115 protein-coding genes, 3 pseudogenes and 1 riboswitch (2 of these 119 cut by a window edge) are annotated in these 115,343 nt (G+C 36.4%); of the genes and pseudogenes, 109 read left to right on the top strand and 9 right to left on the bottom strand.

Going from position 1 to position 115,343, the window contains the following annotated elements; all coding sequences use genetic code 11:
* From rimM to dpaB, 41 genes and pseudogenes are all read left to right on the top strand, one after another.
* Positions 1-348: the 3' portion of a ribosome maturation factor RimM gene (gene rimM / locus COE49_RS21745; protein ID WP_088230132.1), read on the top strand. Its footprint begins 168 nt before the window's first position; only the last 348 of its 516 coding nucleotides appear in the window; its start codon lies off the left edge, out of view; it ends in the stop codon at positions 346-348.
* A complete protein-coding gene (gene trmD, locus COE49_RS21740; RefSeq protein ID WP_088230131.1) occupies positions 348-1,082 on the top strand; it encodes a tRNA (guanosine(37)-N1)-methyltransferase TrmD in 735 nt (244 codons plus the stop codon). The genes rimM and trmD overlap by 1 nt, the downstream gene beginning before the upstream one ends.
* A 146-nt stretch (positions 1,083-1,228) precedes the next feature.
* Positions 1,229-1,573 (top strand): 50S ribosomal protein L19, encoded by a 345-nt coding sequence (gene rplS, locus COE49_RS21735; protein WP_001186515.1) that lies wholly within the window; start codon positions 1,229-1,231, stop codon positions 1,571-1,573.
* Between the two features lie 101 nt (positions 1,574-1,674).
* Positions 1,675-2,226, top strand: a complete 552-nt coding sequence (lepB, locus tag COE49_RS21730) for a signal peptidase I (RefSeq protein ID WP_088230130.1) — start codon at positions 1,675-1,677, stop codon at positions 2,224-2,226.
* Between the two features lie 20 nt (positions 2,227-2,246).
* Entirely contained in the window at positions 2,247-3,137 is an 891-nt protein-coding gene (ylqF, locus tag COE49_RS21725) for a ribosome biogenesis GTPase YlqF (protein ID WP_000236700.1), read from the top strand.
* 51 nt (positions 3,138-3,188) lie between these two features.
* Positions 3,189-3,962 carry a ribonuclease HII gene (gene rnhB, locus COE49_RS21720; RefSeq protein ID WP_088230129.1) on the top strand — a complete coding sequence of 258 codons (774 nt, stop codon included), beginning with the start codon at positions 3,189-3,191 and terminating at the stop codon, positions 3,960-3,962.
* 193 nt (positions 3,963-4,155) lie between these two features.
* On the top strand, positions 4,156-5,316 hold the full coding sequence (gene sucC / locus COE49_RS21715; RefSeq protein ID WP_001020788.1) for an ADP-forming succinate--CoA ligase subunit beta: 1,161 nt from the start codon (positions 4,156-4,158) through the stop codon (positions 5,314-5,316).
* Positions 5,317-5,335: 19 nt separating this feature from the next.
* Positions 5,336-6,238 carry a succinate--CoA ligase subunit alpha gene (gene sucD, locus COE49_RS21710; protein WP_000115179.1) on the top strand — a complete coding sequence of 301 codons (903 nt, stop codon included), beginning with the start codon at positions 5,336-5,338 and terminating at the stop codon, positions 6,236-6,238.
* Between the two features lie 87 nt (positions 6,239-6,325).
* Positions 6,326-7,195 carry a DNA-processing protein DprA gene (gene dprA / locus COE49_RS21705; protein WP_088230128.1) on the top strand — a complete coding sequence of 290 codons (870 nt, stop codon included), beginning with the start codon at positions 6,326-6,328 and terminating at the stop codon, positions 7,193-7,195.
* A gap of 144 nt (positions 7,196-7,339) precedes the next feature.
* A complete protein-coding gene (topA, locus tag COE49_RS21700; RefSeq protein ID WP_088230127.1) occupies positions 7,340-9,418 on the top strand; it encodes a type I DNA topoisomerase in 2,079 nt (692 codons plus the stop codon).
* A 51-nt stretch (positions 9,419-9,469) separates the two neighbouring features.
* Positions 9,470-10,774: an FADH(2)-oxidizing methylenetetrahydrofolate--tRNA-(uracil(54)-C(5))-methyltransferase TrmFO gene (gene trmFO / locus COE49_RS21695; protein WP_098253116.1), complete on the top strand. Its 1,305-nt coding sequence runs from the start codon at positions 9,470-9,472 to the stop codon at positions 10,772-10,774.
* A gap of 65 nt (positions 10,775-10,839) precedes the next feature.
* Entirely contained in the window at positions 10,840-11,739 is a 900-nt protein-coding gene (gene xerC, locus COE49_RS21690) for a tyrosine recombinase XerC (RefSeq protein WP_088230125.1), read from the top strand.
* Positions 11,740-11,781: 42 nt separating this feature from the next.
* Positions 11,782-12,324 carry an ATP-dependent protease proteolytic subunit HslV gene (gene hslV, locus COE49_RS21685; protein WP_000526274.1) on the top strand — a complete coding sequence of 181 codons (543 nt, stop codon included), beginning with the start codon at positions 11,782-11,784 and terminating at the stop codon, positions 12,322-12,324.
* Positions 12,325-12,346: 22 nt separating this feature from the next.
* A complete protein-coding gene (hslU, locus tag COE49_RS21680) occupies positions 12,347-13,738 on the top strand; it encodes an ATP-dependent protease ATPase subunit HslU (protein ID WP_088230124.1) in 1,392 nt (463 codons plus the stop codon).
* A gap of 77 nt (positions 13,739-13,815) precedes the next feature.
* Positions 13,816-14,595, top strand: a complete 780-nt coding sequence (gene codY / locus COE49_RS21675) for a GTP-sensing pleiotropic transcriptional regulator CodY (RefSeq protein WP_000421290.1) — start codon at positions 13,816-13,818, stop codon at positions 14,593-14,595.
* Positions 14,596-14,944: 349 nt separating this feature from the next.
* The gene (gene rpsB, locus COE49_RS21670; protein WP_000111485.1) at positions 14,945-15,646 is read left to right on the top strand and encodes a 30S ribosomal protein S2; all 702 of its coding nucleotides are present in this window, start codon (positions 14,945-14,947) and stop codon (positions 15,644-15,646) included.
* Between the two features lie 103 nt (positions 15,647-15,749).
* Positions 15,750-16,637, top strand: coding sequence for a translation elongation factor Ts (gene tsf, locus COE49_RS21665; RefSeq protein WP_060631984.1), 888 nt, complete (start codon positions 15,750-15,752; stop codon positions 16,635-16,637).
* 66 nt (positions 16,638-16,703) lie between these two features.
* Positions 16,704-17,426: a UMP kinase gene (gene pyrH, locus COE49_RS21660; protein ID WP_088230123.1), complete on the top strand. Its 723-nt coding sequence runs from the start codon at positions 16,704-16,706 to the stop codon at positions 17,424-17,426.
* A 2-nt stretch (positions 17,427-17,428) separates the two neighbouring features.
* Positions 17,429-17,986 (top strand): ribosome recycling factor, encoded by a 558-nt coding sequence (frr, locus tag COE49_RS21655; protein WP_000531501.1) that lies wholly within the window; start codon positions 17,429-17,431, stop codon positions 17,984-17,986.
* 85 nt (positions 17,987-18,071) lie between these two features.
* Positions 18,072-18,848 carry an undecaprenyl pyrophosphate synthase gene (uppS, locus tag COE49_RS21650; protein WP_088230122.1) on the top strand — a complete coding sequence of 259 codons (777 nt, stop codon included), beginning with the start codon at positions 18,072-18,074 and terminating at the stop codon, positions 18,846-18,848.
* Positions 18,849-18,865: 17 nt separating this feature from the next.
* Complete coding sequence (cdsA, locus tag COE49_RS21645) at positions 18,866-19,657, top strand: phosphatidate cytidylyltransferase (protein WP_088230121.1); 792 nt, start codon at positions 18,866-18,868, stop codon at positions 19,655-19,657.
* A 23-nt stretch (positions 19,658-19,680) separates the two neighbouring features.
* Positions 19,681-20,823: a 1-deoxy-D-xylulose-5-phosphate reductoisomerase gene (dxr, locus tag COE49_RS21640; protein WP_088230120.1), complete on the top strand. Its 1,143-nt coding sequence runs from the start codon at positions 19,681-19,683 to the stop codon at positions 20,821-20,823.
* A 17-nt stretch (positions 20,824-20,840) separates the two neighbouring features.
* Positions 20,841-22,097, top strand: coding sequence for an RIP metalloprotease RseP (gene rseP / locus COE49_RS21635; RefSeq protein WP_140417315.1), 1,257 nt, complete (start codon positions 20,841-20,843; stop codon positions 22,095-22,097).
* Positions 22,098-22,206: 109 nt separating this feature from the next.
* Complete coding sequence (locus COE49_RS21630; protein ID WP_088230118.1) at positions 22,207-23,907, top strand: proline--tRNA ligase; 1,701 nt, start codon at positions 22,207-22,209, stop codon at positions 23,905-23,907.
* Between the two features lie 124 nt (positions 23,908-24,031).
* On the top strand, positions 24,032-28,333 hold the full coding sequence (locus tag COE49_RS21620) for a PolC-type DNA polymerase III (protein ID WP_088230117.1): 4,302 nt from the start codon (positions 24,032-24,034) through the stop codon (positions 28,331-28,333).
* Positions 28,334-28,669: 336 nt separating this feature from the next.
* A complete protein-coding gene (gene rimP, locus COE49_RS21615) occupies positions 28,670-29,140 on the top strand; it encodes a ribosome maturation factor RimP (RefSeq protein WP_000359095.1) in 471 nt (156 codons plus the stop codon).
* Between the two features lie 17 nt (positions 29,141-29,157).
* Positions 29,158-30,264: a transcription termination factor NusA gene (gene nusA, locus COE49_RS21610; protein WP_088230116.1), complete on the top strand. Its 1,107-nt coding sequence runs from the start codon at positions 29,158-29,160 to the stop codon at positions 30,262-30,264.
* An 11-nt stretch (positions 30,265-30,275) separates the two neighbouring features.
* Positions 30,276-30,548, top strand: a complete 273-nt coding sequence (gene rnpM / locus COE49_RS21605; protein ID WP_000071127.1) for an RNase P modulator RnpM — start codon at positions 30,276-30,278, stop codon at positions 30,546-30,548.
* Positions 30,549-30,860 carry a YlxQ family RNA-binding protein gene (locus tag COE49_RS21600; RefSeq protein WP_001286523.1) on the top strand — a complete coding sequence of 104 codons (312 nt, stop codon included), beginning with the start codon at positions 30,549-30,551 and terminating at the stop codon, positions 30,858-30,860.
* 4 nt (positions 30,861-30,864) lie between these two features.
* The gene (gene infB, locus COE49_RS21595) at positions 30,865-32,925 is read left to right on the top strand and encodes a translation initiation factor IF-2 (RefSeq protein ID WP_088230115.1); all 2,061 of its coding nucleotides are present in this window, start codon (positions 30,865-30,867) and stop codon (positions 32,923-32,925) included.
* Positions 32,922-33,203 carry a DUF503 domain-containing protein gene (locus COE49_RS21590; protein WP_017151268.1) on the top strand — a complete coding sequence of 94 codons (282 nt, stop codon included), beginning with the start codon at positions 32,922-32,924 and terminating at the stop codon, positions 33,201-33,203. Before infB ends, COE49_RS21590 begins: the two co-directional genes overlap by 4 nt.
* A 15-nt stretch (positions 33,204-33,218) precedes the next feature.
* A complete protein-coding gene (gene rbfA, locus COE49_RS21585) occupies positions 33,219-33,575 on the top strand; it encodes a 30S ribosome-binding factor RbfA (RefSeq protein ID WP_000776443.1) in 357 nt (118 codons plus the stop codon).
* Positions 33,576-33,661: 86 nt separating this feature from the next.
* Complete coding sequence (truB, locus tag COE49_RS21580) at positions 33,662-34,585, top strand: tRNA pseudouridine(55) synthase TruB (protein ID WP_088230114.1); 924 nt, start codon at positions 33,662-33,664, stop codon at positions 34,583-34,585.
* Positions 34,586-34,628: 43 nt separating this feature from the next.
* Entirely contained in the window at positions 34,629-35,600 is a 972-nt protein-coding gene (gene ribF, locus COE49_RS21575) for a bifunctional riboflavin kinase/FAD synthetase (RefSeq protein ID WP_088230113.1), read from the top strand.
* Positions 35,601-35,700: 100 nt separating this feature from the next.
* The gene (rpsO, locus tag COE49_RS21570; protein WP_001229392.1) at positions 35,701-35,970 is read left to right on the top strand and encodes a 30S ribosomal protein S15; all 270 of its coding nucleotides are present in this window, start codon (positions 35,701-35,703) and stop codon (positions 35,968-35,970) included.
* 160 nt (positions 35,971-36,130) lie between these two features.
* A complete protein-coding gene (pnp, locus tag COE49_RS21565) occupies positions 36,131-38,269 on the top strand; it encodes a polyribonucleotide nucleotidyltransferase (RefSeq protein WP_088230112.1) in 2,139 nt (712 codons plus the stop codon).
* Positions 38,270-38,420: 151 nt separating this feature from the next.
* Positions 38,421-39,320 (top strand): polysaccharide deacetylase family protein, encoded by a 900-nt coding sequence (locus COE49_RS21560; protein ID WP_098253115.1) that lies wholly within the window; start codon positions 38,421-38,423, stop codon positions 39,318-39,320.
* An 86-nt stretch (positions 39,321-39,406) separates the two neighbouring features.
* Positions 39,407-40,648: a M16 family metallopeptidase gene (locus tag COE49_RS21555; protein WP_088230110.1), complete on the top strand. Its 1,242-nt coding sequence runs from the start codon at positions 39,407-39,409 to the stop codon at positions 40,646-40,648.
* A 130-nt stretch (positions 40,649-40,778) separates the two neighbouring features.
* Complete coding sequence (locus COE49_RS21550; RefSeq protein WP_088230109.1) at positions 40,779-41,030, top strand: YlmC/YmxH family sporulation protein; 252 nt, start codon at positions 40,779-40,781, stop codon at positions 41,028-41,030.
* A gap of 170 nt (positions 41,031-41,200) precedes the next feature.
* Positions 41,201-42,103: a dipicolinic acid synthetase subunit A gene (dpaA, locus tag COE49_RS21545; RefSeq protein WP_088230108.1), complete on the top strand. Its 903-nt coding sequence runs from the start codon at positions 41,201-41,203 to the stop codon at positions 42,101-42,103.
* Positions 42,100-42,525 (top strand): annotated as a pseudogene (gene dpaB, locus COE49_RS21540) (dipicolinate synthase subunit B); the annotation flags it as partial. The gene dpaA and the pseudogene dpaB, both read left to right, overlap by 4 nt.
* 32 nt (positions 42,526-42,557) lie before the next feature.
* Here the strand turns inward: dpaB and COE49_RS21535 are convergent.
* The 4 genes from COE49_RS21535 to COE49_RS21520 all read right to left on the bottom strand — a co-directional run bounded on the left by COE49_RS21535 (position 42,558) and on the right by COE49_RS21520 (position 46,103).
* Positions 42,558-44,105 carry a recombinase family protein gene (locus tag COE49_RS21535; protein ID WP_098946099.1) on the bottom strand — a complete coding sequence of 516 codons (1,548 nt, stop codon included), beginning with the start codon at positions 44,103-44,105 and terminating at the stop codon, positions 42,558-42,560.
* A 137-nt stretch (positions 44,106-44,242) separates the two neighbouring features.
* Positions 44,243-45,184 (bottom strand): hypothetical protein, encoded by a 942-nt coding sequence (locus COE49_RS21530; RefSeq protein ID WP_098946098.1) that lies wholly within the window; start codon positions 45,182-45,184, stop codon positions 44,243-44,245.
* Positions 45,185-45,226: 42 nt separating this feature from the next.
* Positions 45,227-45,655, bottom strand: coding sequence for an ImmA/IrrE family metallo-endopeptidase (locus COE49_RS21525; protein ID WP_098946097.1), 429 nt, complete (start codon positions 45,653-45,655; stop codon positions 45,227-45,229).
* Positions 45,656-45,668: 13 nt separating this feature from the next.
* Positions 45,669-46,103, bottom strand: a complete 435-nt coding sequence (locus tag COE49_RS21520) for a helix-turn-helix domain-containing protein (RefSeq protein ID WP_098448363.1) — start codon at positions 46,101-46,103, stop codon at positions 45,669-45,671.
* A 154-nt stretch (positions 46,104-46,257) separates the two neighbouring features.
* Between COE49_RS21520 and COE49_RS21515 the strand changes: the two genes are divergently transcribed.
* The 10 genes from COE49_RS21515 to COE49_RS21470 all read left to right on the top strand — a co-directional run bounded on the left by COE49_RS21515 (position 46,258) and on the right by COE49_RS21470 (position 51,461).
* Positions 46,258-46,446, top strand: a complete 189-nt coding sequence (locus tag COE49_RS21515; RefSeq protein WP_098448364.1) for a helix-turn-helix transcriptional regulator — start codon at positions 46,258-46,260, stop codon at positions 46,444-46,446.
* Between the two features lie 52 nt (positions 46,447-46,498).
* Positions 46,499-46,747, top strand: a complete 249-nt coding sequence (locus COE49_RS21510; RefSeq protein WP_098946096.1) for a hypothetical protein — start codon at positions 46,499-46,501, stop codon at positions 46,745-46,747.
* Between the two features lie 90 nt (positions 46,748-46,837).
* Positions 46,838-47,425 (top strand): sporulation sigma factor-processing peptidase, encoded by a 588-nt coding sequence (locus COE49_RS21505; protein WP_098946095.1) that lies wholly within the window; start codon positions 46,838-46,840, stop codon positions 47,423-47,425.
* 14 nt (positions 47,426-47,439) lie between these two features.
* Positions 47,440-47,661 (top strand): RNA polymerase subunit sigma, encoded by a 222-nt coding sequence (locus COE49_RS21500; protein WP_098253106.1) that lies wholly within the window; start codon positions 47,440-47,442, stop codon positions 47,659-47,661.
* A gap of 179 nt (positions 47,662-47,840) precedes the next feature.
* Positions 47,841-48,125, top strand: a complete 285-nt coding sequence (locus tag COE49_RS21495) for a hypothetical protein (protein ID WP_098253105.1) — start codon at positions 47,841-47,843, stop codon at positions 48,123-48,125.
* Positions 48,126-48,402: 277 nt separating this feature from the next.
* Positions 48,403-49,353 carry a DnaD domain-containing protein gene (locus COE49_RS21490; RefSeq protein WP_098946094.1) on the top strand — a complete coding sequence of 317 codons (951 nt, stop codon included), beginning with the start codon at positions 48,403-48,405 and terminating at the stop codon, positions 49,351-49,353.
* Complete coding sequence (gene dnaB, locus COE49_RS21485) at positions 49,350-50,672, top strand: replicative DNA helicase (RefSeq protein WP_098946093.1); 1,323 nt, start codon at positions 49,350-49,352, stop codon at positions 50,670-50,672. The genes COE49_RS21490 and dnaB overlap by 4 nt, the downstream gene beginning before the upstream one ends.
* 2 nt (positions 50,673-50,674) lie before the next feature.
* Positions 50,675-50,863, top strand: a complete 189-nt coding sequence (locus COE49_RS21480) for a hypothetical protein (protein WP_098946092.1) — start codon at positions 50,675-50,677, stop codon at positions 50,861-50,863.
* Positions 50,838-51,200, top strand: coding sequence for a cell division protein SepF (locus COE49_RS21475; RefSeq protein WP_098946091.1), 363 nt, complete (start codon positions 50,838-50,840; stop codon positions 51,198-51,200). Before COE49_RS21480 ends, COE49_RS21475 begins: the two co-directional genes overlap by 26 nt.
* Before the next feature lie 69 nt (positions 51,201-51,269).
* Entirely contained in the window at positions 51,270-51,461 is a 192-nt protein-coding gene (locus COE49_RS21470) for a DUF3954 domain-containing protein (protein WP_098253100.1), read from the top strand.
* A 595-nt stretch (positions 51,462-52,056) separates the two neighbouring features.
* Here the strand turns inward: COE49_RS21470 and COE49_RS21465 are convergent.
* On the bottom strand, positions 52,057-52,392 hold the full coding sequence (locus COE49_RS21465; protein WP_098946090.1) for a septum formation initiator family protein: 336 nt from the start codon (positions 52,390-52,392) through the stop codon (positions 52,057-52,059).
* Positions 52,393-53,334: 942 nt separating this feature from the next.
* On the opposite strand from COE49_RS21465, the gene COE49_RS21460 reads away from it, so the two are divergent.
* The 29 genes and pseudogenes from COE49_RS21460 (at position 53,335) to COE49_RS21315 (ending at position 80,246) form a co-directional block, all read left to right on the top strand.
* Entirely contained in the window at positions 53,335-53,712 is a 378-nt protein-coding gene (locus COE49_RS21460; RefSeq protein WP_098946089.1) for a DUF1642 domain-containing protein, read from the top strand.
* A 225-nt stretch (positions 53,713-53,937) separates the two neighbouring features.
* Positions 53,938-54,813, top strand: coding sequence for a ParA family protein (locus COE49_RS21455; protein WP_098946088.1), 876 nt, complete (start codon positions 53,938-53,940; stop codon positions 54,811-54,813).
* Positions 54,806-55,204 carry a hypothetical protein gene (locus tag COE49_RS21450; protein WP_098946087.1) on the top strand — a complete coding sequence of 133 codons (399 nt, stop codon included), beginning with the start codon at positions 54,806-54,808 and terminating at the stop codon, positions 55,202-55,204. The genes COE49_RS21455 and COE49_RS21450 overlap by 8 nt, the downstream gene beginning before the upstream one ends.
* A 2-nt stretch (positions 55,205-55,206) precedes the next feature.
* Complete coding sequence (locus tag COE49_RS21445; RefSeq protein WP_098946086.1) at positions 55,207-55,863, top strand: hypothetical protein; 657 nt, start codon at positions 55,207-55,209, stop codon at positions 55,861-55,863.
* Between the two features lie 293 nt (positions 55,864-56,156).
* The gene (locus COE49_RS21440) at positions 56,157-56,627 is read left to right on the top strand and encodes an ArpU family phage packaging/lysis transcriptional regulator (protein ID WP_098946085.1); all 471 of its coding nucleotides are present in this window, start codon (positions 56,157-56,159) and stop codon (positions 56,625-56,627) included.
* Positions 56,624-57,166: a site-specific integrase gene (locus tag COE49_RS21435; RefSeq protein WP_098946084.1), complete on the top strand. Its 543-nt coding sequence runs from the start codon at positions 56,624-56,626 to the stop codon at positions 57,164-57,166. Before COE49_RS21440 ends, COE49_RS21435 begins: the two co-directional genes overlap by 4 nt.
* 214 nt (positions 57,167-57,380) lie before the next feature.
* The gene (locus COE49_RS21430; RefSeq protein WP_098253097.1) at positions 57,381-58,001 is read left to right on the top strand and encodes a hypothetical protein; all 621 of its coding nucleotides are present in this window, start codon (positions 57,381-57,383) and stop codon (positions 57,999-58,001) included.
* 440 nt (positions 58,002-58,441) lie between these two features.
* A complete protein-coding gene (locus tag COE49_RS21425) occupies positions 58,442-58,858 on the top strand; it encodes a DUF3775 domain-containing protein (RefSeq protein WP_098253096.1) in 417 nt (138 codons plus the stop codon).
* 151 nt (positions 58,859-59,009) lie between these two features.
* Entirely contained in the window at positions 59,010-59,237 is a 228-nt protein-coding gene (locus COE49_RS21420; RefSeq protein ID WP_098253095.1) for a hypothetical protein, read from the top strand.
* A complete protein-coding gene (locus tag COE49_RS21415; RefSeq protein ID WP_098253094.1) occupies positions 59,224-59,559 on the top strand; it encodes an HNH endonuclease in 336 nt (111 codons plus the stop codon). Before COE49_RS21420 ends, COE49_RS21415 begins: the two co-directional genes overlap by 14 nt.
* Before the next feature lie 123 nt (positions 59,560-59,682).
* Positions 59,683-59,994 carry a P27 family phage terminase small subunit gene (locus tag COE49_RS21410; RefSeq protein ID WP_098946083.1) on the top strand — a complete coding sequence of 104 codons (312 nt, stop codon included), beginning with the start codon at positions 59,683-59,685 and terminating at the stop codon, positions 59,992-59,994.
* Entirely contained in the window at positions 59,991-61,658 is a 1,668-nt protein-coding gene (locus COE49_RS21405) for a terminase TerL endonuclease subunit (RefSeq protein WP_098946082.1), read from the top strand. Before COE49_RS21410 ends, COE49_RS21405 begins: the two co-directional genes overlap by 4 nt.
* 8 nt (positions 61,659-61,666) lie before the next feature.
* On the top strand, positions 61,667-62,830 hold the full coding sequence (locus COE49_RS21400) for a phage portal protein (RefSeq protein ID WP_098946081.1): 1,164 nt from the start codon (positions 61,667-61,669) through the stop codon (positions 62,828-62,830).
* Entirely contained in the window at positions 62,814-63,608 is a 795-nt protein-coding gene (locus COE49_RS21395) for a head maturation protease, ClpP-related (protein WP_098946080.1), read from the top strand. Before COE49_RS21400 ends, COE49_RS21395 begins: the two co-directional genes overlap by 17 nt.
* A 3-nt stretch (positions 63,609-63,611) precedes the next feature.
* The gene (locus COE49_RS21390) at positions 63,612-64,760 is read left to right on the top strand and encodes a phage major capsid protein (protein ID WP_098946079.1); all 1,149 of its coding nucleotides are present in this window, start codon (positions 63,612-63,614) and stop codon (positions 64,758-64,760) included.
* 11 nt (positions 64,761-64,771) lie between these two features.
* Entirely contained in the window at positions 64,772-65,065 is a 294-nt protein-coding gene (locus COE49_RS21385; RefSeq protein WP_098946078.1) for a hypothetical protein, read from the top strand.
* A 1-nt stretch (position 65,066) separates the two neighbouring features.
* Positions 65,067-65,420, top strand: a complete 354-nt coding sequence (locus COE49_RS21380; protein WP_098946077.1) for a phage head closure protein — start codon at positions 65,067-65,069, stop codon at positions 65,418-65,420.
* A gap of 1 nt (position 65,421) precedes the next feature.
* Positions 65,422-65,766, top strand: coding sequence for an HK97 gp10 family phage protein (locus tag COE49_RS21375; protein WP_098946076.1), 345 nt, complete (start codon positions 65,422-65,424; stop codon positions 65,764-65,766).
* The gene (locus tag COE49_RS21370; protein WP_098946075.1) at positions 65,763-66,092 is read left to right on the top strand and encodes a hypothetical protein; all 330 of its coding nucleotides are present in this window, start codon (positions 65,763-65,765) and stop codon (positions 66,090-66,092) included. Before COE49_RS21375 ends, COE49_RS21370 begins: the two co-directional genes overlap by 4 nt.
* Positions 66,093-66,665 carry a major tail protein gene (locus COE49_RS21365; protein WP_098946074.1) on the top strand — a complete coding sequence of 191 codons (573 nt, stop codon included), beginning with the start codon at positions 66,093-66,095 and terminating at the stop codon, positions 66,663-66,665.
* Between the two features lie 5 nt (positions 66,666-66,670).
* Complete coding sequence (locus COE49_RS21360; protein WP_098946073.1) at positions 66,671-67,033, top strand: hypothetical protein; 363 nt, start codon at positions 66,671-66,673, stop codon at positions 67,031-67,033.
* Positions 67,034-67,263: 230 nt separating this feature from the next.
* Positions 67,264-68,469, top strand: a pseudogene (locus COE49_RS21350) (DUF2207 domain-containing protein); the annotation flags it as partial.
* A gap of 260 nt (positions 68,470-68,729) precedes the next feature.
* The gene (locus COE49_RS21345; RefSeq protein WP_098946070.1) at positions 68,730-71,171 is read left to right on the top strand and encodes a phage tail tape measure protein; all 2,442 of its coding nucleotides are present in this window, start codon (positions 68,730-68,732) and stop codon (positions 71,169-71,171) included.
* A 41-nt stretch (positions 71,172-71,212) separates the two neighbouring features.
* Complete coding sequence (locus COE49_RS21340; protein ID WP_098946069.1) at positions 71,213-72,688, top strand: distal tail protein Dit; 1,476 nt, start codon at positions 71,213-71,215, stop codon at positions 72,686-72,688.
* Complete coding sequence (locus COE49_RS21335) at positions 72,685-76,221, top strand: phage tail spike protein (protein ID WP_098946068.1); 3,537 nt, start codon at positions 72,685-72,687, stop codon at positions 76,219-76,221. The genes COE49_RS21340 and COE49_RS21335 overlap by 4 nt, the downstream gene beginning before the upstream one ends.
* Before the next feature lie 62 nt (positions 76,222-76,283).
* Complete coding sequence (locus tag COE49_RS21330; RefSeq protein ID WP_098946067.1) at positions 76,284-78,419, top strand: BppU family phage baseplate upper protein; 2,136 nt, start codon at positions 76,284-76,286, stop codon at positions 78,417-78,419.
* Positions 78,420-78,721: 302 nt separating this feature from the next.
* Positions 78,722-78,958, top strand: a complete 237-nt coding sequence (locus tag COE49_RS21325; protein WP_000398737.1) for a hemolysin XhlA family protein — start codon at positions 78,722-78,724, stop codon at positions 78,956-78,958.
* On the top strand, positions 78,958-79,197 hold the full coding sequence (locus COE49_RS21320; protein ID WP_098946066.1) for a holin: 240 nt from the start codon (positions 78,958-78,960) through the stop codon (positions 79,195-79,197). Before COE49_RS21325 ends, COE49_RS21320 begins: the two co-directional genes overlap by 1 nt.
* A complete protein-coding gene (locus COE49_RS21315) occupies positions 79,194-80,246 on the top strand; it encodes an N-acetylmuramoyl-L-alanine amidase (RefSeq protein ID WP_098946065.1) in 1,053 nt (350 codons plus the stop codon). Before COE49_RS21320 ends, COE49_RS21315 begins: the two co-directional genes overlap by 4 nt.
* Positions 80,247-80,398: 152 nt before the next feature.
* On the opposite strand, the gene COE49_RS21310 is transcribed toward COE49_RS21315, so the two are convergent.
* The 4 genes from COE49_RS21310 to COE49_RS21295 are packed head-to-tail and all read right to left on the bottom strand — an operon-like array spanning position 80,399 to position 83,107.
* Entirely contained in the window at positions 80,399-80,908 is a 510-nt protein-coding gene (locus COE49_RS21310) for a hypothetical protein (protein WP_098946064.1), read from the bottom strand.
* A 20-nt stretch (positions 80,909-80,928) separates the two neighbouring features.
* The gene (locus COE49_RS21305) at positions 80,929-82,431 is read right to left on the bottom strand and encodes a T7SS effector LXG polymorphic toxin (RefSeq protein ID WP_098946063.1); all 1,503 of its coding nucleotides are present in this window, start codon (positions 82,429-82,431) and stop codon (positions 80,929-80,931) included.
* Positions 82,428-82,790 carry a DUF3958 family protein gene (locus COE49_RS21300; RefSeq protein WP_098946062.1) on the bottom strand — a complete coding sequence of 121 codons (363 nt, stop codon included), beginning with the start codon at positions 82,788-82,790 and terminating at the stop codon, positions 82,428-82,430. The genes COE49_RS21305 and COE49_RS21300 overlap by 4 nt, the downstream gene beginning before the upstream one ends.
* 41 nt (positions 82,791-82,831) lie before the next feature.
* Positions 82,832-83,107 (bottom strand): TIGR04197 family type VII secretion effector, encoded by a 276-nt coding sequence (locus COE49_RS21295; RefSeq protein WP_098946061.1) that lies wholly within the window; start codon positions 83,105-83,107, stop codon positions 82,832-82,834.
* Between the two features lie 364 nt (positions 83,108-83,471).
* Between COE49_RS21295 and spoVFB the strand changes: the two are divergent.
* From spoVFB to miaB, 29 genes and pseudogenes are all read left to right on the top strand, one after another.
* Positions 83,472-83,660, top strand: a pseudogene (spoVFB, locus tag COE49_RS21290) (dipicolinate synthase subunit B); the annotation flags it as partial.
* A 150-nt stretch (positions 83,661-83,810) separates the two neighbouring features.
* Positions 83,811-84,857 carry an aspartate-semialdehyde dehydrogenase gene (gene asd / locus COE49_RS21285; RefSeq protein WP_000414855.1) on the top strand — a complete coding sequence of 349 codons (1,047 nt, stop codon included), beginning with the start codon at positions 83,811-83,813 and terminating at the stop codon, positions 84,855-84,857.
* Between the two features lie 23 nt (positions 84,858-84,880).
* Positions 84,881-86,113: an aspartate kinase gene (dapG, locus tag COE49_RS21280; protein WP_088230090.1), complete on the top strand. Its 1,233-nt coding sequence runs from the start codon at positions 84,881-84,883 to the stop codon at positions 86,111-86,113.
* Between the two features lie 11 nt (positions 86,114-86,124).
* On the top strand, positions 86,125-87,003 hold the full coding sequence (dapA, locus tag COE49_RS21275) for a 4-hydroxy-tetrahydrodipicolinate synthase (protein ID WP_088230089.1): 879 nt from the start codon (positions 86,125-86,127) through the stop codon (positions 87,001-87,003).
* Between the two features lie 379 nt (positions 87,004-87,382).
* Complete coding sequence (locus COE49_RS21270; protein WP_088230088.1) at positions 87,383-89,053, top strand: ribonuclease J; 1,671 nt, start codon at positions 87,383-87,385, stop codon at positions 89,051-89,053.
* Positions 89,054-89,156: 103 nt separating this feature from the next.
* Entirely contained in the window at positions 89,157-89,906 is a 750-nt protein-coding gene (gene tepA / locus COE49_RS21265; protein ID WP_088230087.1) for a translocation-enhancing protein TepA, read from the top strand.
* Complete coding sequence (locus tag COE49_RS21260; protein WP_088230086.1) at positions 89,903-90,106, top strand: YlzJ-like family protein; 204 nt, start codon at positions 89,903-89,905, stop codon at positions 90,104-90,106. The genes tepA and COE49_RS21260 overlap by 4 nt, the downstream gene beginning before the upstream one ends.
* Positions 90,107-90,321: 215 nt before the next feature.
* On the top strand, positions 90,322-92,706 hold the full coding sequence (locus COE49_RS21255; protein ID WP_088230085.1) for a DNA translocase FtsK: 2,385 nt from the start codon (positions 90,322-90,324) through the stop codon (positions 92,704-92,706).
* A gap of 203 nt (positions 92,707-92,909) precedes the next feature.
* A riboswitch (purine riboswitch) is annotated at positions 92,910-93,011 on the top strand.
* Between the two features lie 231 nt (positions 93,012-93,242).
* Complete coding sequence (locus COE49_RS21245; RefSeq protein ID WP_088230083.1) at positions 93,243-93,968, top strand: GntR family transcriptional regulator; 726 nt, start codon at positions 93,243-93,245, stop codon at positions 93,966-93,968.
* Between the two features lie 94 nt (positions 93,969-94,062).
* Positions 94,063-95,139 (top strand): BMP family lipoprotein, encoded by a 1,077-nt coding sequence (locus COE49_RS21240; RefSeq protein WP_088230082.1) that lies wholly within the window; start codon positions 94,063-94,065, stop codon positions 95,137-95,139.
* A 108-nt stretch (positions 95,140-95,247) separates the two neighbouring features.
* Positions 95,248-96,780, top strand: coding sequence for an ABC transporter ATP-binding protein (locus COE49_RS21235; RefSeq protein WP_088230081.1), 1,533 nt, complete (start codon positions 95,248-95,250; stop codon positions 96,778-96,780).
* Positions 96,773-97,831 (top strand): ABC transporter permease, encoded by a 1,059-nt coding sequence (locus COE49_RS21230; RefSeq protein WP_088230080.1) that lies wholly within the window; start codon positions 96,773-96,775, stop codon positions 97,829-97,831. The genes COE49_RS21235 and COE49_RS21230 overlap by 8 nt, the downstream gene beginning before the upstream one ends.
* A complete protein-coding gene (locus tag COE49_RS21225) occupies positions 97,832-98,791 on the top strand; it encodes an ABC transporter permease (protein ID WP_088230079.1) in 960 nt (319 codons plus the stop codon).
* Between the two features lie 209 nt (positions 98,792-99,000).
* Positions 99,001-100,275, top strand: coding sequence for an EF-P 5-aminopentanol modification-associated protein YfmF (gene yfmF, locus COE49_RS21220; protein WP_088230078.1), 1,275 nt, complete (start codon positions 99,001-99,003; stop codon positions 100,273-100,275).
* Positions 100,276-101,562: an EF-P 5-aminopentanol modification-associated protein YfmH gene (yfmH, locus tag COE49_RS21215; protein WP_088230077.1), complete on the top strand. Its 1,287-nt coding sequence runs from the start codon at positions 100,276-100,278 to the stop codon at positions 101,560-101,562.
* 100 nt (positions 101,563-101,662) lie between these two features.
* Complete coding sequence (gene ymfI, locus COE49_RS21210) at positions 101,663-102,376, top strand: elongation factor P 5-aminopentanone reductase (protein ID WP_088230076.1); 714 nt, start codon at positions 101,663-101,665, stop codon at positions 102,374-102,376.
* 75 nt (positions 102,377-102,451) lie between these two features.
* On the top strand, positions 102,452-102,700 hold the full coding sequence (locus COE49_RS21205; protein ID WP_088230075.1) for a DUF3243 domain-containing protein: 249 nt from the start codon (positions 102,452-102,454) through the stop codon (positions 102,698-102,700).
* 138 nt (positions 102,701-102,838) lie between these two features.
* Complete coding sequence (locus COE49_RS21200) at positions 102,839-103,624, top strand: DUF3388 domain-containing protein (protein ID WP_000574107.1); 786 nt, start codon at positions 102,839-102,841, stop codon at positions 103,622-103,624.
* Positions 103,625-103,645: 21 nt separating this feature from the next.
* A complete protein-coding gene (locus COE49_RS21195) occupies positions 103,646-104,572 on the top strand; it encodes a helix-turn-helix domain-containing protein (RefSeq protein ID WP_098253070.1) in 927 nt (308 codons plus the stop codon).
* Positions 104,573-104,635: 63 nt separating this feature from the next.
* Complete coding sequence (gene pgsA / locus COE49_RS21190; RefSeq protein WP_088230073.1) at positions 104,636-105,214, top strand: CDP-diacylglycerol--glycerol-3-phosphate 3-phosphatidyltransferase; 579 nt, start codon at positions 104,636-104,638, stop codon at positions 105,212-105,214.
* 20 nt (positions 105,215-105,234) lie between these two features.
* Positions 105,235-106,473, top strand: a complete 1,239-nt coding sequence (gene cinA / locus COE49_RS21185) for a competence/damage-inducible protein CinA (RefSeq protein ID WP_098946060.1) — start codon at positions 105,235-105,237, stop codon at positions 106,471-106,473.
* Between the two features lie 145 nt (positions 106,474-106,618).
* A complete protein-coding gene (gene recA / locus COE49_RS21180) occupies positions 106,619-107,650 on the top strand; it encodes a recombinase RecA (RefSeq protein WP_088230071.1) in 1,032 nt (343 codons plus the stop codon).
* Positions 107,651-108,131: 481 nt separating this feature from the next.
* A complete protein-coding gene (gene rny, locus COE49_RS21175; RefSeq protein WP_000099773.1) occupies positions 108,132-109,694 on the top strand; it encodes a ribonuclease Y in 1,563 nt (520 codons plus the stop codon).
* A 154-nt stretch (positions 109,695-109,848) separates the two neighbouring features.
* Positions 109,849-110,643: a TIGR00282 family metallophosphoesterase gene (locus tag COE49_RS21170; RefSeq protein ID WP_003199419.1), complete on the top strand. Its 795-nt coding sequence runs from the start codon at positions 109,849-109,851 to the stop codon at positions 110,641-110,643.
* 149 nt (positions 110,644-110,792) lie between these two features.
* Entirely contained in the window at positions 110,793-111,053 is a 261-nt protein-coding gene (gene spoVS, locus COE49_RS21165; protein ID WP_000404341.1) for a stage V sporulation protein SpoVS, read from the top strand.
* Between the two features lie 22 nt (positions 111,054-111,075).
* The gene (locus COE49_RS21160; protein WP_098253068.1) at positions 111,076-112,035 is read left to right on the top strand and encodes a dipeptidase; all 960 of its coding nucleotides are present in this window, start codon (positions 111,076-111,078) and stop codon (positions 112,033-112,035) included.
* A gap of 225 nt (positions 112,036-112,260) precedes the next feature.
* Complete coding sequence (locus COE49_RS21155; protein ID WP_088230069.1) at positions 112,261-114,018, top strand: 2-oxoacid:acceptor oxidoreductase subunit alpha; 1,758 nt, start codon at positions 112,261-112,263, stop codon at positions 114,016-114,018.
* Positions 114,005-114,871: a 2-oxoacid:ferredoxin oxidoreductase subunit beta gene (locus COE49_RS21150; protein WP_000190154.1), complete on the top strand. Its 867-nt coding sequence runs from the start codon at positions 114,005-114,007 to the stop codon at positions 114,869-114,871. The genes COE49_RS21155 and COE49_RS21150 overlap by 14 nt, the downstream gene beginning before the upstream one ends.
* A gap of 428 nt (positions 114,872-115,299) precedes the next feature.
* Positions 115,300-115,343: the start of a tRNA (N6-isopentenyl adenosine(37)-C2)-methylthiotransferase MiaB gene (gene miaB, locus COE49_RS21145; protein ID WP_098841217.1), read on the top strand. It continues 1,486 nt past the right edge of the window; the window shows 44 of its 1,530 coding nt (coding positions 1-44); its start codon is at positions 115,300-115,302; its stop codon lies beyond the right edge, outside the window.

Below are 115,343 nucleotides of genomic sequence, written 5' to 3'. Positions count from 1 at the left end.
CATCGTCAACATAAGACATTTGATTTATTAACATTTGAAGGATACAACAATGTAGATGAAGTAGAGAAGTTCAAAGGTTCTTTAATAAAAGTGCCAGAAGAGCAGCTAGGCGAACTAGCTGAAGGTGAATACTACTATCATGAAATTATCGGTTGCAGTGTTGTGACAGAAGAAGGAGAAGCACTAGGAACAATTAAAGAGATTCTATCTCCTGGTGCAAATGATGTTTGGGTAATTAAACGTCCAAAGGGTCAAGACCTTTTAATTCCTTATATTGATGACGTTGTACTTCAAGTTAATATTGAAAATAAATTAGTAACCATTCATGTAATGGAAGGATTGCTATAATGAAAATTGATATTTTAACGTTGTTTCCAGATATGTTTACGGGTGTGTTTGGATCTTCAATTTTAAAGAAAGCACAAGAAAAAGAAGCTGTAGAGCTTCGTGTTGTCAATTTCCGTGATTATACGACTAGTAAACATAATAGTGTAGATGATTATCCGTATGGTGGGGGCGCTGGGATGGTATTAACCCCGCAGCCTATCTTTGATGCGGTGGAAGATTTAACGAAAGAAACAGAGCGTAAGCCGAGAGTGGTCTTAATGTGTCCGCAAGGGGAAAGATTTACTCAGAAGAAAGCGGAAGAGCTTGCAGAGGAAGAACATGTAATCTTTGTATGTGGGCATTATGAAGGCTATGACGAAAGAATTCGTGAACATCTCGTAACAGATGAAATTTCTATTGGTGATTACGTATTAACTGGTGGAGAACTAGCTTCTATGGTTATTACTGATAGTGTCGTACGTCTATTGCCAGGAGTGCTAGGGAACCATGCTTCGCAAGTAGAAGATTCGTTTAGTACAGGTTTGTTGGAGCATCCACACTATACACGTCCAGCTGATTTTCGTGGTATGAAGGTACCGGATGTACTAATGTCAGGAAATCATAAAAATATTGATGAATGGCGCCATAAAGAGTCCTTGCGTCGTACGTATACACGTAGACCGGACTTACTGGAAGAACGAGAATTATCTAAACAAGAAGAGAAATGGCTAGAACAAATTAAAGAAGGCCGATAAGGACTTGATATATTTTCTATTGCAACAGTCCTAGCAATATGCTATTATAACATTTGTGCTACTGAAATCAGTAGCCGTATTAACGATGTTCCGCTGTAATTTATTAAGACTTTATAAGAACATCTGTTTAAAGGAGAGAATTTAATATGCAACAATTAATCGCAGAAATTACAAAAGGCCAATTAAAAACTGACCTTCCTTCATTCCGTCCTGGAGACACTTTACGTGTACACGTAAAAGTAGTTGAGGGAACTCGTGAAAGAATTCAGCTTTTCGAAGGTGTTGTAATTAAACGTCGTGGTGGCGGAATCAGTGAAACATTCACAGTTCGTAAAATTTCTTACGGTGTAGGTGTTGAGCGTACATTCCCAATTCACACGCCAAGAATCGCGAAAATCGAAGTACTTCGCCGTGGTAAAGTACGTCGTGCTAAGTTATACTACTTACGTAACCTTCGCGGTAAAAAAGCACGTATTAAAGAAATTCGATAAGACATGTATGGGAGCTTGTAAATGCGCAAGCTCCCTTTTTCCAATCTATATAAAATTTTGATATAATACGAGCAGCTTACATAACCGTGGAGGGGAAATACATGAAGAAAGAAAAGAGTTCACTTTGGGAATGGATCAAGGCAATTTTGATTGCTGTTGTATTAGCGGGCGTTATTAGACAGTTTTTCTTTGCACCAATTCTCGTAGATGGAGTATCGATGGCATCTACTTTACACGATCGCGATCGAATGATTGTCAATAAAATTGGTTATCACATAGGAGATCCAAAACGATTTGATATTATCGTATTCCGGGCAACGGAAGATAAGGACTATATTAAGCGTATTATTGGCCTACCAGGCGATGAAATAGAGTATCGTAATGATACACTATATGTTAACGGAAAGGCTTATGAGGAGCCATATTTAGACAAGCAGAAAAAACAGATTGCTGACGGACCGCTTACATATGATTTTACTCTTGAAGAAATGACAGGGAAGAAAACTGTTCCAGAAGGTCAATTATTCGTTTTAGGCGATAATCGTCGTTTTAGTAAAGATAGCCGTTCGATTGGTACAATTTCAATGGACCAAGTGATTGGAAAAGCAAATATACTATATTGGCCGTTAAAAGATGCTCGTATTGTGAAATAAAAGAAAAAGAAGGTGGCAACATGGTAATTCAATGGTTCCCGGGACATATGGCAAAGGCTAGACGCCAAGTAACAGAAAAATTAAAGTTAATTGATGTTGTAATTGAGCTTGTAGATGCTCGATTACCTTTATCATCTCGAAATCCAATGATTGATGAGATTATTACGCATAAACCGAGGCTTGTTGTTTTAAATAAAGCAGATATGGCAGATGATCGTTTAACGAAACAATGGATTGCATATTTTAAAGAAAAAGGTCATATGGCAATTTCAATTAACGCGCAAGCTGGACAAGGTATGAAGGAAATTGCAGCGGCTTGTAAAGTGTTGGTTAAAGAAAAGTTTGATAAAATGGTTGCAAAAGGTATTAGACCGAGAGCGATTCGTGCATTAATTGTAGGGATACCGAATGTTGGTAAATCTACATTAATTAATAAATTAGCAAAGAAAAATATTGCTAAAACAGGAGATCGTCCAGGTGTGACAACAGCCCAGCAATGGATTAAAGTTGGGAAAGAAATGGAACTGTTAGATACACCGGGTATTCTGTGGCCTAAATTTGAAGATCAATTAGTGGGTCTTCGATTAGCGACAACAGGCGCAATTAAAGATTCCATTTTAAATTTACAAGATGTTGCTGTTTACGCACTACGTTTTATGGAGAAACATTATCCAGAACGTTTGAAAGAGCGCTATAATTTAAATGACATTCCAGAAGACATCGTGGAGTTATTTGATGCGATTGGAAAAAATAGAGGTTGCTTAATGGGCGGCGGAATGATTGATTATGATAAAACATCTGAACTTGTACTTCGTGAACTTCGTGGTGGCAAACTTGGAAAAATGACGTTTGAAACACCAGAAGAGTTTGCAGAGCAGACAGAAGATGCAGAAAAAGTAGAAGAAGTATAAGACGTGCGTTTGTACGTCTTTTCTTTTTTGTATATAAAGGGAGTGGCATGAATGCAAAAAGTGACTATTCAAGAAGCGGAACATTTACTGCAAGAAATTATGAGTGAAGAAGATGACCGCTTTCAACTATTAATGAAAGATGAGCGAAAAGGGGTACAAAAGCTCATTTTGAAGTGGTATAAACAAAAAGAGTTAGCGCAGAAAGAAAAAGAAAAGTTTTTCGAAATGTCCAAGTATGAGATTGCATTACGTGAAAAAGGTCTCGCATATATCGCAGGTATTGATGAAGTAGGGCGTGGACCGTTAGCTGGGCCTGTTGTGACGGCAGCTGTTGTCCTTCCGGAAGATTTTTATATTCCAGGGTTAAATGACTCGAAAAAGCTGAGTGAGGCGAAGCGAGAGCGTTTTTATGATGAAATCAAAGCACAAGCAATTGCAATTGGAGTTGGAATTGTATCACCGCAAGTTATTGATGAGATAAATATTTATCAAGCGACGAAACAAGCGATGTTAGATGCTGTTGCGAATTTATCTTGTACACCACAATATTTATTAATTGATGCGATGAAACTCCCTACACCAATTCCGCAAACATCCATTATTAAAGGTGATGCGAAAAGTATTTCTATTTCAGCTGCATCCATTATTGCGAAAGTAACGAGAGATCGTATGATGAAAGAGCTTGGAGAAAAGTATCCTGCATATGGATTTGAACAACATATGGGGTATGGAACAAAACAACATTTAGAGGCGATTGAAGTGCATGGCGTATTAGAGGAACATCGAAAATCGTTTGCACCTATTAAAGATATGATTCAAAAATAAGCTGCGAAAACGCAGCTTATTTTTTATTTTGACATATAAACATTACTATTTTCAAAAAAGAATAAAGCGATTTCAGTTTTCTGACACTTTATTGTAGACAGCGTGCCAATCATCTTATACAATGGCAATGTAATGTTTTTTAAACATTAAAAAACTTTTCGAGTAAAACAGGAAAACAGGGGAGGATGGGACCATGAATATCCATGAGTACCAAGGTAAGGCAGTCCTTAGAAGCTATGGGGTTAGTGTTCCGAACGGGAAGGTTGCATTTACAGTAGAAGAAGCTGTAGAAGCAGCGAAAGAATTAGGAACGGATGTATGTGTAGTAAAAGCACAAATTCACGCTGGTGGACGCGGCAAAGCTGGCGGAGTAAAAGTTGCAAAAAATTTAGATGAAGTTCGTACATATGCAGAGAGCATTTTAGGAACTACACTTGTGACACATCAAACAGGTCCTGAAGGTAAGGAAGTAAAACGCTTACTTATCGAAGAAGGTTGCGATATTAAAAAAGAATATTATGTAGGTCTTGTGTTAGATCGTGCAACTTCTCAAGTTGTTTTAATGGCGTCTGAAGAAGGCGGAACAGAGATTGAGGAAGTAGCAGAAAAAACACCTGAAAAAATCTTTAAAGAATATATTGATCCAGCAGTAGGCTTACAAGGCTTCCAAGCGCGCCGAATCGCATTTAACATCAATATTCCAAAAGAGCTTGTAGGACAAGCTGTGAAGTTTATGATGGGCTTATACCGTGCGTTTATCGAAAAAGATTGCTCTATCGCTGAGATTAACCCGCTTGTTACAACAGGTGACGGTAAAGTAATGGCGTTAGATGCGAAATTAAACTTTGATTCTAATGCGTTATATCGCCATAAAGACATTTTAGAACTTCGTGATCTTGAGGAAGAAGATGCAAAAGAAATTGAAGCTTCTAAATATGACTTAAATTACATTCCTTTAGATGGAAATATCGGTTGTATGGTTAATGGTGCAGGTTTAGCGATGGCTACAATGGATATCATTAAACATTACCATGGTGATCCAGCTAACTTCTTAGATGTTGGTGGCGGTGCGACAGCTGAAAAAGTTACAGAAGCATTCAAAATTATCCTTTCTGACAAAAATGTAAAAGGTATCTTCGTTAACATTTTTGGTGGCATTATGAAGTGTGATGTTATCGCAGAAGGTGTTATTGAAGCAACGAAACAAGTAGGTCTTGAATTGCCTTTAGTTGTACGTCTTGAAGGTACAAACGTAGAGTTAGGTAAGAAAATTTTAAATGAGTCTGGCTTAAATATTGTTGCAGCAGAATCTATGGCAGACGGTGCACAAAAAATTGTTTCACTAGTGGGCTAATAGAAAGCGGGGGAGAAAAATGAGCGTATTAGTTAATAAAGATACAAAAGTTATTGTTCAAGGTATTACAGGTTCTCAAGGGTTATTCCACACAAAACAAATGATTGAATACGGTACGAAAATTGTCGGTGGTGTAACGCCAGGTAAAGGTGGCACTGATATTGAAGGTGTACCAGTATTTGATACTGTAGAAGATGCAGTGAAAGCAACAGGCGCAAACGCTTCAGTTGTATACGTTCCACCCGCTTTTGCGGCTGATGCAATTATGGAAGCGGTTGATGCAGAAATCGATTTAGTAGTATGTATTACTGAAGGAATTCCTGTATTAGATATGGTAAACGTAAAGAGATATATGGCGGGTAAACATACACGTTTACTTGGACCGAACTGCCCAGGTGTTATCACGCCTGATGAATGTAAAATCGGTATTATGCCAGGATACATTCATAAAAAAGGTCATGTTGGTATCGTGTCTCGCTCTGGTACATTAACGTATGAGGCTGTACATCAGTTAACACAAGAAGGTATTGGTCAATCTACTGCTGTAGGTATTGGCGGAGACCCAGTTAACGGTACAGACTTTATTGATGCGTTAAAAGCATTTAATGAAGATGAAGAGACACATGCTGTAATTATGATTGGTGAAATCGGCGGTACAGCGGAAGAAGAAGCAGCTGAATGGGTAAAAGCTAATATGACAAAACCTGTTGTGGGCTTCATTGGTGGCCAAACTGCGCCTGAAGGCAAACGTATGGGCCATGCTGGGGCAATCATTTCTGGTGGTAAAGGAACTGCTGCAGAAAAGATTAAAACAATGGAAGCTTGTGGTATTAAAGTAGCAGAAACACCAGCTGTTATGGGTGAAACATTAATCTCTGTTTTAAAAGAAAAGGGATTATTTGAGACTTGTAAAAACTATTAATCTTTTCGAAAGACACCTTCTTATTAGAGGTGTCTTTTTATAGTTCTTCTGTTTACATAATAAAAATTATGGGTAAGGAGAAATGAGATGAAACGAGAACGATTATTACACCTTCATTACATGTTAGCCGACCATTGGAAGGCGATAAAAAGGTTACTGTATGTCGATCCAGAATTGAAAAAAATATACACTTTTAATGCAAAACAAATGGAACACTACATGGGAATATCCTCGAAAAAATCTTCAGAATTAGTACATTTTCTTCAAAGTTCAAATCTATCGCAATATATATCTTATTTAGAGAAAAATCAAATCTTTTATATGACTATATGGGATGAAGAATACCCACAATTATTACGTGAAATACAAGATCCGCCCTTTGTTTTATATGGAAAAGGAGAGAAGGGTTTTCTCAATAAAGCAAATAAACTAGCGATTGTTGGAACGAGAGAGCCGACTTTATATGGTCATGAGAGTTTAGCGTCTATTGTACACCCGTTATTAAAAAGAGAATGGCTTATTGTTAGTGGGTTTGCAAGGGGGATAGATACAATGTCTCATGAAATTACAGTAAGACAGCATTGCCCAACTATTGCGATATTGGGACATGGATTATCTTATATGTATCCAAAAGAAAATAGGCATTTGTATGAAGCGTGGAAGGAATATATATTGTTATTGACAGAGTATCCGCCGCACTATGCGCCAAAAAAATGGTATTTTCCAAAACGAAACCGAATTATTAGCGGTATAAGTAAAGGTGTTTTAGTTGTAGAAGCGAAATCGAGAAGTGGAACACTTATTACTGCGGACCTTGCGTTAGAGCAAAATAGGGAGGTATTTGCGCTTCCTGGACCTATATTTATAGAGGGTGCATCGGGAACGAATCATCTTATTCAACAAGGTGCAAAACTAGTAAGAAATGCAGAAGATATCTTAGAAGAGATTTTAAATTAACCTTATATTTTTATGTTTTTATTAAACAATTATTGACAAATGGTAGATTGGCACTGTATGGTATATTCATTCTTGATTGACAAAAACAAGAGAAATCAATAAGATTAATGAAGACTTGAATCCACCTCTTAAGGAGGCACTAGCATGTCAGATTACCTCGTAATCGTGGAGTCGCCTTCTAAGGCGAAGACCATTGAGAAATATTTAGGGAAAAAATACAAAGTTGTCGCGTCTATGGGACACGTTCGCGATTTACCTAAAAGTCAAATGGGGATAGAAGTAAAGAACAACTTCACCCCGAAGTATATTACCATTCGTGGTAAAGGTCCCGTCTTAAAAGACTTAAAATCAGCGGCAAAAAAAGCAAAGAAAGTCTATCTCGCGGCCGATCCAGACCGCGAAGGGGAAGCTATTGCTTGGCATTTAGCCAATACGTTAAATGTGGACGTTGAATCAGATTGCCGAGTTGTGTTTAATGAGATTACAAAAGATGCAATCAAAGAATCATTTAAACATCCTCGTGCGATTAATATGGATTTAGTAGATGCACAACAAGCAAGACGTATACTTGATCGCCTTGTTGGTTACAATATTAGTCCTTTATTATGGAAGAAAGTAAAAAAAGGACTAAGTGCAGGACGCGTACAATCTGTAGCAGTTCGTTTAATTATCGAACGTGAAAAAGAAATTGAAAGCTTTGAACCTGAAGAATTCTGGACAATTAAGACAGAATTTGTGAAAGGGAAAGACACATTTGAAGCAAGTTTTTATGGTGTAGATAGTGAAAAAGTTCAATTAACGAATGAAACGCAAGTGAATGAAATAATTGAACAGATGAAAGATAATGCGTTTTCAGTTGAAAATGTAACGAGAAAAGAGCGCAAACGTAATCCTGCATTACCGTTTACAACATCTTCCTTGCAACAAGAAGCTGCACGTAAGTTGAATATGCGAGCAAAGAAAACAATGATGCTTGCGCAGCAATTGTATGAAGGGATCGATCTTGGAAAACAAGGGACTGTAGGTCTTATTACGTATATGAGAACTGACTCAACACGTATCTCAGAAACAGCTCAAACAGAGGCTCGTACTTACATTACTGAGGCGTTTGGTACGGAATACATAGGAACAGAAAAGAAGAAAGAAACGAAAAAATCAAATGCGCAAGATGCGCATGAGGCGATTCGTCCAACTTCGGTAATGAGAAAGCCAGAGGAACTAAAAAGTTTCTTAAGCCGTGACCAACTTCGATTGTATAAATTGATTTGGGAGCGATTTGTTGCAAGTCAAATGTCGTCTGCTATAATGGATACTGTGACAGCGAGACTCATTAATAACAATGTTCAGTTCCGTGCTAGTGGATCGGTTGTAAAGTTCCCAGGATTTATGAAAGTGTATGTAGAGTCAAAAGATGACGGGGCTGAAGAAAAGGATAAGATGTTGCCGCCTTTAGAAGTAGGGGAAACTGTATTTTCTAAGGATCTAGAACCGAAGCAACATTTTACACAACCTCCACCGCGTTATACAGAGGCTCGTTTAGTAAGAACACTTGAAGAGCTTGGAATTGGAAGACCATCTACGTATGTGCCAACACTAGAAACGATTCAAAAACGTGGATATGTAGGCTTGGATAATAAACGTTTCGTTCCAACTGAACTTGGTGAAATAGTAATCGAACTTATTTTAGAATTTTTCCCGGAAATTATTAACATTGAATTTACTGCCAATATGGAGCAAAGCCTTGATGAAGTAGAAGAAGGAAATGCGAATTGGGTAAAAATTGTTGATGATTTCTACGTAGGCTTTGAACCGCGTTTAGAAAAAGCGGAAAAAGAAATGCGTGAAGTGGAAATTAAAGATGAACCAGCTGGGGAAGACTGTGAATTGTGTAACCACCCAATGGTCTTTAAAATGGGTAAGTATGGGAAATTTATGGCTTGTTCGAATTTCCCAGATTGTCGTAATACAAAGCCGATTGTGAAAGAAATCGGTGTTACTTGTCCGAAGTGTGATAAAGGTCAAATTATTGAACGCCGAAGTAATAAGAAGAAACGTCTTTTCTATGGATGCGGTACATATCCAGAATGCGACTTTGTATCTTGGGATAAGCCGATTGGCCGTAAGTGTCCGAAGTGCGAAGGTATGCTTGTAGAGAAAAAGTTGAAAAAAGGCGTGCAAGTACAATGTATTTCGTGCGATTATGAAGAAGAACAACAAATGTGAGCGTAACTGCTCACATTTTTTTCGGGAAGAAAAGGAAAGGTGATATATAATATGACAACACAAGTAGTAAACGTCATTGGCGCAGGTCTTGCAGGAAGTGAAGCAGCTTACCAAATTGCAAAACGCGGCGTTCAAGTTAAATTATACGAAATGAGACCAGTAAGGCAAACACCGGCTCACCACACAGATAAATTCGCTGAATTAGTATGTAGTAATTCACTTCGTGCAAACACATTAACAAATGCAGTTGGAGTTATTAAAGAAGAAATGCGTTTAATGGATTCAGTAATTATTCGTGCAGCGGATGAGTGTTCTGTACCAGCTGGAGGTGCTTTAGCTGTAGACCGTCATGAATTTGCGGCGAAAGTAACTGAGTATGTGAAAAATCATCCAAACGTAACTGTTATGAATGAAGAGGTCACTGAAATTCCAGAAGGACCAACTATTATTGCGACAGGTCCACTTACTTCTCCAGATCTTTCTGCACAATTAAAAGAACTAACAGGTGAAGATTATTTTTACTTCTATGATGCTGCAGCGCCAATCGTTGAAAAAGACAGCATTGATATGAATAAAGTATATTTAAAATCACGTTATGATAAAGGTGAAGCGGCATATTTAAACTGTCCAATGACAGAAGAAGAATTTGACCGTTTTTATGAAGCTTTAATTGCTGCTGAGACAGTGCCTTTAAAAGAATTTGAAAAAGAAATTTTCTTTGAAGGTTGTATGCCGGTAGAGGTTATGGCAAGTAGAGGAAGACAGACGCTAGTGTTTGGACCGATGAAGCCTGTTGGGTTAGAAGATCCGAAAACAGGGAAAACGCCATATGCTGTTGTTCAGTTACGTCAAGATGATGCAGCAGGAACATTATACAACATTGTAGGTTTCCAAACACATTTAAAGTGGGGACCACAAAAAGAAGTATTACAGCTAATTCCAGGGTTAGAAAACGCAGAGATTGTACGTTACGGCGTAATGCATCGTAATACGTTTATTAATTCACCTAACTTGCTTCGCCCAACATATCAATATAAACAACGAGATGATTTATTCTTCGCTGGCCAAATGACTGGAGTAGAGGGATATGTTGAATCGGCAGCATCAGGATTATTAGCGGGTATTAACGCTGCTCGACTTGTAAAAGGTGAAGAACCAGTTGTATTACCACCTGTAACTGCAATGGGAAGCATGGCGAACTATATTACAGCGACAAATGCGAAAAACTTCCAACCAATGAATGCAAACTTCGGTCTATTCGCACCGTTAGAGAAGAAAATTAAGAAGAAAGCAGAACGAAATGAAGCGTATGCTACACGTGCTTTAGAAACGATTCAAAATTTTGTAAATATTTAGTTAAATATCTTGCAAAGGCTACTAAGTTGTGATACGATTTAGTAGCCTTTATTGAGGTGAGTTATGTGAATGTGAAGAAATTGTTACAATTATTCGTTGGATATTTACAAATTGAAAGAAATTATTCAAAATATACAATTGCAAGTTATCAAAATGATTTAGAACATTTTGTGCAATTTATGGAGCGAGAAGGCATATCCTCTTTTTTAGATGTTACATACGCAGATGTTCGTTTGTACTTAACGACGTTGCATGATGAAAAGTTAGCCCGTAAATCTGTCGCAAGAAAAGTATCAAGCTTACGAAGTTTATATCGTTTTTTGATGCGTGAAGGTTATCGGACAGATAACCCGTTTGCACTTGCGTCACTCCCCAAAAAAGAATTGTCAATCCCAAAGTTTTTATATGCTGAAGAGCTAGAGGAATTATTTGAAGTTTCTGATACGGAAACACCACTGGGTCAAAGAAATCAAGCACTATTAGAGTTGATGTATGCGACTGGGATCCGTGTTAGTGAATGTGTCAATTTACAACTTACCGATATTGACTTCGCGGTGGGAACAATTTTAGTGATGGGAAAAGGAAAAAAACAAAGGTATATTCCGTTCGGAAGCTATGCACAAGATGCTTTAATTACTTATATAGAGAACGGGAGAAAACAGTTAGCTAACAAGACTGAAGAACACTCTCATATGGTATTTTTAAATGCGAAAGGTACGCCGTTAACAAGTCGGGGTGTACGTTATGTATTAAACGAACTCATTAAGAAGGCTTCAGTGACAATGCGGATAAGTCCCCATATGTTAAGGCATACATTTGCTACACATATGTTAGATGAAGGGGCGGATTTACGTACTGTACAGGAGTTGTTAGGTCATGAAAATTTGTCGACGACACAAATTTATACGCATGTCTCTAAAGAAAGATTGCGTTCTGTTTACATGAAGCATCACCCGCGGGCATAAATTGCTTTTAAAGCTATAAAAACATATAAAGGAGTTTTTTCTATGGGAAATTTCCACGCTACAACGATATTTGCAGTTCATCATAATGGAGAATGTGCAATGGCTGGAGATGGTCAGGTGACAATGGGAAATGCTGTTGTAATGAAACATACAGCTCGTAAAGTTCGCAGACTTTTCCAAGGTAAAGTTTTAGCTGGTTTTGCAGGTTCAGTTGCTGACGCATTTACTCTTTTTGAAATGTTTGAAGGGAAATTAGAAGAGTATAATGGCAACTTGCAGCGTGCTGCTGTTGAAATGGCAAAACAATGGCGTGGCGATAAAATGTTACGTCAGCTAGAAGCGATGCTCATTGTCATGGATAAAACAACTATGCTCCTTGTTTCAGGTACAGGAGAAGTGATTGAACCGGATGATGGCATTTTAGCAATTGGATCTGGTGGGAATTATGCACTTTCTGCAGGTCGTGCTTTAAAGCAATATGCAAGTGAACACTTAACAGCGAAACAAATTGCGAAAGCGAGTTTAGAGATTGCTGGCGATATTTGTGTTTATACGAACCACAACATAATTGTTGAAGAATTGTAGAATCGTAAGGGAGGCATTTTATATGCATTTACATTTTACTCCGCGCCAAATTGTGGAAAAATTAGATCAATACATTATCGGTCAAAAAGATGCGAAGAAAGCGGTTGCTGTAGCTTTGAGAAATCGATACCGCCGAAGTAAATTAGCTGAAGATTTACGTGATGAAATTGCACCTAAAAATATTTTAATGATTGGACCAACAGGTGTTGGGAAAACAGAGGTAGCACGACGAATGGCGAAACTCGTTGGAGCACCTTTTATTAAGGTTGAAGCTACGAAATTTACAGAAGTTGGATATGTAGGTAGAGATGTAGAGTCGATGGTACGTGACCTTGTGGAAACGTCAGTTCGTATTGTGAAAGAAGAAATGGTAATTAAAGTACAAGACAAAGCAGAAGAGCAAGCAAACCAACGACTTGTTGAAATTTTAGTGCCAAGTCCGGAGAAGCAATCTGGATTCAAAAACCCATTAGAAATGCTTTTTGGCGGCGCTCAAAATTCGAATCAAACATCTGATGCAGAGGAAGATGTTGAAATCGAAAAGAAACGTCAAGATGTGGAAAGAAAGCTTGCTGCAGGACTTCTTGAAGATGAAATCGTATCGATTGAAGTGACTGAACAGCAGTCTTCCATGTTCGATATGTTACAAGGAACTGGCATGGAACAAATGGGGATGAATTTCCAAGATGCATTAGGAAGTTTTATGCCGAAAAAAACGAAAAAACGTAAACTTTCTGTAAAAGAAGCAAGAAAACTCTTGACAAATGAAGAGGCACAGCGCTTAATTGATATGGATGAAGTTACACAAGAGGCTGTTTATCGTGCTGAACAGCTCGGGATTATTTTTATCGATGAAATTGACAAAATTGCTGGTAAGCAGTCGAATAGCGTAGATGTATCACGTGAAGGCGTGCAACGTGACATTTTACCAATTGTAGAAGGATCGAATGTTGCGACAAAATACGGATCAGTAAAAACGGATTATATTTTATTCGTTGCAGCTGGAGCGTTCCATATGTCTAAGCCGTCGGATTTAATTCCGGAATTGCAAGGGAGATTTCCGATTCGAGTAGAATTAACAAAATTATCGACAGATGATTTTGTGAAAATATTAATCGAGCCTGACAATGCGCTAATTAAACAATATATGGCATTATTAGCGACTGAAGGTATAGAAATTGAATTTTCAGACGAAGCTATTCGTAAGATTGCTGAGATTGCTTATCAAGTTAATCAGGATACAGATAATATTGGAGCAAGAAGACTTCATACGATTATGGAGAAACTCCTTGAAGATTTATCGTTTGAAGCATCTGAAATTACGTTAGAGAAAATAACGATAACACCTCAATACGTTGAGGAGAAATTAGCAACAATTGCTAAAAATAAAGATGTGAGCCAGTTTATTTTGTAATAGTGTCATCAGGTGACTCGCCCTAGTTTCCAAGTGATGAAAAAATATGTAAGTAATATGTAGGAGGAACTTTTGAAATGGAATTATTAGCAAAAACGAGAAAATTAAATGCGTTATTACAGAGCGCAGCAGGGAAGCCTGTAAACTTTAGAGAAATGTCTGACACGATGTGTGAAGTAATTGAAGCAAACGTGTTCGTTGTAAGTCGTCGTGGTAAATTACTAGGTTATGCAATTCACCAACAAATCGAAAACGAGCGTATGAAGCAAATGCTTGCAGAGCGCCAATTCCCAGAAGAATATACACAAAGCTTATTTAACATTACAGAAACATCTTCAAACTTAGATGTGAACAGTGCTTACACAGCATTCCCGGTAGAAAACAGAGAATTATTCGGTCAAGGTTTAACTACAATCGTACCGATCGTTGGTGGCGGTGAACGTCTAGGTACATTAGTATTAGCTCGTCTTGGTCAAGAATTCTTAGATGATGATTTAATTCTTGCTGAGTACAGCTCAACTGTTGTAGGCATGGAAATCTTACGTGAAAAAGCAGAAGAAATCGAAGAGGAAGCACGCAGTAAAGCTGTTGTTCAAATGGCGATTAGCTCATTATCTTACAGTGAGTTAGAAGCAATTGAGCACATCTTCGAAGAATTAAATGGAACAGAAGGTTTACTTGTTGCAAGTAAAATTGCTGATCGCGTAGGGATTACTCGTTCTGTAATCGTAAATGCACTACGTAAATTAGAAAGTGCTGGTGTTATTGAGTCTCGTTCTTTAGGTATGAAAGGAACATACATTAAAGTGCTAAACGACAAGTTTCTACAGGAACTTGCTAAATTAAAAACAAACTAATTTATAAAAACTCTCCTCACTTGAGGAGAGTTTTTTTTGTATATAAGAGATTGATGTTGTTTGTGAAAAGCGCCATAATCATGTTTTGTTAGAAACTATTATGTGTATTTCACTTTTTTGCTTAAAAGAAATACAGGTTGGTAATACTAGAATTCGAGTGTGAATAAAGAAAGTTTTACATTGTTCGCATTTTCGACTTGATTGTAATATTTCAGTATGATATAGTAAGCAGTGGTGTCAGTACAAAGTACACACGTTTACCGATTTAAGTGTTGGTGCTACGTTTGTAGTTTCGCTTAGAGATGAAGTAAACGGAGGATATCAAAAACCATTTAGGAGGAACTATATTATGTCAGTAATTTCTATGAAGCAATTGCTTGAAGCTGGTGTTCATTTCGGACATCAAACTCGTCGTTGGAACCCAAAAATGAAGCGTTACATTTTCACAGAGCGTAACGGTATCTACATCATCGACTTACAAAAAACTGTGAAAAAAGTTGAGGAAGCTTACAGAACGATGCGCGACATCGCTGCTGAAGGTGGAGACATCTTATTCGTAGGTACTAAAAAACAAGCACAAGAAGCTATTAAAGAAGAAGCAACTCGTGCTGGTATGTACTTCGTTAACCAACGTTGGTTAGGTGGAACTTTAACAAACTTCCAAACAATCCAAAAACGTATCAAGCGTCTTAAAGACATCGAAAGAATGCAAGAAGATGGTACTTTCGAAGTACTACCTAAGAAAGAAGTTGTTCAACTTAAAAAAGAGTTAGAGCGTCTTGAGAAATTCTTAGGCGGTATTAAAGATATGAAAGGTCTTCCAAGTGCATTATTCGTAGTAGACCCTCGTAAAGAGCGTATTGCAGTTGCTGAAGCACGCAAATTACACATTCCAATCATCGGTATCGTTGATACAAACTGTGATCCAGACGAAATCGATCACGTTATCCCAGCAAACGATGATGCAATTCGTGCTGTAAAACTTCTTACATCTAAAATGGCAGACGCGATCCTTGAAGCAAAACAAGGTGAAGAAACTGTTACTGCGTAACAAAGTTGGAAAGGTGATAAGGGGTTCGGCCTTTTATCACCTTTTTTAAGGTATAAACACCTTTATAAAAGGTATAAATACATATTTTAGGAGGATGAAAAGTATGGCAATCACTGCACAAATGGTAAAAGAATTACGTGAAAAAACTGGCGCAGGTATGATGGACTGCAAAAAAGCTTTAACAGAAACTAATGGTGACATGGAGAAGGCAATTGACTTCTTACGTGAAAAAGGTATTGCGAAAGCTGCTAAAAAAGCAGACCGCATTGCTGCTGAAGGTTTAACTTTCATCGAAACAAACGGTAACGATGGTTTAATCTTAGAATTAAACTCAGAAACTGATTTCGTTGCGAAAAACGAAGGTTTCCAAACTTTAATTAAAGAATTAGCTGCTCACCTATTAACTAACAAACCAGCTAACGTTGAAGAAGCTATGGCTCAAACAATGGAAAATGGTAAAAAAGTAGAAGAGCACATCAACGAAGCAATCGCTAAAATTGGTGAAAAACTTACACTTCGTCGTTTCGAAATCGTATCAAAAACTGATGCAGATGCATTCGGCGCTTACCTACACATGGGTGGACGCATTGGTGTACTAACAGTTCTTGAAGGTTCAACTGATGAAGCAGCTGCTAAAGATGTTGCAATGCACATCGCTGCAGTTAACCCTAAATACATCGACCGCGATGCTGTAACAGCTGAAGAAGTTGAGCATGAGCGTCAAGTATTAACACAACAAGCATTAAACGAAGGCAAGCCAGAAAAAATCGTTGCAAAAATGGTTGAAGGCCGTCTTGGCAAATTCTTCGAAGAAATTTGCTTACTTGACCAAGCATTCGTTAAAAACCCTGATATGAAAGTTCGTCAGTTCGTTGAGTCTAAAGGCGGAACATTAAAAGGATTCGTTCGCTACGCTGTTGGTGAAGGTATCGAAAAACGCGAAGACAACTTTGCTGAAGAAGTAATGAACCAAGTAAAAGGTAGCAACTAATACAGATTAGGGAACACTTTGTGTTCCCTTTTTTAAAATAAAGATGTAAGCAATTGGAGGTTCATTATGAGTAAACCGAAATATAATCGTGTCGTTTTAAAGCTAAGCGGAGAAGCTTTAGCTGGCGAACAAGGATTTGGAATTAACCCATCTGTTATTAAATCAGTTGCGGAACAAGTAAAAGAAATTGCAGAGCTTGATGTAGAGGTTGCTGTTGTTGTTGGTGGCGGGAACATTTGGCGTGGAAAAATTGGAAGTGAAATGGGCATGGATCGTGCAGGAGCAGATTACATGGGCATGTTAGCTACAGTTATGAATTCGTTAGCACTTCAAGATAGCTTGGAGAATATCGGAATCCAAACTCGCGTACAAACTTCAATTGAAATGCGTCAAGTGGCAGAACCTTACATTCGTCGTAAAGCAGTTCGTCACTTAGAGAAGAAACGTGTTGTTATCTTTGCAGCAGGTACAGGTAATCCTTACTTCTCTACAGATACAACGGCAGCGTTACGCGCAGCTGAAATCGAAGCGGACGTTATCTTAATGGCGAAAAATAATGTGGATGGCGTATATAATGCGGATCCATCTATTGACCCGACAGCTACGAAATACGAAACACTTACTTACTTAGATGTATTAAAAGAAGGTTTAGGTGTAATGGATTCTACAGCTTCTTCTTTATGTATGGATAATGACATTCCATTAATTGTATTCTCAGTTATGGAAAAAGGTAATATTAAACGCGCCGTTTTAGGTGAAAATATTGGAACAGTTGTAAGGGGGAAATAAACATGGGACAACAAGTATTGAAGTCTTCGAATGAAAAAATGGAAAAAGCAGTTGCTGCTTATTCTCGTGAATTAGCAACAGTTCGTGCTGGCCGTGCAAACGCGTCTGTATTAGATAAGGTACAAGTTGATTACTATGGTGCACCAACACCAGTTGTGCAATTAGCGAACATTACAGTTCCTGAAGCACGTTTACTTGTAATTCAACCTTATGATAAAACTTCTATCGGTGATATTGAAAAAGCAATTTTAAAAGCAGATTTAGGCTTAAACCCTTCTAATGATGGAACTGTAATTCGTATTGCATTCCCTGCATTAACAGAAGAGCGTCGTCGCGATCTTGTAAAAGTTGTAAAAAAATATGCTGAAGAAGCAAAAGTTGCGGTTCGTAACGTACGTCGTGACGGAAATGATGATCTTAAGAAGCTTGAAAAAGCTGGCGAGATTACAGAAGATGATTTAAGAGGATATACTGAAGATATCCAAAAAGAAACAGATAAATATATTGCAAAAGTTGACGAAATCGCAAAAAACAAAGAAAAAGAAATCATGGAAGTGTAATAGCGATACTTTCGCAAATATGACCCTCTTCTTAAGGGGGTCTTTTTACACTTTTAGGCATACGTCTGCTTGCTGGAGGGTATGAATGATGTTTAAAAACTTTCCTTTTTTTAAAGGTAAAAAGGACACATCGTTTGATCATCTCGTTGAAGAAGTGAAAAAAGGATACATCCCAGAACATATTGCTATCATTATGGATGGTAATGGAAGATGGGCAAAGAGGAGAGCAATGCCTCGTATTGCGGGACATCATGAAGGTATGCAAGTTGTAAAAAAAATTACAAAATTTGCAAGTAAACTTAATGTGAAAGTATTAACTCTCTATGCTTTTTCAACTGAGAACTGGAAAAGACCGAAGAAGGAAGTTGATTATTTAATGAAGCTTCCAGAAGAATTTTTAGGTACATTTTTACCAGAATTGATTGAAGAGAACGTACAAGTCCGAGTAATAGGGCAACAAGATCGTCTTCCTACGCATACACGCAGAGCGATGGAGAAGGCCATGGAAGATACGAAAGAGAATACGGGATTAATTCTTAATTTCGCGTTAAACTATGGAAGTCGAGATGAAATCGTTTCTGCTGTGCAACATATGATGAAAGATAGTGAGGAAGGAAAGATTCGTGTAGAAGATGTAAGTGAAGAAATGCTTTCTTCCTACTTAATGACGAGTTCTTTACCTGATCCAGAGTTGTTAATCCGTACGAGCGGAGAGCTACGTATTAGTAATTTCATGCTATGGCAAATTGCATATTCGGAATTTTGGTTTACAGATGTGTATTGGCCAGACTTTACCGAGGAACATTTGCTAAATGCGATTACAGACTTTCAGCATAGAGGGCGCAGATTCGGAGGCGTGTAGAAAGAGAGGGTTTGGTAGTGAAACAGAGAATTATTACTGGAGTGGTTGCTGCCGCGCTATTCATTCCCATCGTAATTTACGGTGGCGTGCCTTTTACGGTTTTAGTGTATGCACTTGCTTCTATAGGTTTATATGAATTAATTCGTATGAATAAGCTTACGCTTATTTCAGTACCAACAGTTTTAGCTGCAATATTATTATGGATTATTTTAATTCCAAGTAGTGCATCAGAACTGTTTACGTGGATTGGGTTAGGTAAGTTAGAAATCACATTTGTGATTGTTCTATTACTTTTATCATATACAGTCCTTTCTAAGAATACATTTACTTTTGACAATGCTTCATTTTTACTAATGGCCACGACATATGTTGCAATGGGATTCTTATATTTAAATGAAACGAGAATATTAGGAATTAAATATGTGTTTTGCGCATTATTTGTTATATGGGCTACTGATTCAGGCGCATATTTCGTAGGAAAAGCATTAGGAAAGAGAAAACTGTGGCCAGAAATTAGTCCAAATAAAACGATTGAAGGCTCATTAGGCGGAATTGTTTGTGGAATTGTTGTGGCACTGGTTTACAATATGTTCTTCCCAGTTGAAGCGAATGTATGGATTTTAATTGTGCTGACAATTATCATTTCTATTTTTGGACAAATTGGTGATTTAGTACAATCTGCTTTTAAACGTCATTATGGCGTAAAGGATTCAGGTACAATTCTACCTGGACATGGTGGTATATTAGATCGAACAGATAGTTGGTTATTCGTTTTACCAATTCTCTACTTCTTATTACAATACAATTAATAAATGAACGAGGGGTTGGAGTCATGAAAAACATTAGTTTATTAGGTGCAAGCGGATCAATTGGTACACAAACTTTAGATGTATTACGCTCGCACCCAGACCAATTCCGTCTCGTTGCTTTTTCTGTAGGGAAAAACATTGACTACGCAGTAAAGGTCATTCAAGAATTTTCTCCGCAAATCGTCTCTGTGCAAAGAGAGGAAGATGTTTTAAAATTACAAGCTGTTTCTGGTAATACAAAAATTGTATATGGTAGTGAAGGGCTTTTAGAAGTAGCATTACATCCAGATGCGGAGATTGTAGTAAATGCTGTTGTAGGTAGTGTAGGGTTGTTACCAACACTTCGTGCGATTGAGGCGAAAAAAACAATTGGAATTGCAAACAAAGAAACGTTAGTAACTGCAGGGCATCTTGTAATGGAAGCGGCACGAAAACATAATGTTTCGTTACTTCCAGTAGATAGTGAACATTCAGCTATTTTTCAATGTTTGAATGGTGAAAATGAAAAAAGAATTTCTCGACTAATTATAACGGCTTCTGGTGGAAGTTTCCGTGATAAAACGAGAGATGAATTGCATCATGTGACCGTGGAAGATGCGCTTCGACATCCGAACTGGTCAATGGGTTCGAAAATTACAATTGATTCTGCTACAATGATGAATAAGGGACTAGAAGTAATTGAAGCACATTGGCTTTTTGATATCCCTTACGAGCAAATCGATGTTGTTTTACATAAAGAAAGTATTATTCATTCTATGGTTGAATTTGAAGATCGTAGTGTAATGGCACAGCTTGGCTCACCTGATATGCGAGTACCAATTCAATATGCACTTACATATCCTGATCGATTGCCTCTTGCAGACACAAAACAGTTGAATTTATGGGAAATAGGGACGTTGCATTTTGAAAAAATGAATCAAGAACGATTCCGTTGCCTACGTTTTGCGTATGAAGCTGGTAAAGCAGGTGGAAGTATGCCAGCTGTAATGAACGCAGCGAATGAAGTAGCTGTTGAAGCTTTTTTACAAAAGAGAATTGGTTTCTTAACAGTAGAAGACCTCATTGAAAAAGCAATGAACCATCACAATGTCATTGCACGTCCGAGCTTAGAGGAAATTCTGGAAATTGATGCAGCCACAAGACGGTTTGTGATGGAACAAATTTAGCAAAGGTGGTTATGGAATTGGATACAGCGATTGCCTTTATATTAATTTTCGGTGCACTCGTATTTTTCCATGAGCTAGGGCATCTATATTTCGCAAAAAGAGCAGGTATTTTATGCCGCGAGTTTGCGATTGGTTTTGGTCCGAAAATATTCTCATTTGAAAAGAATGAAACGGTGTATACGATTCGTTTACTGCCCCTTGGTGGCTATGTAAGAATGGCTGGTGAGGATGCGGACACAGTTGAGTTAAAGCCTGGGAAAAAGGTTGGTCTTGTATTAAATGAAAAAGACGAAGTTGTGAAATTAGTTTTTGATGGATATGAAAAGTATCCAAATGTTCGCGTTATTGAAGTCGAACAAGCAGAATTAGAACATAATTTAACAATTTCGGGCTATGAAGAGTACGAGGAAGAGCTACAAACATTCCAAGTGAATGAAAAGGCTCGTATCATTACTGCTGGCGAAGAAATTCAAATTGCTCCGTATAATAGGCAGTTCGGCTCTAAAAAATTGGGTCAACGCGCTTTAACAATCTTTGCAGGTCCTGCAATGAACTTCATTTTAGCATTTGTTATTTTTGTGATTCTTGGATTTGTACAAGGGGTTCCCGTTGACAAACCAATGGTCGGAAAAGTAATGGAGAATAGTGCTGCAGAGCAAGCTGGATTAAAAGAAAATGATACAATTCAAGCAATTGATGGGAAAAACACGAGTACATGGAAAGATGTTGTTGCTATTGTACGTGAAAACCCGAATAAAGAAATTACGTTACAAGTAAAGCGTGATAATGAACAGTTTAATGTAAAAGTAACGCCAACGCTCGATAAAGAAGGCAAAGACGAAGTTGGTAGAATTGGTGTTTACTCTCCTGTGGAGAAAACAGTAATGGGTTCTATTAAATCAGGATTTGAACAAACTTATCAGTGGACGAAGTTAATTTTTGAATCGCTTGTAAAATTAGTAACTGGTCAATTTTCTATTAACGAATTATCAGGTCCAGTAGGGATTTATAATCTAACCGATCAAGTAGTAGATTATGGATTTACACGTGTACTAAGTTTAGCGGCAGTTTTAAGTATTAACCTCGGTTTATTTAATTTATTACCAGTTCCAGCTTTAGACGGTGGACGTTTATTCTTCTTCTTAATTGAAGCATTACGAGGGAAACCTATTGACCGTCAAAAAGAAGGAATGGTTCACTTTATTGGCTTTGCATTATTAATGTTACTTATGTTAGTTGTAACATGGAATGACATTCGTAAGTTTTTCTTGTAAAATAAAGTGGAACTTATAATGAAATAGAGCTCGTAGAATAAAATCCCTCACCTAACTCGAGGTGAGGGGTTTTACTGCGTGTAAGAGTAAAATGAAGAGGTGCGAATAAATGAAACAAAGTATGGTATTCAGTCCTACATTACGTGAAGTTCCAGCTGATGCTGAAATTAAAAGTCATCAATTATTACTTCGCGCAGGTTTTATGCGTCAAAATGCTTCTGGTATTTATAGTTTTCTACCATTCGGTTTAAAAGTACTGCATAAGGTAGAACGTATCGTTCGAGAAGAAATGGAACGTGCAGGAGCTGTAGAATTATTAATGCCGGCTATGCAAGCTGCAGAATTATGGCAAGAGTCAGGTCGTTGGTATTCTTACGGATCTGAATTAATGCGTATGAAAGATCGTAATGCTCGTGAATTTGCATTAGGAGCTACACACGAGGAAGTAATTACTGATCTTGTACGTGATGAAGTAAAATCATATAAAAAATTACCGTTAACATTATACCAAATTCAAACGAAGTTCCGCGATGAACAAAGACCTCGTTTTGGTTTATTACGTGGAAGAGAGTTTTTAATGAAAGATGCATACTCTTTCCATGCTACACAAGAGAGCTTAGATGAAGTATACGATCGCTTATACAAAGCATACTCTAACATTTTTGCTCGTTGTGGTTTGAATTTCCGTGCAGTTATTGCCGACTCTGGAGCAATGGGCGGAAAAGATACACATGAATTTATGGTATTATCTGAAGTTGGTGAAGATACTATTGCATACTCTGATACATCTGATTATGCAGCGAACATCGAAATGGCTCCTGTTGTAGCTACGTATACGAAGAGTGACGAAGAGGAAAAAGCACTTGAAAAAGTAGCAACGCCAGATCAAAAAGCAATTGAAGAAGTATCTGCATTCTTAAACATTGAAGCTGATAAGTGCATTAAGTCTATGGTATTTAAAGTAGACGAGAAATTAGTAGTTGTACTTGTTCGTGGTGATCATGAAGTAAACGATATAAAAGTGAAAAATGTATACGGCGCTTCAGTTGTTGAGCTTGCTTCTCATGAAGAAGTAAAAGAACTATTAAATTGTGAAGTTGGTTCATTAGGACCGATTGGTGTAACAGGTGATATCGAAATTATCGCTGACCACGCTGTAGCATCAATTGTTAACGGATGTTCAGGAGCGAACGAAGAAGGATTCCATTATGTAAATGTAAATCCAGAACGTGACTTTAAAGTGAGTCAATATACAGATTTACGCTTCATTCAAGAAGGAGACCAATCTCCAGATGGAAACGGAACAATTCTTTTCGCACGCGGAATTGAAGTTGGTCACGTATTCAAATTAGGAACTCGTTATAGTGAAGCAATGAACGCAACATTCCTAGATGAAAACGGGAAAACACAACCACTTATTATGGGTTGTTACGGCATTGGTGTATCTCGTACAGTGGCAGCAATTGCAGAGCAGTTTAATGATGAGAGCGGTTTAGTTTGGCCTAAAGCTGTCGCACCGTTCCATGTGCATGTAATTCCAGTAAACATGAAATCTGATGCACAACGTGAAATGGGTGAAAACATCTACAACTCATTACAAGAGCAAGGTTATGAAGTATTATTAGATGACCGTGCAGAACGTGCAGGTGTTAAATTTGCAGATGCAGATTTATTCGGCCTTCCAGTTCGTGTTACAGTTGGTAAAAAAGCAGACGAAGGTATTGTAGAAGTGAAAGTACGTGCTACAGGCGAGTCTGAAGAAGTGAAAGTAGAAGAACTTCAAACATATATTGCTAATATTTTAAAATAAGAAGAGGTACCTCGTAATGAGGTACCTTCTCTTTCTTTGTAAACGTATTTTGTAAAAGAAGAAGGGAGAAATCTTTCTTTGTAGTACGTTTCAATTTATAATAGCAAATGGAAGGAGAGTGCTTATGTCTTTAACAAATGAACAACAAGAGCGATTTCAAATTTTGCTCCAGCAGTTGCAAATACCAGAAGACCTTATAAATCAATATTTACAAGGCGGTGGTATTGAAAAGCTAGTTATTGATAAAGCAAATAAAAGTTGGCATTTTGACTTACAAGTGCCGCGTATTTTGCCGACGGAATTATATGAATTGCTAGAAACAAAGCTTAAGCAATCATTTTCTCATATTGCAAGAACAACATTTGCATTAGAAACAGAGAATAAACAATTTACAGAAGAAGAAGTGAGGGCGTATTGGCCACTTTGTACGGAACGAATTACATTTTCACCTATGTTTGCGTACTTAAAAAAACAACTTCCACAAGTGAATGGCGTGAAGTTGCTAATAAATGTGAATAATGAGCTAGAATCTACTGCTCTAAAGAAAAATGTTGCGAAACCAGTAGGTGAACAATATGAAGCTTTTGGATTTCCACGTTTTCAGTTAGACACACATATAAAACAAAATGTAGAAGAGATGCAAAAGTTTCGTGAGCAAACGCAGCAAGAAGACCGCGAGCGTGTTATACAAGCTATGGAAGAAATGGCGAAGAAGCAAGCTGAAGAAAGCAGCGTTGTACATGAAGGACCGATTACACTCGGGTATCTTATTAAGCCAGATGAAGAGATTACACCGATGCGAGAAATTCAAGATGAAGAAAGAAGAAAAACGGTTCAGGGATATGTCTTCCATGTGGAAACAAAAGAGCTTCGTAGTGGACGTACTTTATTAACTTTAAAAATAACGGATTATACAGATTCTATTATGATCAAAATGTTCTCACGTGATAAAGAAGATATTCCAATGCTACAATCCTTGAAAAAAGGAATGTGGGTGAAGGCTCGTGGTTCTGTCCAAAATGATACATTCGTTCGAGATTTAGTAATGATTGCAAATGATATTAATGAAATAACAGGACCTTCTCGTAAAGATAAAGCGCCAGAAGGTGAAAAACGAGTGGAGCTGCACCTTCACACTCCAATGAGTCAAATGGATGCTGTTACGCCTGTCTCTAAGCTTGTTGCCCAAGCAGGGAAATGGGGGCATGAGGCTATTGCGGTTACAGACCATGCTGTTGCTCAGTCGTTCCCAGAAGCGTATTCCGCTGGTAAAAAGGCTGGGGTTAAAGTTATATACGGTGTAGAGGCCAATTTAGTTAATGATGGTGTGCCGATAGCATATAACGAAGCGCATCGTTTACTGGCAGAGGAAACGTATGTTGTTTTCGACGTTGAGACGACAGGTTTATCAGCTGTATACGATACAGTTATTGAGTTGGCGGCTGTAAAAGTAAAAGGTGGCGAAATTATTGACCGCTTTGAATCTTTTGCAAATCCGCATCAACCATTATCGGCGACGATTATTGAATTAACAGGTATAACAGATGATATGTTAACCGATGCGCCAGAAGTGGACGAAGTGTTTAAAAAGTTTGAGGAATGGATGGGCGACCATACACTTGTTGCTCATAACGCAAGCTTCGATATGGGCTTCATTAACGTAGGATTTAAAAAGGCGGGGTTAGAAAAAACGAATAACCCAGTTATTGATACGTTAGAACTTGCACGATTCTTATTCCCGGAAATGAAAAATCATCGATTAAATACGATGTGTAAAAAGCTTGATATTGAATTAACACAACATCACCGTGCGATTTATGATACTGAAGCAACGGGATATTTACTTGTGAAAATGTTAAAAGATGTGATTGAAAAAGGCTTTGAATATCACGATCAATTAAATGATAGCATGGGACAAGGGGATGCGTATAAACGTGGACGCCCAAGTCATATGACATTGCTTGCTACATCGGACGTTGGATTGAAAAATTTATATAAACTTGTTTCATATTCTCACCTGAATTACTTTTACCGTGTACCACGTGTACCAAGGTCACTATTAAAAAAATACCGTGAAGGAATTTTAGTAGGAACAGCTTGTGATAAAGGTGAAGTGTTTGAAGCAATGATGCAAAAAGCTCCTGAAGAGGTAGAAGAAATTGCACAGTTCTATGATTACATTGAAGTAATGCCTCCAGAAGTGCTACGTCATTTAGTAGAACGTGAACTTGTTCGAGATGAAGGACAATTAAAAACAATTATTTCTAACTTAGTAAAACTAGGTGAGACGTTAGATAAACCAGTTGTCGCTACAGGAAACGTGCATTACTTAGACCAAGAGGATGCAATGTATCGCAAAATTTTAGTAAGTTCACAGGGCGGAGCCAATCCGTTAAACCGACATTCGTTACCGCCTGTACATTTCCGTACAACAGATGAAATGTTAGAGTGTTTCTCATTCTTAGGTGAAGACTTAGCGAAAGAAATTGTCGTAACGAATACACAAAAGATTGCATCATTAATTGGCGATGTTCATCCAGTAAAAGACGATCTATACACACCGAAAATTGAAGGTGCTGATGATGAAACACGTGATATGAGTTATAAAATGGCGCGTAGTATTTATGGTGAAGAGTTACCTGAAATTGTAGAAGCGCGTATAGAAAAAGAATTGAAAAGTATTATTGGACACGGATTCGCCGTTATTTATTTAATTTCACATAAGCTTGTGAAAAAATCGTTAGTAGACGGATATTTAGTAGGTTCGCGTGGATCGGTAGGTTCATCATTCGTTGCAACGATGATGGAAATTACAGAAGTAAATCCATTACCACCGCATTATGTATGTCCGAATTGTAAGCAATCAGAATTCTTTAATGATGGTTCTGTAGGTTCTGGTTTCGATTTACCGGATAAAGAATGTCCGACTTGTAATATTCCATATGTAAAAGATGGTCATGATATTCCGTTCGAAACGTTCCTTGGATTTAAAGGAGATAAGGTACCCGATATTGATTTGAACTTCTCTGGGGAATACCAACCACGTGCCCATAACTATACGAAAGTACTGTTCGGTGAAGATTATGTATATCGTGCAGGAACGATTGGTACAGTTGCGGAAAAAACTGCTTATGGATATGTAAAAGGTTATGCAAATGATCATAATTTAACGATTCGAAATGCAGAGATTGACCGCTTAGTAGCAGGATGTACCGGTGTAAAACGTACAACTGGACAGCATCCAGGTGGTATTATCGTTGTGCCAGATTATATGGACATCTTTGATTTTTCGCCAATACAGTTTCCGGCAGATTCAATAGGGGCTGAGTGGAGAACGACACACTTTGATTTCCACTCGATTCATGATAATTTATTGAAACTTGATATACTAGGACACGATGATCCGACAGTTATTCGTATGTTACAAGATTTAAGTGGTATTGATCCGAAAACAATCCCAACGGATGATCCAGAAGTAATGAAAATTTTCTCAGGTCCGGAATCGTTAGGTGTAACGGAAGAACAAATTAACTGTAAAACAGGTACACTTGGTATACCGGAGTTTGGTACGAAATTCGTAAGGCAGATGTTAGAAGAAACGAAACCGACGACATTCTCAGAGTTAGTCCAAATTTCTGGACTATCACATGGTACGGACGTATGGCTTGGTAATGCAAACGAGTTAATTTATAACGGTACATGTACGCTGAGTGAAGTTATCGGTTGTCGTGATGACATCATGGTATATTTAATCTATCAAGGTTTAGACCCATCATTAGCCTTCAAAATCATGGAGTCGGTACGTAAAGGTAAAGGTGTACCAGAAGAATGGGAAGAGGACATGAAAAGTAATAACGTACCAGGTTGGTATATTGATTCATGTAAGAAGATTAAGTACATGTTCCCTAAAGCCCATGCGGCTGCTTATGTACTTATGGCTGTACGTATTGCATACTTTAAAGTACATTTCGCGCTTCTATTCTATGCGGCTTACTTTACAGTTCGTGCAGATGACTTTGATGTAGAGGCGATGGCGAAAGGCTCGGCATCTATACGTGCGAGAATTGATGAAATTGCGCAAAAGGGACTCGATGCAGCGCCAAAAGAGAAGAGTTTATTAACGGTACTAGAAATGACACTTGAAATGTGTGAACGTGGATACTCATTCCAAAAGGTTGATTTATACCGCTCGCATGCAACGGAATTTATTATTGATGGGGACTCATTAATTCCTCCATTTAATGCAGTGCCTGGTCTTGGTACAAACGCTGCTTTAAGCATTGTAGAAGCACGTAAAAATGGAGACTTTTTATCAAAAGAAGACTTACAGCAACGCAGTAAGGTTTCGAAAACGATTATTGAGTATTTAGATAGCCAAGGTTGCTTAGGCGACTTGCCGGATCAAAACCAGTTATCGCTGTTCTAATAGGTAGGAAAAGTCTTTGCAAATCAATATTTCCTATGATATACTATTAACCGAGATAACCATGTCATGTATATTTTGCAAAGAGAAGAGTGGGGAAACCCACTCTTTCGTGTTACTATCTATGTTTTATCTACGTGGGTAGGTGAGACATTTCTGTCGTATATACATATTTTGTTACAAGTTTTACTTCTTAAATTTGGTAATACTAAGACAGATAATCCCTGCTGAACAGCAGGGGCTTTTGTTAGCTAACGAGAAAGAATAAGATAGACCGTTTTTATATGGATGGAGTCTTTTTCTTTTAAATGGTACATGGCGGCAGGAAGGAGGCTGTTTATGGATAAGAAAGTCACAGAAGTTGTAGAAGCATTTGCGCAGCCGATCGTTGAAGAGTTAAATCTTGAACTTGTAGATGTAGAATATGTGAAAGAAGGACAAGACTGGTTCTTACGCGTATTTATCGATTCTGAAAAGGGAGTCGACATTGAAGAATGTGGTGCAGTAAGTGAACGTTTAAGCGAAGCTTTAGATAAAGAGGATCCAATTCCTCATCTCTACTTTTTGGATGTATCATCTCCTGGAGCGGAACGCCCATTAAAGAAAGAGAAAGACTTCCAGCAAGCGGTAGGAAAACAAGTGGCAATTAAAACATATGAGCCGATTGACGGCGAAAAAATGTTTGAAGGAAAACTGCTTTCTTACGATGGTACAACAATAACATTATTATTAACAATTAAAACACGTAAAAAAGAAATCCAAATTCCAATGGATAAAGTTGCAAATGCGCGACTTGCTGTTACGTTTTAGTTAGAAGGGGGATCTTCATGAGCACTGAGTTATTAGATGCTTTGCTCGTATTAGAATCTGAAAAAGGTATTAGCAAAGACATTATTATTGATGCAATTGAAGCAGCTTTAATCTCTGCTTATAAGCGCAATTTTAATCAAGCACAAAACGTTCGTGTGAGCTTTAACCCACAAGTGGGAACAATTCAAGTTTTAGCACGTAAAGACGTAGTAGATAATGTGTTTGATCCACGTCTTGAAATTTCTGTAGAGGAAGCAAGACAAATTAATCCAAACTACCAAGATGGTGACGTACTAGAAATCGAAGTAACACCAAAAGATTTCGGTCGTATTGCAGCGCAAACTGCTAAACAAGTTGTAACACAACGAGTGCGTGAAGCAGAGCGCGGTGTTATTTACTCTGAATTTAGTGACCGTGAAGAAGATATTATGGTAGGTATTGTACAACGTCAAGATGCTCGTTTCATCTATGTAAGCTTAGGGAAAGTAGAAGCTTTATTACCTGTAAGTGAACAAATGCCTAACGAGCAATACAAACCACACGATCGTATTCGCGTATTCATTACGAAAGTAGAAAAAACAACAAAAGGACCACAAATTTACGTATCACGTACACATCCTGGTCTTTTAAAACGTTTATTCGAAATGGAAGTTCCTGAAATTTATGATGGAACGGTAGAGATTCGCTCTGTAGCACGTGAAGCTGGCGATCGTTCTAAAATCTCTGTATATGCAGAGAACATTGATGTGGATCCAGTAGGTTCTTGTGTAGGACCGAAAGGACAACGTGTACAGCGCATTGTAGACGAATTAAAAGGTGAAAAAATTGACATCGTTCGCTGGTCAAATGATCCAGTTGAATATGTTGCAAATGCTTTAAGCCCATCACAAGTTGTTAAAGTACTTGTAGATGAAGAAGAAAAAGCGACAACTGTTGTTGTTCCAGACCACCAGCTATCATTAGCTATCGGTAAGCGTGGACAAAATGCGCGCCTTGCGGCTAAATTAACAGGCTGGAAAATTGATATTAAGAGTGAGTCTGATGCGAAACAACTTGGTATTGTAACAGAAGAAGATAGCGTAATCGCATTCGGATTCGATTCTGTTGAAGACGAAATCGAATAGAGGTGATGAGTATGAGCAATCGAAAAGTTCCGTTACGAAAATGTGTTGCGACGCAAGAAATGAAATCAAAACGAGAGCTCGTTCGCATTGTTCGTTCCAAAGAGGGAGAAGTGTCCATTGATTTAACTGGAAAAAAATCAGGACGAGGTGCATACTTGTCAAAAGATAAAGAAAGCATTCTTCAAGCTCAAAAGAAAAATGTTTTGGAACATCATCTAAAAGCGAAAATCGACGGTTCTCTATACGAAGAGCTTCTTGAGCTTGTTGAGAAGGAGTCGAAATAAGTGTCCGATTGGAAATCGTTTTTAGGACTAGCAAACCGGGCTCGAAAAATTATTTCGGGTGAAGAACTTGTTTTAAAAGAAGTACGAAGTGGCAAAGCAAAACTTGTATTGCTATCTGAAGATGCGTCAGTGAATACTACAAAACGCATCACAGATAAAACGACGTACTACAACGTACCAATGAGAAAGGTCGAAAATCGACAACAATTAGGGCATGCGATTGGGAGAGATGAGCGAGTCGTTGTAGCTGTGTTAGATGAAGGCTTTGCGAAAAAGCTGCGTAGCATGCTCGATACAAATTACCGGGGGTGAAGGTATGAGTAAAATTCGAGTGCATGAATATGCAAAACAACATAATATCTCAAGTAAAGATCTTATGACAAAACTAAAAGAAATGAATATCGAGGTTTCGAATCATATGACAATGTTAGACGATGAAGTAGTAAACAAATTAGATAATGAATACCAAGCAGAAAAACCTTCTGTTGCAGATGAGTTTGAAGTAGAAGAAAAAGTTGTTCGTAGTAAAAAGAACAGCAACAAGAAAAAGAAAAAAGGTAAAGGTAACGAAGACAAGCGTCAAGATAACTTTGCTGGAAGACAACAAACACAAATAGTAGAAACACCAGATAAAATTACTTTCTCTGGAAGCCTTACAGTAGGTGAGCTTGCTAAAAAATTAAGCAAAGAGCCGTCTGAAATTATTAAGAAACTCTTCATGCTAGGAATTATGGCAACAATTAACCAAGACTTAGATAAAGATACAATTGAGTTAATTGCTACTGATTACGGTATTGAAGTAGAAGAAGAAGTAATTGTAAGTGAGACTGAATTTGAAACATTCATCGATGAGCAAGATGATGAAGAGAACTTAAAAGAACGTCCAGCTGTAGTTACAATCATGGGACACGTTGACCATGGTAAAACAACATTACTTGACTCTATTCGTAACTCAAAAGTAACTGCTGGCGAAGCAGGTGGAATTACTCAGCATATTGGTGCATACCAAGTTGAAGTAAATGATAAGAAGATTACATTCTTAGATACACCTGGTCACGCGGCGTTTACAACGATGCGTGCTCGTGGTGCGCAAGTAACTGATATTACAATCCTTGTTGTTGCAGCTGATGACGGTGTTATGCCACAAACAGTTGAAGCGATTAGCCATGCGAAAGCAGCTGGAGTACCAATTATTGTAGCTGTGAATAAAATGGATAAACCAGCAGCAAATCCTGATCGCGTAATGCAAGAATTAACAGAATATGAATTAGTTCCAGAAGCATGGGGTGGAGATACAATCTTCGTACCAATCTCTGCGATTCAAGGCGAAGGAATTGACAACTTACTAGAAATGATTCTTCTTGTAAGTGAAGTAGAAGAATATAAAGCAAATCCAAATCGCTATGCAACTGGTACTGTAATTGAAGCACAGCTTGATAAAGGTAAAGGAACTATCGCGACATTACTTGTTCAAAACGGTACACTTCGAGTTGGAGATCCAATTGTTGTTGGAACATCATTCGGACGTGTTCGTGCAATGGTAAGTGATATTGGTCGTCGTGTAAAAGTTGCTGGTCCATCAACTCCTGTTGAAATTACAGGTTTAAATGAAGTACCACAAGCGGGAGATCGTTTCATGGCATTCGCTGATGAGAAGAAAGCTCGTCAAATTGGTGAATCACGTGCACAAGAAGCGTTACTTGCACAACGTGGTGAGAAGTCTAAATTAAGCCTTGAAGATTTATTCCAACAAATCCAAGAGAGCGATGTAAAAGAAATCAACTTAATTGTAAAAGCAGATGTACAGGGTTCTGTTGAAGCGATGGCAGCATCACTTCGTAAAATTGATGTTGAAGGCGTAAAAGTTAAAATCATTCACACTGGTGTAGGTGCGATTACAGAATCTGATATTATTTTAGCTTCTGCATCTAATGCAATTGTAATTGGATTTAACGTACGTCCAGATGTGAACGCGAAGCGTACAGCTGAATTAGAGAACGTTGATGTTCGCTTACACCGTATTATCTACAAAGTAATCGAAGAAATTGAATTAGCAATGCAAGGTATGCTTGATCCAGAATTCGAAGAAAAAGTAATCGGTCAAGCGGAAGTTCGTCAAACGTTTAAAGTAACAAAAGTTGGAACAATCGCAGGTTGTTACGTAATAGACGGTAAAATTACACGTGATAGTGGTGTTCGTATTATCCGCGATGGTATAGTAATTTTCGAAGGTCAACTTGATACGTTAAAACGTTTCAAAGACGACGTAAAAGAAGTTGCACAAAACTATGAGTGTGGTATTACAATTGAGAGATATAATGATCTTAAAGAAGGGGACATCATTGAAGCGTACATTATGGAAGAAGTGAAGCGATGATTATCGCTTCACTCTCATTCGAGTGTATGATTTACGATGTGCATTCTTTAAAAGAGAAACGAGCTATTTTGCAACGGGTGCTAACTCGTGTGAAGCAGCGTTATAACGTAGCTGTTTCAGAAGTAGGGCATCAAGATGTATGGCAACGTACAGAAATTGCAATTGTTTCTGTATCCTCCAATCGTGTTGTTTGTGAAAAAGAAATGAATCGTGTACTTGAGTACATCGATTCATTTCCTGAAATTGAACGTACGATAACACAATTGGAATGGTATTGAATGAGGTGAAGAGTTATGAAATTACGTGCAAACCGTGTAGGCGAGCAAATGAAAAAAGAATTAGGCGACATCATCAGTCGTAAAATTAAAGATCCACGTGTCGGATTTGTTACAGTAACAGATGTACAAGTGAGTGGAGATTTACAAATTGCTACAGTGTATATTTCTGTTTTAGGTGATGAGGAACAGAAAGAAAGTACACTAAAAGGTTTAGCGAAGGCAAAAGGCTTCATTCGTTCAGAAATTGGCCAACGTATTCGTCTTCGTAAAACGCCGGAAATTTCCTTTGAATTTGATGAGTCTATCGGATATGGTCATCGAATTGATACACTTTTACATGAAATTAATAAAGAAGGTAAACGTGAAGAATAATGGATAGACAATTGTCTATCCATTTTTTCAATGTAAAATAAGTTTTAGGTAATGATTATGAAAGAATTACGATGAGGTGAACATATATGGAAGGTGTAGTATTATTACATAAGCCAAAAGGCATGACATCACATGATTGTGTATTTAAATTAAGAAAGATATTGCGTGAAAAACGAATTGGTCATACAGGAACATTAGATCCAGATGTAACAGGAGTATTACCTATTTGTGTTGGACGAGCAACGAAGATTGCACAATTTTTAACAAGTGAAACGAAAACATATGAAGGTGAAGTGACATTAGGGTTTTCAACAACAACTGAAGATGCTTCTGGTGAAGTTGTGGAAACGAAAAATGTAGATCGTGTTATGACTCGTAAGGAAGTGGAAGAGGTTCTTATGGCATTAACAGGTACGATTGAGCAAATGCCTCCGATGTTTTCGGCTGTAAAAGTTAACGGAAAAAAATTATATGAATACGCAAGAGCAGGACAAGAGGTTGAACGTCCAGTTCGTACAATTACAATTCATGAATTTGTATTATTAGATGACCGCGAAGTTTTTGAAGGTGAAAATATTTCATTCCGTTTCCGTGTAACGTGTAGTAAAGGAACTTATGTAAGAACGTTAGCAGTAATGATCGGTGAAAAACTTGGTTTTCCATCACATATGTCTCACCTTGTAAGAACGGCTTCTGGTGAATTTTTATTAGAAGATTGCATATCATTTGAAGAAATTGAAGAAAACGTGCAAAATGGAACAGTAGAGTCTATCTTCATTTCAATTGATGAAGCATTAAGTAAGTTCCCGAAAATGGTTGTAGATGAAAAGCAAGCAGAGAAAATAAAGAATGGTATGTTCTTAAAAAATGAATTGCAAATAACGGCGCCATTTATAACAGTGTTTGATAAAAACGATCGCTGCCTTGCAATTTATGAGCACCATCCAAAACACCCTGGTATGCTAAAGCCGATGAAAGTACTTGTGAATAATCAAGAACTAAAGCTATAATGAATTATTGGAAGGATTATTACAGAAAAAGGTGAATTCAAGCGTGAAACTTATTCATTTAACTCATCCACATGAACAAAATAAATTAGAATTACCACCTACTGTAATGGCATTAGGATTTTTTGATGGCATTCATTTAGGACATCAATGTGTGATTCGAACTGCGAAGCAAATAGCGGATGAACGAGGATATAAAAGTGCAGTGATGACATTTTATCCGCATCCATCTGTTGTTTTAGGTAAAAAAGAAGCGCATGCCGAGTATATTACACCAATGTGTGATAAAGAAAAAATAGTCGAGAACTTAGGAATCGATATATTATATGTTGTTAAATTTGACGAATCATTTGCAGGCTTATTGCCACAACAATTTGTAGATGATTATATTATTGATTTAAATGTAAAGCATGTAGTAGCAGGGTTTGATTATTCATATGGACGTTTAGGAAAAGGAAAGATGGAGACTTTACCATTTCATGCAAGAGGGGAGTTTACACAGACTGTGATTGAAAAAGTTGAATTTCAAGAAGAGAAAGTAAGTTCTACAGCATTACGAAAATTAATTCGAAATGGTGAAATGGAACAAATTCCATCTATTTTAGGTAGAGCCTATACAGTAGGAGGAACAGTTGTACACGGTGATAAACGTGGACGTCAAATCGGTTTTCCAACAGCTAATATAGGTTTAAGTGATAAGTATCTATTACCACCTGTAGGTGTTTATGCAGTGAGATTAAAAGTTCACGATGAATGGTACGATGGTGTGTGTAATATTGGATATAAACCAACTTTTAAAGAAGATGAGCGTCAACTATCTATTGAAGTGCACTTATTTGAATTTAATAAAGACATATACGATCAAAGTGTTACAGTAGAGTGGCATATGCGTATAAGAGAAGAGAAGAAATTCAATGGCATTGATCAATTAGTTGAACAAATTGCAAAAGATAAGAAAACAGCACAAGAATATTTTGCGAACGAAAAGAATACACTTGCTTTTTCAAATGAAAAGTAGTATTCTATGTTATGTACTTTATGACAACCATTGCTTGGCATTGCGACTCACCGACGCTTGCTAGGTAATTGGGGGTTTAATTATTAGGAGGTGAAATAGGATGGCTTTAACACAAGAGCGTAAAAATGAAATCATTGCACAATTTAGAACTCATGAGACTGATACTGGTTCTCCAGAGGTTCAAATTGCTGTCCTAACGGAGCAAATTAACACTCTAAACGAGCACTTACGTACTCACAAGAAAGATCATCATTCACGTCGTGGTCTATTAAAGATGGTTGGTAAACGTCGTAACTTACTAACTTACCTTCGTAATAGCGATATCACACGTTACCGTGAATTAATCACAAAGCTTGGCTTACGTCGATAGTCAAAGAAGCGGGAATATTCCCGCTTTTTTGTTAGGTAAAAATATATCTTCTACTCTTTATAGCTTACTTCATTTTCGGTAATACTAGAGGTAGAATATTGTGATATACTATCCATTTACATAGAAGAATTGAATACTTTAAATTGAGAGGGGTACTTAAATGAGTCAAGAAAAGCAAGTCTTCTCGATAGATTGGGCTGGTCGTCAGCTAACAGTTGAAACAAGTCAGCTTGCAAAGCAAGCGAACGGAGCAGTATTAGTAAGATATGGCGATACAGCGGTTCTATCTACAGCAACTGCATCAAAAGAAGCAAAAAATGTAGATTTCTTCCCACTTACAGTAAACTATGAAGAGCGTTTATATGCAGTCGGAAAAATTCCTGGCGGTTTCATTAAACGTGAAGGTCGTCCAAGTGAAAAAGCAATTTTGGCAAGTCGTTTAATCGACCGTCCAATTCGTCCACTTTTCGCAGATGGTTTCCGTAACGAAGTACAAGTTGTCAGCATCGTAATGAGTGTTGATCAAGATTGTTCTTCTGAAATGGCAGCTATGCTTGGTTCTTCATTAGCGTTATCGATTTCAGATATTCCATTTGAAGGTCCAATCGCGGGCGCAACAGTTGGTCGTATTAACGGCGAATTCGTGATTAATCCAACAGTAGAACAGCAAGAACAAAGTGATATTCACCTTGTTGTAGCTGGTACGAAAGATGCAATTAACATGGTTGAAGCAGGAGCAGATCAAGTGCCTGAAGAAACAATGTTAGAAGCAATTATGTTTGGTCACGAAGAAATTAAACGTCTAATTGCATTCCAAGAAGAGATTGTACAAGCTGTAGGTAAAGAGAAATCAGAAGTGAAACTTTATGAAGTTGACGCTGATCTGAATCAAGCTATACGTGAAATGGCTGAGAAGGATATGCATTCTGCAATTCAAGTACATGAGAAACATGCACGTGAAGATGCAATTAACGAAGTGAAAAAACGTGTAATTGAGCATTACGAAGCGCAGGAAGCTGACGCTGATACATTAGGACAAGTAAGTGAGATTTTATATAAAATTGTAAAAGAAGAAGTACGTCGTCTTATTACAGTTGAAAAAATCCGCCCAGATGGCCGTAAAGGTGACGAAATCCGTCCATTAGCATCAGAGGTTGGCATTTTATCTCGTACACACGGTTCTGGTTTGTTCACACGTGGACAAACACAAGCATTAAGTATTTGTACATTAGGAGCATTAGGTGATGTGCAAATTTTAGATGGTCTTGGTGTAGAAGAATCAAAACGCTTTATGCACCATTACAATTTCCCATCATTTAGTGTTGGTGAAACAAGACCGATGCGTGGACCAGGTCGTCGTGAAATTGGTCACGGTGCACTAGGAGAACGTGCGCTTGAGCCTGTAATTCCATCTGAAAAAGATTTCCCATACACAGTACGTCTTGTATCAGAAGTTTTAGAATCAAATGGTTCTACTTCACAAGCAAGTATTTGTGGTAGTACTTTAGCAATGATGGATGCTGGTGTTCCACTTAAAGCTCCAGTTGCAGGTATTGCAATGGGTCTAGTTAAATCTGGTGAGCATTACACAATTTTATCTGATATTCAAGGTATGGAAGATCATTTAGGTGATATGGACTTTAAAGTAGCAGGTACAGCGCAAGGTGTAACTGCACTGCAAATGGACATTAAAATCGATGGTCTATCTCGTGAAATTTTAGAAGAGGCATTACAACAAGCGAAAGTTGGTCGTGTGCACATTCTAAATCATATGTTATCTGTTATTGCAGAGCCACGTACTGAATTATCAGCGTACGCTCCAAAGATTATTACAATGACAATTAACCCAGATAAAATCCGTGACGTTATCGGACCGAGCGGTAAACAAATCAATAAAATTATTGAAGAAACTGGCGTTAAAATTGACATAGAGCAAGATGGTACAGTATTCATTTCTTCAATAAATCAAGAAATGAATGACAAAGCTAAGAAAATTATCGAAGATATCGTTCGCGAAGTACAAGTAGGTGAAATCTACGAAGGAAAAGTGAAGCGTGTTGAGAAATTCGGTGCTTTCGTTGAATTATTCAGCGGTAAAGATGGATTAGTTCACATTTCTGAACTTGCACTTGAGCGTGTAGGAAAAGTAGAGGACGTTGTGAAAATCGGTGACGTAATTACAGTTAAAGTTATCGAGATTGACAAGCAGGGCCGCGTGAATTTATCTAGAAAAGTATTGCTAAAAGAAGAGCAAGAAAAAGAAGCTGCTAAAGAAGAAAACAAACAAGAGCAGCAATAAGTAAAAGCCAGTTTAACTGGCTTTTTTTGTTATGTAAAAAATATGATTTACATATATTTTTATGTCAGCATAGGTATAGTTTTCATTATAACGCTCAAATTAACAAAGATAAGAAGAAAAATGTTTTTATATAGTTAATGGGAGGGTTTATATGAAAACTCGTATATTGGCATACATATGTATATGTTTTTTATATGTCAGTGTAGGCTCTTATTCCGTTTTTGCACAGGATAATTTATATGATGAAATTCAAAAACATGCAAAACAATATGAGATTGCACCTCAAAATGCGATGATTGATAAAATATGGAAGGCGACACCGGGGTATAATGGCAGACAAGTGGATATGGAAGCATCGTATAATAATATGAAAAAGCTAAAGAAATTTGATCAAAAACATCTTGAATTCAAGGAAGTATCACCAAGTGTCCATTTAGAAGATTTATCACCGGCCCCAATTTATAGGGGACATCCAAACAAAAAGATGGTGGGATTAACAATAAATGTTGCATGGGGAAATGAGTATTTGCCTCGTATATTAGAGATTTTGAAAAAACATGATGTGAAGGCGACCTTCTTTTTGGAAGGACGTTGGGTGAAAGAAAATTTACGGTTTGCAAAAATGATTGTTGATGCAAATCAAGAAGTCGGAAATCATTCTTACACGCATCCTAATATGAAAACGCTATCGTCTGATGAAATACGAGATCAGTTACAAAAAACAAATCGAATGATAGAGGCTGCTACGAATCAAAAAGTGAGATGGTTTGCCCCGCCAAGTGGCAGTTTTCGAGATGAAGTCGTGAAAATTGCAGATGATTTTCAAATGGGCACGATTATGTGGACAGTGGATACAATCGATTGGAAACGACCAGAACCAGACGTATTATTGCAGAGAGTGATGCGAAAAATACATCCAGGTGCTATTGTATTAATGCATCCTACCTCGTCTACAGCAGACGCATTAGATACAATGATTACAAAATTGAAGGAACAAGGATATAAAGTAGGGAATATAACAGAATTACTGGATGAAAAACGTGTAGATTAAATACATTTGCATGACATTCATCCTTAAACTTGTTATCATTAAATAATAGCATTTATTTAGAGAAACTGGCAGTAGGAGGAAAGTTTTTGATTAAAAAATATACTTGTAAAAATGGTGTAAGAATAGTTATGGAGAATATACCAACCGTAAGATCGGTTGCGATTGGTATTTGGATCCATGCAGGATCAAGAAATGAAAATGAAAAAAATAACGGGATTTCCCACTTTTTAGAGCACATGTTCTTTAAAGGAACAGAAACACGTAGCGCACGAGAAATTGCAGAATCATTTGATAGCATTGGTGGGCAAGTAAATGCTTTTACTTCAAAAGAATATACATGTTACTATGCAAAGGTGCTAGATGAGCATGCCAAATATGCTTTAGATGTTTTAGCAGATATGTTCTTTAATTCAACATTTGATGAGGAAGAACTGAAAAAAGAGAAGAATGTCGTATGTGAAGAAATTAAAATGTACGAAGATGCTCCAGATGATATCGTGCATGATATGTTGACGAAAGCAACATATGAAACGCATCCGCTTGGATATCCTATTTTAGGAACAGAAGAAACGCTTGATACGTTTACAGGTGATACGTTACGTCAATATATAAAAGATCATTACACACCTGAAAATGTAGTTGTATCAATTGCAGGAAATATTGATGAAGCATTTTTACAAACGGTAGAGCAATATTTCGGTAGTTATGAAGGAACGACAAACCGCGAACAAGTACATAGCCCAATTTTCCATTTTAATAAGGTAGCACGTAAAAAGGAAACAGAACAAGCTCATTTATGTTTAGGATATAAAGGCTTGCAAATGGGACACGAAGATATTTATAACTTAATTGTATTAAATAATATTTTAGGCGGCAGTATGAGTAGTCGTTTATTCCAAGAAGTACGTGAGCAACGCGGATTAGCCTACTCGGTATTTTCTTACCACTCTTCTTATGAAGATACAGGCATGTTAACACTGTACGGTGGAACAGGAAGCCAACAACTAGATACACTGTATGAAACAATGCAAGAAACGTTAGAGACATTGAAAAATACAGGTATTACAGAAAAAGAGCTTATTAATAGTAAAGAGCAATTAAAAGGAAACTTAATGTTAAGTTTAGAAAGTACGAATAGTCGTATGAGCCGTAATGGTAAAAATGAATTGCTTCTTCGTAAGCATCGTTCACTTGATGAGATTATTGAAAGTGTTAACACTGTGACAAAAGAAAATGTAGATGGATTAATTCGTAACATGTTTACAGATGAGTTCTCTGCGGCACTTATTAGTCCAGATGGAAAACTTCCAAAAGGAATTAAACTATAATTGTTTTTTTATGATGTATTCGAAAATAACCGTATTTCTTTTAAAAGAGATACGGTTATTTTTTTTAGCCATACAGAATAGGTACTACATATAGATAGCTAACATTAAAAATTAAATAGGAGGAGAGTATATGCGATTAAGTGAATTAAGTGGTAAAGAGATTGTGGATTTAGAAAGAGCAGAAAAAATGGGGTTTTTAGGTTATGTGGATTTAGAGATTAATGAGAGAGATGGACAAATACAAACGCTTATCATACCTGCTGGGAAATGGGGAGGTTTTAAAAAAGAACCACAAGAAATAAGGGTAGCGTGGAGGCAAATTAAGAAAGTGGGACACGATATGATTCTTTGTGATAGTATAGATCATTCAAATTTAAAATGAAAGATGACCATTTTGGTCGTCTTTTTTTATATCTACATATAAAGCTGATAAATCATATGTGCTTTTCGTTTTTCAATCACCTAAAACTCGTACATTACATATGATGTGGAGGAAAAAGAAAAAGTAGGCACTTTTCTTATAAATGACAGAAAAAGAAGGTGAATTAGGGAATGTTGACTGAGATGCATATTGCTATCATAGGAGGAGATGCAAGACAGCTAGAAGTAATTCGCAAGCTAGTCGAATTGGATGCAAAACTTTCATTGATAGGGTTTGATCAGTTAGATCATGGTTTCACAGGGGCAGCAAAAGAAAGTATACAAAATTTAGATTTCACTTCTGTAGATGCAATTATTTTGCCAGTTGCAGGTACAAATGCCAAGGGAGAAGTAGATACTATTTTTTCAAATGAAAAAGTTTCTATAACGAAAGAACAAATTGAAAATACACCAGAGCACTTTACTATATATTCAGGTATTGGTACGCCTTACTTGGAAAATCTCGTATCTACTACGAATCGGAAACTTGTTAAATTATTTGATCGTGATGATGTGGCAATCTACAATTCTATTCCGACTGTAGAAGGTACATTAATGATGGTAATTCAACATACCGACTATACAATTCATGGGTCCAATGTAATGGTTTTAGGATTTGGTAGAACAGGGATGAGTGTTGCCAGAGCATTTCAATCATTAGGAGCCCACGTCAAAGTTGGAGCAAGACGATCTGAACATATTGCACGTATTACAGAAATGATGTTTTCTCCTTTCCATATGCAAGATATTGAGAAAGAAGTAGGAAATATCGATATTGTGATTAACACAATTCCGCATCTCGTTGTAACAGCGAATGTTATTTCAAAAATGCCAGCTCATACGTTAGTAATTGATTTAGCTTCTAAACCAGGCGGTACCGATTTTAGATATGCGGAAAAAAGAGGGGTTAAAGCGCTGTTAGCACCTGGATTACCGGGCATTGTTGCTCCGAAAACGGCAGGACAAATTTTAGCAAACGTTCTTTCTCAGTTATTAACAGCAGACGCAATCGCAAAGGGGGAGGAAAAGAAATGAATTTGAAGGGGAAACGAATTGGTTTCGGGTTTACAGGTTCACATTGTACGTACGAGGAAGTTATGCCACACTTAGAAAAATTAATTGCTGAGGGAGCAGAAGTACGTCCCGTTGTTTCTTACACTGTTCAATCAACAAATACGAGATTTGGAGAAGGGACAGAGTGGATTAAAAAGATTGAAGAAGTAACAGGTTTTAAAGCGATTAATTCAATCGTTGGAGCGGAACCACTTGGGCCTAAAATTCCGTTAGACTGCATGGTAATCGCTCCTTTAACAGGGAATTCTATGAGTAAATTTGCGAACGCAATGACAGATTCTCCTGTACTAATGGCAGCGAAAGCGACACTTAGAAATGGCAAGCCTGTCGTATTGGCGGTTTCGACGAATGATGCTTTAGGGTTAAATGGGGTAAATCTAATTACACCAACAAGGTGACGACAAAGCGCGAACGCTTATATGTCGCCATCTTGAGGGAGCTTAGGGTAAAGCACAAGTTCGAAATCATCGAGCCTTTGCCACTTTTCCTTCTTATAAACAGCCTTTTCTAAAACTGACTTTAGGAGGCTGTTTTTCTTTTTCGGATCATCTGTTTTGAAGTACAGATCAAGAACATGCTCCACTTGAGGAATTGTATCTTTCTTCACTTTTTCTTTTTTAATTTCTGTTTTTATTTCTTTCTGTAGTTTTTCCATTGTTGAAGTAATTTCATTAATACGATCGGAAATTACATTCGAACGTTCTAAAAACATATCGACAGTGTAAACGCCACGTTCTAATAAATCATGTGAATTGTTTTTTTGTTTTTGGACATCCACTAATTCTTTTTCAAGCTTTCGTAATGCAACTTCATTCATTTGAATAACTTGCGTTTCTTTTAATTTGTCATCTTGCTTATGTTTTTCAAAATCAGCTTTATAATTGACATACCATTCTTTTAAAGCCTCGAGTAATCGTTTTTCAATTAACTCAGTATAGCTTGATTTGTTTTCGCAGCCACGGTGTTTACAATCCATAGCTTCTTTTCTATTTTTCGGATAACGTTGGACCATACTGTAACCACATTTACCGCATTTAATAATACCAGCAAGTGGATTTTTAATTCCATTTGTATTGTAAGGAACATGATACCTTGAATTTAATTTATCTTGTACCTGTTCAAACAGACTTTCTGAGATAATTGGTTCATGTTTTCCATCAGCAATAATCCAATCTGATTTATCTTGCCTTGCACAACTACGCTTTACAGCATCAGGACGTTTCACTTCTTTTCGTTTTTGCCACGTTACTTTTCCGATGTATACATTGTTTTTTAATATATCTAAGATACTGTAGGGGTTCCATTCGTTTCCTAACTTACTTTTGTAGCCAAGATCATTTAACTTGCTTCTGATTGCGTTAGCACCCATATCCTCATTTGCATACCAATCAAATATCATTCTTACAACAGAAGCTTCTTCTGAATTGATCGTTAAAGTACGCTCTCGCTTATTTAAACGATGGATATCATATCCGAATGGTGCATGTGTGCCAAGGTAATTTCCAGCCTCTACACTTGCGACACGGCCGCGTTGCATACGGCGTGTAATAATCTTTAACTCCTTACGTGCCATAAATGCTTCAAATTCACTGTATTCTTCGTCCCACTCATCATTAAGGTCATAAGTCTTCCTAGGTGTCATAATCTTCGTATTCGAGCGTTTAAACGTCTCTAAAATGATTCCTTGCTCTTTCATACCACCACGACCTAAACGGTCCATATCCATGCAAAGAACAGCATCATATTTGTTATCTTCAATTTCTTCAAGTAGCGCCAACATTTCAGGGCGTTTCACTAAGCTCTCACCAGAAACGATTTCCTCACGGACAGATAAAACATTTAAGTTCATTTCCTTGGCAATTTTCAGCAGGGTAGAGCGGTGCTTTGCTAAAGTTTCACCTTCGCCGCGTGATTCGGCTTCGAGATCGGCACGGGATTTTCTTAGATAGATTGCTGTTTTCATAGCATATCCTCCTTTTAATAGTTATTATAAGCTTTAATGATGAATATAGAAGCACTGTTTTTCTACGAATTAAAAGAACGTTTGTTCTTATTTTACTTAAAAAAGAAAAGCCTATAAAGGCTTTCAAATATGATATTTTATTGAACAGTCACAAATTTCTCGAATAAAGCTTTGCGCTGGGCCTTATCAGACACGTACGGATTGTTAAATTTCTTATTCCAAGATTGATCCTCTACCTTTAAATCTTCAATCTTAAATCCAAGATATGTATTCAAAGAATTTCTATCCAAGCTAGTGTTGTATGTTTTCCCATCGAACGGAAGAGTCATTTTTACCGTATTTAAATCTGGAAACTGTCTTAGTAATCTAGCTGGTTCGCTTACAAACATTTTTTCAATAGCATCTCCAGTTGAGAAATATTGTTTATATTGTTCTTCAGTAACGTTGCTATCTGGTTTTGCTGATTTATAAGATGCAAACGAATCATGGAATGTAATTTCAGCTTCTTTATTATTTAGTTTCATATCCTTAATAAAATTTCCACCTCTGATGTTTTGGGCATAGGAGATGAATTCTTTTTGTTTTTCTTCAGCCTTTTTTTGTTCCTCAGCTAATTTCTTTTCTTCAGCTTTTTGTTTCTCTTCAGCATCTTTTTGCTCTTTGGCCTTTTGTTTCTCTTCGGCTTTTAGCTTCTCTTCAGCATCCTTTTGTTCTTTGGCTTTTTGTTTCTCTTCGGCTTTTAGCTTCTCTTCAGCATCTTTTTGCTCTTTGGCCTTTTGTTTCTCTTCGGCTTTTAGCTTCTCTTCAGCATCTTTTTGTTCTTTAGCTTTTTGTGCTTCTTCATTTCTTAACTTTGCATCAGCTTTTTGCTTAGCCTGAATTTCTTGCTTTTCTTCAGGAGTCATATTCATATCAACTCCTACAAATGAAATTATAGATAAAACAAAAGCGATTCCAGTGAATTTTAAGAACTTCTTCATTTTTGGACTCTTTTTAAATAGAAGTACAAGAGAAGTAATTAATAAAACAGTAGTAACTAAAGTAGCTAGTACTAATAAAAGGGAGAAAAATATTTTCATAGATGTAACTCCTAACGTATAAAAGTGTATTTTAGTTTCAAATTAATAAGTTTTTAAACGAGCAAATCCACTCGGAACTCCATGAATTTCCGCAACTTCTTGAATAGACAAACAAGTATCTTCATAAGCAGAAACCATTTCATCGGTAAGCAACAACTCCACAGCAAATGTATTTGCTTCAATTTCTAAACGATCTACTGAAAAGAATGTTTGGTTACGTAAGAAGGGAGTGTTTGCTTTCGGATGAAGTACAGCATGGCCTAATTCATGTGCACAAACAAATCGTTGGATAGTTTCATCGATTTGATTATTAATATGAATAAATTTAAAGCGCTTATAAGTGTTGTAAAAGCCAAGAGTATTCCCTAGGTCTTCATACAACACGATAATATCTTTTCGTTTAGCAATTTCAAATGGATTTGTTGTGCCATGTTTGTGTGTGATTTTTAGTACATATTCTTTAATATCCATTCTGTTGCTCCATTCAATCTTTTTTATATTTGTTTGGAGTGAATTTTTGTTTTGCTAGCTGTTTTGCCATTCGCATTGAGTTTTCAAGAGAAATACGAATCATTTCTTTTGTATGTTCATCGATTGGTTCTCCATCAAACATTAAGGCATCTTCGCTGTTTTCTAATTGTTCTAAGGTTTTTTCTAAATCGCGAGCGATGTCACGGGTATCTTTTTTCGTTAATTCAGGAAGTGGACCAGACGAATCTAAATTATCGGCTCTTCCTAATAAATAATCTGTTGTTACTCCTAAAATATTTGCCAAATCCTTTAACATTTCATTTGAGGGAGTACTATGACCATTTTCGTAGTTACTAATGGTGCCTTTAGTTGCATTAACTTTATCTGCTAATCCTTGTTGTGTAAGTTTACGCATTTTACGCGCTTCTTTTAGTCTTTGTGTCAACATTTTCAGCACCTCCTATTAATAAAAGTACAAAAATATTGTACCTTATATGGATTTGATATTAAACTTTGTACAAGAAAATTGTACAAATGCATTGACGTACAAGAATCTTATACTTATAATAAAAGTACAAGTTACTTATACAGGTGGTGAGACAATGAATAAAAACATAAAGTTGATTAGGGCTAGGAACAAAGTAGGATTAACGCAACAAGAATTAGCGGATCAAATGCAAGTCACCAAATCTACAATTAGTAATTGGGAAAATGGATATAGCAACCCAAATCTTGAAAAAGCTATAAGGTTATCCGACATTCTCAATTGTGATGTGAAAGATTTAATTTGACGTATATAAGTACAAGTTTCTTATACTTTTGAGTGCGAAAGCAGGTGGGAAAATGACAGCAACTAACATGGCAGTACCAGCAGATCAGCAGCATACAAATATAGAAAGCACTTCAAGAGGTGACACCATGAGCCAACAAGAAGAATATGCAGCGACTTATGAATTTGGAAAAACGAAAGTCCATGTTGTGGCTCCTGAGCCAAAAGCGCAAAAGGATATTGATAAACTCCTTCAAGCATATTACAAGGCTGGTTGGGCCATCATCAAAGAAATGCAAATGAAAGAAAACATTGAGGAATAGTTCCTCTCTTTTTACATGAAAAATAGACAAGTTACATATGTACTAAATTCATTGTAACCATTTGAAAACTAAATATGGAGGCGAACAGATATGGGAACAAGCATATACTGCAATTCAGCAATAGGGGAATTATTACAGAATGCTAGAGAGTGTTGTGATAATGTTCAGCTGAAAACGAAGAAAGGACTATCTAAGTACCTTGGCATTACACATGAACGCTTAACTCGTATTGAATCTGGACTTTCTAAACCAGAATTTGAACTTGCGATGGATTGGTGTCATGCAACAGGTGCAAAGTTGAATCAACAAGCGATTAAACATATTTATGGTGTTGGTTTACCACCTACAGATCCACGTTTAACTCAAGATGTGAATTTACAATTGATGAACTACATTAAACAGGCTGAAGAGGGGATTGCGGCAGCAAAGGAAATCATGAACTTACAAGTTACAACAAGGTCATGGAAGCTTGATGAAAAGAAGAACCATGAATACACAGTTCATGCAAAAGAAATCTTCGATACAATTCAAGCAACTCAATGTGTAGTACAAGCTTTGGAACAAGCACATTTTGGCATTATGGAGCAAATACAAAGAAGTTGGTTACAAAAAGCTATGTCGGAAAACGTTATTGTTCAATCGGTAGATAGCTTAATGACTTTAACAAAAGTTCTGTAGGGGAGGAAACCTAAATGACAGTAGATTACAAGAATCCAAGCTTAGGAGAGTACAAGGAACTAATTCGTTATGATGCAAAGCTAACTGGTGAAATAAAAATAGCTAAAACATTTGGTGATGATGAGAAGTTCAGTGAGTTAAAGCAAGAGAAGAAGTTAGTGGGAATTCGAATCAAAATTATTGAAGCATCATTCACTTTAAAACATAAATGGGCAAAAGAAAAAGCTACCGCCTAGACAACAGTAGCTCAGAAAAATATCGTAAAGCAATTATAACATTTTATAAATCGTTTGGACAAGCACTGTGCTTGTCGTTATGACCAGAAAGGGATTGTTCCTCCTATCCCCCTACAATAAACCTTTCTGGTTGTAACGATGCGTACAGCATCAATTCAAATAGAAAAGAGGCGTAATTCATGACATATAAAAACGATTCTCTTCATGATCTAGTTCTTCCAGGAGATTTTTCATTTGCAAATAAACTTCATAACTGCATGGTTGCATGTATTCAAAACATGTTTACTGCAAATTCAGCTGAAGAATCAAATTACTGGGAAGAAGAACTGAAACGATGTATGAAAGAATTTAAAATGCTTCGGGATACCAAAGAAGAACATGAGGCATCGATGAGTTATCGTGTAGTGATTAAAGATTTAAGAGCAAGAGGAGTTAATGCCTCATTAGTAACACGTAGAAAATAAAAAATCTATCACTTGGCAGAGTGATAGATAAATGGTTTTGAAAAAAATCTTAGATTAATTATATCAAATTAGCATTCGTATAACAATGAGGTGTGTTGCATGCTTTTAGATAAATCGTTACATAGAGTGTTGCTGAACCCTAAGGTATTTCAGCAGGCAACATCAGGGCAACACCTAATTTACTTAGTAAATCAATATCTCAAAACAGGATACAAGAATTATCGCTTATTACGTGTAGAGGACGGATTTGCGATATGTAAACGGGAGGATGAATAATATGGCAGTTTATAGACCAGTACATGTTTCATTTTGGCAAGATTCATTTGTTTTAGATCTTACACCGGAGGAAAAGTATTTCTACTTATATTTGATGACAAACAGTAAGACGTCTCAATCAGGAATCTATGAGCTTCCACTTCGTATTATTGAAACTGATACAGGTTACAACCGCGAAACTGTTATGAAGCTATTAGAACGTTTTGCTGAGTACGGAAAAATTAATTACAACCAAAAAACAAAAGAGTTGTTCTTAATCAACTGGTTAAAATTCAATCCGATTAAAAATGTGAACATTGAAAAGTGTGTATTAAAAGAAATTCAATCTGTGAAGGATCAGGATTTTTTACTTGATTTCTACGAAACTTGCTTGGAATTAGAAGTGCAACAAGACTTTAAGATTCCAAGAATTAAGGAGTATTTATCAGCACGTTTGGAGGGACTTATAAGGGGCTTCGAAGCCCCTAGCAAGGAAGAAGAAAAAGAAAAAGAACAAGAAAAAGAACAACAACAAGAAGAACGCGCAGGCGCGGAAGAAGTTGTTGAGGTTAATCCAATTTCTTTTTACGAGCAGAATTTTGGATTTATTACACCTTTTATCGCGGATGGTATTCATGCTTGGATAGATGATTTAAATGCAGAGTTAGTTGTAAAAGCTATGGAAATCGCTTTAGAGAAAAATACAAGAAACATGTCTTACGTAAATACAATTTTACGAGATTGGCATCTTAAAGGATTGAAAACAGTAACAGACGTTGAAGCAGCTGATAAAGCATTTCGTGATCAACGATTAGCAAAGGGACAGCAGCAAAATCAAGCACCCTATCAACAAAAAGGCTTATCAGAATCTACTAAGAACGTAATACAGCAGCAACAATCATGGGAACAGAACATTCCAACGGATGAAGAACTCGCAGCACTTACTAAACAGAGTGGGTGGATGGTTCAATGAGTAACGATATGATTCGTAACGTAGAAGCTGAACAAAGCGTTTTAGGTAGCATTATTCAAGAAGGCGATTTAATTAAAGATTGCCAGCTGAAGGTAAAACAGTTTTCTTTACCGACGCATCAAGTGATTTTTAAAGCAATGAGAGAGCTAGAGGATGCTGAAGTGCCAGTAGATCTTGTGGCTCTCATTGGGAAATTCGATGAAAGTTTTATGCATCAAATTGGCGGAATTGAATTCTTTGTGAACTTGACAGAGGTTGTTACGACAACTAAAAACTTCTCGTATCATGAAGGTTTAGTGATTGAAGCTTGGAAGATGAGACATGCTCAAGAGGTTGCTGGTAACTTATATAACCGCCTTCAGCAAGATAGGGATATGAGTGCTATTAGTACATCGATAGATGAATTAAGTGCCATTGAAGAAACAGGTTATTCAGATGAATTCAACTTGAAAGACACACTTGTTGATTTGTATAAGAAAATGCAAGTTGATGTAGGGGATTTAACCGGTATTCCAACTGGCTATGACGACTTGAACAGAATGACAGCAGGGCTACAAGAAGGCGATTTAATCATTGTCGGTGCCCGTCCTTCAATGGGGAAAACAGCATTTGTATTAAACGTCGCTTTTCATGCGGCAAGTGCTCATACAGCAACAGGAGTCTTTTCGTTAGAAATGGGGGAAGAACAGTTACTTAAGCGGATGATCTCAAGCACTGGAAATATCGATGCTACGAAATTAAAGAATCCTAAAAAGCTATGTAATTTAAAGGATTGGGAAAAAATTAGTCAGGCAATGGGGCTAATTAATGATTTGCCACTAGAAATTTACGATAAAGCAAATGTAACAATGCAAGAGATTTACGCAAAGACTAGGAAACTAAAGCGTAAGTACCCCGATAAGAAAGTTTTAATTGCCATTGATTATTTGCAGCTTATTGTGGGCGATCCAAAACATAGAGGGAACCGCATGCAAGAAATCGGTGAGATTAGTCGTAAGTTAAAATTGATGGCAAGAGAATTAAATGTATGTGTAGTTGCCTTATCGCAGTTAAGCCGTGCTGTGGAGAGTAGACAAGATAAGAGACCGTTGCTATCAGATTTACGTGAGAATGGGCAAATTGAGCAAGATGCGGACTTGATTGCATTTTTATATCGTGAAGATTATTACGACCGTGAAACAGAGAATAAAAACATAACAGAAATCATTTTAGCGAAACAGAGAAATGGCCCAGTTGGTGTTGTTGAACTAGCATTCATTAAAGAATTTAGTAAGTTTGTAAATTTAGAGCGTAAGTTCAATCATCAACAGGAGGCTTAATCATGTTATTACGGCAAGAAGTAGAACGTAGAAAATTAGCAATTATTCGTAAATTATCGGGATTAGGATTAGCTGAAATTAACAGACAAACATTAGATCAACTAACGTTAACGCAGCTTGAAGGGATTTTAATAGCAAGTTTGCAGGTGTTGGAGGGAACAAGCGATGACAAAACAGCTAACAATCTTTGATGTTGAACCAGTTGTGTCATTTGATCCTAAGAAGGCTCATGTTCACCGGTTAAATTCTAAACTACGTTTTGCTGACGTTGTTGTACAAATACCACGCAGAGCAAAGGCGATTGACGAATTAAAACCAACGACAGCTCCAGATGATCGTTATGAATTATTTGAGGATTATACAATTGGGATTTGGCGTTATAAGCGAGTGGAGGATAAACAGTTTGATTGGGAAGAAGCTGAAGAGATATGTAAGCGAGCAAGGGATAGCAAAGAGCCGATTCCAATACGGCTTCATCTATCCTTGGAACAATCATTTGTTCCGGAGAATGTTGTGCAGTATTTATAAGTAAATAAAAAAGCCGAGAATACTCCCGACTACTTTCGACAAAGTAATTATATCATGGGAGTGGTGAATGTGGCGATTATTAAAGAAGATATTGCAGAAATGAGGGCGGAAATTTCTTTAACTGAAAATATGGTTTATATTGTGAAAGATGGACAAGTTCGTCAAATAGAGCCGCCGATAAGTGGTCATGGTGAGCAGTCCTTGATATACAAGAATAAAAAAGTAATTCGTATTGAAAAACGAGAATCAGAGTTGATTTAGCCTAGCTTTTATTTTTTAAACAAGTTGGAAATTGGGGGATAATAAACTTTGAATTTTGTTCAGGATGAAGACTCAGTGAACAATTAATTAATGAATAAAAGGAGAAATCCCCGCGGGGACAGGGATTTCGGAGGGAAGAGGACAATGTCGTACTGTGTCGGAATTTGGCGTATTCGACGAATTAATATTATCACGAATTTTCAAGTAATCGCGGTGTTCGATGTGTCAAAAATGTGTACGAATTTTATATCAAAGCGTTATTTTATAGAAATGTGAAAAGAGCACACAGAAAATGTGCACTCATAACAATCTAAATTATTTTAAGGACCATGATATATCATCAAGGACTTTATAAATATAACTATACATGCGGTAAAAGAGATATTTTGGATTGTATTTTTGTTTCCAGTTCATAATAATCACCTCTCATACAAATAATTTAATTATATTATACAGTTATTAATTAGAATGTTAAGAAAACTCGATATGAATTAAGGTGAATTTAAACAAAATAGTTATTTGATGATTTGTGATAAAAAAGCGATTATCATAAAAGCGCACTTTAATTAATGATAATCGCTTAGATATTTATAAGTTAATTAGGTATTGGAAATATAGTTTCACCAGGCTTGGAGAACTTATACAGTTTTCTTGCGAATTTTAAAATGCCATCTTCGTTTGCTGTTAAAGTTTTAATATCTTTCTCGAGAGATTCTCCAATCTTTTCTAGAGCAAATAATTTTTGTTTTTCTTGATCTATTAGGGCTTGTTTTGCTTTTATTAATTTTTCTTGTTGGTAAATGGAATGTTGAGCAGACAAAGTTATAGACAATATAAAAGTTAAAGCCAATAAAAGACGCCGTCTTAGTTTTTTATTTGTTTGTTGTTTTTGGGGGATTAATTGTTGTGATAATTCTGGGGTATTGCTCATGTTAATGCCTCCATTACTAATTATAGAATTTTAAATTTGAACTCAATTTTGTAAATGTGTGGTTTGTAAATTTAAAATAAATCCCCTATTTTAATTAAAAACTACCCTTATTGAAGGGGACAATAAGGGCAAAAAACATTGATTTGCAAGGGGTCATCTGCAAAACCTTACAAATTGTAACATGTATATATACTTATAGTAGTTACGAAAAAGTAACAAAAACGCTATTTGATAACTTAGTTATGTAGAAGAAAAATAGTGCACAAAGTTTTTTGTGCACCACTATATTAAAAACTATGTCTTGTCAGGTTAATATATGTTCATTTTACACAATGGTGAACATATTGAAGTGGAACTTAAATTTAAAAAGAACACTTAAATAATTGCTCTTAGGACCAAAACTCTTAATGTAAAAGAGTACGTGATATCGTATGTGATTTCTTTAATAATGTGAGTCATTTGAATAAAGAGAAGTCGTACAGTAAAAAAAGAGCACTATACACCAGTGCCCTTCAAGAAGGAGGTAACTCTATGAGCTAAACATCTTTCGATATTAAGGTATGTTTAAGGGGTAAGAAATAAAACCAAAAGTGTAGTGGAATAAAAAGGAAAAGAAGTTTCACCTGTTCATGGGCTAGGGAGTAGAATGCCTTTTTAGCTGGTATGTAAGCATTATATGCAATGGAAATCAGAACATACAAAAAAGAGCAGCTAGCAAAAGCTAACTGCTCGGCTCTTGACCAAGAAAGCTAGAGTAGGAGAAATCGACTTTTTAAAGCCTTATCTACAGTGTTAGACAATGTTTAGAATTTTATTCACTTAAGACATAAAAAGAGCAGCTAATAAAAGCTAGCTGCTAAGCCCTCGGGTATGAAGGGAAATCAGAAACTGTATCTACAGTATTGACGGGATATTGAGTTTTATTCAGGGAGGTAGAGGGAAATGAAAGAAAACAAAAAGGTTAAGATTCCACAAGCAGTAGCTGATGAATTAATTAAAAAGGCAAAAATGTATTATCAAGAAGGGCCAGCATACATGATGCTTGAAATGTGTGACATTAATAACAATTCAACTTATGAATGGTTAAAAGGTGAAGGTAATCTCGTTAAATTAGCATCTGCCATCGAATTTGGATATGAGATTCAAGAAGACAAGCTTTTAGAACGTTATGAATGGAGTAGAGAAATAGCCAAGTCATCAAAAAAAGATGAAGGTGTAGATACTTCATGGCACATAGGACATTATGTAGGAATACAAGAAGCACTTGATATCTTAGGTATTAAAATAATTGGAATCAATGATCAGAACTCAACAAAATAATCCTCTTGTAAAAAGGAACTATAACCATTAAAAGTTATACTTGGAAAATAAAAGTGTTTAGTTGTAGTATGACATATGAGGTGGCTAGTAGACATGAATATGTAGTATATAAGATTACGAAAATAATAGGTTTTTAAACTTGAAAAAGATAGTAGAATATATGTAAAAATACATTGGTTTATATGTTAAAATATGTTTATTATGTTTATAAAGGAGTTTTAACTCATGTGTGATCAATCTAAGAATGGTAAAGTGATTTCTTTTATTAATATGAAAGGCGGAGTAGGAAAAACTACATTATGTATTGGTATTGGAGAATATCTGGCAAATTTCAAGGAGAAAAAGATTCTTTTTATTGATTTAGATCCACAATTTAATACGACTCAATCTATTATGGATCTAACAGATAACGAAGATGAATATATGGATGATTTTCGTCATAGAATCACTATTAGAAAAGTTTTTGAAGATACCAAAACTATTTCTGAGCGGCCCAAGTTACCAGATGTTTCAGAGGTTATACTTGATTTTGATACTGAACCGAATATTAATTTGATTTGTGGGACTATAGATATTATTAAAGATGATACTTCTAATAAATCATTATTCAAAAGGTTGAATAAATTTATTAAAGAACATCGATTAAAAGAGAGATATGACTTTATTTTTATTGATTGCCCACCAACTATTTCTTTTTATACAGATGCAGCGTTGTATGCTTCGGATTATTACATCGTTCCAACAAGAGTTGATAGATATTCTATTTTAGGAATAAAAATGTTAAAAAATGTGATAGAAAACTTAAAATATGATGAGGAAATAGATATTACGCCATTGGGTATCGTATATACCATGAAGAAACCAGGATTTGAAACTAAAAAAACACGTGAAATAAAAAAACGTTTTGAATCTGATGCAAATGTTTCTCAATTGGGTATATTTACAAATTCAACCGCAATAGTAAACGATTTAATGGTTGGATATCAAGGAAACATTTCCTCTAAATATGCAAAGTCCAAAGATGATATTGAAAAAGTCGCGGAGGAGTTTTTATATAGGGTAGAGGGAATTTCAAATAGTAGGGATGATTCTAATGAATAATAATATATTATTAGAATTTAAAAAGCATGTACAATTAGAAACAGTAAATAAAAATTATACTATAGGTACTGTTACGTTATTAATTTATTCAAAAGAAATTTTTAAAAACAACAAAGATATTGTTTCTTTTTTAAGTGATGTCTTTGATGAATCGTACTTACCTTATGTAATAAAAAGTAGAACGCTTGTGGCTGCTAAATTGGGAAGAGCATTGGCTAAAAAAGAAGAAAAAGAGTTTAGAAGTATTGATAAGTCTATTTTAACTTATTTCGATTCTGTTATCTTTGATAATTCAAGGGAAGCTGAGGAGACAAAAGAGACCAAGAAAATTAAGAGAAATAGGAAAAAGAATGCTAATGATAAATTAGATTCTTGGTTAAGGGGAATGTAATTGTGCAAAATATAGAAAAAGATATAGAGAAGTTTTTAGAAATATTAAATGCAGCCGGGAATTCGTGGAACACAGACGATTTAAAAAAAATAGCTTATGGGACAATTTTTTTTAAATGCCTGCAAGACACAAGTGAGAACAAACATTACCTTAAATCTTTAGTGCAAGATTCTTTGTCTATAGTAGATTCACTTTGCCAAAAGTCACAACGCTATTATTATTTTATATTACGTTCCTATATTGAAAACTTCTTTAGATCATTGTTACAACTGGAGGATACAGATGCAACAGGGGTAATGAAACTTTTTAGAAATGGTAAAAAAATGATTGAAGAAAATGATGGAATCAGTAATTCATATGAAAAGTTAGAAGCAGTTTATTCTGAATGCTGTTTGTTTGTACACAGTAATATAAATTCTGGTGACGAAATAAACGAATTTTTAAAGTCCATTTTAGAAAGGAATGACTTTGAAAATCCGGAAACTGTAAATGTTTTTTTGGGGAAATTTAATGAGATTTTGGATCTGTCAATTGTTATCTTCTTAACTTGTCATACAGAAATGGTAGATAGTAGCTTTTATCGAAAAAAAGATATTTTGAAAAAAATTCTTTCTGAGAAAAATTATATCATATTCCGTAGCCAAACAATTAACAATTAAATTTATAGAAGTATTTATATGTTAAAATACGAATGTGATGTGCGCTATACATAGTGATGCTCAATAGGGTTTTATCCTTAAGGTGGTAAGATATAAGGTTTAGAATTTTTAAGTAGGTTCTTTAAAAAGTTGAAAAATATAAGAAAATGACATAATAATAGCTATTAAATATTTAGTCCTACTGGAAGAACCAGCGGACACTGAACTATGAAGAGCATTAGTAATATTGCTCTATAGTTTGGTGTCCGCTATTTTGTTTATATTAACAAAATAGATAAGGGGTGTTTTTATATATGGCGCAATTAACTTTCTTACCTAAAATTGATCGCAAAGCAACACAGTTTCGTTTAGAAGAGATTCTTGAAAATGTTCGCATTTATAGACAATTCGGGATGATTAGAAATGAGATGAAGGTTACAGCATCTAGCGAAGTAAGATATCACGGTCCAACAAATATAGTAGGAAAGCCAGCTGAAGATATCGCTTTAGCAAATGTTGCAATGAGTGAAAGAGAAGTGAAATTACAACGTTTATCTTTTCAAATTGATAAGGCGCTAAGTCGTTTTAGCAAAAACCAAAGGGACATTATTGTAAAACGATATTTGGAAGATGAAGAAGTTTTTGATTACATGGTTTATAACGATATTGGTATGAGTGAGCGTACATATAGACGAAATAAATCTAATGCTTTTTATAAACTAGCTTTTGCTCTTAGATTAGAAGTATATGAGACAGAAGAACAGAATGGAGGCGATAACCTATGAACTTTGTTCAACCTATCCGTGATCCAGAGCAAATACAACAGATTAAAGAATATCTGAAAGAAAACAGTGAACGTAATTTTATTTTGTTTGTAATGGGAATTAACACAGGTTTACGTATTAGTGACATTCTCAAATTGAAGATAGGTGATTTGAAAGGTAGCCATATTTCGATGAGAGAAAAAAAGACAGGGAAACAAAAACGCATTCAGTTAACTCCAGCGTTAAAAAGAGAATTGCGTTGGTACATTGAGGAACGAGATGACAGTGAGTATGTAATTAAAAGTCGTGAAGGTACTAATAGACCAATTGGACGCAGCATGGCTTATAAGATACTCAGAAGCACAGCGGCAGAGTTTGGCTTAAAGGAGATAGGGACTCATACATTAAGAAAGACATTCGGATATCATATGTACATGCAAACGAAGAATATTGCTTTGCTAATGGAGATATTCAATCATTCCAGCGAGAAAGTGACACTTAGATATATCGGTGTAAACCAAGATGCAATGGATAAGGCTATGAATCGATTTAAAATATAGCAACATCCTTTTTATTTTTGATTTTTATAATTACCCGTTTTTTATGCGTTGTGTAACTCAAAAGGAAAAGTCTTATGAAGCTACGAATATCAAGGGATTCAGCGACAGGGGCAGTTACACAAAATATAAGATATGGGTAACTTATATATTTGATATATATAAAATGATAATATAATAGTGTTAAGTTTTATATTTTAAGGAGGATTTTGTAAACATGGAAATGTGGAATTACATAGTTACAACGGGCTCAATTTTAGCATTTATTGGATCTATGATTACATTACTGGTGAATTTTGTACTTTCCAGGAGGGTTAATACAGCAAGTTCAAGGACTTATTTAGAGTGTATAATGATAGATTCAAATATAAGATTAGAAAATTCCGGTAATAAAAAGGGGGCTAAGTTATTTCATTCTAAAGAATATAGGACGTTAACTCAAAAGTTCAAAGATGAAAAAGATAGAGGTGTGAAAGAGACGAGGGATGAATGTAGGTTCTTAAAAGTGGAGAATATAGGTTCAAATCCTTGTTTTGATGTAAAGGTAAGACTTACATTAAAGTGTGGAGATACTGAGGAAATAAATAAGAATTGGGATATTTATTCATTAAAAGAAGATGAAGAAATATATATTCCTTTAATAGATTCTAACTTTCAAAAGTATACAATACCTGTAATTGAAGTGAAGTATAAAACGATAGCGAATGAAACGTTGATATACCGGAATGAAGTAATGGATAACAATCATAAAAAAATAATTGTTATGAAAAGCGGATTGAGAAATCAAAAATTAATTACTATAGATGGTCCAGCTTTAAAATGGGAAACCCTAAAATAAATGGCAGAGTCGTGACCGCTTTTTGGCAGTAAATGTGCCGGTTGTTTTGGGAGCATCGTGATATATTTGTATTGTGAGTAGTGGCGGAAAACACAACTCATAAAGATTCTTTTATAATCTATATGTTGTCTAAACGGTTTCATAATGACGGCACATAAAATCCGAAACCAGCAGATGGTAGTGATTGAGTGATACTGTTATTAAGGAGAGCTTTTGCTCTTCTTCCAGTTACTTAATAATGTTGTGACAGTTAAATACAAACAACATTAGGTGGTTGGAAGAAGAATAAACCTTCATTTACCGTATGTATAGTAATAACATAAGAAATTGACGAAAGGGCAACTGGTGCACGGTTGCTCTTTTATTTCTGTTCACAAGAAGGTTTTCTCGTTATCATGCCGAACTATTTATTGTTATGGATAAATAAGGAGGTTATTATAATGCTTGAAGAATTGAATGGTGTTTTCAAAGATGTAATCAAATTAGCTCGTGATCGTAGAGTTTATTATGAGCAGAATGTCCAAGAGGGTGTTGTTTACACACTTCAAGAGATGAGTGCGTTTTATAAGTCTTCAGAAGGACAGGAATTAAACGAAAAGAAACAGTTATTGAAAAATTATTTAGAGGAATTAGATTTCGATACAGTAAAAACAATTCAATCTATTATGTATCTTGGAAGAGATAGGGATTACGATAAACAAGATACACCAGAGGAAATTTTTTATAAACAAAGAGAGGACTTTGATTCTCAAGGCTGGCAATCAAAAAGCATTGAGATTAATCAAATCGTCGAAAAGGCTCCTTTAGATGGATATTTAGAAGATGGCTTGAAAATATTGCAAATAAACTTAAAATAAAGCATTCCTTATGGAGTGCTTTTTATTTTGGAGGGATGGATTCTAAAGTGAGTATTTCATTAGATGGGAAGGTTTCACTTGAATCTATAGTTAAACAAACTACAGATGCTATCAAGATATCAGCGAATGATAGCAAGGGAGTGAGACATAAATGAAACTAACTAAACCAGAACAAGCAATTATAATCAGCACATTCATTTCGATGTTGGGACCAGATCTTGTAAATGAACGCATCGATAAACAGAAGTTAGAAAGTGTTATTCCAATCTTTAATGAGATGGAAGATAACACAACACCAAAGCAAAGAAGAGAAGCAATGGTTAGTTTGTTAGGTAAAACTATGGATGAGTTCTTAGTGACGAATGATGAAAGAATATAAAACCAAACAACAGAAGCGTAAGTTCTATGACAGTGGTGAGTGGAAGAGTATACGTGAACAAGTAAAGAAGCGTGACAACTACGAGTGCCAGGAATGTAAACGTAATGGTCGTGTTCAAACTGATACCAATGAGTACAGTGAGAGTGCAAAGCGTAAGAAGATTCAACTCGTTGTCCATCATATAAAAGAACTCGAAGATCATCCAGAACTTGCATTAGAAATAGATAATCTCGAAACAGTTTGTGTTAATTGCCACAACAAAGAACACGGTAGAACATTCAAAAAGAAACAGAATAAATGGGAACACGATGAAAAGTGGTAAAAATAATTCAGAAACAATCCCCCCCCTTAAAATATTTCATCAAAAAATGCTCTAAGGGGCACCGGAGGAGGGGGTTAACTGTCAGGTTTTTTACGAAATTACGCACGTAAGGGGGGTGGGTAGATGGCTGTCAGTATTACCAAGTTGAAGGAACAGCTAATGAATAGTATTGATATTGAAGATTTAGTCGAGGTTGAAAAAGTAGAACGATACATTGATCTAGTTAAAGCATTTAGAAAAATAAACAGGACTATCAATAAAGAAGGTGAGTCCGTTACAGTCAAAAACGGATCTCAAGTTTTTGTTAAGGCCCATCCTCTTATAAGTGAAAGAAATAAAATTAACAGTTCTTTAATTGCTTTAGGAAGAGATATAAAGTTTGTTTGTAAACCGAATATGCCTAAGGCTGGTTATAGTAAAAGTGATTTAACATGATTAGGCAAAAGTATGTAGAAGAATACATTGAACTTTATCGAAGTGGAAAAATAAAGTTCAACAAAGAAAGAGAACTGTTAATTAATTATCTAGAAAAATACGTTTTAAACAGAGACGATTTGTATTTTGATGATGAAATGATTCAGGATTGTATCAACTTTGGTGAGAAGTGGTATTTTCCGTTGCAGCCATTTCAAAAATTCTTAATAGCATTCGTTTTTTTATTTTATAAGAAAAATGGACGCGTATTTTATCGGAAATTCCTATGGATGTTAGGACGTGGTGGCGGTAAAAATGGTCTAATATCTGTAATTATTCACTTTTTAATTAGTGAATTGCACGGCATTCCAGAGTATAACATTTCTGTTGTTGCGAATAGTGAGGAACAAGCGAAAACAAGCCCTGACGAAGTTCATAAATGCGTAAAGAAAAATGAGGTTTTACAGAGAGCTTTTAAAACCACATTAACTCAAACTGTTTCAAAGGCTACTGAAAGTATACTAAAGTTTAGAACTTCAAACGGGGATACAAAAGACGGTTTGCGTGATGGTGCAGTTGTATTTGATGAAATACATCAATATGAAAGTAATAAAGACGTTCGCGTCCATATCAGTGGCTTAGGGAAAAAGAAAAACCCCCGTGAATTTTATATTGGTACAGATGGTTATGTACGAGATGGCTTTTTAGATAAACAAAAAGAAAAAGCTATGAAGGTTTTAAATGGTGAAGCTCGTCCTAATGCTGTATTTCCTTTTATCTGTAAGCTTAATGATGAAAAGGAAGTTGATGATATTGATAATTGGGAATTAGCTAATCCTATGTTGTCGCAGCCATTAAGTGAGTATGCTGAAGGGTTACTTGAAACGATAAAGGAAGAATATGAAGATTTAGAGGATGATCCAAGTAACCGGGAAGAGTTTATGACGAAACGTATGAACTTACCTGTTACAAATTTAGAACGTTCTGTTGCGAAATGGTCAGAAATTCTTGCTACAAATCGTCCGTTTCCTAATTTATATGCTCAAGAATGCATAGGGGCGTTGGACTTTGCAAGTATTCGGGACTTTGCAGCATGCGGTCTTTTATTTAGACAAAATGGTGAATACATTTTTAAAACTCATTCCTTTGTTCGAAAAGAATTTGTTGATATATATTACGGATATTCTAAAAAAGCGGGAGAGTTTAAAAAGCAGAAATTTGCTCCTATAAAAGAGTGGGAAGAGCAAGGTCTACTAACAGTTGTGGATGAACCGACTATTAATCCTCAACACATTGTTGATTGGTTTGTAGAAATGCGAGAACAATATGGGGTTAAAAAGATTATAGCTGATAACTTCAGAATGGAAGCAATAAGACCACTATTAGTAGCAGAAGGGTTTGAAATAGAAGTTATACGAAACCCAAAAGCAATTCATAGTTTATTAGCTCCACGTATTGAAATGGCATTTGCAAATAAACAAATTGTGTTTGACGATAATCCGCTAATGCGTTGGTATACGCAAAATGTGTTAGTTGTCATCAAAGGTGATGGAAATAAAATATATGAAAAGAAAGAGCCTGTTCGTAGAAAAACAGATGGGTTTCAATGCTTTGTTCATGCTCTTTATCGGGCGGATGAGATACAAGAAGCAACTGACTTTGTTATAGGTAACATTAAATTCTAATAAAGGGGGTGATAACGATTGGATGGTTAGGTTCAGTATTTAAAAGAAATAAAGAACTAGAATTCATGTTGGATCTGGACATAATAACTGATACAGCAAATAGGCTTCATATGAAACGCTTGGCAATTGATACATGTGTATCATTTTTAGGAAGGACGATTAGTCAATCTGAATTCAGAGTAAGAAATGGTAAAGTATTGGAGAAGAATGAACTTTATTATCGCTTAAATATTAGACCAAATAAGAATATGACGGCTAGTACCTTCTGGGAAAGATTTATCCGTAAACTTATTTATGATAATGAGTGTTTAGTTGTACAGGCTGATGATGGCGATTTACTTATTGCTGATGGATTTCAACATAACGAATATGCTGTATATGAAGATGTTTTTACAGATGTAACAGTAAAAGATTACACGTTTAAACGAAGCTTTAAACAAAGTGAAGTAATTCATTTAAAGTATCGAAATGATAAACTATCCCCACTTATCGATGGATTGTTTGCAGATTACGGGGATTTATTTGGTAGGATATTAAACTCACAGAAACGTAAAAATCAAGTTCGTGGCACAGTTGATATGGATATGATTGGTGCCAAAACAGAAGAACAAATAGCGAAGTTACAAGAGTTTATAGACAACATGTATAAGTCAATTGGTTCAAAAGATATAGCTATTGTTCCACAACAAAAGGGTATCAATTATAACGAGATATACGATGGTGTTGCAAATGGGCCGAGTGTGGAAGAAATCAATAAAGTAACAAATGGTTTTTTAAATCAAGTTGCGATGGCTATCGGTATTCCCACCGCTTTATTATATGGGGAAATGGCGGATGTAGATAAACAAACGAAAAATTACATGCTTTTCACGGTGAAACCATTATTAAAAAAGATATCAGATGAAGCAAATGTTAAATTCTTTGAAATGAATGAATATCTTTCAGGACAAAAAATTGTAGTTAAAGCTGTTTCTTATCAAAGTATATTCGACCTTGCAACAAGTATCGATAAACTTATTTCTTCTAGTGCGTTTACGGGAAATGAAGTTCGTTCGGAAGTAGATTATGAGGATTCCGATGATCCGAATTTAAATAAGCATTACATTACCAAAAATTATACTGAAACAAATGCAACTGAAGGAGGTGAGAAAGAAAATGACGGTGAAAATTGACGTTAAAGGACCAATTATTTCTAATGATGAAGCTTGGATTTATGAGTGGTTTGAAATGGATGCAACTAGCCCTGGAATGCTTACAAAACAACTTTCTGATGCGAATGGGGACGATTTAATTGTATCGATTAATAGTCCAGGTGGTTATGTACATGAAGGATCAGAAATTTATACAGAATTAAAAAACTATCCCGGTCATGTGGAAATTCAAATTGTAGGTTTAGCAGCAAGTGCAGCTTCTGTTATTGCAATGGCTGGTGATAAAGTTCGAATCTCTCCAACAGCACAAATTATGATTCATAACGCGTCTATGTGGAATGGTGGGGATCATCGTGACATGTCAAAGGCAGCAGAGATGTTAAAAACTACAGATAGAGCCATCGTAAATGCTTATGTTATTAAAAGTGGCAAATCTGAAGAGGAATTACTTAACATGATGGCTGAAGAAACTTGGTTTGGTCCACAACAAGCATTGGAGAATAATCTTGTGGATGAAATCATGTTTATGGAGAACCAAATTAAAATGACCGCTTCAAGTGCCGTTTCTACGATGATTCCGCAGAAAGTAATCGACAGTTTTAGAAATGGAACTATTAATAAAGGTAAAACTGAGGGGATTAGTAAAGCTGATTTAAATACAGCATTATTAGGGCTGAAAAATGAAATTCTGAATGAGTTACAAGTTAATGCAATACCAAATCCAAAAGAGCCTATTCAAGAACCTGTTAATAGAAAGCAGAATTTGAGTGCGCTCTTTTTAACTTTAGGAGGAAAATAAAATATGGTTATTAAGTTTAATAATTTTGAAGAGAAGAAACTAGCTTTTGCAAAAGCAACGCAGGAAGGTACACCAGAAGAACAAACAGCAGCGTTAAATACCATGATTGAAGCACTTGCTACAGATGTTCGTTCAGATATCCTAAATCAAGTAAATGAATCCATGGTAGATCGTTCTATTATGCAATCTCGTGGTTCAAATGTATTAACAAGTGAAGAAATGAAATTCTTCAATGCAGTTGTGGAGGAAGGCGGCTTTAAAGATACTGAAATTCTACCTAAAACAACACAAGAACGAATCTTTGAAGATTTAGTAAGTGGACATCCACTTTTAGAGCAAATTGGATTAGAGAACTTAGGAGCTGTCACGGAAATTATTTACGGAGATCCAGAGGGTGCAGCGGTATGGGGTCCATTATTTGGAGATATTCAAGGTCAATTAAATGCTACATTCCGTAAAGAACCTCTTACGCAACTTAAATTAACAGCATTCATCCCATTATCAAATGATATGTTAAAATTAGGACCAGTTTGGGTAGAACGTTATGTTCGTACAATGATTACAGAAGCGATGAAAGTTGGATTAGAGCGAGGATTTGTAATTGGTACAGGTAAAAATGAACCTATCGGTTTATTAAAAGATCCAAGTGGAAATGTTGTTGGTGGTGTATATCCAGATAAAAAATCCGCTGGTACTTTAACATTTGCACCAGGTCGCACAACAATTAATGAATTAAAAGGCGTTGTTAAATTACTTGCTAAAAAATTAAAAGCTGATGGCACAGACGCGGATAAACCAAAAAATATTGCTGGTAAAGTAGTTATGGTGACAAACCCGTTTGATACATTTGATATACAAGCAAATGCAACAACTTTAAATGCAGCTGGTGTATATGTAACAAGTTTGCCTTTTAACCCAACTCCAGCAGAATCAGTATTTGTACCTCAAGGTAAAGTGCTGTTCTTTGTTAAAGGAGAGTACATTGCAGCAATGGGTGGAACGGAGCCGATTAGAAAGTTAGACCAAACGTTAGCGTTAGAAGATGCAACGCTTTATATTGCGAAACAGTATGCTACAGGTAAGCCAAAGGATAAATATGCATCTCAAGTATATGATTTAAAACTTGAAGAAGTGACAACTCCAGCAAGTTAAGGATGATGTGAATGGATACAGTAATTTCAAATGAAATATTACAGCAATTCAAAGATAGGATGCGCTTGGGTGATGATGAAGATGAGAACCTGAGACGCATCCTATTTGCGTCCAATCAAGCTTTAATAAAAGATTGTGGAGCATATGAAATAAACGAAGATGAGACGTTCAAAGAATTAGTATTTGAGCGTTCTCGCTATGTTTATAACGATGCACTAGAGTATTTTGCCGAAAACTTTTTAACAGATATTAATAATTTTGGTATTGCAAAAGCTTTAGAAGAAATTAAATTGGACGGTGATTAATATGCGTCCTTTTCAGTACAAAAAGCCTTTAAATACAGGTGATTTTAGGAATCGAATTATCATTGAACAACCTGTAGTACTAAAAGATGAATTAAATCAGGTAATCGAAACAGGTGATTGGCAAGTAGTTAAAAAAGCCTGGGCGATGATAAAGACGATGAAAGGTTCCGAGTATATTGAAGCTTCAGCTGAACAGGCTACACGGGTTTATCGTTTTGTGATTCCTTATACCTCTGGTATCACGGAAGAAATGCGGATTAATATGAAAGGTCGCATCTTTGATATTATCGAACCGCCAATGAATGATGATGAAATGTATCAAACATTGACCATTATCGCAAAGGAGCATACTTAATATGAATGATTTTGCGAGTGAGATTGCTAGGGAATTACAAAGATATGCGAATGTTGTGGAAGAAAAATTAGAAAATGAGATTGAAGAAATAGGGGATATTGCTGTAGATAAATTGAAGCAAAATAGCCCTAAAAAAACAGGTGCTTATCGTAAAGGGTGGCGCAAGAAAAAAGAAGGGAAAGGTGTTGTTCTTCATAATACACAAGGACAATTAACACATGTTTTGGAAAATGGTCATGCAAAAGTGGGTGGTGGACGTGTTCCAGCACAAGTGCATATCCGTCAAGTTGAAGAATATGTAAATGACGAATTGCCAAAACGTATCGAAAGGGCGATTCAACAATGACATTAGGTGAATTAACAAAAATTCTTGAAGCTACAGGTTATCCTGTGGCTTATTCGCATTTCACGGCAACACCAGGTAATCCAGTGCCAAAACCGCCTTATATCTGTTTTCTTGTGGACGGTTCAGCAAATTTAATGGCTGATAACAAGGTCTATCACAAGATAAATGATTTAAATATAGAGCTTTACACAACTAAGAAAGATTTAGTTGCAGAAGCGAAACTTGAAAAAGTCCTGGACGATCATGAGATTCCTTATGATTCGTATGGGACTTTTATTGAATCTGAAAAAATGTATCAAAAATTATATGAAACGAGGTTGATATAAATGAACAAAGTTACGTTCGGTTTGAAAAATGTTCATTATGCATTATTAGATATAACAAATGGCGCGGTTAAATTTGGAGTTCCGATTCCAATGCTCGGTGGAGTTGAATTAACCTTTGAGCCTAAGGGTGAGTTAACGGAATTTTATGCGGATGACATGGTTTACTATTCTGCAGACAATAACCAAGGTTATGATGGGACATTAAGTATTGCTAATATTCCAGAACAATTTGCAATTGACGTGTTAGGAGAGCAACTTGATGAAACTGATGGTGTGTTAAACGAAGTCGCAAATGCAAAGAGAAAATCGTTTGCATTGTTATTTGAATTTGATGGTGATGTAAAAGCAGTTCGACACATTATGTATAACTGTTCAGCGAGTCGTCCAACCATTGCATCTAAAACAAAAACAACCTCAGCTGAACCAAATACAAATGAACTGAAATTCGTTTCAAGTCCAATTGTTTTAGTACCAGGTGGAAAACCAATGGTTAAAACAAAGACAACTTCTAAAACTACTCAAGCAATTTATGACGGTTGGTACAATGCCGCATATCTGAAAAAAGGAGCTTAATTTAGATGGAAAAGACAATTATTATAGATGGACAAAAAGTCAAATTAAAAGCTACAGCAGCAACGGTTAAACGATATAAAGCGCAATTCAGACGTAATTTATTTGCGGATTTGATGGCGTTAGGAGCAATTAATGCTTTAACTTCACCAGATGGGTCAGAACAACCTATTGATGTGTCTAATTTAGATTTAAGTAAAGTTGATTTTGAACTTATTTATGATTTAACTTGGTTATACGCTAAAACGGCTGATCCAAATATTCCTGATCCAATGACATGGCTGGATGAATTTGAAGAATTCCCGATTGAAGAAATTATGCCAGAAGTCATGGAATTAGTTCAGGTTACTATGGGAGCAAAAAAAAAATAAAGAAAAATAATGGAGAGCAAGGGACATTCAGTGCTGAAGAATTAACCACTGATTTGTTCCTTGCTCTTTGTTATAAAGCGAAATTAACGCGTTGGGATTTAGAAGATATGACGATTGGTGATTGTTTTGATTACATCGCTGAGTTCGCTGAAATGGAGAATCCAGACAAAGATAAGACACGTAAAGCAGGTCAAAAAGACTTCGATTCATTCTAAGAAAGGGGTGAGAAAATGGCAGGAAGAATTAAAGGGATTACGATTGAAATTGGCGGAGAAACTACTGGTCTTCAAAATGCTTTAAAAGATGTAAATAAACGAAGTAATGATTTAACTAAAGAACTAAAAGATGTTGAACGATTGTTAAAGTTTGATCCTGGTAATGTGGAAGCATTATCCCAAAAACAACAGTTACTTACACAACAAATCGAAAATACAACTCAGAAGCTAGATAAGTTGAAGGCAGCGGAACAACAAGTACAAGATCAATTTCAAAAAGGTAAAATTTCCGAAGAACAATATCGTGCATTTCGCCGTGAAATTGAATTTACAGAAGGATCTCTTAATGGTCTTAAAAATAAGCTTGGGAGCATGAAAGCCGAGCAAGAAAATGTAGCTAGTTCTACAAGACAATTAGAAACGTTATTCAATGCTACAGGAAAAAGCGTTGATGATTTTGCAGGAGCATTAGGAAATCGTCTTGTGAATGCAATTAAAAGCGGAACAGCTACAAGTCGGCAGTTAGAACAAGCGATTGGGCTTATCGGCCGAGAAGCATTAGGAGCCGAAGCGGATATTGAAAAGTTACAACGCGCGCTTCGATCTGTGGATGATGGGAACTCAATTCAACAAGTACGAAATGAATTAAAAGATTTACAACAAGAAGCACAGAGAACTCAAAAGGAATTTAAAGAATTAGATATTGGATTAGAAAACGTTCTTGGAGCAATGGTAGCTGGTGGCGGTATTTCCGGAACAATTGAAAAAGCTCTTGATATGTCAAATTTAAAAACAAAAATTGATATTACTTTTGAAGTCCCTGAGTCTTCGAAAAAATCGGTAGAAGAAGCTGTAAGGGGCGTAACAGCTTACGGCGTGGATGCAGAAGCATCTTTAGAAGGCGTGCGTAGGCAATGGGCTTTGAATAAAACTGTAAGTGATGAAGCGAATACAGTAGTTGTAAAAGGAGCAGCAGCTATTGCCCAGGCTTATGCAGGTATAGATTTTACTGAATTAATTCAAGAAGCAAATGAAATGGGTACTGAATTAGGTATTACACAAGATGATGCTCTTGGGTTAACTAATGCTTTATTGAAGATGGGATTCCCTCCTGAACAATTAGATATTATCGCTGAATATGGTGGGCAATTAACACGAGCTGGATATAATGCGAGGGAAGTTCAAGCGATAATGGAAGCAGGGGTAGAAACAGGTACCTGGAATTAGATTATAGTTCCCTTGTATGGCGACATACAATGAAAAACTCCTTTAATTCAGTGAAACTCTCATATGAGACAATACTGAGCGAAGCCTTTTAATTAAGGAACGTGCAACGACTAGTCGAAAGACGTAGGGTGTAAGTAAATGACACTCGAAACGGGGAGCAACTCAAGTAGTTGAAGATATAGTCTAATCTATGCGGTGACGTATAGCAGTTCATAAGAGAACGGGCGTGACGTTGCGAATCACGTTGACTATAAATGATTGATAATCTCTTAGATGGTTTGAAAGAAGGACGTATTAAAGCAGCTGAATTCGGTCAAGGCATCGATAAAGCTATGAAGGAAACACTAGAAGGTACGAATATCTCAGCTGAACAATTGCAAAAATGGGGACAAGCTGTAGCGAATGGCGGTAAAGAAGGTTCAGCCGCTATGACTGAGATTGCTCTAGCATTATCACAAGTAGAAGATGAAACAAAGCGTAATGAATTAGGAGTAAAACTCTTTGGTACGATGTACGAAGATCAAGGGCAAAACATCATTAACACATTGCTAGGAGCAAAAGAAAAAACAATTGATTTCAAGAATAACCAAGATCAATTGAATGATTCAATAAAGAAAATGGATGCATCACCAGCAGTTAAACTTCAACAAGCAATGCAAGATTTACAAGTTGCTTTGCAGCCATTACTTGTAGTTGTAGCAGATGTTATTACTAAATTTGCAGAATGGATTTCTAATAATCCTAAATTAGCAGCCACATTAGCAGCTGTCGCGGTAGCTATTGGGGTTATTTCTGGTGCAATTTTAGCGCTTGCTCCTATAGTTACAACGATAATGAGTATAGTCGGAGTGGTAGCATCCGCCTTAGGGGTTGCAACCGCAGTAGCAGCAGGAATTGTCGCCATAATTCCTATTATTATTGCAGCGGTAGTCGCTTTAGGTGTTGTAATTTATAAAAACTGGGAAGATATCAAAAAATGGACGATAGAAACCTGGAATTCTATTAAAGAATATTTTATAGAACTTTGGAGTAGTATAACCCAATCCTGTAGTGAAGCCTGGTCTTCATTTTTAGAAATAATGCATGAATTTTTTGAGCCTATAGGTCAATTTTTCAGTGATTTGTGGACAAATATAGGTCAGATATGTAGTGATACGTGGAATTCTATTGTTGAATTCTTTTCTGGGGCATGGTCTTCATTTACAGAAATGATGCACAGTTTCTTTGATCCAATAGGCGAGTTTTTTAGTAGTTTATGGTCTGGAATTGTCGAAACAGCATCTTCTTGGTGGTCGAATCTTGTTGAATCAGCGTCAGAATTGTGGGGGCAGCTGAAGCAAAAATGGGAGGAAACTTGGAATTCTATCCTTGCATTTTTAGACCCAATTATTTCGTTGATTTCTACGCTATTAGAAGCAGGATGGTTATTGATACAAGCAGGTGCGCAAATTGCTTGGGCAATGATTTGTCAGTACATTATTCAACCGATTCAAGAAGCTTATGAGTGGGTAAGTGCAAAAATTGGCGAATTGGTAACATGGCTTGGTACACAATGGGAAATCGCCAAAGCTACGGCGCAAATTGCTTGGGGATTATTCAAGCAATATATTATTCAACCAGTCCAGGAAACTTGGAGCTTAGTGAAAGAAAAGTTTAGCGATTTAGTTTCTTGGCTTGGTTCACAGTGGGAAACAGCAAAGTCTTACACACAAGCAGGATGGAATTTAATAAAACAGTATGTCATCCAACCGGTTCAGGAATTGTGGAACACAACGAAAGAAAAACTTGGAGATTTAGCAAATTGGATATCACAAAACTGGGAAAGAATCAAAGGCTATACACTTGCAGCCTGGCAGGCAGTCTATAAATATATTATTGATCCGGTTATTTCGGCTTATAATACAGCGAAAGAAAAATTTGAGAGTTTATATAATTCGGCAAGAGAAAAATTTGACGCTGTAAAAAATGCAGCACAAGAAAAATTTGAAGCAGCAAAAAGATTTATTGTTGACCCAATACGAGATGCTGTGGATCAGGTAAAAGGATTTATCGATAAAATCAAAGGATTCTTTGATAATTTGAAATTGAAAATTCCAAAGCCTGAAATGCCACCTCTTCCACATTTCAGTCTGCAGACTAGTTCCAAAACAATTGCAGGGAAAGAAATCTCTTATCCATCTGGCATCAATGTGGATTGGCGCGCGAAAGGTGGTATTTTCACTAAGCCTACAATATTCGGCATGATGGGTGGAAATTTGCAAGGCGCTGGAGAAGCGGGACCAGAGGCAGTTTTACCTTTGAATAAAAAGACACTCGGAGCCATTGGTGAAGGAATAGCAGCAGCGATGCCACAGGGACAATCCTTTGTTATGTCAGCCGATATAAACAAAATGATGAGTGATATAAGCCGTATGATGGCTAGTTCTATGAGTCAGTTATCAGGGTTGAAAAATATAATGAGTGGTGTGTATGGCAACATGTCAAATAGTAGGCAAGCTATGACAAATGGGGTTGTAAACCAAGTATTTAATTATTCTCCTGGACAATCAGGTGTAAACGGAATGGTTCCAACACAAGGTGGCGATTTGATCATTGAAGTTCCTGTTGTATTAGAAGGCAGAGATGTGGCACGCGGAACTTATCGATATACAAAAGAGTATCAAGAAAGAGAAGAACGAAGAAACTCAGACTTTTAGGTTTGGGTTTCTTTTATTTTATATAGAAATGAGGTGTCAAAATGAGCTCTTTTACATTTAACAACGAACGTAAAGAATTTGTCCAAATTGCAAAAGGATGGAAAAGACCTACTTGGGCACCACTGAAGAGGAATTTATTAAGTGTTCCAGGTTATCCTGGTGCAAGGTTATTAAGCACTCAAACTGAAATTCGGGTTCTTTCTATTCCTGTAGGAATTATAGTCCCTGACGGTTCTGATTTAGAAATTTTGAAAGAAGAAATTGCTGATTGGCTAATAACAGAACAACCAGCAGAACTTATTTTTGATGTAGAGCCGAATAGAACATATTTAGCTGTTGTGGATGATAGCTTTGATCCAGATGAATTTGTAACACTTGGAATAGGTACGATTCAATTTATTTGTCCAATGCCGTATAAATTAGGGCCTGTACAAAAGAAAATGATGGCAATTGATCAGGGTGGTAATTTAAGAGCTGTATTTCGTAATAAGGGATCTGTAGAGTCCAACCCTATTATAGACATTACTGTAGGGGCACAAAGTCCTTTCCTTGACGTATGGAACGATGATGACTATTTTCGGATTGGTTATCCTGTTGGGCACAAATCTAAAATTGTAAAAGAAGACGAGAGACTTATTAACGATGATTGCTCTAGCTTAACTGGTTGGGAGCCTTTTGGAGGACAGATAGGAAAATTTCTTGCAAGAGGATCTATGGAAGTGATTGGAGGAAAAGCTTTTAGAGCTTCGGATTACGGACAAAGTGAACTGAACAAATGGCATGGGCCTTTTGTGATGAAAGAAATTCCGACAATAGGTAAGAAAATTGGAGATTTCAAAATGGATATCCAGTTTGCCTTACAGTCTACGAAATATGACCAAATGGGTAAAACAATTGCGATGGTCTTGGATGCTAATTACAACATTATCTGTCAAGTGGATATGAGCGATGAATATATGAGTCATGAAATCACTATGGCTCATTCTTCTGTGGGAACTGGAGATAATGAACAACTTCTATCGAACGAAACTGGATATTATATTGATACTTTCAATCAATTCATTGGACATGTCGCCATAGCTCGTAGAGGGAACCGTTGGAGAGTTTATTGTGCTAAATACTTTGCAGGTACAGAACAAGATGATGCAAGTTTTGTACAAGAATGGTATGACGTAGGTAATCGGAATCCAAACACTACCAGAGAGCCGAAATATGTTGTTGTGGGCTGTGTGGCCTTTGGAGAGTATAGTCCAGTTAATGTTTGTCAAATTAAAGATGTTAAGTTTTGGAGAATCAACACTTTAGAAATAGACGAAACTCCTTATATTTTCGATGTAGGAGACAAAGTACAAATCGATACAGAACGTTCACTTGTAACGATTAATGGTACAAACGCAATAGCACTAAAAGACATATTTAGCACATTTCCTATTGTAAAGCGTGGACAAAATGAAATAGTAGTACGTCCAGCTAATATAGGAATAGTAGAGTTAACGTATAGGGAGCGATTTAGATGAGGAAGCCAAGCGGAAACTTACATGTTGTTGATTTTAAAACAAGTCAAATTGTTTCAGCTATACAACCAAAAGATTATTGGGATGACAAGCGACATTGGGAAATTAAAAATAATATCGACACCTTAGAGTTTAAAGTGTTTGAGGATACAGATCATGCGGCAACGCTTATGCAACAAAATTTAGTGTTAAAAGAAGTACGTGGTGGCAGAATCGTTCCTTATGTTATTACAGAAGTGGAAAAAAATTCTGATGATAGTTCGTTAACGGTTTATGCATCAGGAGAATGGATTCAACTTGCTAAAGCAGGAATTATTGAACCGCAAAACATTGAAAGTAAAACATTACAACAATTTATGGAGATAGCCCTCAAAGGTACGAAGTGGGAAATAGGTAAAACAGAACATGATGGAGCGCATTCAATGGTGATTGAGGAATTTACTGATCCGTTGGATCTATTAAAAAAGATTGCGGCTTCATTTGAGTTAGAAATCCAATACCGCGCTGAAGTCGTAGGCTCTCAAATTGTTGTTCGTTATGTGGATATGGTTAAGAAAAGAGGACGAGATACAAGAAAAGAAGTAACGGTCGGTAAGGACTTGCTGGGAATTAAACGTATTGAAAACTCTCAAAATATTTGTACCGCCTTATTAGGTTACGTAAAAAAGGAAGATGGAGAATTTGTGACCATCTCAGAAATAAATAATGGTGTTCCGTATCTTGTAGACAATGCAGCTTATCAACGTTGGAATGAAAAAGGAAAACATAAATTTGCTTTCTATACTCCACAAACAGAAAATGAAGATATGTCTCCACAGAGGCTTCTGACTCTGATGAAAACGGAAATGAATAAACTTGTAAATACTTCTGTTTCATACGAAGTTCACGCTCAAAGTATAGGGCAGCTATTTGGACTAGCACATGAACTAATCAATGAAGGCGATACAATCCGAATTATTGATACAGGTTTCACACCTAAGTTATACCTTGAGGCACGCACTATTTCTGGTGATGAATCATTTAAAGATCCTACACAAGATAAATATATGTTTGGTAATTATCGTGAAATTGTTGATCAAAATGATGAGTTGCGCAGATTGTATCAAAAAATACTAAGTTCATTGTATGACAAGGTTCCACAAGAATTATTTGACCAATTAAAGGATTTAGTAAATGAACAAAACGAAGCCATTATTGAAGCGCAAGATAAGGCGAATCAAGCGCAAGAAGAAAGTCAAACAGCCAAAGACTTAGCAGAAGCAACTGTTGATTACATGCAACAGAATCTTGTAGATATCATAGAAAGTATTAATCCTCCTACAACTGAGCTTAAACCGAATAAAACATTATGGCATGATATCAGCAATGGTAGACCTGGCATTTTAAAAATATGGACTGGCACGACATGGGAACCCGTTGTTCCAGACGTTGAAGGAATAAAAAGAGATCTTGAGCTTACTAATGAATCTGTAAAGTCTAAAATTTCAGAGAAACAATTGGAAGACTATGTGGGTGGCTTAGGAACCACGAACGTTCTATTTAATACTGCTTTTGAGGATAGAGTTGTTGATAGTGCGACAGGAATAGTTACTTCTACTAATCCGTCTATAACTAAATGGGAAACTAGAGGGACAGGCATAGGAGCTACTATTACAGCTACGAGCTCAAGAAACCGCGATGGTTATAATTCTGTACAGATTAACAATACAGACCAGACAGATGCTAAGTTTACAAGTATCAATCAGAGTGTACCAATCGCAGCAGATTCAGGCGCTTATGTTTTCTCTGTATGGGCATTCACCCATAGTTTAAGCGAGATTGATGAAGACGGAGCTATAGAACTTACTTTTCGAAACGGAAGCACTCAAGTAGCTAATAAGATAACGTATCTCAAAGCTAACTTAAAGGAAGGTGTATGGACTCAACTGTTTATCCGATTAGACGCTCCTGCAAGTGCAGTTAACTTAGCTAACGTCCGTATGTATATACGAAAAAATGGTAATGTATGGTTCGCTCAACCGATGCTACAGCAAGGGACTTCACCTTCTTCATTCATGGAACATCCTAAAGATTACGCTAACTATGACCAACTTGTTGATGAAATCGCTAAGAAAGTTGCTACATCAGAGTACAACAACAAGATATCTACAATTGAAAGTGAAATCAAACAACAGTCTGATCGTATCGACCTTACAGTTTCGGAAGAGGACGTTTATACGAAAAATCAATCTGACGGGCGTTATGGCGAAAAAGCTATAGTGGAGAGACATGAAAGTTCTATCTCATTATTGACTGATGAAATAAAACTAAGCGTCAAAGAAGGTGATATAGCTTCCACAATCAACCAAACGGCTCAATCTGTATTAATTCAAGCAGATAAGATTTACCTAAACGGTTATATAGAAGCGAAGCACTTGAAAGCCCAGATGTTACAAGGTATCACGATTCAAACAGCTCCACAGGGGTCGGGAGCAAATCAAATCCGTTTAAACGCTCAGAACATGACGTTATATGGAAGCGGGCGCAACCGCGGATACTTTGGTTTTATGGATAATACGCAGAATCTTATTAAGACTGCTATCGTGCTTGGCAATGATTACACGTCTAACACACAGATTGAGGGCTCTATGGTTCTTGAGCAAATCACTCCTACGAATAACAATTACACAGTATCTACCGGCTCTATCGGGATTGCTTCTTCAAGAGCATTTAACGGAGATATCATCAAGACATCTTATATTGACTTTGCTAGACGTGGAGACATGAATATCCGCTCAACTTATGGAATGAATATCATTACCCAAAATAGTACACTGACGCTCCAAACCAATAGCAATGATGGTATTAGTATCGACTCGGGCTCATATATGGACTTTACGTCTTCAAACGCAACTTACACGTTTAAAAACAGTCGTAATGCGGTTGGTAAGTGGTCAATGAGATTATACGAGAGCAATATAAATAATGGTGATGTGGATTTAAACGTAGGTAATCAATTAACTTTACGTGTAGCTAGGCAGTACCCGTACACTCAAGAAGGCCTGCAGGTTAAAAATAATGCAGGTAATGATTGGGCAGGAGTATCCTGTGGCGTACTGACTTATAGCTCACTTTCTCAGAGATCAACGAGAGCGTTAAAAACAGCTATCAAAGATATTGAAGCATTAAATGTACTAGATACTCTCATGGAGCTTCAACCGAGACAGTACTTTATGAAAGCTGATGTAAATAAATTGTATGAGCAACGTGCAGGACGTGCTGAAGGAGAAACAGTTCCGACTTACAATGACATCTCTCAGCAGTACGGATTCATTGCAGAGGAAGTTCCTGAGGCGTTTGCTACTCCAGGACGTAAAGCAGTCAATATGTATCCTCTTATCACTTTGGGTATTGCAGGGACTCAAGAAGTCTATAAGAAGCATTTATCCCTTGAAGAGACTGTTAAGATTCAAGCTATGAAGTTAGAAGTACTAGAAGTAACAATTCAAAAACAAGAGGACAAAATCGCAAGGCTAGAAGAATTATTATTTCAATAATTAACTAAGAAACTAGAGCAGCAAGCGCTGGTCTTTTTTATTTTGCATAAGGGAGTGGTTAGATGACATTCAAAACGCATGAACTCACTGTAGATTTAGTAAATGCGACACCTACAAAAGAAATGAGTTTTTACCAGGGTGATGAAAATTCCGTTAAATTCATATTAAATATTAAAAATGAAGGGGAGAAATTAGATTTAAGCCAGGCGCAGGCAGTTCGAATCACTTTTAAAAAGCCTGATGGAACAACGGTATTTCAAGAGAATTGTAATCCGATTAATGTAATGGAGGGGAGATACCAAATTACATTAAAAACACAAACTCTAGCAGCGGTAGGAAATGTGTACGCGCAAGTTCGAATTTTTCTAGAGGATAGAAAGTTAGATGCAGAACCGTTTGTATTTACTGTTAAACAATCATATTCAAGTGATGATGTAGTTGAGTCCACAAATGAATTTACAATTATTCAAAAAGCAATTGAAGCAGGAGAGAAACTTGAAGGGGTAGACATTCAAGCGCTTGTTGAATCAAAAGAAACAGCAGAACAAGCAAAAGTAGCTGCCGCGCAAAACGCTAATCAAATTGGGGTTTTATCAGAAAAGACGTTTTATACAAGAAAGTCAAAACCAATTGTTATGGCTACGTTTGTTGACGATGATGGAAAACTGGAAGTATGGACAAAACTAAAACCAATATTTGAGCAATACGGGGTACCTTGTACATTAGCGATTATTGACAGTTGGATAAACAGACCAGATTGTTTATCTCTTGATCAAATTTTACAACTTCAAAACGTTCTCGGGTGGGAAATGGCTTCACACACAATCAATCATGTCCACTTGGCTGAAGTGGCTGCAACAAACTATAGCGAAGCCAAAAAAGAGATATTTGAAAGTAAGACTAATTTAATTAATAAAGGATTAAATATCGAATCTATTGTGTATCCATTCGGTGATGATTCTGAAGCGGTTCACGATTTGTCGCGTAATGCTTATTATGCTTCTGGTATTGATACACAGGAAGGGCTAAATACGATTCCTATTGAAACATTCCGTTTGCAACGTATTGCAATGGGGTCATATTTCGCGCCAACTTCTACAGAATATCCAATCACAACAACTTTTAATGATTACTATAAAAAGAGAATTGATGAAGCAATAGCCAAAAATGCTTGGATTATCTTTAAAATGCATTGTGCATCAGCAGAACATACGGAAGAACAACAAACTTACATTAGACAAACAATAGAATATTTACAATCAAAAGGTGTACCTATCGTGAATCTGCGCGATGGGTTAAAAGTGTTTAGAAATAGTATCGATTATGGAACAAGAAACAGTTCTAACAGTTATACAATTGTTGGTCCAGACGGTAAACTTCTTTCAGATCAAATTGGAACGAATTTGAGCGGAGAAACAAGTAATGTTAATACTCTTTTCAATACAGATATGTTTCCTAATAAAAAAGTGACGTGGAACTATGTTAGTTATGCAAATCGAGTTGGATGGCCAGAAAATAAAAGTGGAGTATTGATGACATACAATTTCCCTGATTCATCATATGTTTTCCAAATGTACTATCCAGTTGGAAGTAATAAGTACTATAAACGTAATTGGGATAACACAAATAAGGTTTGGTCAGCGTTTGAATTAGTGAGCGGTGTAGAAATTATCAAGAAAACAGCAAACAACGCTGTAACATCGACCCATACAATTACCGATCCAGTACTAGAATCAGGTAAAGTGACTTATGTTCCTATTAATACTGCAGGTGCAACAGGGTTTCCAAAGGATCAAGCAGGATTGCTCGTAGTGGATCGTACTAATGCAGCAAACGGCTATCAATTCGAGCGTTACTATCAGTATCAATCTAATAGACGTTACTTCAGAAATACGACTTCAGCGGGAGATTTCAAAGCTTGGGAAGAAAACGCACGAAAAGATGACACATATACAAAAACGTGTACATTTGGAGCAGTAGCAGCACAGTCTCATCTTGATTTTGATACTGGACTTACTGGGACAATCGGCGAATTTGTTCTGTTATCACCAACAAACGGAAAAATGTTGGATGGTGTGAATTTCACTGCGTATATCAATGATCAGAGCAAAATCATTGTACGAGCTATCAATTACACAGCAGTTGAAAAGACAGTAGCAAATAAAGATTTCCGTATTACCGTTATTAAAGCTTTTTAATAACATTCTATATCTTTAAAAATACACAAATAATACACCGTTAATACACAACGTTATTATATTCTATGAGAAATTACTTATAGAAATAAGAGGGTAGATATTATGGGAAAAGACGTTAATTTCTTTGTAGGGTTATTATGGGGTGGCTTATTTTCAATCGTTTTATGGATGGCACTTTTTCAATTGGTAACCCTATTCTAAAAAAGAATGTAAAATAAATAAAATTGAACAAAATACGGCTTTTATAACAAAAGAGAGACAATTAGATGTCTCTCTTTTTATTTTGAAATGAGGTGGTCAAAGTGGAAGGATTACAAGAAGTAAGAAGCGATGTTCAAGAAATAAAGCAAGATATCAAGGACATTCGTTTAGAAATTAAAAGTCTAGAGATGCGAACTACAGGTAATGAAAAAGATATTATCAATATCAACAAACAGTTAGATAAAATTAGTGCCAATACTACCTGGATCTTAAGACTTATTGTAGGTGGAATTATAGGCGCAGCACTTACTTTCTTAATGAAAGGAGGGGGTATGTAATGTTTGAAATTACTGTAATGATTGGAATTGTAGTTGGTCTTTCACAGATTGCAAAAACAATTGGATTACAAACAAAATATGTTCCGTTATTAAATTTAACGCTTGGCATTGTGCTAGGCGTTTTATTTTTGGGCGGAGATATCAAAACAAATGTATTTCAAGGAATCATCATTGGGCTATCAGCAAGTGGATTATTTGACCACACAAAAATTATGAAAAAGGATGTTGATGTGAAATGAAAAAGAAGTGGAAACATATTTCATCTATAGTTGTTGCTATGATTTTAGTATTATCAATTGGAACAAACGTATTTGCTGATAGAGTTTTAATTATTCCTGATTTGCCTAAACAATCATATCGCTATGGTGTTGGTGCTTACGAGGGAGTCGTAGCTCATTCTACAGCTACCCCAGAAGCTCCAGCTATTAATATTCAAAAATATGAGTCTCGTACATGGCGTTCAGCATTCGTTCACTATGCAGTTGATTGGAATGAAACTATTCAAATTGCTGATACAAAATACATTGCTTATGGTGCAGGGCCAGGCGCAAACAAAAGATTTGTACATGTAGAACTTTGTGAAACGGCTAATTATGAGAAGTTTAAACGTTCCTATGAAAAGTATGTTAGATTACTAGCTAAAATTTTAAAAGATAATGGTTTATCTGTAGAAAAAAGTTTATGGACTCACTATGATGTAACGAAGTATCTTGGCGGTACAGACCATGAAGATCCACTAGATTATTTGCGTAGTCATGGCGTTTCTGAATCTCAATTCAGAGCGGACGTGCGACGCGCGTATAATAATGGTCATGTATCAGTTCCAAATAAACCTTCTAATCCAGGTGAGTCGACTTCAAATGTGGAAGGAATTGCGTATGTTTTAGGATACAATGTGAATCTTCGCAAGGGGCCAGGAACAGATTATTCGGTTATTCGTCAATTAAACAAACCTGAAGCATACCAAGTATGGGGAGAGAAAGACGGATGGTTAAATCTTGGTGGAGACCAGTGGGTATATAATAACTCGTCTTATATCAAGTTTGAGAAGAAAGAGTCAGTTAATCCGATTGCAGGGAAACGTGTTGTGTCTAAAGCGGACAACCTACGTTTCTATGATTCTCCTTATTGGCAGGATAAAGATGTTGCTGGTACTTTAGATGCAGGCTTAGGATTTGCAATTGATGAAAAAGTAATGGTGAATGGTTTTCCGCAATATCGTGTACATAATTCTAAAGGGAAGACATTTTATATTACTGCTAGTGAGAAGTATGTGAGTGTGAAGTAATAGTAAAAGCCGACTCAAATTGATATGAGTCGGCTTTGTTACTTGCAACTTTACTCTTTACTGTTTATAGATTTTTTCAGTGTTTCAAGTGTCTACTTTAACCATTCTATAAGTGTTAAATTTAAACAGTGTATTTAATAATATGTTCTCATTTAAATGTTCAATTTATTTAATAATTTTTCTATTCTCTTTAATTCATTATTACTCTGTTCTACAAGATATTCATCAGGACATTCTTTCAATATATCAAAAAAGTTTTCTGCTCCTTTTAATAAAGTTACTAATAATTCATCTTTATTAAAACATGTTTTTTCTCCTGCAATAGATAATAAAATTTGCTCTTGCGAAATAACCTGCATTTTTACCTCTAAAGGTTGGTCTGGAAAATGAAAACTTACATCGTTTTGATTTTCAAACAATTCTTCAATTGCATTTATGAAATATGACCATAACTGATCAATCATATCCCATTCTTTAAATCCTAAAATAGTATTTCCGTAATAGTTTATTATTATTGCACCTTCCATATAATCAAAATCAATAACTAGTTCTAAACATTTCGTATTATCAAAATCTATGAAATATTCAAGAAAGTTACTTTCAATATTATCTAATGAAGTTATTATTTTATCATTTTTTATATATGATTTTACACTAATCATATTAACGTCTCCTCGGATTTCTATTTAGGATATAATTGTCCTATTCTGCCATTTTTAAATCCAACAATATATGTTATTCCATCTACTTTTCCCTCAATTTGATACATACCTTTTGTTCCTTTAGAAATAATCGTATCTCTATTCTTACTGATAACTTCTCCTGCTATATTTTGTATATCGGATATTGACAAATCTTTGTTTAAAAATGATTGTTCTTTTTTTACTGAACCATCCCAATAATCTGGATGATGTCTTTCTAAAACATGTTTCATGCCTTTTTTATCAAACATTATTTTGTTTCCATCAACATTCCATTTTTTTGATGTGTAATTATCTAAATCATTAATAATTTTTTCTGGTTTTGCAGCTTTACTTGGCCCTTTACCACCACCAGAAGACGAAGAAGACTCGAATTTTTGAAGAGTATCCTTGGCATTTTGAATCGATTTATCCCAAACCAATCCACCATGTACAACAGCACCAACACCAGCCGCTGTAGCAGCTGCATCTAATGGAAGAACAATTGGTGATGCTAACCCACCACTTCCTACTTCTGCGGCGAATGTTAAGAAATTAGCCCCACCTATGACCGAAATACCTTCAAAAATTTCTACAATAGATCCTGCCGTTGATATAACATGTCCAGTAAATCTTCCAGCTTGATAAGTTGCTTCGCTTTCTAATTTATCATTATCAGGTGGTGTTAGTCCAATATAGTCTTCAGCTACTGCACTACCAGCGCCTTGTATAAAGTCCCAAGCACCTTCATAAATATCTTCGACACCATGTTTAAACTTATCTAGTAAAGATTCATCTTTTTTCTCACTATTTAATGGACCACACATTGCTCCTTCTTCAATTGAACTACCATTTAAAAGATTGTCGGCCTGACGCTTCCTATCTTCTTCAATCGCCTGAATGGAAGTCGTCCACTCCATATTCAACCCTTGTGTACTAAACGTGCCACTTGCAGGACTAAAGCCTTTTCCACTTTGGACTTCGGCAAGGCCAGTAGCAATACTAGCTGCTAGTTGAAGGGCCGTACTGTAGTTATTACTGGATGTATAATTGAATTCATATAAATGCTCTAATTTTTCTTCAAGTTTTTTTCTCATCGCAACTAAAACAGCCACAATTGCGTCTATTCCAGGCATTGGCATTGGCATAGCTACATCTATCGCTTCTATACTTGCAATCGATTGATTGATTTCCTGTATTTGTTCTCTTATTTCTTGTTCGATAACATCTGTTGAAGCTACTTGTGATTGAAAATCGTGTGGAAAGGCATTATTTTGACGGATTAATTCTTCACATAAGTAAATGATTCCTTGCGCTAAAGGACGAAAGGTTTGTACAAAAAATGATTTTGCACTGCTATACGTTTGTCCTTGTAGAACAGTATCAATTGCAAAAGCGTCAATCGACTGAATGGCTTGTTCCATACCTTGAATGGTAGCCGTACATACAGCATTCATGCTTTGAGTTTGGCTTTGTACTTCTCCCAAATACATATTTAAACTCATGCATTGACCTCCCTTGCTAATTGTTGTTGCTGGTAGGATAGGTCGTCTTCTAAATCACTAAGGTCTCGTCTTTCTTTAAGCAATGTTTCTTTTTGGTTTTCCAATTCGAATGTAAGTTTTCGTTCGATGTGTTGTGCTTCTTGACGCATATTCATAAAAAAATGAGATAATTCTCTATCGCCGTGCCAAGTTTCTAGAATTCGGTTAAATAAACGATTACTTCGATTTCTCCATTCGTGAAAATCTGCTTCCGCGTGTTCTTGAGTTTGAATTGCAGATTGATTCCAATCCTGTTCTTTGAATACACTTTGTAATTTTTGATTCAATTGATTGATTTGTTTTTCAATATCTTGACTCATCTTTTTCCTCCTACCGTTTTACTTTTACGAAGGTGGTCACATTAGCGAAAAGTGTTGTGAAGCTCGTGATCCATTTTCTCAAACTCTTTGGCTACCGAATGAATATTATCGACCGCTTGTTGAAAGGCAGTGGAAAATTGTTTCGTAAAATCTAACATTTGTTGATTCGCTTCTTGTGCTTTGGAATTAACAGATATTGTAGTACGCGCCGCCTTTGTTATAGAACGATTTGTTGCACTTTGGATGGTATCCGACGCTGCTCTCATCTGCGTAGCGATTTGTTGTGCCGATTGAAAATTACTTTGAAATTGTCCCATCGTATAAACCCTTTCCATATTTCTATGAACGTATTAAAGAAGGGGAGTGCCTAGTATGTATGTCCATTATCCTATTGTTCTTTATAGGAACCCTCCTGGGAAAATATTGCAGATATAATTATAACAATAAATGGTTAAAGTTTCCTCAAAAAAAATGTATTTTACAACATATGTGTTTGTTATAGTTCTCAATAGGTAATGTAGTATAACGTAGAGGTAAAACACTAATGGGAAAGTAATAAATTGATGCTAATGATTTATGTATACAATTTAGATAATTAAACAAATTTAATTTCTCATGTTGTTTACATATATAATAGAAGGTAATGAAAAAACTACACATTTTCATTGTTGCTACCATGTTGGCGTCAACCTCATGCGCCTAATGGCTACAAAAAACATCTACTTCGTCCCATTCGGTCAAGACGCACCAGAGAAAAAACCGAACTCAATGGTAGCTCGTATGGAGCTGCTGGAAGATACAGTATTAGAAGCACTGCAAGGGAAGCAATTGCAACCAGTTGTCGTAGAAAAATTCAGATATATGAATTAAAAAACGAAAAAAAACGGACAATTTTTGATGAAACCATCATTCTTACTGTAGAATATGATAAAATTAACGTTATTAAGATTAGAAGGGGTATTGTATACTCCTTCTGATTCTAAGTTATAGAAGGATTGGTATCTAGAAAGGGGCATAGTGATGGAAAAGCAAAAAACTTTTCATGTCGCTGTAGTTGGAGCAACCGGCGCAGTTGGTGAACAAATGTTAAACACTTTAGAGAAACGAGAATTTCCAATCGGAAAATTAACGTTACTTTCATCTAAACGATCTGCAGGTAAGAAACTTGTATTTAAAGGCGAAGAATTTACAGTTCAAGAGGCAACTCCTGAAAGTTTTGAAGGAGTAGATATCGCGCTATTTAGTGCTGGTGGATCTGTATCGAAACAATTAGCGCCAGAAGCAGCAAAACGCGGTGCGATTGTTGTTGATAATACAAGTGCATTCCGTATGACAGAAAACGTGCCACTTGTTGTACCTGAAGTAAATGAAAACGACTTAAAAGAACATAATGGAATTATTGCAAATCCAAACTGTTCTACAATTCAAATGGTAGTAGCTCTTGAGCCAGTTCGACAGCAATATGGTTTAAAACGAGTAATCGTTTCCACATACCAAGCTGTATCAGGTGCTGGTGCGGCAGCGATTGAAGAACTTCATGAACAATCACAAGCAATCTTAAATGGGGAAGAAGTTAAAGCGAATGTTTTACCTGTATCAGGTGACAAGAAGCATTTCCAAATCGCTTTTAATGCGATTCCGCAGATTGATAAATTCCAAGATAATGGATTTACATTTGAAGAAATGAAAATGATTAATGAAACGAAAAAAATTATGCATATGCCTGAACTAGAAGTAGCAGCAACATGTGTACGTTTACCAGTTGTATCAGGACACTCTGAGTCTGTTTACATCGAAGTAGAAAAAGAAGGCGTAACAGTAGAAGAATTAAAGAACTTACTTGCAAATGCGGAAGGTATTGTTCTGCAAGATAATCCAGAAGAGCAATTATATCCAATGCCGGCTACTGCAGTAGGTAAAAACGAAGTATTCGTTGGAAGAATCCGTAAAGATTTAAATAACGATAAAGGATTCCATCTTTGGGTCGTATCTGATAACTTATTAAAAGGCGCTGCATGGAATTCTGTTCAAATTGCAGAGCGCTTAGTAAAATTACAATTAGTGTAAACGGCTAAGAGAAGGTGCAAAATATGAAAATTATTGTTCAAAAATTTGGTGGCACATCCGTACGTGATGAAAATGGACGTAAGCATGCGCTTCATCATATAAAAAAATCGCTAGATGCGGGTTATAAAGTAGTTACTGTCGTATCTGCTATGGGCCGTAAAGGTGAACCATATGCTACTGATACTTTGTTAAGTCTTGTAAACCAAGAGGAATCTACTATTTCTAAACGTGAGCAAGATTTATTACTATCATGCGGAGAATTAATCTCAGCAATCGTTTTCTCTAACATGTTAAATGAGAACGGTATAAAAGCAGCAGCATTAAATGGTGCACAAGCTGGTTTTGTAACAAATGATGATTTTACGAATGCTAAGATTATTGAAATGAATTGTGATCGTATACATGAAGAGTTAGAAGATGTAGATGTAATCGTTGTGACAGGATTCCAAGGGCAAACGAAAAAAGGTGATACGACAACACTTGGACGCGGCGGTAGTGATACTTCAGCTTCAGCGTTAGGTGTTGCGCTTCATGCTGAATATATTGATATCTTCACAGATGTAGAAGGTGTTATGACTGCGGATCCTCGTATCGTAAAAGATGCACGTCACCTTCAAACTGTAACGTATAACGAAATTTGTAACATGGCATATCAAGGTGCAAAAGTCGTTCATCCACGTGCAGTTGAAATTGCGATGCATGCAAAAGTACCACTTCGTGTACGTTCTACGTATTCTGATAGTGAAGGTACGCTTATTTCAGCATCTGACGGTGCTACAAAAGGCCGTGATGTAGAAGAACGTCCTGTTACAGGTATCGCACATGTATCAAATGTAACGCAAATTAAAGTGCTTGCAAAAGAAACAGCATATGATTTGCAACAGCATGTGTTTAAAGAAATGGCAAACGAAGGAATCAGTGTCGATTTAATTAACATTTCACCTACTGGTGTAGCTTATACGGTGAGTGATAATGTATCGAATCGTGCAGTTGAATTATTAAAGAACCTTGGATACGAGCCAATTGTGACAGAGCATTGTGCAAAAGTATCTATTGTAGGAGCTGGAATGGCAGGATACCCAGGGGTTACTGCGAAAATCGTTACAGCTTTAGCGGAAAAAGGTATTCAAATCTTGCAATCAGCAGATAGTCATACGACAATTTGGGTTCTTGTAAAAGAAACTGATTTAGTGGAGGCTGTAAATGCATTACATAGTGCATTTGAGCTTTCAAAAGAAAAGCAACTGGAACAGTAAGGAGTGAGACCATGATAGATTTTGGGACAATTGCAACCGCGATGGTAACTCCGTTTGATATAAACGGGAATATCGATTTTGCAAAGACAACAAAATTGGTAAATTATTTAATTGATAACGGTACAACAGCAATCGTGGTAGGAGGAACGACAGGAGAATCTCCTACATTAACTTCAGAAGAAAAAGTAGCGTTATATCGCCATGTCGTATCTGTTGTCGATAAAAGGGTGCCCGTAATCGCTGGAACAGGTAGCAATAATACGCATGCTTCTATTGAATTAACTAAAAAGGCAACAGAAGTTGGTGTTGATGCAGTAATGCTAGTAGCGCCGTATTATAACAAGCCGAGTCAAGAAGGAATGTATCAGCATTTTAAAGCAATTGCTGAAAGCACGCCGCTTCCGGTTATGCTATATAACGTTCCAGGACGATCTATTGTACAAATCTCTGTTGATACAGTTGTTCGTTTATCAGAAATAGAAAACATTGTTGCGATTAAAGATGCAGGCGGCGATGTGTTGACAATGACAGCAATCATTGAAAAAACAGCGGACGACTTTGCAGTATACAGCGGTGATGACGGTTTAACTTTACCGGCTATGGCAGTTGGAGCGAAAGGTATCGTTTCTGTAGCATCTCATGTTATCGGAAATGAAATGCAAGAAATGATTGCAGCATTCCAAGCAGGAGAGTTCAAAAAGGCGCAAAAATTACATCAATTACTTGTCAGAGTAACAGATTCATTATTTATGGCGCCAAGCCCAACTCCAGTGAAAACAGCGTTACAAATGGTAGGATTAGATGTAGGTTCTGTACGTTTACCACTTCTTCCGTTAACAGAAGAAGAAAGAGTAACATTACAGTCTGTTATGCAATCTATTCCTCGTTAATAAAAAATGACCTAGTGTGAAGCTAGGTCATTTTTTATTGGCATGAAAATGTTTGCCTCTCCTTTCTCACGATTTCACTTGTGTTCTATTTCTTGTATCAGGTATAATATGGCTAAGTAGCTTAGTACGGGTATGCTTAGCAAAATTGGTAAAAATTATAATTTGGTTAAATTTTCATATCATATCGAATAAGATATTTGATTTATATAATGAAAGAGAGGTGAAACCTGGTTTAAAAAATAAACAAGGACATGATATCGCATAACGGTAAGGACATTCGTCTTGGACGGTGAATATATGGTGGTTGTAGAGTTTCCCCTGGTGTCTCTGCAATTTTAGTGAAATCAGTGTTTGCAAGATTTTTAAACCAGGCAACAACATGAAGAGAAAAGAGAATGAGTCTGTTAAAGTATTTGCTCTTGGTGGAGTAGGTGAAATCGGGAAAAACATGTACTGTGTTGAAATTGATTCTGAAATTTTTATTGTAGATGCAGGGTTAATGTTCCCAGGAGATGAAATGTTTGGAATTGATATCGTTATTCCTGATATTACATATTTAGTGGAAAATCAAGAGCGAGTAAAAGGTTTATTTATTACTCACGGTCATGAAGATCATATTGGTGGAATTGTTTACGTACTTCGTAAATTATCAATTCCAGTGTATGCAACGAAATTAACGGTAGGACTTATACAAGAAAAACTTGGCGAAGCGGGCATGTTAGGCCGTGTAGACTTAAAAACAATCGACGCCAATTCAACAGTAGAGTTTAATACTACAACAGTGTCATTCTTTGGAACGACACATAGTATTCCAGATTCTGTTGGTGTTTGTTTCCATACATCAAAAGGTGCTGTCGTATATACAGGAGACTTTAAATTTGATCAAACTCCAATTGGAAATAGTGGAGCAGACCTTGGGAAAATGGCGCAAATCGGAAATGAAGGCGTACTTTGCTTATTATCTGATAGTACAAATGCTGAGCGTCCAGGCTATACAGGTTCGGAAAAAGAAGTTGGCGTAGAGATTTCTAAAGTGTTCTACGGTGCAGAAGGTCGAATTATCGTTGCTTCATTTGCATCGAATGTACACCGTATTCAACAAGTGTTTGATGCGGCTGCTGAAACGGGCAGAAAAGTAGCAGTAGTGGGACGTAGTATGGTGAAAGTAGTAGATATTGCTAGACGTCTTGGTTATTTAGATGTTCCAGAGGGTATGGTTATTTCACTGCAAGAAGTAGATAACTTCCCAGAGAAAAAGGTAGCTATTTTGACAACAGGTAGTCAAGGTGAGCCGATGGCAGCCCTTTCTAGAATGGCGAAGCAAGCGCATAAACAAATTTCAATTCGTAAAGGTGATACTGTTATTATTGCGGCTTCTCCAATTCCAGGTAATGAAATTTCTGTATCGAAAATTATTGACTTATTATTTAGAGCTGGAGCGGAAGTTGTTTATTACGGTGAAAGAAAAGTTCACGTTTCAGGTCACGGTAGTCAAGAAGAATTAAAACTAATGTTAAATTTAATGAAACCGAAGTATTTTGTACCCGTACATGGTGAGTTCCGTATGCAAAAAGCACATGCATATTTAGCTGAAGATGTAGGTATTGCGAGAGAAAATATCTTTATCGTAGAAAAAGGCGATGTAATTGCTTTTGGTGACGATGAAGCAAACTTAGTTGGCAAAGTACAAGCTGGTAATGTATTAATTGATGGATTAGGTGTCGGTGACGTTGGTAATATCGTACTTCGAGATAGAAAGATGTTATCTCAAGATGGAATTTTAGTAGTTGTTGTAACACTTGGTAAAGATGAAAAGAAAATAATCTCTGGTCCAGAAATTATTTCACGTGGCTTTGTATATGTTCGTGAATCAGAAGCGTTAATTGACAGATCTACAGAGATTGTACGCATGATTGTTGAGCAGTCAATTAAAGAGTATTCGATTGAATGGTCTATGTTAAAACAAAATATTCGTGAATTATTAGGACAGTTCTTGTACGAAGAGACAAAGAGAAAACCTATGATTTTACCGATTATTATGGAAGTATAAAAAAGGTCACCTTTACGGGTGATCTTTTTTCTTTTTTAACTCCATCGAATGAAATTTATAACTTAAGAAATAATAGTGATATACGAGTGAAAGGGGATGCGATATGACAGAACGTGAGCGTAATACAAATGAAGAGAAAGAAGCTGAACCAAAAGAAACGGGGAAAGAAGCTTCGATAGTAGAGAAAATTCAACAACTTGGACAAACAAATGTACCACAAATGAATGAATCACGTATTCATTGTTTAACAATCGTTGGGCAAGTAGAAGGTCATGTTCAGTTGCCTCCGCAAAACAAAACAACAAAATATGAGCATATCATTCCTCAAATTGTCGCGATTGAACAAAATCCAAAAATTGAAGGGTTACTTTTAATATTGAACACAGTTGGAGGCGATGTTGAAGCTGGGCTAGCAATTTCTGAGATGGTAGCTTCCCTTTCAAAACCAACGGTATCTCTTGTTTTAGGCGGGGGGCATTCTATTGGTGTGCCAATCGCTGTCTCTACCGATTATTCATTTATTGCGGAAACTGCGACAATGACAATTCATCCAATTCGTTTAACAGGTCTTGTCATAGGTGTGCCACAAACATTTGAGTATTTGGATAAAATGCAAGAAAGGGTCATTCGATTTGTGACGAAGCATTCGAAAGTAACGGAAGATCGTTTTAAAGAGCTGATGTTTGCGAAGGGGAATTTAACGCGGGATATTGGAACGAACGTAATTGGTGGGGATGCAGTGAAATATGGTCTTATAGACGATGTTGGTGGTATTGGCAGTGCGCTACGAAAATTGAACGAATTAATAGATACACGTATGGATGGGCATGCAGAAGGGACAATGTTACAATGATTTTATATACAATTATGCCAGAGCAACTTGTGTATCCAGCCGATTATTCACAGTGTGAAAGCCAAAAAATTATAAATGTAAATGGTGTGGAATTAATGGTTTCTGAAGAGGAACATGGGTGTTATTCTGTTGTACGTGTATTAAGTACGAATCCGTTTGACTACTTAGATTATGAGCCTGGACAGAAAATAACCTTTTAGCAAAAAGAAGGATTTTGCTTAGAAGCTATGGTATAATATAAAAAACAAGACGGTTGAGCAGCCATGAGTAGGCTGCTTTCTTCTGTTTATTTAGCATTTTACAGGAAGTGTAAAAATAGAAGATATAAAGACCTGAAAAAATAGAGAAAACAGGTATATAAGTAGTGCTTTTTTAAAAGGAAGTTTTTCTTATATGCAGAACGTGAGGTGAAGAAATGGCAAAACAAAAGCAAAGAGGGACGAAGGCAAAAGCAAGACGTACGATAAAGCCAACTTTGTATTATGAAATCGTCGGTTTAACTCTTTTTGCACTTTCAATCATTACGATTTTACAGCTAGGTGTTGTAGGGAAATCGTTTGTGTTATTTTTTCGCTTCTTCTTTGGTGAGTGGTACATAATTGGTGTGTTAGGTGTAATAGCTTTATCGGTTTCATTTGTTATAAAACGTGGATGGCCGAACCTTTTAAATAAAAGGTTAATTGGATTTTATTTAATTGTATTGGCGATATTAATGTTTAGTCATATTACATTATTTAACCTACTTACGAAAGATGGAGCAGTGCAAAATACTTCTGTTATCGTGAGCACGAAAGATAACTTCTTTCTTGAAATGAAAAAGGGACCAGATAGTGTTCATTTAGGTGGTGGTATGTTTGGTGCGCTTATGTTCGCAACATGTTATTTCTTATTTGATGAAGTAGGAGCCTATATTATTGGAATTATATTAGTTATTCTTGGAATACTTTGTATAACCAATAAACATATTGGAGAAGTGTTAGCTCCGGTTGGTAGAATCCTTAGAAGTCAATTTGAAGTAATGCAAGGAGATTATAAAGATTGGAGATCCAAAAGAACCGCTGAACAAACAGAAAAGAAAAAAACAACAAGAAGCACAAGGCGTGAACGTGTTGTGGAGCGAGAAGAAGCTATTGAACCAGTAGAGGAGATAGAAATTGGACCGCCAATTATTTCAAACTTTACTGAGAATTATCCAGTAAGCGAAGAGATAGAAGAGCGCATAGAAGAAAATGATTTAATTACTTCACCGATTATTGAAGAGCCAGCTCCGTCTAAGCCAGTAGAGCAACCGCAAAAGAAACGTGGAGAAAAAATCGTTGAATCGTTAGAGGGTGAAACGCAAGCACCTCCTATGCAATTTTTAAATGTGGAAAATAAAGACTATAAGCTTCCTCCTCTTGATATATTGAAATTTCCGAAAAATAAACAAGTGACGAATGAAAATGCGGAGATTTATGAAAATGCTCGTAAATTAGAACGGACATTCCAAAGTTTTGGTGTGAAAGCGAAAGTAACCAAAGTACATAGAGGTCCGGCAGTTACGAAGTATGAAGTATATCCGGATATGGGAGTGAAGGTAAGTAAAATTGTTAGTTTAAGTGATGATTTAGCGCTTGCATTAGCGGCGAAAGATATTCGTATTGAAGCACCTATTCCCGGGAAATCAGCGGTAGGGATTGAGGTTCCGAATTCGGAAGTTTCTATGGTAACGCTTAGAGAAGTTCTAGATTCTAAGGCTAATAATCATCCGGAAGAAAAACTATTAATTGGTCTTGGACGAGACATTACAGGGGAAGCTGTATTGGCTCGTTTAAATAAAATGCCCCATTTACTAGTAGCTGGTGCGACTGGTAGTGGGAAAAGTGTATGTATTAACGGTATTATTGTTAGTATTTTAATGCGTGCAAAACCGCATGAAGTAAAATTAATGATGATTGATCCAAAAATGGTAGAGCTCAATGTATATAATGGTGTTCCGCACTTGTTAACACCAGTTGTAACTGATCCGAAAAAGGCGTCACAGGCTTTGAAAAAAGTTGTGAGTGAGATGGAGCGTCGTTACGAATTATTTGCTCATAGTGGCACGCGTAACATTGAAGGATATAATGATTATATTAAAGAGCACAACAGTCAATCAGAAGCAAAACAACCTGAATTACCTTATATTGTAGTAATTGTGGACGAGCTAGCAGACTTAATGATGGTCGCTTCTTCAGATGTAGAGGATGCAATTATGCGCTTAGCACAAATGGCACGTGCTGCTGGTATTCATTTAATTATCGCGACGCAACGTCCGTCAGTTGATGTTATTACCGGTGTTATTAAAGCAAATATTCCATCGCGTATTGCATTCGCTGTATCTTCTCAAACGGATTCGCGTACAATTCTTGACGGTGGTGGTGCAGAGAAGCTGCTAGGTCGAGGGGATATGCTGTTCATACCAATTGGTGCATCGAAGCCTGTGCGTGTACAAGGTGCATTTTTATCAGACGATGAAGTTGAAAGAGTTGTAGAATATGTTATTGGACAGCAAAAAGCACAATATCAAGAAGATATGATTCCGCAAGATGTTCCTGATGTAAAACAGGAAGTAGAAGATGAATTATATGATGAAGCAGTTCAACTTGTAGTGGAAATGCAAACGGCCTCTGTTTCTATGTTGCAACGTAGATTTAGAGTAGGTTATACGCGAGCTGCTCGTTTAATTGACGCAATGGAAATGAACGGTGTAGTAGGTCCTTATGAAGGTAGTAAACCGAGAGAAGTACTCATTAATGATGTGCAAGAAAAAAGTTCTTAAAAAAAGCCTAATTGTTTTTACAATTAGGCTTTTTTATATGCTATTTTTGTTATATACTATAGTCAGCACTAAAGAAAGGGCTTACATTTTGGTAGTATCTTTAGAATACGAATACTATGAGTATGATTTTTATAAATGTTCGATATTCGATGTAGAAAAATGTTAAATTTTGTTGACACGTATGGGAGCAAGTGGTAAGATTACTTCGAAAAGAATCACTGCCTCATATAATCTTGGAGATAAGGTCCATAAGTTTCTACCTAGCAACCATGAATTGCTGGACTATGAGGGGAAAAGTGTGTAACAAAGGATGTAAGAAATCTTTGTGCCGAACTTTTTCTCGATATGAGGAATGTTTATGGTACAAAGTTTTTTTTATGGAGTAAAGAGTGAAAATTTATTCTTGAAAAATTATTAATATTTATTCGACAATTGTACTTATTTGGAGTATTGAGTAATTTTCTATGTTGTAAGTTGAAAAAAGAGAAAAGAAGTCTTACATCAGAGGTCGAATAATTGAAATGCGGGGGAGTCTTATGTCAGTAAAATCCGATAGTCGTCATCTATATTTACGGGTGATAGATCACATTAAAGAAAAAATTAAAGATGGGGCTTACAAAGAAAGACAAAAGTTACCGTCAGAGTTTGATTTAGCGAAAGAACTTGGCGTAAGTAGAGCAACTTTAAGGGAAGCACTGCGTATTTTAGAGGAAGAAAATGTTGTTATTCGTAGACACGGTGTGGGGACATTTGTAAATGCGAAACCGTTGTTTTCTTCAGGAATTGAGCAACTTTCTAGTATTACAGATATGATTTCTAGTGTGGGGAAAACACCGGGAACAATCTTTTTATCATCATCTACAACAACTTTAACAGAAGAAGAAAAAGAGAAATTTAATTGTGAAGATGGATTTAATGCAGTAATGATTGAGCGTGTGCGTACAGCAGATGGAGAACCAGTTGTATATTGCGTTGATAAACTGGCAAAAGAGATTTTACCAGATTTAGCTGGATACAATGAGGAATCGTTGCTTACCGTTATACATAATAATACGCACAAACGTATTACGTACGCGGTTGCTCACATTGAGCCAATAGGTTATCATCCGAAAATTTCACCAATTTTAGAATGTGAACCTGAAACGGCGCTGCTAGTTTTAAAGCAAATGCATTATGATCAAAATGATGAACCAATCTTGTACTCTATCAATTACTTTAGAGCTGATAAGTTTAGCTTCCACGTATTAAGAAAGCGTATGTAGGCAAGTTCCATTTTAGGGAGGTGACAGCAAGAAGTTAGGGACGGCAGCGTAAGAATAAAGAGATATATTTATTATTTTAGGAGGGGTTTCTAGTATGAAGAAAAAAACAGGTCTATTATTATCGTTAACGTTAGCAGCAAGTACAGTTTTAGGTGCATGTGGTAATTCGGATAAAGCGGATAGCGACAAAAAAGGTGATAAAGAGTTTAAAGTTGGTATGGTTACAGACGTTGGGGGCGTTGATGATAAATCATTTAACCAATCAGCTTGGGAAGGTTTAACGAAATTTGGTAAAGAAAACGATTTAAAGAAAAATGAAGGATATCGTTACCTTCAATCAAGTAAAGATGCAGACTATATTCCAAACTTAACAAAATTTGCGAAAGATCACTATAACACAACATTTGGTATTGGATTTTTAATGCAAGACTCAATTGAAAAGGTTGCAAAACAATATCCGAAAGAGCAATTTGCAATTGTAGATACTGTTGTAAAAGAACCGAATGTAACAAGTATTACATTTAAAGATCATGAAGGTTCATTCTTAGTTGGTGCTGTAGCGGCAATGACAACAAAATCAAATAAAGTTGGTTTTATTGGTGGTGTGAAGAGCCCATTAATTACAAAGTTTGAATCAGGTTTTAAAGCGGGAGCGAAAGCAGTAAATCCAAATATCGAAATTGTAGCGCAATATGCAGATGCATTTGACAAACCAGAAAAAGGATCTGTATTAGCTTCAGCAATGTACGGTGGTGGAGTTGACGTAATTTATCATGCTTCAGGTGCGACTGGTAACGGTGTATTCACAGAAGCGAAAAACCGTAAGAAAAAAGGTGAAAATGTTTGGGTAATCGGTGTTGACCGTGACCAACATCAAGAAGGTATGCCTGAAAACGTAACATTAACTTCAATGGTAAAACGCGTTGATATTGCGGTAGAAAAAGTAGCACAAGAAGCGAAAGATGGTAAGTTAGAAGGCGGTAAAGTAGAAGAGTTTGGTTTAAAAGATGATGGTGTTGGTATCGCGAAATCAACTGACAATGTGAAAAAAGTAAACCCAGAAATCTTAACAAAAGTAGAAGAGTTTGAGAAGAAAATCACTGACGGTGAAATTAAAGTGCCTGCGACTGACGAAGAATATAAAGCATATGAAGCTTCTCTAAAGAAATAATAATAGAGAGATAGCAAAGGTTAGTTCTTAGAACTAACCTTTGTATATATAAAAATACCTTTAATAGACTGCAATTGGGGAGTGTTCCCTGCTAGAAGGAGGAACAAAATGGAATACGTAATTGAGATGAACAATATTACAAAAGTATTCCCAGGCATTGTAGCGAATGATGATATTACGCTGCAAGTAAAACAGGGAGAGATACACGCTTTACTTGGAGAAAATGGTGCAGGGAAATCAACGTTGATGAATGTACTGTTCGGTTTGTATCAACCAGAACAGGGCGAAATTAAAATTAAAGGAAACCCTGTGAAAATTACAAATCCGAATATAGCAAATGACCTTGGAATTGGGATGGTCCATCAACATTTTATGCTTGTTCATAATTTTACAGTTACAGAGAATATTATTCTTGGAAATGAGCCGAAGAAAAAAGGAAGAATTGCTGTTGAAGAGGCTGCGAAAGAAATTAAACAATTATCTGAACAGTACGGTTTAGCGGTTGATCCAAATGCAAAGATTGAAGATATTTCAGTTGGGATGCAGCAAAGGGTTGAAATATTAAAAACGCTTTATCGTGGCGCGGAGATTTTAATATTTGATGAACCAACTGCGGTGTTAACTCCTCAAGAAATTCATGAGTTGATTCAAATTATGAAAAAACTTGTACAAGAAGGAAAATCTATCATTCTTATTACACATAAGTTGAAAGAAATTATGGAAGTTTGCGACCGTTGCACAATTATTCGTAAAGGTAAAGGAATTGGTACAGTTGACGTTGCAGAAATGAATGAACATAAACTTGCAGAGTTAATGGTCGGACGTCAAGTGAATTTTAAAACAGAAAAAATAGAGGCTAAACCGAAAGAAGAGGTTCTATCTGTTTCGAATATTGTCGTTCGTGATGCACGCCAATTACCTGCTGTAAAAGGCCTTGACTTAACTGTTCGTGCAGGAGAAATCGTTGGTATTGCAGGGATTGATGGAAACGGACAAAGTGAATTAATAGAGGCAATTACTGGTTTACGAAAAGTTGAGTCAGGTTCTATTGCAATTAAAGGTAAAGAAATAACGAATTGGCCTGTTCGAAGAATTACAGAGGAAGGAATTGGTCATATTCCAGAAGATCGTCATAAACACGGCCTTGTGCTTGATTTCTCTGTTAGAGATAATATAGTTTTGCAAACGTACTATAAAAATCCGTTCTCAAAGAAAGGGATTTTAAACTTTAGTCAAATCACACAAAAAGCAAAAGCGCTTATTGAACAGTTTGATGTGCGTACACCCGGTGAACACACGTTAACTCGCGCACTATCTGGTGGAAACCAGCAAAAGGCAATTATCGCACGTGAAGTGGATCGTAATCCAGATTTATTAATTGCAGCACAGCCAACACGTGGTTTAGATGTAGGTGCGATTGAATTTATTCATAAAAAATTAATCGAGCAAAGAGATAAGGGGAAAGCAGTATTGCTTCTATCGCTAGAACTGGATGAAATTTTAAATGTAAGTGATCGAGTTGCAGTTATATATGAAGGGAAAATTGTAGCAATTGTTGATGCAAAAGAAACAAATGAACAACAGCTTGGTTTGTTGATGGCTGGCGGAACGGAGAAAGAGAAGGTGAATACAAATGGCTAAAAAATTTTTAACGGAGCGAACAATTAATATTTTAGTTCCTGTATTATCCGTTATTTTTGGTTTACTTGTTGGTGCCATTGTAATGTTGGTTAGTGGATATGATCCAATTGTTGGGTATGCAGCGCTTTGGGAAGGGATGGCTGGAAGTCCACAAGCAATTGGAGAAACATTACGTACGATGATTCCGCTTGTATTAGCAGGACTTTCTGTAGCATTTGCATTCCGTACAGGTCTTTTTAACATCGGAGTAGAAGGGCAGTTATTAGTCGGTTGGCTTGCTGCTGTTTGGTTTGGATATGCAGTATCATTACCGGCAATTTTACATATTCCGTTGTCAATTTTAGTAGCGGCAATAGCTGGTGGGCTATGGGGGTTTATCCCGGGATATTTGAAAGGAAAATTTAAAGTAAATGAAGTAATCGTAACGATTATGATGAATTATATTGCACTTTACGTGACGTATGATTTAATTAAGCGCTTTTTACATGAGGCGAATGAGAAGTCATATGATATAAAATCTAGTGCTTCTTTATCTTCTGAATGGTTATCTTCTTTAACAGATGGTTCTCGTTTGCACTGGGGAATTATCGTAGCGATATTAGTTGCAATTATTATGTGGTTCTTATTGGACAGAACGACATTAGGATACGAATTGAAATCTGTTGGATTCAATCAACATGCTTCTCAGTATGCGGGTATGAAAGTTTCTCGAAATGTTGTACTATCTATGACGATTGCAGGTGCATTTGCAGGGATTGGTGGTGCTATGGAAGGGCTTGGTACATTCCAAAACATGACGGCGATGTCTTCGTTTACTGGTATTGGATTTGATGGGATTGCGGTAGCGCTTCTAGGAGGAAATAATCCATTTGGCATATTATTATCAGCTTTACTGTTCGGTGGTTTGAAAAGTGCAGCCCCACAAATGAATTTTGAAGCAGATGTACCTTCTGAGTTAATTAACGTTATTATTGCATGTATTATTTTCTTTGTAGCGTGCAGTTATGTTTTACGTTGGGCACTTACACGTATGAGCAAGGAGGGGAAATAAATGAGCTTTTTAGATATTTTAGCCATTCTTGTGACGGGTACGTTATATACGGCAGCGCCACTTATTTTTACGGCGTTAGGTGGAGTGTTCAGTGAACGTTCTGGGGTTGTAAACATAGCGTTAGAAGGTTTGATGTTATTTGGTGCATTTACTGGTGTTGTTACAACGTTATTAATGGGGGATACGTGGGGAGCAATGACTCCTTGGATCGCGCTATTATTTGCAGCGATTGGTAGTGGGTTATTTGCACTTCTTCATGCAGTAGCATGCATTACATTCCGTGCGGATCAAGTAGTGAGCGGGGTAGCGATTAACTTCTTAGCTCTTGGTTTAACAGTGTTTGCGATTAAGAAAATCTTTGGCAAAGGACAAACTGATTTCATTCAATATCGTATTGAAAAAATCGATGTTCCGGGTCTTTCTGATATTCCGGTAATCGGAAAAATCTTTTTCTCAAATGTACCGTTAACATCATATATTGCCATTATTTTAGCGTTTGTCGTTTGGTATATTATTTATAAAACGCCATTCGGTCTTCGTTTACGTGCTGTTGGTGAACATCCAATGGCAGCGGATACGATGGGGATTAATGTATATAAAATGCGTTATATTGCAGTTTGTATATCTGGAATGTTTGCAGGGGTTGGTGGCGCGGTCTTCGCTATGTCGATCTCTGGTAACTTCTCAGGTGCTACAATTACGGGACAAGGTTTCTTAGCATTAGCAGCCATGATTTTTGGTAAATGGAATCCACTCGGTGCTCTTGGAGCGGCTCTGTTCTTCGGATTTGCCCAATCACTAGGAATAACAGGTGGTACAATTCCGGTACTAAAAGAAATTCCAAGTGTATTCTTAACGATATTACCATATGTATTCACAATATTAGCACTTGTTGGCTTTGTTGGTCGTTCGGAAGCGCCGAAAGCGTTAGGAACTCCTTATGAAAAAGGAAAACGATAAGAATTTTGTAAGCATAAAAAAGCTCGCACATTAGTGCGGGCTTTTTTACATAGAATATGTTTAATACGGGATTTTTCCATATTCCTTACATACTAAAGTTTTTAGAAAAGATTGTATGTAAGCATAATAAGGGAGAAAAGTTGATTTTATATTTCTAAAAACTGTATATTGAAGAGGAATATTCCTATATACGTAAAGGAGGGCTACAAATGAAACTAATGGAACAACAATTACATGAGTTAGGTGGTTTGCGCGTACATATTATTCCAACTGATAAATATAAAACGAATACGTTTGTATTTCGTTTTAAAGCACCTTTGAATGAGGAGACGGTGACAGAGCGTGCCCTATTGCCGTATGTATTGCAAAGTGCGACAGAAAAACTACCTTCTGTAATTCGTCTTCGTCAATACTTAGAAGAATTATACGGATCTTCTTTGGGGGTAGATGTAAGCAAAAAAGGAGAAGATCACATCATCTCTATTTATGTAGACATTGCAAATGAAGTGTATTTACACGATGCGCCACCGTTATTTGAAAAAGCGCTTTCTATGTTATCGGATATTGTTTTACATCCAGCAACAGAGGGGAACAGCTTTCTACCTTCTATCGTAGAAAGTGAAAAGAGAGCGCTCTTGCAACGAATTGAAGCTACTTATGATGATAAAATGCGCTATGCAAACGAGCGATTAATCGAAGAAATGTGTAAAGTAGAACAATATCGTTTAAGTGCAAATGGAAAAAAAGAGAGTGTTTCTTCTATTACAAAGGAAAGTCTGTATCAATATTATCAAAAAGTATTAGCGGAAGATGAAATGGATCTTTATATTATTGGTGATATTTCAGAAAACGCAGTTGATCTTGTAAGTAAGTATTTTTCTGTTTCAGCGCGCCCTGTGAAAGAAAGAAATGTACTACTTCATAAGCGAAATAATGAAGAAAAAGAAGTTGTTGAAAAACAAGAATTAAAACAAAGTAAATTAAACATCGGCTATCGCACGTTTGTCACGTATAAAGATGAAGATTATTTTGCACTGCAATTGTTCAACGGCTTATTTGGAGGATTTTCTCACTCGAAATTATTTGTAAATGTCCGTGAAAAAAATAGTTTAGCGTACTATGCAGCATCGCGTTTTGAGAGTCATAAAGGCTTATTGTTTGTTATGTCAGGAATCGAAGCGAAAAATTATGAAAAAGCAGTTGAAATTATTAAAGAACAAATGCTGGCGATGCAAAACGGAGAGTTTTCTGAAGAAGAGATACATCAAACAAAAAGTGTCATTCAAAATCAAATATTAGAGGCGATTGATACGCCGCGCGGATTTGTGGAAATGCTGTATCATGGTATTATTTCAGATCGTACGCGTCCAGTTGAAGAATGGCTTACGGGTATTGAAAGTGTAACGAAAGAAGAGATTGTGAAAGTGGCAAAAAATATTGAGCTAGATACAATTTACTTTTTACATGGAACGGAGGGAGAATAAATGGAGAAGATTGTTTATGAGCAATTAAAAGAGACGCTCTATTATGAAAAACTTCCTAACGGATTAGATGTATATATTTTACCGAAGCAAGGATTTAATAAAACATTTGCAACGTTTACGACAAAATATGGTTCTATGGATAATACATTTGTACCATTAGGTAAAGAGGAAATGATTCGTGTACCTGATGGAATTGCTCATTTTCTTGAGCATAAATTATTTGAAAAAGAAGATCATGATGCTTTCCAATTGTTTAGTAAACAAGGAGCATCAGCGAACGCTTTCACATCTTTCACACGAACAGCTTACCTGTTTTCATGTACATCAAATGTAGAACGGAATTTAAATACATTGTTAAACTTCGTACAAGAGCCGTATTTCTCTGAAAAAACAGTTGAAAAAGAGAAGGGGATTATCGGGCAGGAAATTCAAATGTATCAAGATAATCCAGATTGGCGCTTATACTTTGGATTAATTGATAGCTTGTTTGTAAAGCATCCAATTAAAATTGATATTGCAGGAACAATCGAGTCTATTAGTAAGATTACGAAAGATCTATTATATGAATGCTACGAAACATTTTATCACCCGAGCAATATGTTATTATTTGTTGTTGGTGCAATTGATCCAGAGAAAACTATGGATTTAGTACGTGAAAATCAAGCAGAAAAAGATTATAAAAATCAGCCGGAAATTGTACGTTCATTTGAAGAAGAACCCAATGAAGTAAATGAAAAGAAGAAAATCATTTCGATGCCTGTCCAAACACCGAAATGTTTAGTGGGCATTAAAGCGACGAATTTAAAAGAAAAAGGAAAGGCTCTTTTAAAACAAGAGATCGCACTTACTTTACTTTTAGATTATTTATTTGGGAAAAGTTCTGTTCATTACGAAACATTATATAATGAAGGGCTTATTGATGATTCGTTCTCGTATGACTATACGGAAGAAAATAATTTTGGCTTTGCGATGGTTGGTGGCGATACGAAGCGTCCAGATGAATTGGCAGAGCGTTTGAAAGATATTTTATTAAAAACAAATTATGATCAATTAGATGAGTCGGCATTAGAGCGAGTGAAGAAAAAGAAAATTGGTGGTTTTTTACGCTCGTTGAATTCACCTGAATATATTGCAAATCAGTTTACGCGATATGCGTTTAATGAATCTAGCTTGTTTGATGCATTGACCGTATTAGAAGGGTTGACGATTCAAGACTTACAAGAAGTAGCGAAATTATTATTATCAGAAGAAACAATGAGCGTTTGTCAGGTGTTACCGAAAAAATAAAATTTAAAAGATACCCTCATCTTATTATTGAAAAATTGTAAGATGAGGGTATTATTTAGTTGTATGAAAATTGAACTTGTAGAGATAAGAGAGGGAATGTATGAAAAAGTATGCACTAGTAACTGGAGGGAGCGGAGGAATTGGCTCTGCTATTTCAAAACAATTAATTCAGGATGGATATACAGTATATGTTCATTATAATAACAGTGAAGAGAAGGTAACAGAGTTACAAAAGGAATGGGAGGAAGTAATCCCAGTAAAAGCGAATTTAGCCTCTAGTGATGGGGCAGAGCAATTGTGGGAACAAATTGAACATCCGATTGATGTTATCGTATACGCAGCTGGGAAGAGTATTTTTGGGCTTGTAACAGATATAACGAACGAGGAATTGGATTATATGGTTGAACTGCAAGTGAAGAGCGTCTATAAGCTACTATCAATGGCACTTCCACCTATGATTGGGCGAAGAAATGGTAATATTGTAATTGTTTCGTCTATATGGGGGCAAATAGGCGCTTCCTGTGAAGTACTATATTCAATGGTAAAGGGAGCCCAAAATTCATACGTAAAAGCTTTAGCGAAAGAGGTTTCGTTAAGTGGATTACGCGTAAATGCAGTAGCGCCAGGAGCAATTGAAACGGAAATGTTACGTGTCTTTTCTGAAGAAGATAAAATTGGAATCGCTGAAGAAATACCATTAGGTAGAATAGGTTTGCCAGAAGAGGTAGCAAAAACAGTGTCATTCCTCGTATCACCAGGATCATCTTACATAACAGGACAAATTATCGGAGTGAATGGCGGTTGGCATTGCTAAAAATTTCTTACATAAAAAATGAGAAATAGTACAAATTAAGCATGATTTGATTATTAAATAGTGAGGTGCTTAATTATGTCAGTATTAGATAATTTCGATCAGTGGAAGAGTTTCTTAGGAGACCGTTTAGAGCAAGCGCAAGGAAAAGGCTTAGATGGTGGTGCAGTAACAGATATGGCGTTTCGTGTTGGTGATTATCTTGCAAATGAAGTAGAAGGACGTAATGACCAAGAAAAATTATTAGCCGAGCTTTGGAAAGTTGCTGATGAACAGGAGCAACATACAATCGCAAATTTAATGGTTAAGTTTGTACAACATAAGTAAAAGTAGAGAGGAGATTCTCCTCTCTACTTTTTTTGTATAATAATTACGCGGGTTAGATTATACATTTAGCTTCCCTATTAAGGTGAAATCATATAATATAGTACGTAGGTGTAAAGTAAGCAAGGGGAGTGATCTTGGATGATTGAGTGGTATTTTGAATATGAAATACATAAAAACCGACCTGGCTTGCTTGGTGACGTTTCTTCGTTAATCGGTATGCTCGGCATTAATATTGTCACAATTAATGGTGTGGATAATGCACGACGTGGTCTACTCCTTATGTGTGATAATCAAGAGCAAATCTCTAGACTTGAATCAATTTTAAATACGATGGATAATATAACGGTAACGAAATATCGTCCGCCAAAGCTAAGAGATAAGCTAGCGGTTAGACATGGCAGGTATATACAACGGGATGCAGATGATAAGAAAACATTTCGATTTGTGCGTGATGAATTAGGATTACTTGTTGACTTTATGGCTGAGATAATGAAAAAAGAAGGTCATAAACTAATTGGGATACGAGGAATGCCTCGTGTTGGAAAAACAGAATCCATTGTTGCCGCAAGTGTTTGCGCAAATAAAAGATGGTTATTTGTATCATCTACTCTTATTAAGCAAACTGTTCGTAGTCAATTGATTGAAGATGAGTATAGCGATGACAATATTTTCATCCTAGATGGAATTGTGTCAACAAAGCGTGCAAATGAAAGACATTGGCAGCTTGTTCGTGAAATTATGAGATTGCCTGCAACAAAAGTTGTGGAGCATCCGGATGTATTTGTGAGTCAGTCAGAATACACATTGGATGATTTTGATTATATTATCGAGTTACGTAACGATTATGATGAAGAAATTCAATATAATTTAGTAGATGAAATTGAGCAAGGTACGCAAAATAATTTCTCTATGTTCGACTTTTAAAGAAATATTGAGGTGTTAGTAGTGACAGAATTAGGACAAAAGCTGAATGAAGCAAGAGAAGCGAAAGGCTTGTCTATTGATCAGCTGCATGAGATTACAAAAATTCAAAAACGCCATTTAGTAGCGATTGAAGAAGGCAATTATGATGTATTGCCGGGAGCTTTTTATGCGCGTGCATTCATTAAACAATACGCAGATGCGGTTGGATTAAATGGAGAGGAACTGCTTGTAGAATATCAGAGTACGATTCCACAATCTGAAAAGCGTGAAGTCCCACAAGTATCAACTGGACAAAAAACACAAGAAACAATGCAAAAATCTTCATCATGGCCAATTGCAGATCATATGCCGAAAATTTTAGTGGCTCTGTTAGTAATCGCATGTGGAGTGGTAATTTGGTTTGTGTTTCAAGCGTTAACTGGAAAAGATGATGAGAAAGTTCCGAGTGCTCAAAGCGAGAAAATTGAAGTTAAAAAAGCGGAAAACTCTCCGTTAGATACGAAGAAAGAAGAAGCGAAAGCGGAAGAGCCGAAAAAAGAGGAACCAAAGAAAGAAGAGCCGAAAAAAGAAGAACCAAAGAAAGAGGAACAACCAGCACAACCAACTGGACAACAAGAGATAAAAGTAGTTGGGACAACTGGGAAGGAATCTACTTTGGAAATCCGTAATAATAAAACGTTAGAACTAGAAATTACAACAAAAGGCGCAAGTTACGTAGGTATTAAAAATGAGGCAGGAAATGATATCTTTAGTGGTACAATAGAGGAAGGCCAGACGCAAAAATATGATTTATCAACAGCGAAAGAGGTAAACCTTAATATAGGAAGTGCACCGAATGTTGAATTTAAATTGAATGGCCAAGTTGTTACATTCCCGTTGAATCCGGAAGAGAACTATCATCAAAAATTCTTGATTAAAAATCTAGGGATAGAACAACCTGCACAATAACAGTCATCGCTTCGATGACTTTTTTCAATGAACAAATGTTTTTGATATGATGGAGGAATAGCTGTGAATTTACCAAATAAAATTACAATATCTAGAATCTTCTTAATCCCAATTTTTATGGTAATTATGTTAGCACCCTTTAACTGGGGTTCATACACAATTGGTGATGTCGATTTACCAATTCAACATTTAGTAGGAGCACTTATCTTTATTGTTGCTTCAGCTACAGATTGGATTGATGGACATTACGCAAGAAAGTATAATCTTGTCACGAATTTAGGGAAATTTCTTGACCCGTTAGCGGATAAATTACTTGTTTCAGCGGCACTTATTACGTTAGTAGAGATGCAATATGTACCAGCTTGGATTGTTATCGTAATTATAAGCCGTGAGTTTGCAGTAACAGGTTTACGCCTTGTACTTGCGGGAACAGGAGAAGTAGTTGCGGCAAATCAGCTAGGGAAAATTAAGACTTGGACACAAATTATCGCGATTGCAGCATATTTATTACACGATGTCCCTTTAAATTTAATCCATATTCCAGTTGCTGATATCTTTATATGGATTGCATTATTCTTTACTGTTATTTCAGGATGGGATTATTTCTGGAAAAATAGAGCTGCTTTTGTAAACTCAAAATAGAAGTTTATGGGGGAATTGGGATGAATGCTGAGATTATTGCGGTTGGAACTGAATTGTTACTTGGACAAATTGCAAATACAAATGCCCAGTTTTTATCTGAAAAGTTAGCTTCAATTGGAATTAACGTGTACTACCATACTGTAGTTGGTGATAATAACAATCGATTACAAAAGGCAATTGAAGTTGCGGAAGAGCGTGCGGATATGCTCATTTTCACAGGTGGATTAGGGCCGACAAAAGATGATTTGACGAAAGAAACAATAGCGTCTAGCTTAGGGGAAAAGCTTGTATATGATGAAAAGGCATTAGCATCGATAAGTGATTATTTTAAGCGTACAGGTCGTGAGTTCACGGAGAATAATAAAAAACAGGCGCTCGTTTTGAATGGAGCAACTGTATTTGCGAACGATCACGGTATGGCGCCTGGTATGGGGTTAAATAAGAACGGAAAAGTTTATATTTTATTACCAGGACCACCAAAAGAAATGAAGCCGATGTATGTAAGTTATGTAGAGCCTTTTTTACGTACCTTTACAACAGGGGAAAACATTTATTCTCGTGTGCTTCGCTTCTTTGGGATCGGGGAGTCCCAATTAGAGGTGAAAGTCCAAGATTTAATTGATGGACAAACGAACCCGACAATTGCCCCACTCGCAAATGATGGGGAAGTGACACTACGTTTAACTGCCAAACATCAAAGTGCTGATGAAGCGGAGAAACTCATTCAGCATATAGAAGATTTGATTTTAGAAAGAGTAGGAGAATTTTTCTACGGATATGATCAAGAATTTCTGCATTATAAGGCAATAGAGTTATTGAAGAAAAAAGAATTAACTCTAGCTTGTGCTGAAAGTTTAACAGGTGGTCTCTTCGGTAATCAAGTAACAGAAAGTGCTGGTGTGTCTTCTGTGTTTAAAGGCGGTGTCATTTGTTATCATAATGATGTGAAGCAACATGTTTTACATGTGCCTAAAGAAGTGTTAAGTACTGATGGTGCAGTTAGTAAAGAGTGTGCTCGTTATCTTGCTGAAAATGTTAAAGGATTATTAAAAGCAGATATCGGAATTAGTTTCACTGGGGTAGCAGGACCGGACGCTTCAGAACATAAAGAGCCGGGAACGGTATTTGTTGGGTTGGCGATTAAGGATGAACGAACTATAGTCTTTCCTCTTAATTTAAGTGGAAGTCGTCAACAAATTAGGGAACGCTCAGTAAAATATGGATTTTATCATTTATATAAAAAGCTAGAAGAGATGTAAGTTTCTTCTAGCTTTTTTTAATGGTTAAATTTAGTTTTATTTAATGGAAAATAAAAAAAATCGAATAAACGTTCGATTTTTGCTGGCAAATTGAATTGAAAATAGGTATAATAAGATTAGCAATTCAGTTAAGGAGGAATTTTGAATGAGTGATCGTCAAGCGGCGTTAGATATGGCGTTAAAACAAATAGAGAAGCAATTCGGTAAAGGTTCAATTATGAAATTAGGAGAACAAGCGGAACGTAGAATTTCTACAATTTCCAGCGGTTCTTTAGCACTTGATGTGGCACTAGGGGTAGGCGGATACCCACGCGGTCGTATTATTGAAATTTACGGACCTGAAAGTTCAGGTAAAACAACAGTTTCATTACACGCAATCGCAGAAGTACAGCGTCAAGGTGGACAAGCGGCGTTCATTGATGCGGAGCATGCAATGGATCCTGTATATGCACAAAAATTAGGTGTTAACATCGATGAGTTACTATTATCACAACCTGATACAGGGGAGCAAGGATTAGAAATTGCTGAAGCACTTGTACGCAGTGGTGCGGTTGATATTATCGTAATTGACTCTGTAGCAGCTCTTGTACCGAAAGCTGAGATCGAAGGAGACATGGGTGACTCACACGTAGGTTTACAAGCTCGTTTAATGTCACAAGCACTTCGTAAACTTTCAGGTGCAATCAACAAATCAAAAACAATCGCAATCTTTATTAACCAAATTCGTGAAAAAGTTGGGGTTATGTTCGGAAACCCAGAAACAACTCCAGGTGGTCGTGCGTTGAAATTCTATTCAACTGTTCGTCTTGAAGTACGTCGTGCGGAGCAATTAAAGCAAGGTAACGACATCGTTGGTAATAAAACGAAAGTAAAAGTAGTTAAGAATAAAGTAGCACCACCATTCCGTGTTGCTGAAGTTGATATTATGTACGGAGAAGGTATTTCAAGAGAAGGTGAAATCTTAGATATGGCGTCTGAACTTGATATCGTTCAAAAGAGTGGTGCTTGGTACTCTTATAATGAAGAGCGTTTAGGGCAAGGTCGTGAAAACTCGAAGCAATTCTTAAAAGAGAATACGGATTTAAGAGAGGAAATTGCCTTCTTTGTTCGTGATCATCACGGAATTGGTGAAGACTCTGGTGTGGAAGACACGGAAGATTTAAATCTTCAAGATTAAAAAATAAAAGACACGGGATCGTGTCTTTTATTTTTAATTATTATGAAAGCGTTGTATATCGTTGGAGAGAAAATATTTAATCTGCTTAAAAGGCTATGTGTAAAGAGGAATATATGCATGTTTTATATGAATAAACTGGAATTTACTAAGGTTTTCCAGGATAATATGCTGTCTGCTTTTTAAATTCATATATGAATTAGGGCTGAAGGTAAAGAAAGTAAAAGTAGACAACGCTTGACAATGAAAATTGCGATAGATACAATGAGAATGTATATTTTTTCTTATATACGAAACACTCTTCTCAAGAAGAGAAGTAATATTCGGAGTAAGACTTAAATCTTGCCGAAATAATAATATGACATTTTAATTGTGAAATGAAGAAAGTCCCTTAAAAAAGTGGGACGACGGTCTTTGCTGTATGTTGGTATTCAATGTACATGCCGACAGTCTTTTTTCATTCATAGCAAGGGGAGGTGAAATCATGAGTAGTACAGTTTGGATACTCATCTCCATTTTGCTTGCAACAGTCGGTGCAGTTGTTGGCTTTTTTGTTCGAAAGTCTATTGCTGAAGCGAAGATTAATGGTGCAGCTAATGAAGCGAAACGTATTCTAGACGAAGCGAATCGTGAGGCTGAAGCACTTAAGAAAGAAGCGCTTTTAGAAGCAAAGGATGAAATTCATACACTTCGTACAGAAGCTGAATTAGAAATTCGTGACCGTAGAAGCGAATTACAAAAACAAGAAAATCGTTTAATGCAAAAAGAAGAGAACCTTGATCGTAAAGACGAAACGCTCGATAAACGCGAGCTACAGTTAGAAAAGAAAGAGGATTCTCTTGTAGCGAGACAACAACAGATTGAAGAGTTGGAAAGCAAAGTGGGAGAGTTAGTTCAAAAGCAACAAACAGAATTAGAGCGCATTTCCAATCTGACACGCGAACAAGCGAAAGCAATTATTCTTGGTAAAGTAGAAAGTGAAGTTTCTCATGAAATTGCCGTAATGGTAAAAGAAAGTGAAGTTCGTGCGAAAGAAGAAGCGGATAAGAAAGCAAAAGAAATCTTATCTCTTGCAATGCAGAGATGTGCAGCTGATCATGTTGCTGAAACAACCGTTTCGGTTGTAAATCTTCCAAATGACGAAATGAAGGGACGTATTATCGGACGTGAAGGTCGTAATATTCGTACGTTAGAAACGTTAACAGGTATTGACCTTATTATTGATGATACACCAGAAGCGGTTATCCTTTCTGGATTCGACCCAATTCGTCGTGAAACAGCTCGTATCGCTCTTGATAAACTTGTACAGGACGGACGTATTCACCCAGCGCGTATTGAAGAGATGGTCGAAAAATCAAGACGTGAAGTGGACGAGTATATTCGCGAAGTCGGGGAGCAAACAACGTTTGAAGTGGGTGTTCACGGATTACATCCAGATTTAATTAAGATTTTAGGTCGTTTAAAATACCGTACAAGTTACGGTCAAAACGTCTTAAAACACTCTATGGAAGTTGCATATTTAACTGGACTTATGGCAGCGGAGCTTGGCGAGGATGAAAAACTAGCAAGACGTGCTGGTCTATTACATGATATCGGAAAAGCGATTGACCATGAAGTAGAAGGTAGCCACGTTGAAATTGGTGTCGAACTCGCAACGAAGTATAAAGAGCATCCGGTTGTAATAAACAGTATCGCATCTCACCATGGGGACACAGAACCAACTTCTATCATTGCAGTTTTAGTTGCAGCAGCAGATGCATTATCAGCTGCAAGACCAGGAGCTCGTAGTGAAACGCTTGAGAACTACATTCGTCGTCTTGAAAAGTTAGAAGAAATTTCAGAGTCTTATGAAGGCGTAGAAAAATCTTTCGCAATTCAAGCGGGACGTGAAGTTCGTATTCTGGTAAAACCAGATACAATCGATGACTTAGAAGCTCATCGTTTAGCTCGTGATATTCGAAAACGTATTGAAAATGAACTGGATTACCCAGGACATATTAAAGTAACTGTTATTCGTGAAACACGTGCAGTGGAATACGCAAAATAAAGTGGTGAAACACCACTTTATTTTTTTGTGTTGGAATTGGTTAAAATAAAGGAAATTAGCATACAAGTGAAACAAACTTATAATACATATATTGTAAGGGAATTACTTGAAGCTATAGTAATAAAAAATGTAGTACATAGGAAGGGTAAGACATATGAGAATATTATTCGTTGGGGATGTAGTAGGATCTCCTGGTAGAGGTATGATTCAACAATACGTACCGGCATTAAAGAAGAAATATACACCTACAGTAACCATTATTAATGGAGAAAATGCAGCAGGTGGACGTGGAATTACGGAAAAAATATATCGAAACTTTTTAGAATGCGGGGCACAAGCGGTTACACTTGGAAACCACGCTTGGGATAACCGTGAAGTATTTGAATTTATTGATGATGCAAAATATCTTGCAAGACCAGCTAACTTCCCAGAAGGAACTCCAGGAAAAGGGCTTATTTTTGTGAACTGTAATGGAACAGAAGTGGCAGTTATTAACTTACAAGGACGTACATTCCTTCCTCCAATTGATTGCCCATTCCGTAAAGTGGATGAATTAATTAACATTGCAAAAAAACGTACGAATATTATCTTTATTGATTTTCATGCGGAAACTACAAGTGAAAAACAAGCGTTAGGTTGGTATGTAGATGGTCGTGCTACAGCGGTAGTAGGTACACATACGCATGTTCCTACAGCAGATAATCGCATTTTACCAAGCGGAACGGCATACATTACAGATGTTGGTATGACAGGACCGTACGATGGAATTTTAGGTATGGACCGAGAAGCGGTATTGAAGAAGTTTTTAACAAACTTACCGGTACGATTTGAAGTGACAAATGGTAGAACACAATTAAGTGCGGTGCTAATTGATGTGGATCCTAATACAGGAAAAGCTAAAAAAATTGAGCGTATCTTAATTAATGATGATCAACCATTTTTTGAGTAATTTCTAGGTAAAAATTAGAAAAGTTATTATTTTTTAATTTTTTAGAAAAATTACAGAAATTTAGCAGGAATACGCGTCATTCCTCGTGAATATAAGTTAAAGTGAAATAATTGCTAATACTTTTTATAGAAACGAGGAGGAAACGCGGAATGGAAATATTAAAAGTTAAAGCAACGTCGGTCCCTAATTCTGTAGCTGGTGCACTTGCAGGTGTTATTCGCGAACGCGGAACAGCAGAAATTCAAGCCATTGGTGCAGGTGCATTGAACCAAGCGGTAAAGGCAGTAGCAATTGCAAGAGGATTTGTAGCGCCTAGTGGTTTGGACCTGATTTGTATCCCAGCGTTCACAGATATTATGATTGATGGGGAAGAGCGTACAGCAATAAAATTAATTGTAGAACCTCGTTAAGTTTAAACAACCTGTTTGCAGTATGCAAACAGGTTGTTTTTATAATGGAGGAATGGAAATGAAAATTTTTGATGCTCATTGTGATGTGCTCTTTCAGCTCTGGAGTGCAAAGGGAAAGAAAGACTTTCGAAATGATTCACAATTACATATTACTTTTGAACAATTAAAGAAAAGAAAAGGAAGTATACAATGTTTTGCTGTATATGTACCCGAAACAGTAGCATATGAAAAGCGTTTTGAAGCCGCATTACAAATGATAGATATTTTTTATAATGAAATTTTATCACTACCAGGTGTGAAGTTTATTCAAACGAAAGAAGATATAAACAGGTTAAAACAGGATGAGATTGGGGCGTTATTAACATTAGAAGGATGCGAAGCAATTGGAAAAGATACAATGAAATTACGGCTCTTTTATCGCCTAGGAGTGCGTTCCTTTGGACTGACATGGAACTATGCCAATTTATTAGCTGACGGTGCGCTAGAGACACGCGGGGCAGGTTTAACGACTTTTGGTCAACATGTTGTACAAGAACTGAATATGTTACATTTGTGGACCGACGTGTCTCATTTGAATGAAAGAAGCTTTTGGGATGTTATAGAAATTGCTACAAATCCAATTGCATCCCATTCAAACTGCTATAAACTTTGCCAACATCCACGCAATTTAAATGATGAACAAATTAGAGCGCTCATAAAGAAAAATAGCATGATTGGTGTTACGTTTGTACCGCAATTTTTAACAAGTGAAAGACAGGCGCATATAACAGATATAGTAAGAAATATCGAACATATCTGTTCATTAGGTGGAGAAGGAAATATAGGATTTGGTTCAGATTTTGATGGGATTTTGGAGACGGTTGTAGGTGTATCAGTATATAGAGATTATGAAAATGTAATGAATGAGTTGTATAAGCACTATGCCGCATCTACTGTAGAGCGATTTTTATATGATAATTTTGTTGAATATATAAGTTTTTAATATTTGTTTTAAAAATTCAGAAAAATTAAAATAAATTCATTTGATATTATTGATTTTTTTAAGACCTAATACTAGAATGAAAAACGAAATAGCTTTATACTAAAGATTCAGGGAAATCAGAAGAGGCATAATTTGCGTCCGTTGTAGTTTATTTGCATAAAAAATGCTAAACTATTACTGTAAAAAAATACACTACAATGAATGCAGCCAAAAGGGGTGTAGGAGATGATTAGTCAACTTTCATGGAAAGTTGGAGGCCAACAAGGTGAAGGAATTGAAAGTACAGGAGAAATTTTCTGTATTGCATTAAACCGATTAGGATATTACCTATACGGTTACCGCCACTTCTCATCACGTATTAAAGGCGGCCATACAAATAATAAAATTCGTGTAAGTACAACAGAAGTACGAGCGATCTCAGATGATTTAGATATTTTAATTGCTTTTGATCAAGAAACAATTGATTTTAATTTCCATGAACTACGTCCGGGTGGGATTGTAGTTGCGGATGCGAAATTTAATCCAACAATACCTGATAACACAGATGTAAATCTATATGTGATTCCGTTTACAGATATTGCCTCAGAATTAGGCACATCATTAATGAAAAACATGGTTGCAGTTGGGGCGTCAAGTGCGGTATTAGGATTAGATGAAACAGCTTATTTAGATGTTGTTGAAGAAATCTTTGGTCGTAAAGGAGAGCAAGTCGTTCAAAAGAATATGGACGCAATTAAACGCGGCTCTCAATATATGAAAGAATTGCTAGGTGAGAAGGTAAACATGATGCAGCTTGAAAAAGCTGATGGTCAGAAACGCATGTTTATGATTGGGAACGATGCAATCGCATTTGGTGCGGTAGCTGGTGGCGCTCGTTTTATGTCAGCATATCCAATCACACCTGCATCTGAAATTATGGAATACTTAATTAAAAAATTGCCGAAAGTTGGCGGAACAGTAATCCAAACTGAGGATGAAATCGCAGCTTGTACAATGGCAATCGGTGCAAACTATGCTGGTGTTCGTACATTAACAGCATCTGCTGGTCCTGGTCTTTCTTTAATGATGGAAGCGATTGGTTTAGCTGGTATTACAGAAACACCATTAGTAATTGTTGATACACAACGTGGTGGTCCGAGTACGGGATTACCAACGAAACAAGAGCAGTCTGATTTAATGGCGATGATTTACGGTACGCATGGTGAAATTCCAAAAATCGTAATGGCACCAAGTACAGTTGAAGAAGCTTTCTATGACATTGTAGAAGCATTTAACTTAGCTGAAGAATATCAAGTTCCTGTTATTTTCTTAACGGATTTACAACTTTCTTTAGGAAAACAAACTGTAGAACCACTTAAGTTAGATAAAGTGGAAATTCGCCGTGGTAAGCTTGATTTAGACATAGAATTACCAGAACGTGAAAATAAAGCATACTTCAAGCGTTATGAAGTAACAGAAGATGGCGTTTCACCACGTGTTTTACCTGGTATGAAAAATGGTATTCACCATGTTACAGGTGTAGAACATGATGAAACGGGTAAACCATCTGAATCAGCAATAAACCGTAAAGATCAAATGGACAAACGTTTCCGTAAAATGGAGAACTTGAAGTTTAATACCCCTGTTTATAAAAATGTTAAGCATGAAGAAGCAGACGTATTGCTTGTTGGATTTAACTCAACTCGTGGTGCGATCGAAGAAGCAATGGAACGTTTAGAACAAGAGGGTATGAAAGTAAATCATGCTCATGTGCGTTTAATTCATCCGTTCCCAACAGCTGAAATCGATCCACTTGTGAAAAATGCGAAGCGCGTTGTAGTTGTAGAAAACAATGCAACAGGTCAGCTTGCTAACATTATGAAAATGAATCTTGGTAACGGTGAGAAAATTTCTAGTCTTTTAAAATATGATGGAAACCCATTCTTGCCGAAAGAGATTTACAACGAATGCAAAAAAGGGGTTGTATTAAATGGCAACATTTAAGGACTTTCGTAACAGTGTAAAACCAAACTGGTGCCCAGGTTGCGGAGACTTCTCGGTGCAAGCTGCAATTCAACGTGCAGCAGCTAACGTTGGCTTAAACCCAGATGAACTTGCTGTTATTTCTGGTATTGGCTGTTCAGGCCGTATTTCAGGTTATATTAATTCATATGGTGTGCATAGTATTCATGGTCGTGCCCTTCCAATTGCACAAGGTGTGAAAATGGCAAATCGTGATTTAACAGTTATCGCATCAGGTGGTGACGGTGATGGATTTGCGATTGGTATGGGACATACAATCCATTCTATTCGTCGTAACATCGACATTACGTACATTGTAATGGATAACCAAATTTACGGATTAACAAAAGGGCAAACTTCACCACGTAGTGAAGCTGGATTTAAAACGAAAAGTACACCACAAGGTTCAATTGAACCGTCACTAAATGTTATGGAAATGGCTTTAACAGCTGGTGCAACATTTGTGGCGCAAAGCTTTTCAAGTGATTTAAAAGAATTAACACAAATTATTGAAGCTGGTATTAACCATAAAGGATTTTCATTAATTAATGTGTTCAGCCCATGTGTAACTTACAATAAAGTAAATACTTATGATTGGTTTAAAGAGAATTTAACAAAACTAAGTACAGTAGAGGGATATGATCCGTCTAATCGCATGATGGCTATGCAAACGTTAATGGAAAATAACGGATTAGTAACAGGTTTAATTTATCAAAATACAGCACAACCTTCATACCAAGAACTTGTAAAAGGCTACAGTGAGAAGCCTTTAGTACAATCTGATTTAAATATGGATCAGAAAATGTTTGATGAACTTGTTGCTGAATTTATGTAATATAAGAAGAGAAGGTTGCCATTTGGCAACCTTTTTTAATGAGTAAAAATATAAGGTAGTTATATTTACTTAGAAAATTCAGAATGGTAAAATAATATATAAATCGTTGTATGAAAATGGCAAGTTCATTGCTAATGAAATGCAAGATAAGACAGAGCATATTTTTTGTTAAAATTGGCGAAACGCTTCATACTATGGTAATGTTTATAGGGATAAAGCAATGTGCTTTTGAATAGGACAAAAAGAAATACGAAAAGGGAATGTCTATTTGTGTGGGGAAGACTTCATTCTTGTAGATGATTAGATTGATTACTCAAGTTTCAAAGGACAAGTTATCTCTCAAGCTATCTAACCATTTTTGAGGTGGGTCTAAGCGCATTTAGATGGACTATAGAGTGTGTATAGTTAAGGGTGAAAGGAGATTACCGATGAACGAGCAACAACGATTAGCAAGTCAACAAGCAAATTCCTC

Origin of the sequence: Bacillus sp. AFS029637 (assembly GCF_002584985.1) — a bacterium.
Classification (GTDB): domain Bacteria; phylum Bacillota; class Bacilli; order Bacillales; family Bacillaceae_G; genus Bacillus_A.
This window is presented reverse-complemented; position numbering and strand designations above follow the sequence as displayed.

What these genes read in the sequence shown, in the direction of transcription:
- trmD (WP_088230131.1), top strand. Translation starts at nt 348, where the DNA reads ATGAAAATTGATATTTTAACGTTGTTTCCAGATATGTTTACGGGTGTG.
- rplS (WP_001186515.1), top strand. Translation starts at nt 1,229, where the DNA reads ATGCAACAATTAATCGCAGAAATTACAAAAGGCCAATTAAAAACTGAC.
- lepB (WP_088230130.1), top strand. Translation starts at nt 1,675, where the DNA reads ATGAAGAAAGAAAAGAGTTCACTTTGGGAATGGATCAAGGCAATTTTG.
- ylqF (WP_000236700.1), top strand. Translation starts at nt 2,247, where the DNA reads ATGGTAATTCAATGGTTCCCGGGACATATGGCAAAGGCTAGACGCCAA.
- rnhB (WP_088230129.1), top strand. Translation starts at nt 3,189, where the DNA reads ATGCAAAAAGTGACTATTCAAGAAGCGGAACATTTACTGCAAGAAATT.
- sucC (WP_001020788.1), top strand. Translation starts at nt 4,156, where the DNA reads ATGAATATCCATGAGTACCAAGGTAAGGCAGTCCTTAGAAGCTATGGG.
- sucD (WP_000115179.1), top strand. Translation starts at nt 5,336, where the DNA reads ATGAGCGTATTAGTTAATAAAGATACAAAAGTTATTGTTCAAGGTATT.
- dprA (WP_088230128.1), top strand. Translation starts at nt 6,326, where the DNA reads ATGAAACGAGAACGATTATTACACCTTCATTACATGTTAGCCGACCAT.
- topA (WP_088230127.1), top strand. Translation starts at nt 7,340, where the DNA reads ATGTCAGATTACCTCGTAATCGTGGAGTCGCCTTCTAAGGCGAAGACC.
- trmFO (WP_098253116.1), top strand. Translation starts at nt 9,470, where the DNA reads ATGACAACACAAGTAGTAAACGTCATTGGCGCAGGTCTTGCAGGAAGT.
- hslV (WP_000526274.1), top strand. Translation starts at nt 11,782, where the DNA reads ATGGGAAATTTCCACGCTACAACGATATTTGCAGTTCATCATAATGGA.
- hslU (WP_088230124.1), top strand. Translation starts at nt 12,347, where the DNA reads ATGCATTTACATTTTACTCCGCGCCAAATTGTGGAAAAATTAGATCAA.
- codY (WP_000421290.1), top strand. Translation starts at nt 13,816, where the DNA reads ATGGAATTATTAGCAAAAACGAGAAAATTAAATGCGTTATTACAGAGC.
- rpsB (WP_000111485.1), top strand. Translation starts at nt 14,945, where the DNA reads ATGTCAGTAATTTCTATGAAGCAATTGCTTGAAGCTGGTGTTCATTTC.
- tsf (WP_060631984.1), top strand. Translation starts at nt 15,750, where the DNA reads ATGGCAATCACTGCACAAATGGTAAAAGAATTACGTGAAAAAACTGGC.
- pyrH (WP_088230123.1), top strand. Translation starts at nt 16,704, where the DNA reads ATGAGTAAACCGAAATATAATCGTGTCGTTTTAAAGCTAAGCGGAGAA.
- frr (WP_000531501.1), top strand. Translation starts at nt 17,429, where the DNA reads ATGGGACAACAAGTATTGAAGTCTTCGAATGAAAAAATGGAAAAAGCA.
- uppS (WP_088230122.1), top strand. Translation starts at nt 18,072, where the DNA reads ATGATGTTTAAAAACTTTCCTTTTTTTAAAGGTAAAAAGGACACATCG.
- dxr (WP_088230120.1), top strand. Translation starts at nt 19,681, where the DNA reads ATGAAAAACATTAGTTTATTAGGTGCAAGCGGATCAATTGGTACACAA.
- COE49_RS21630 (WP_088230118.1), top strand. Translation starts at nt 22,207, where the DNA reads ATGAAACAAAGTATGGTATTCAGTCCTACATTACGTGAAGTTCCAGCT.
- COE49_RS21620 (WP_088230117.1), top strand. Translation starts at nt 24,032, where the DNA reads ATGTCTTTAACAAATGAACAACAAGAGCGATTTCAAATTTTGCTCCAG.
- rimP (WP_000359095.1), top strand. Translation starts at nt 28,670, where the DNA reads ATGGATAAGAAAGTCACAGAAGTTGTAGAAGCATTTGCGCAGCCGATC.
- nusA (WP_088230116.1), top strand. Translation starts at nt 29,158, where the DNA reads ATGAGCACTGAGTTATTAGATGCTTTGCTCGTATTAGAATCTGAAAAA.
- rnpM (WP_000071127.1), top strand. Translation starts at nt 30,276, where the DNA reads ATGAGCAATCGAAAAGTTCCGTTACGAAAATGTGTTGCGACGCAAGAA.
- infB (WP_088230115.1), top strand. Translation starts at nt 30,865, where the DNA reads ATGAGTAAAATTCGAGTGCATGAATATGCAAAACAACATAATATCTCA.
- COE49_RS21590 (WP_017151268.1), top strand. Translation starts at nt 32,922, where the DNA reads ATGATTATCGCTTCACTCTCATTCGAGTGTATGATTTACGATGTGCAT.
- rbfA (WP_000776443.1), top strand. Translation starts at nt 33,219, where the DNA reads ATGAAATTACGTGCAAACCGTGTAGGCGAGCAAATGAAAAAAGAATTA.
- truB (WP_088230114.1), top strand. Translation starts at nt 33,662, where the DNA reads ATGGAAGGTGTAGTATTATTACATAAGCCAAAAGGCATGACATCACAT.
- rpsO (WP_001229392.1), top strand. Translation starts at nt 35,701, where the DNA reads ATGGCTTTAACACAAGAGCGTAAAAATGAAATCATTGCACAATTTAGA.
- pnp (WP_088230112.1), top strand. Translation starts at nt 36,131, where the DNA reads ATGAGTCAAGAAAAGCAAGTCTTCTCGATAGATTGGGCTGGTCGTCAG.
- COE49_RS21560 (WP_098253115.1), top strand. Translation starts at nt 38,421, where the DNA reads ATGAAAACTCGTATATTGGCATACATATGTATATGTTTTTTATATGTC.
- COE49_RS21550 (WP_088230109.1), top strand. Translation starts at nt 40,779, where the DNA reads ATGCGATTAAGTGAATTAAGTGGTAAAGAGATTGTGGATTTAGAAAGA.
- dpaA (WP_088230108.1), top strand. Translation starts at nt 41,201, where the DNA reads ATGTTGACTGAGATGCATATTGCTATCATAGGAGGAGATGCAAGACAG.
- COE49_RS21535 (WP_098946099.1), bottom strand. Translation starts at nt 44,105, where the DNA reads ATGAAAACAGCAATCTATCTAAGAAAATCCCGTGCCGATCTCGAAGCC.
- COE49_RS21530 (WP_098946098.1), bottom strand. Translation starts at nt 45,184, where the DNA reads ATGAAAATATTTTTCTCCCTTTTATTAGTACTAGCTACTTTAGTTACT.
- COE49_RS21525 (WP_098946097.1), bottom strand. Translation starts at nt 45,655, where the DNA reads ATGGATATTAAAGAATATGTACTAAAAATCACACACAAACATGGCACA.
- COE49_RS21520 (WP_098448363.1), bottom strand. Translation starts at nt 46,103, where the DNA reads ATGTTGACACAAAGACTAAAAGAAGCGCGTAAAATGCGTAAACTTACA.
- COE49_RS21515 (WP_098448364.1), top strand. Translation starts at nt 46,258, where the DNA reads ATGAATAAAAACATAAAGTTGATTAGGGCTAGGAACAAAGTAGGATTA.
- COE49_RS21510 (WP_098946096.1), top strand. Translation starts at nt 46,499, where the DNA reads ATGACAGCAACTAACATGGCAGTACCAGCAGATCAGCAGCATACAAAT.
- COE49_RS21505 (WP_098946095.1), top strand. Translation starts at nt 46,838, where the DNA reads ATGGGAACAAGCATATACTGCAATTCAGCAATAGGGGAATTATTACAG.
- COE49_RS21500 (WP_098253106.1), top strand. Translation starts at nt 47,440, where the DNA reads ATGACAGTAGATTACAAGAATCCAAGCTTAGGAGAGTACAAGGAACTA.
- COE49_RS21495 (WP_098253105.1), top strand. Translation starts at nt 47,841, where the DNA reads ATGACATATAAAAACGATTCTCTTCATGATCTAGTTCTTCCAGGAGAT.
- COE49_RS21490 (WP_098946094.1), top strand. Translation starts at nt 48,403, where the DNA reads ATGGCAGTTTATAGACCAGTACATGTTTCATTTTGGCAAGATTCATTT.
- dnaB (WP_098946093.1), top strand. Translation starts at nt 49,350, where the DNA reads ATGAGTAACGATATGATTCGTAACGTAGAAGCTGAACAAAGCGTTTTA.
- COE49_RS21480 (WP_098946092.1), top strand. Translation starts at nt 50,675, where the DNA reads ATGTTATTACGGCAAGAAGTAGAACGTAGAAAATTAGCAATTATTCGT.
- COE49_RS21475 (WP_098946091.1), top strand. Translation starts at nt 50,838, where the DNA reads ATGACAAAACAGCTAACAATCTTTGATGTTGAACCAGTTGTGTCATTT.
- COE49_RS21465 (WP_098946090.1), bottom strand. Translation starts at nt 52,392, where the DNA reads ATGAGCAATACCCCAGAATTATCACAACAATTAATCCCCCAAAAACAA.
- COE49_RS21460 (WP_098946089.1), top strand. Translation starts at nt 53,335, where the DNA reads ATGAAAGAAAACAAAAAGGTTAAGATTCCACAAGCAGTAGCTGATGAA.
- COE49_RS21455 (WP_098946088.1), top strand. Translation starts at nt 53,938, where the DNA reads ATGTGTGATCAATCTAAGAATGGTAAAGTGATTTCTTTTATTAATATG.
- COE49_RS21450 (WP_098946087.1), top strand. Translation starts at nt 54,806, where the DNA reads ATGAATAATAATATATTATTAGAATTTAAAAAGCATGTACAATTAGAA.
- COE49_RS21440 (WP_098946085.1), top strand. Translation starts at nt 56,157, where the DNA reads ATGGCGCAATTAACTTTCTTACCTAAAATTGATCGCAAAGCAACACAG.
- COE49_RS21435 (WP_098946084.1), top strand. Translation starts at nt 56,624, where the DNA reads ATGAACTTTGTTCAACCTATCCGTGATCCAGAGCAAATACAACAGATT.
- COE49_RS21430 (WP_098253097.1), top strand. Translation starts at nt 57,381, where the DNA reads ATGGAAATGTGGAATTACATAGTTACAACGGGCTCAATTTTAGCATTT.
- COE49_RS21425 (WP_098253096.1), top strand. Translation starts at nt 58,442, where the DNA reads ATGCTTGAAGAATTGAATGGTGTTTTCAAAGATGTAATCAAATTAGCT.
- COE49_RS21420 (WP_098253095.1), top strand. Translation starts at nt 59,010, where the DNA reads ATGAAACTAACTAAACCAGAACAAGCAATTATAATCAGCACATTCATT.
- COE49_RS21415 (WP_098253094.1), top strand. Translation starts at nt 59,224, where the DNA reads ATGAAAGAATATAAAACCAAACAACAGAAGCGTAAGTTCTATGACAGT.
- COE49_RS21410 (WP_098946083.1), top strand. Translation starts at nt 59,683, where the DNA reads ATGGCTGTCAGTATTACCAAGTTGAAGGAACAGCTAATGAATAGTATT.
- COE49_RS21405 (WP_098946082.1), top strand. Translation starts at nt 59,991, where the DNA reads ATGATTAGGCAAAAGTATGTAGAAGAATACATTGAACTTTATCGAAGT.
- COE49_RS21395 (WP_098946080.1), top strand. Translation starts at nt 62,814, where the DNA reads ATGACGGTGAAAATTGACGTTAAAGGACCAATTATTTCTAATGATGAA.
- COE49_RS21390 (WP_098946079.1), top strand. Translation starts at nt 63,612, where the DNA reads ATGGTTATTAAGTTTAATAATTTTGAAGAGAAGAAACTAGCTTTTGCA.
- COE49_RS21385 (WP_098946078.1), top strand. Translation starts at nt 64,772, where the DNA reads ATGGATACAGTAATTTCAAATGAAATATTACAGCAATTCAAAGATAGG.
- COE49_RS21380 (WP_098946077.1), top strand. Translation starts at nt 65,067, where the DNA reads ATGCGTCCTTTTCAGTACAAAAAGCCTTTAAATACAGGTGATTTTAGG.
- COE49_RS21375 (WP_098946076.1), top strand. Translation starts at nt 65,422, where the DNA reads ATGAATGATTTTGCGAGTGAGATTGCTAGGGAATTACAAAGATATGCG.
- COE49_RS21370 (WP_098946075.1), top strand. Translation starts at nt 65,763, where the DNA reads ATGACATTAGGTGAATTAACAAAAATTCTTGAAGCTACAGGTTATCCT.
- COE49_RS21365 (WP_098946074.1), top strand. Translation starts at nt 66,093, where the DNA reads ATGAACAAAGTTACGTTCGGTTTGAAAAATGTTCATTATGCATTATTA.
- COE49_RS21360 (WP_098946073.1), top strand. Translation starts at nt 66,671, where the DNA reads ATGGAAAAGACAATTATTATAGATGGACAAAAAGTCAAATTAAAAGCT.
- COE49_RS21345 (WP_098946070.1), top strand. Translation starts at nt 68,730, where the DNA reads ATGATTGATAATCTCTTAGATGGTTTGAAAGAAGGACGTATTAAAGCA.
- COE49_RS21340 (WP_098946069.1), top strand. Translation starts at nt 71,213, where the DNA reads ATGAGCTCTTTTACATTTAACAACGAACGTAAAGAATTTGTCCAAATT.
- COE49_RS21335 (WP_098946068.1), top strand. Translation starts at nt 72,685, where the DNA reads ATGAGGAAGCCAAGCGGAAACTTACATGTTGTTGATTTTAAAACAAGT.
- COE49_RS21330 (WP_098946067.1), top strand. Translation starts at nt 76,284, where the DNA reads ATGACATTCAAAACGCATGAACTCACTGTAGATTTAGTAAATGCGACA.
- COE49_RS21320 (WP_098946066.1), top strand. Translation starts at nt 78,958, where the DNA reads ATGTTTGAAATTACTGTAATGATTGGAATTGTAGTTGGTCTTTCACAG.
- COE49_RS21315 (WP_098946065.1), top strand. Translation starts at nt 79,194, where the DNA reads ATGAAAAAGAAGTGGAAACATATTTCATCTATAGTTGTTGCTATGATT.
- COE49_RS21310 (WP_098946064.1), bottom strand. Translation starts at nt 80,908, where the DNA reads ATGATTAGTGTAAAATCATATATAAAAAATGATAAAATAATAACTTCA.
- COE49_RS21305 (WP_098946063.1), bottom strand. Translation starts at nt 82,431, where the DNA reads ATGAGTTTAAATATGTATTTGGGAGAAGTACAAAGCCAAACTCAAAGC.
- COE49_RS21300 (WP_098946062.1), bottom strand. Translation starts at nt 82,790, where the DNA reads ATGAGTCAAGATATTGAAAAACAAATCAATCAATTGAATCAAAAATTA.
- COE49_RS21295 (WP_098946061.1), bottom strand. Translation starts at nt 83,107, where the DNA reads ATGGGACAATTTCAAAGTAATTTTCAATCGGCACAACAAATCGCTACG.
- asd (WP_000414855.1), top strand. Translation starts at nt 83,811, where the DNA reads ATGGAAAAGCAAAAAACTTTTCATGTCGCTGTAGTTGGAGCAACCGGC.
- dapG (WP_088230090.1), top strand. Translation starts at nt 84,881, where the DNA reads ATGAAAATTATTGTTCAAAAATTTGGTGGCACATCCGTACGTGATGAA.
- dapA (WP_088230089.1), top strand. Translation starts at nt 86,125, where the DNA reads ATGATAGATTTTGGGACAATTGCAACCGCGATGGTAACTCCGTTTGAT.
- COE49_RS21270 (WP_088230088.1), top strand. Translation starts at nt 87,383, where the DNA reads ATGAAGAGAAAAGAGAATGAGTCTGTTAAAGTATTTGCTCTTGGTGGA.
- tepA (WP_088230087.1), top strand. Translation starts at nt 89,157, where the DNA reads ATGACAGAACGTGAGCGTAATACAAATGAAGAGAAAGAAGCTGAACCA.
- COE49_RS21260 (WP_088230086.1), top strand. Translation starts at nt 89,903, where the DNA reads ATGATTTTATATACAATTATGCCAGAGCAACTTGTGTATCCAGCCGAT.
- COE49_RS21255 (WP_088230085.1), top strand. Translation starts at nt 90,322, where the DNA reads ATGGCAAAACAAAAGCAAAGAGGGACGAAGGCAAAAGCAAGACGTACG.
- COE49_RS21245 (WP_088230083.1), top strand. Translation starts at nt 93,243, where the DNA reads ATGTCAGTAAAATCCGATAGTCGTCATCTATATTTACGGGTGATAGAT.
- COE49_RS21240 (WP_088230082.1), top strand. Translation starts at nt 94,063, where the DNA reads ATGAAGAAAAAAACAGGTCTATTATTATCGTTAACGTTAGCAGCAAGT.
- COE49_RS21235 (WP_088230081.1), top strand. Translation starts at nt 95,248, where the DNA reads ATGGAATACGTAATTGAGATGAACAATATTACAAAAGTATTCCCAGGC.
- COE49_RS21230 (WP_088230080.1), top strand. Translation starts at nt 96,773, where the DNA reads ATGGCTAAAAAATTTTTAACGGAGCGAACAATTAATATTTTAGTTCCT.
- COE49_RS21225 (WP_088230079.1), top strand. Translation starts at nt 97,832, where the DNA reads ATGAGCTTTTTAGATATTTTAGCCATTCTTGTGACGGGTACGTTATAT.
- yfmF (WP_088230078.1), top strand. Translation starts at nt 99,001, where the DNA reads ATGAAACTAATGGAACAACAATTACATGAGTTAGGTGGTTTGCGCGTA.
- yfmH (WP_088230077.1), top strand. Translation starts at nt 100,276, where the DNA reads ATGGAGAAGATTGTTTATGAGCAATTAAAAGAGACGCTCTATTATGAA.
- ymfI (WP_088230076.1), top strand. Translation starts at nt 101,663, where the DNA reads ATGAAAAAGTATGCACTAGTAACTGGAGGGAGCGGAGGAATTGGCTCT.
- COE49_RS21205 (WP_088230075.1), top strand. Translation starts at nt 102,452, where the DNA reads ATGTCAGTATTAGATAATTTCGATCAGTGGAAGAGTTTCTTAGGAGAC.
- COE49_RS21200 (WP_000574107.1), top strand. Translation starts at nt 102,839, where the DNA reads ATGATTGAGTGGTATTTTGAATATGAAATACATAAAAACCGACCTGGC.
- cinA (WP_098946060.1), top strand. Translation starts at nt 105,235, where the DNA reads ATGAATGCTGAGATTATTGCGGTTGGAACTGAATTGTTACTTGGACAA.
- recA (WP_088230071.1), top strand. Translation starts at nt 106,619, where the DNA reads ATGAGTGATCGTCAAGCGGCGTTAGATATGGCGTTAAAACAAATAGAG.
- rny (WP_000099773.1), top strand. Translation starts at nt 108,132, where the DNA reads ATGAGTAGTACAGTTTGGATACTCATCTCCATTTTGCTTGCAACAGTC.
- COE49_RS21170 (WP_003199419.1), top strand. Translation starts at nt 109,849, where the DNA reads ATGAGAATATTATTCGTTGGGGATGTAGTAGGATCTCCTGGTAGAGGT.
- spoVS (WP_000404341.1), top strand. Translation starts at nt 110,793, where the DNA reads ATGGAAATATTAAAAGTTAAAGCAACGTCGGTCCCTAATTCTGTAGCT.
- COE49_RS21160 (WP_098253068.1), top strand. Translation starts at nt 111,076, where the DNA reads ATGCAAACAGGTTGTTTTTATAATGGAGGAATGGAAATGAAAATTTTT.
- COE49_RS21155 (WP_088230069.1), top strand. Translation starts at nt 112,261, where the DNA reads ATGATTAGTCAACTTTCATGGAAAGTTGGAGGCCAACAAGGTGAAGGA.
- COE49_RS21150 (WP_000190154.1), top strand. Translation starts at nt 114,005, where the DNA reads ATGGCAACATTTAAGGACTTTCGTAACAGTGTAAAACCAAACTGGTGC.